Here is a 114,143-nt window from a genome sequence, read left to right as displayed (position 1 = left end):
CGCTATCGAAGAAGAACACTACCAACCCGGCGTACACGCCATAGGCCGCACCTTCAAACAGCGTATTCACGAGGCCTGAGCGTGGAGCTGATCGACACCCACACCCACCTGGACTTCGCGGATTTCGACAGCGACCGCCGCGAAGTCCTCGCCCACAGCCGTGCGTTGGGCGTGCGGCGCATGGTGGTGCTGGGGGTGTATCAGCGGAACTGGCAGCGGTTGTGGGATCTGGTGCAAACGGACGCGGGATTGTTCGCCGCCTTTGGCCTGCACCCGGTGTACCTCGATGAGCATCGCCCCGCTGACCTGAGTGAACTGGGCGATTGGCTGACTCGCCTGCACGGCCATCGGCAACTGTGTGCGGTCGGTGAAATTGGCCTGGATTACTTTGTCGAGCAACCGGACCGCGAACGCCAGCAAAGCCTGTTTGAAGCCCAGCTCAAGCTGGCGGTGGATTTCCAACTGCCGGCGTTGCTGCATGTGCGGCGCAGCCACGCGGCGGTGATCGCGACCCTCAAGCGCATTCGCCTGCCCTGCGGCGGCATCATCCATGCGTTCGCCGGCAGCCACGAAGAAGCCCGCGAGTACATCAAGCTCGGCTTCAAACTGGGCCTGGGCGGCGCCGCCACCTGGCCCCAGGCGCTGCGCATGCACAAGGTGCTGGCGCAGCTGCCGCTGGACGCGGTGGTGCTGGAAACCGACTCACCCGACATGGCGCCCGCCATGTACCCGGGCCAACGCAACAGCCCCGAGCATCTGCCGGCTATCTGCGCGGCGCTGGCCGAACGCATGGGCATCAGCCCGCCAGCGCTGGCAGAGGCGAGTACACGCAACGCCTATGAGCTGTTCAATTGGTAACGCCGGCGTGAGCACCGGCACCTGCGCTACACGCGAAACGCACCGATCAATTGCTTCAACTCGATCACTTGCGCCGACAGTTGCCGGCTCGCCGCTTCGGTCTGCTGCGCGCCTTGCGCCGCATGCTCACCGGCGCGATTGATCGCGACGATATTCTGGTCGATGTCATGGGCTACAGCGGTTTGCTGTTCCACCGCGGCAGCGATCTGTTGGTTCTGATCGACGATCATTCCTACGGCACCGAGGATATTTTCCAGGGCCTGCTGCACCTTTTCGGACTGCCCAACCGTGCCGTTCGCCATTTCATGGCTGCTGCCCATGGCCTTCACCGCCGCTGCCACGCCGCTGTGCAAGCGGCTGATCATCTGCTCGATTTCCTCGGTGGAGTCCTGGGTGCGCCGGGCCAGGGTCCGCACCTCATCGGCGACCACCGCAAAACCACGGCCCTGCTCACCCGCCCGCGCCGCCTCGATGGCGGCATTGAGTGCCAGCAGGTTGGTTTGCTCGGCAATGCTCTTGATCACCTCCAACACACTGCTGATGGACTGGCTGTCCGTGGCCAATTGGTTGATCACCCCCGCCGATTGATCAATCTCCGAAGCCAGCCGTGCGATGCTGACTTGCTGGGACTGCACCAGCCCACGACCGCCGACGGTTTCGTCGTTGACGCTACGGGCACTGCTGACCGCCGCCGCCGCGCTGCGTGCGACTTCCTGGGCAGTGGCCGACATCTGGTTCATGGCCGTGGCGACTTGCTCGATCTGGAAACGCTGCCCGGATACCGCCTGATTGCTCTGGGCCGAGACCGTTTCCACCTCGCCGGCCTGGCGCTCCACCTGGCTGACGGTGTGGCCGACACGTTCGATCAGGTCATGGATCTTCGCCACGGTACCGTTGAACACCTGGCCCAGGTCGCCCAACTCATCGCGACTGTCGGCCACAAAGGTGACCGTCATGTCGCCGGCCGCCACCTTGTCCATCATGGCGCCCAAGCGGCGCAGCGTGTTGCGGGTGGAGGCGTAGAAGCCTGCGTATAAATAGAAGATCAGCAAGAACACCGCCGTCAGCGCGCAGACCAGCACCAGCATATGCGTGCGATTCTGCGCCAGGCGTTGCTCCAATTGCTGTGCGAGAAATGCCAGGGTGGCGTCATCCAGCGCGTAGGTCTTGGCCATCAACTGGCTGACGCTGTCGTAGAACCCCTGCCACGGCGCATCCAGGGTTTGCGCCATCACCACCTGATCTTCAAACAGCACACTGCCTTGCTTCAGGCTGGCGTTGCTGGCCGTGGCCAGGCTCTCCAGGGCAGTGAGCGCGGCGTTGCTGGAGCCCAAGGCATCCTGCAACTTCAAGCCATATTCAGCCTGGAGTTTTTCTAATTGCTGCAACAGCTCATCAAAGCGCGTGCTGGCTGAAGAATTGAGAAACCCCTGGCCAAGCGAATAAGCACCCATAGCCCGACCTTCACCCAGGGTTTGGGTGACCTGCGGGGTGACGCTGGTGATCAATTCACTGAGCTGGCGCAGATCGCCCTGGGGGTCGCGGCTCAAACCGGATTGGCTGGCGATGATCTGGCTGAGCATCTGCGCCTTATTGAGCAACTTGCCGATCAGCGCACTTTTGCTCAATAGCGAGGTTTCCTGTTGCTGGGCCTTGAAGGCCGCGATCAACTCATCGCGCTTGCCCTCAAACGCAGCAATGTGCCCGGGGTCGCTGGCCATGGCGCTGAGGCTTTGCAGGCGGCTGAGCACACTGTTTTCCAATGCGTTGATCTGCGCCTCAAGATCGCCAGCCTTGCCGGACTGGCCGAGGGTGGCGTTGATTTGTACCTGGTTGTTAAGGGTTTCCAGGTCGCGACGCAGGGCCAGGCTGCTGCCGAGCAGGTCGAGGCTTTGCAATTCCACACGGGTGCCCTGGAATTCACGCCAGGAATCGCGCACCAGGTAATAGTTGGTCGCCAGCATCGGCAGCAGGAACAGCACACTGATCAAGCTGAACTTCATGCCGAAACTCAGGCGATTCATCAGCGCGACGGCGGGATAGAGCAAGCTCTTCACAGGTGAACTCCCTTTTCTTTTATTTTTATTGAGGCACAGGGCGGCAGTTAGCCAGCATCTGTATAGCTCACTTTGAGGGGGAGTTTTGTAATTTAAGGTTAATGGGTGGGGGAACTCTGCAGATCTGCTTTTTTGTGGGAGCTGTCGAGCTTTAGCGAGGCTGCGAAAGCGGTGGGTCAGGCGAAAAAAATGCCAGCAGTGCCGCCGCCTTCGCAGCCTCGCTAAAGCTCGACAGCTCCCACATTTTGAACCGAGTTCGACATCAATACCGGTCGGCTCTAAGGCCGCCGCGCTTTGTTTGATCGTTCCCACGCTCCGCGTGGTAATGCATCCCGTGACGCTCTGCGTCACCTGTACGTATAGCGTTGTCGGCGGGACGCGGAGCGTCCCAGGCAGCATTCCCACGCAGAGCGTGGGAATGATCAAAATTACATCTATAACTGACGCACCGCATTCGCGAGCGAGCCCGCTCCCACAGTTTTGACCGAGTACGGCTCGCGCTTTTGCTGTTGAGCTCGGGCGCCGCACCTGGCTAGGGCAAAACCGTCCAGATAGCAAACCCTGCATACCACAGCACCGCCGCGCGCAGCAGCAATTCCCACAGCCTGTCCAGGCTGTTGACGCCATCAGGACCCAGCGCCGGCGGAGGAATTTCAGCGGCAGCCAAGCCGACTTTTTCCACCAGTTGGGCGGCGCTGATGTCCCAGTTCAGCAATTCGTGCAGCATCACACGGCCGACCGCGACGAAGTTGCCGACCAGGGCAAAACTGGCCGCCAGCAGGCGTACCGGCACCCAGTCAAATGCGTGGCGCAGTTGCCCGGCGCGCTCGGCCACCAGCGGGTTCTTGCTGTGCTCACTGGCCAGGGCAAGCAGGCGATAGGCCAGGGCCGCTACCGGCCCCAGCAGGAAGTACCAGAAAATCACCGCGAAAAAGCTCTGGTAGGCCTGCCACAACAGGTGGCCCTGGACACGTTCAAGCAATTGCTCGCCGTCGTCGGCGTTAAGGCTCAGGTCACGTTCGGCCACATGCTCGGCGGCCTGCAGGTCGCCACGGCGCCAGGCATCGCGGAAGGGACCGAGGCCGGCGAGCAGATCACCGCGGCCCAGGCTGTAGATCACCACCAGCAGGTGCACCGGCAACGCCAACAGCCCATAGGCCACCGGCTCCAGCACCAGCAACAACAAGGCCAGCAACGCCACCGGCAGCAACACCAGCAACGCCAGAATCAGCCAGGGCCGCTTGCCCATGCGCGGGCTCGATTCCAGCTTGGCCAGTTCGCGCAACCAACCGCCGTCACGCTGCAACCGCTGGCGCAGGGCCGAGAACTTCTCGATCCACACGGCCAGCACCAACACCAGGAAACTCATCGTGCGTGTCCTCCATCCTGCAGGGCGCTGCGAAAGCGCGTCCAATCAAAAGCCGGGCCGGGATCGGTCTTGCGTCCCGGGGCGATGTCGCTGTGACCGCAAATGCGCTGGGCGGTGATGCCTGGGTAAGCCGCCAGCAACTGGCGGGTCAGGTCGATCAGCGCCGCATATTGGGCGTCGGTGAACGGTTGATCATCAGTGCCTTCCAGTTCCACCCCCAGGGAGAAGTCATTGCAGGTTTCCCGGCCCTCGAACTGCGAAACCCCGGCATGCCAGGCGCGGTCGAGACAGGACACAAACTGCGTCACCGCACCATCACGCTCAATCAGAAAATGCGCAGACACCCGTAGGTCAGCAATTCCTTCAAAGTAGGGATGTTCCGTGACATCCAAGCGATTCTGGAAAAACTCCTGCACCTTGCCAGTGGCGAACTGCGCCGGTGGCAGGCTGATGTTATGCACCACCAACAGTGAGATTTCGCCTGCGGGGCGCTCGTTGAAGTTGGGTGAAGGGCAATGACGGATGCCCTGGCACCAACCGCTGATGGGGTCCAACTGCATACGGGTTCCTTGAACGAGACAACAGGTGACCAGTATGCCGCGTTCGGCCCCCTGGTTGCGATCACTTGCCGCGATTGAGTTGACGCAGCTTGCCCACCACGGCGGCCAGTGCGCGCTCGAACAAGGGGCCGCCATCCAAGGTCTGCAGTGCGCCATGCTTGAAGGCCAACGCCAGTTGGCCTGCACTCTTTTCCAGCACCTTGAGTCCCGTGCGGCTGGTAAAAATGTAAGCGTTGGCCGGCGCCATGATCGCCGTCAGCTTGCACCGCAGTGCGTCGGCATTGTCTTGCTCGAAGACCACCCAGCTACCCTCCTTGAGCTGGTGAACCTTGTGAAGGTCAGGGTCATCGTCCGACAGGGTGATCGGGTCGGCTGACGTCGCGCCCGGCACAAACGGCTCATTGACTTCGATCAACTCATCGCCCCCTTCAGGCGCCTGGATATGCAGGGCCTGCAGGCGCAAAAAGAATTCGCGGGTGCTGAAGGGGTCGAACGCGGCACTGGTCAAACCGTCGCGCAAGGCCTTGAGCAAGCCTGGCAGTTGCTCCGCCAGATGGCGCCCGGCTTCGGTGTCTTGCTGCAGGCTGACGCTCCAGATCAACTCGTCCATGGTGCGCAACCCCGCTTGCCATTGCACCGACTGCTCGCCGTGCTTGAGGCTGGCCAGCAGCAGCACCTGGCTCCAGGCCTGTTGCAGGAACTGCACGACCGGACGCGGCAGGACTTTGCCCAGCAGCCGTTTATTCAGTATGTCGGCCACGCGCTGACGGGCAGCTTCAGTGCGCACGCGCCCTGCTTCGGCATCGCGGGTGTGTTGTTCGAGCAGGTCACTGCGCCGCCGCTCATCGGCGGTAAACGCGCTGAACTCGCAAAGCAGCTGGGAAAATATTACCGGGTCTTCACCGAACTCATTGAGCAGGCGCTGCACCACTTGCTCGATGCGCAAGTACAGGGGGTCACGCTCGCTGCAGCCGATCGCCGCGGCCGCGATTTCATTGAGCAGGCGCCGCGCCGGGTGGCTGGCGCGGCTGAAGAAACGCTTGTCGAGCAGCGCCACTTTCAGCATCGGGATCTGCAGGCGACCGATCAAGGCTTTGAAGGCATCGGGCACCGCGCGGTCGTTGAGGATGAATTCGAACAGCAGCGCGATCAGGTTGATCACGTCTTCGTCCGCCTCTTCCACCACCCGCGATTTGCCGCTCTTGACGCTGACGCGAGTGAGTAGCTGTTCGAGCTGGTTACGCAGGTCGAAATCGTCCTCGGCCTCAGGCTCCGGCACGTACTGCTGCAGGTGGGAGAGCAGGCGCAACAGGTCGCGGGTAGAAATGGGCGAGGGTTCGGCGCTGGGCTCCAGCGTTGGCGCAACGCTACCGCGTACCGCCGTGAGCAACGTCTGGAGCGCGGCAAAGGCCTCCTGATCATTTGCGCCCACGGGCTGATCGGCGGCGGGCAGGCTTTCCTGGCGCGGGTAATCACGGGCCGCCCGCGCCTCAAGACGACGCGACGGCACGGCCTTGAGTTCAGGCAACACGCCCGTAGCGAGCAGCAATTGATTGGCTTCGCCGTAGAGTTGGTCGGCGTCACTGAGCACGTATTTTTCAAAGAGCTTGAGCATGATCAGTTTGACGCAGATTTCCACGCCCAGGCTGCGTCCCGCGTGCAGGAAAAACTCACACAGCAGCGCGGGCCCCAGCGGGTTCTCGCGGTCATCCAGGCGGTTGCCCAGCAAAGCGCTCAACCGTGCGGTGAGTTGCCCCAGAGCCACGCCGTCACGGTGGCGCACCCGGCCCAACATGGCCTCCAGCGCCACGGTTTTTTCCAGGTCGTCCTTGGATGCCCCCGGAGCCGCCTCATAGGAAACCATCGGCACCAGTTGCGCCTCACCTCGCCCCGCCTGGCCCAGGCGGGCGAAAGCTTCAAACAGGCGCGCCATGAACACGCGCTCGAAGTTCTTGCGCTTGAGGCGCAGGTCGCGCATGGCCTCAAAGAAAATATGCTGGTCGAGATTGTTGCGCGACTTGTCGGCCATTTCGAACAAGGTGTCGTCGGCGTTATCGAACAGCTCCTGCAGCCCTTGCTGCAATTGTTGCGCTGCCTTGTCGCGGACCTGCAGCAACACCACCGGCAGTCGGGCGAGCGGCGATGGCGTAGCGTGTGCCTGGTTGATCGGCACCACCTTTCCGTCATTGTGCATCCTGGCCTCCTGAAACGGCGGTATGAATCTTAACGTCAAAGCTATGACGCCAATTGCAAGGCGCCAGATTATCTTGCAAATGTGACCGGTTGCGCCAGCAAACTCTGCCGTTGCACGGTAAATGAGTGGTGAGCCTGGGTTCGGACGCACACTGCCTCTATAATCGGCGCACTTTGTCTGTGGAGCCTGTTATGCCGAATCTCCGTCTTGCCGACCTCACCGCCGAAATCGAAGCCAACGTGCGCCGAGCACTGCTGGAAGACATCGGCAGCGGCGACATCACTGCGCAATTGATCCCGGCCGAACGGCTGGCCACGGCCACTATCATTACCCGTGACGCAGCGGTGATCGCCGGTACCGCCTGGGTGGATGCGGTCTTCCGCCAGCTGGACCCACGCGTCGCCGTGCATTGGCAGGTGGTCGATGGCGACCGCGTCAGCCCCGACCAGGTGCTGTTCCACCTTGAAGGCCCCGCACGCTCGCTGCTCAGCGGCGAACGCAGCGCGCTGAACTTCCTCCAGCTGCTGTGCGGCGTCGCCACTCGCGCCCGGTTCCTGGCTGATATTGTCGCCAGCACCCAGGTCAAACTACTGGATACCCGCAAGACCCTGCCGGGCCTGCGCCTGGCGCAGAAGTACGCCGTCACCTGCGGCGGCTGCCATAACCACCGTATCGGTTTGTATGACGCGTTCCTGATCAAGGAAAACCATATCGCCGCCTGCGGTGGCATTGCCCAGGCAATCACGGCCGCCCATGGGATCGCGCCTGGCAAGCCAGTGGAAATCGAAGTGGAGAGCCTGGATGAACTGCGCGAAGCCCTGGCGGCGGGTGCCGATATCATCATGCTCGACGAGTTGAGCCTGGACGATATGCGCGAAGCCGTGCGCCTGAACGGTGGCAAGGCAAAATTGGAGGCCAGCGGCGGGATCAATGAGCGCACCCTGTTGCCTATTGCAGAGACCGGGGTGGACTACATCTCCATTGGCGCGATGACCAAGGATGTGAAGGCGGTGGATTTGTCGATGCGCCTCAGCATCTAAACATCGAACTCGTGTAGTGAGCGGGCTTGCCCCGCGCTGGGTGGCGAAGCCGCCCCAATAAGGACTTCGCTGAGTTCCAGGTAGAATCAGGTCGCCTGGTTTGGGGCGGCTTCGCCACCCAGCGCGGGGCGAGCCCGCTCACTACAACCTCAGACCACCAGGTTATTCATTTCGCAATATTCGTCCCATTCGACGCCCAGCACCTCGGCCGCCTCTTTGTGCAAGGCCAGCCGTGCCGTTTCGAATTCTTCCGGCGTCGAGGTGTACTTGAGGGTCAGCTCCCAAGGCTGAAGATTCTGGCTCTCGGCCTCGTCCTCGAATGCCCACTGAATCTGGTCGCGCTGATCGTCGGCGCTCAGGTCCTTGATCTCTTCCTTAAGCTGCGGCGTGGCCTCAAGGTATTTATTGAGTGCTTCTTCGTGCCGCGCTTGCTGGGTCATTTCAGTCGTGGTCATGTGCGTTCTCTTAAGATCGAGGAATGGGGATGCATCTGGGTCATCAAGGTTGCGCAGATACAAAAGAGCGGGCTTACATGCCGGCTCGTCTGGCCTTCAGAACCATTCTGGGATCATCTGAAAACATTGCCTTTGAAAACGGTGCTGCCTTTGTTGCCTTTGTGCCCGAGACAGGAATCGAACCTGCGACCTTCGCGTTACGAGTGCGCTGCTCTACCGGCTGAGCTACACGGGCAGTGGGCTAAAGCTAGCACCGCATCGGGCGTCCGGCAACTTACTGCCGTCAGCGGGCGATCACGCCCTGAGCCCAGAAACGGGGTTGCAGCAAGCCGCCGTGGGCGTCCAGGTACTGCTGCTGCGCTTGCTTGATGTGAGGGACATCGCGCGCAGCAATAAAAATCAACAGACCAACGGCCAGTACACCCAGGGTTTTCCAGGCAGCCCAGGCCAGGGGCATTTCAACGGTTGGCGGTGTGCGCCACACGTGGAGTCCCATCAGCCAGCCCACCACCAGCGCCAGCCAGACCTGGGAGTTGGGCATCACAATCACGCCATCGACCATGGACTGCACCAGCGCGCCGACCAAGGCGGCAAACAAGCACAGCCGCAGCAGGTCTGCCCGCTCGGCGCTCAACGCACGCTCACGCAGCACACCGAACGTGGCCCAGCCTCCGTGCCACGCCAGCAACGCGACGCATAAAGCCGATGGCACACCCCATTCACTGGCCCATTGCAGGACCGCCTGATGGGGGTGGGCCGCAATTTTGTTGGCGATATCGGCAAAATGCATCGGCCCGAAGCCCAACCAGGGCCGCTCGGTGAGCATATGCCACGCCTGCCACCAGATCGGGCCGCGCCCCGACAGGGAGGTGGTGAGGCGATCACTGGCGCCATTGGCGACCGCGATCCCCAGGTAATCCGCCAGCACCGTAAACACCAGCCAATACAACAACAGCCCGCCCAGCAATGCGGCCAATTGCCAACCCAGCCAGCGCCGCCCCCATGGCCCCAGCACCGCCAGCACCATGCCCGCCGCGCCCATGCCAAGCCAGGTGCCACGCGTGCCGCCGCCGATCGCGATCAGCCACCACACGCACAGCAATGCAAACACCCACGCTTTGAGTGAGCGGGAAAGCCCAGGGATCAACAAGGGAAGCGCCAGCAATGGCAGGGTAAACGTTTGGAACTGGCCGTAGAAACGCTTGTTGGAAAAGCCCGAAAGCAACAGGTCAGGGTCCAGCGTCCGTTCGGCGCTGGCGAACGCAAGGGTTCCCGCATACAGGTATTGAATCGACTTGATCAGGCACAGCAATACCACTATCAGGATCAAGGCACGATCCAGACGCTCTCCCCCGTGGCGACGCAGCAAGGCGAAGGCCACGGCAATCGCGCCGCAGCTGACAAACAACGCCACTTCGGCAAGCGCCCAGAGCGGCTGGTGGGCCAGCATTGCGGACGCCAGGCCCAACACGACAATCAGCGCCAGCCCCTGTGCGGTAGGCCGATTCACCAGCCGTTCAACGCGCGCGACTGACAGCCCGTAGAGCACCGCACAAGCCCCGATGGCAATCTGCATCACCCGTTGCCAATCATGCCCGCTGAACGGTGCACAAATGCCCAACACCAGCAGACACACTACGGCTACCAGAAAAACACCGCCACGTTGCTGTACGGATAACGTCATCGACCACCTCGACTTCCCTGTGGAGGGTTCAGCAGTTATGCGCCGGCGGCGCCGCAACCCTTGGCGACATATTTTGCGTCGGCGGTGGTGGTGCATTTCCAACCGCTGGTAGCGTTGCGCGTCAGGCTGATGGTCTTGCCCAGCACCGGCGCCGGCGCATCGAGTATTTCGCAACTGATGGAGCCCGCCCCCGTGGCCACGTCGCCTGCCACGTCGATTTTGCAATTGGCGGTCGGGCTGGTGCCGCCGATCAAGGCCAGGGTGGGGACGGTGCCCTGGTTGATGGTGTCTTCATAGCCGGGCTTCAACGCGGTGATTTCAGCCAGGCCGGCGGTGAACTTGGCCTTGGCCTGGTGGGTGGTATACATCGGCAGGCCGATGGTGGCCAAGATGCCGATGATTGCCACGACGATCAACAGCTCGATCAGGGTAAAGCCTTTTTGACGTATCACAGTCACTCTCCAGGATAGAACGCATGACAAGGCGCTTCCTGCGCCCCGTGTTGTGCAGCGGCGTCAGTGTACTCATCCGCAGGCGCTTGATCGCGCACAAGACGCATATTCTGACATTTTATCCAGGGCTGTCGGCCTGCCCGAATCCGTCACCTGACTACGCTATAAATCTTCAACGACCTCTGTGCGGAACCGAGACATGGACAACGCTTCGACGATGTACGCCTGGGAAGGCATCAACCGCAAAGGACGCAGGGTGTCCGGGCAAACCACAGGGCACAACCTTGCCCTGGTCAAGGCTCAATTGCGCCGACAAGGCATCAGCCCCGAGCAGGTGCGCAAGCAATCCCCATCGCTGCAGAGCCTGGCACCGTCGATCAAATCGACGGAGATCACCCTGTTCACGCGCCAACTGGCCACGTTGCTCAAAGCCGGCATTGCGCTTCTGCAAGCCTTCGACATCATCAGCGAAGGCTTCGACAACCGAGCGGTGCGTGAACGGGTGCAAGGTTTGAAACAGGCAATCGCCGCAGGCTCCAGCCTGGCTGAAGCGCTGCGCAAACAGCCGCGCTATTTCGATGCGCTGTATTGCAACCTCGTGGCCGCCGGCGAACAGGCCGGTGCGCTTGAAACGCTGCTGGAACGCGTGGCGATCCACAGGGAAAAGAGCGAGCACTTGAGGGCCAGGATCAAAAAAGCCATGACCTACCCGATTGCAGTGCTGGTGGTGGCCAGCCTTGTCACCGGCGTTCTGTTGATCCATGTCGTGCCGCAGTTCCAGAACCTGTTCGCCGGGGTCGACGGCACGCTGCCCGGTTTCACGTTGCAGGTGATTGCCCTGTCCGAGTTCATGCAGCGAGCCTGGTGGGTCCTTGCACTCGGCGTTTCGGCGGCTGGCCTGGGGCTGCGCCACGCCTATCGAACCCTGCCTGCCTTGCGCCTTTGGATCGACACCGGTTTGTTGAAAGCGCCGCTGGCAGGCAAACTGTTGAGCAAATCCGCCGTGGCCCGCTACGCCCGCACGCTTTCCACCACCTTTGCCGCTGGCGTTCCACTGGTGCAGGCACTGGAATCGGTCGCCGGCGCCGTGGGCTCGGGGCCGTTCAAACAGGCAATCGAACAGATGCGACACGAGGTTTCCACTGGCATGCCGTTGAATCAATCCATGCTCGCCAGCGGCCTGTTTCCCGCCATGGCGATCCAGATGACCGCCATCGGCGAAGAATCGGGCACGCTGGACCGCATGCTGGAAAAAGTCGCCAACCATTACGAGGCCGACGTGGACAACCTCGTCGATAACCTCACCAGCCTGATGGAGCCACTGATCATGGTGGTTCTGGGGAGCATTGTCGGCGCGTTGGTGATCGCCATGTATTTACCGGTCTTCCAACTGGGGAGCGCGTTTTGAGCCTGCTGCTGGTTGCATACCCGTGGGCTTTTGTCGTGATGGCGGCGGTGTTGGGGCTGATCGTCGGCAGCTTCCTCAACGTGGTGGTCTGGCGCCTGCCGAAAATGCTCGAGCGCGAATGGCGCGCCCAGGCCCATGAAGTACTGGGCCTGCCTGCCGAGCCCGGCGGGCCGACCTACAACCTCATGCAGCCCAACTCCTGCTGCCCGCACTGCAACCATCCGATACGCCCCTGGGAAAACATTCCGCTGCTCAGTTACCTGTTGCTCTGGGGCCGTTGCGCCCATTGCCAGGGGGCGATCAGCGCCCGCTACCCGCTGACCGAACTGGCCTGCGCGTTGATCTCGGCCCTGGTGGCCTGGCATTTCGGCTTTGGCTGGCAGGCAGGCGCGATGCTGGTGCTGAGCTGGGGGTTGCTGGCAATGAGCCTGATCGATGCGGACCGTCAACTGTTGCCGGATGTGCTGGTGATGCCGCTGCTGTGGCTGGGACTCATCGCCAACGGGTTCGACCTGCTGACGACATTGCCCGATGCCCTGTGGGGCGCCGTGCTCGGGTACATGAGCCTTTGGAGCGTGTTCTGGCTGTTCAAGCTGGCCACCGGCAAGGACGGCATGGGTCACGGCGACTTCAAGTTGCTGGCGCTGCTCGGCGCGTGGGGGGGCTGGCAGATCCTGCCGATGACGCTGCTGATGTCATCACTGGTCGGGGTGGTGGTGGGGTTGGTCCTGATGCGCCTGCGCAAGGCCCAGGCGTCGACACCCATGCCATTTGGTCCGTATCTGGCGATTGCCGGCTGGATTGCATTGCTCTGGGGTGGTCAAATAACCGACTTCTATTTGCAGTCTGTCGGTTTCAGATGACCACTTGTGTTGCAACACCCTGGATTCTCGGGCTCACCGGCGGCATTGGCAGCGGCAAAAGCGCGGCCGCCCAGCACTTCATCGACCTGGGTATCGATCTGGTGGACGCCGACCATGCCGCCCGCTGGGTGGTCGAGCCTGGCCGGCCGGCACTGGCGCATATCGCCGAACACTTTGGTGCCGGCGTGCTGCTGCCCGACGGCCAATTGGACCGCGGCGCATTGCGCAAGCTGATTTTTGAAGTACCCGAAGAGCGCCGCTGGCTCGAAGCCTTGCTGCATCCGCTGATTGGCGAGGAGATTCGCAGCCACCTGGCGCGCGCGCAGTCGCCTTACGCAATATTGGTGTCGCCACTGCTGATCGAGTCAGGCCAGTACAGCATGACCCAACGCATCCTGGTGATCGACGTGCCGCAATCGCTGCAGATTCAGCGTACCCTGCAGCGCGACGGCATCAGCGAACAACAGGTGCAGGCGATTCTCAAGGCCCAGTCCAGCCGTGAAGACCGCCTGAACCATGCCGACGACATACTGGTCAATGACCGGGACCTTGCCTGGCTGCACGGCGAGGTCGAGCGACTGCACCACTTTTACCTTACTTTGCGTGGAGGCCGAACATGAGCCAACCCTTGACCGTCGACTGCCCAACCTGCGGCGCCCCCGTGGAATGGAAAGCGACCAACCTCAACCGGCCGTTCTGCTCGGACCGCTGCAAACTGATCGACCTGGGCGCCTGGGCCGCTGAGGAACACAAGATTCCCGTGGCTCCGGATGCCGAGGACGAGTTGTTTTCCGAAGACCTGCCGCCGCGCCACTAAGGGCGCATAAAGGCGTATTCCTGCTGGTCGTCGAGGTTCTCTGCAAGGTATTGCAGCTCGTCGGCCAGGTCTTCAAAGCTGCGCACACCCTTGCTCTGCTGCACGACCGCGCTCAGCATGGCGCGCAGGGTCAAACCGGGGTCAAAACCGATTTCCTGTGCCGCGTCCTGGCTTCTGCGCAACTCCTGCCGTGCCCATTCGTACACACTCATGATTGGTGCTCCTGAAAATTTTGGAAAGCATGATCCTGCGCGTCCGCCCGGGATTTGATCTGGATCAACCCGATGGGTCGTCATCCTTCCAGGGAGCAGACAGATAGCGGGTACGGTTGAAGGTCTCCAGCCATTCCGGACAGAACACCACCAAGGCGCTGATCACCATGCCGTTGATAAAAGCCTCGGGGAAGATGATCAGCCACAGGTAGCCAACAAAGTCCTCGAGCCATTCGGGCATGGCAAAGCGGCCGTCGAACCACAAAAGCCCCAGCCCGACCAACAGACAGAGCAAGGCTGACAGCGCGGCGGCGAAAAAGCCGCAGCAGAAGATATACACAAAGGGGTTACGCGGTTGCGCGCGCTCGACCAGCAACGCGCACGTTTCAGCGACCAGCACCGGCAGCACGACCAGCAGCAGGCCGTTGACGCCAACGGCTGCCAGGTCCTGGCGCCCCAACAGGACTAAACCCAACTGCGCGGCAAAGCCGCCGACAATCGCCAGAGGCCAATCCAGCAGCAAGGTCACGGCGGTCATGCCGATAAAGTGGTAGGACACACCGGTATCGAAATCCCTTCGTACCAGCCACAGCATGAACAGCGCGAACACCGTGCCGAACAGCAAATGCTGGCGCCGTCGGTCGGCAAACAACTCGACCCAGGGTGAGCGCAGGAGCGCCCACAGCACCACGGGCGTAAACAACAGCCAGCCGACACCCAGAGTTGTCGGCGCCAGCATCGCGGCACTGATCACGGCAGCACTCTCCCTGTTGGACCCTCGGTCGAGTGGTCAGTCTACACCGACGTTTGATAGCGGGACTTCCTGCGGTCATGATTTGGGCGCTAAGCTGCTAACCATGGATGACTCAGATTATTTGCGCCTGCTCACCGTAGCGGCCGAACAAGCCAATGCGTTCTTGTCCAATGCCCGCAAATGGGAGCGTGAGCGTTGGGTCTGCCAGCGGCTGTTGCAGGGCCTGAACGTGCCCTACCGGGGCGAAGAGTTTCATGCCGCCGGGCAAGAACCGCCGGACGTGTTGTTTCGCGATGCCAGTTTCGAGGTGTTTTTCGTGCTCGACGAAGGCCGCCGGCTGAACGATGAATGGCGCGACGAACTGCTGCGTCGGCGCAGCGCCTTCTCCCTCAGCCAGTTGGTGCGGCGCGAAGCCAAGCCGCGACGCATCCCGGCCCATGAGTTTTTATTGCGTCTGGCGCCCACCTTGCGCAAGAAGGCGCATAACTACAAAGAACGCGGCATGGACCTGGGGGAGTTGGATATCGTCGCCTTCGCCAGCCTCAAGCGCGAAGTGCTCGACCTGAACAGCCACTTCCCACCGCCCACGGAATACCTGCGCCAGGGCTGGCGATCGCTATCGCTGGTGGGACCGACCTTTGCCCGGGTGCTGTTCGCTCACCCGGACGCGCCGGACTTCTTGCGCAATAACCTGGGCCGCAGCGTAGTATTCGACGTGGGCATCAGCCTCTGATGCCGGCGGGACTGTAACGTGGTGCCCTTTTGCAACGTCTACCTGACGAGGCCTTTATGACCAGCCGCCTGAACCCCGATGACCAACAGCATGTCGAAGAGTACCTGCAACTCTCTCAACACCAGGTCGAGCGCAAGCCTTTCCGGCCGTGGCTGCTCCTGGGTGTAGTGCTTGCCGTGGTGATCGGCCTCGGCCTGCTGAGTCGCCTTTTGAGTTACCTGACGCTATGAGCTGCCTGGCGCTCGCGGGGGTAACTGCTCCGATTTCCTTTAGCCTTGCGAGATATCCCCATGACCCATCGTATTATTATCGTCGGCGGCGGCGCCGGCGGCCTGGAGTTGGCGACCCGCCTGGGTAAGACCCTGGGCAAGCGCGGCACCGCCAGCATCACACTGGTGGACACCAACCTGACTCACATCTGGAAGCCCTTGCTGCACGAAGTGGCGGCCGGCTCGCTGAACTCGTCGGAAGACGAACTCAACTATGTCGCCCAGGCCAAATGGAACCACTTCGAGTTCCAACTGGGGCGCATGAGCGGGCTTGACCGTGAACAGAAGAAGATCCAGCTGGCCGCCACCCTCGATGAAGAAGGCCGTGAGCTGGTGCCTGCGCGCGTGCTGGGCTATGACAGCCTGGTCATCGCGGTCGGCAGCACCACCAACGATTTCGGCACCGAAGGCGCGGCGCAACATTGCCTGTTCCTCGATACCCGCAAGCAGGCCGAGCGCTTCCACCAGCAATTGCTCAACCACTACCTGCGCGCCCACGCCGGGCAGACCGACGTGGTGGAAAAAATCAGCGTCGCCATCGTCGGCGCCGGTGCTACCGGGGTCGAGCTGGCCGCCGAGTTGCATAACGCCGCCCACGAACTGGCCGCCTATGGCCTGGACCGCATCAAGCCGGAAAACATGCACATCACCCTGATCGAGGCCGGCCCACGGGTGTTGCCCGCGCTGCCGGAGCGTATCGGCGTGCCGGTGCATAAAACCCTGGAGAAGCTCGGGGTAACGGTACTGACAAACTCGGCGGTCAGTGAAGTGACGGCCGATGCCCTGATCACCAGCAGCGGCCAGATCATCCCCGCCAGCCTCAAGGTCTGGGCCGCCGGCATTCGCGCACCGGGCTTCCTCAAGGACATCGATGGCCTGGAAACCAACCGCATCAATCAACTGCAAGTATTGCCGACACTGCAAACCACCCGCGACGAAAACATCTTTGCCTTTGGCGACTGCGCGGCCTGCCCGCAAGTCGGCACCGACCGCAATGTGCCGCCACGGGCCCAGGCGGCGCACCAACAAGCCTCGCTGCTGGCCAAGTCGCTGAAGCTGCGCATCGAAGGCAAGGCACTGCCAAGCTACAAGTACACCGACTACGGCTCGCTGATCTCGCTGTCGCGGTTTTCGGCGGTGGGTAACTTGATGGGTAACCTGACGGGCAGCGTGATGTTGGAAGGCTGGTTGGCGCGGATGTTTTATGTGTCGCTGTACCGCATGCACCAGATGGCGCTGTATGGGGTTTTCCGTACGGCGATGTTGATGTTGGGCAGCAAGATTGGGGGCGGCACCGAGCCTAGACTCAAACTCCACTAACACCACAAAACCCATGTGGGAGCGGGCTTGCTCGCGAAAGCGGTGTGTCAGCCAGTACATCTGGCACTGAACCACCGCTTTCGCGAGCAAGTCCGCTCCCACATTCTGTTTGCGGTGAGTTCAGGATTTGTGCGCGCAAAAAAAATCCCCGTATCTTTCGATACGAGGATTTTTAATATGGTCGGGGTAAGGGGATTCGAACTCCTGACATCCTGCTCCCAAAGCAGGCGCGCTACCGGACTGCGCTATACCCCGGTAAAAAAAAGGCGACCTTTCAGTCGCCTTCTTCGATCAGCGCTTTTGGCCTCTGATCTTAAGATCTGATTCCAGCGTTAACTGGTCTCAAAAATGGTGGGTCGTGTGGGATTCGAACCTACGACCAATTGGTTAAAAGCCAACTGCTCTACCAACTGAGCTAACGACCCAAATATGGTCGGGGTAGGGGGATTCGAACTCCCGACATCCTGCTCCCAAAGCAGGCGCGCTACCGGACTGCGCTATACCCCGGTTTGAAATTGGCTCCGTGACCAGGACTCGAACCTGGGACCCAATGATTAACAGTCATTTGCTCTACCGACTGAGCTATCACGGAACTACATATTTCAAAGTGCAACTTTACAGCGGTGTAACCTTCTCTTCGACTTGCCCGTATCGCTACGTTCATGTGTCTGAGGCGCGCTATTCTACAATCTTAAAAACCCCTGTCAACCCTTTAAATTGCTTTTAAGACAATGATTTGCGCTTCTTTCTGATTTCTTCTTGGGGAGAAGAAACCCGTGGGCTGACGTTGCTGCGGGGCGCACTTTACAAGCCTTTGCCTTACAGTTCAACGCCCTATCGAAAAAAAAGGCCCCGCAATGCGGGGCCTTGTCTTATCGGCCTGCAGCCCGGGCTCAGTGGAAGACGATTTCGTCGTTTTCCACGGTCGCCTCGACGCTGGTGCCCGGCATAAAGCTGCCCGACAGGATCAGCTGGGCCAGCGGGTTTTCGATCCAGCGCTGGATCGCACGCTTCAACGGCCGTGCGCCATACACCGGGTCGTAACCCACCGCGATCAGCTTGTCCAATGCCTCGCGGCTCAGTTCCAGCGACAACTCGCGCTCGGCCAGACGGCTGCGCAGGCGGCCCAGTTGGATCTCGGTAATACCCGCGATCTGATCCCGCGCCAATGGCTCGAAGATCACCACTTCGTCGACCCGGTTGATGAATTCCGGGCGGAAGTGGCTGGTCAGTGCATCCATCACCGCGGCGCGCTGGGCTTCGCGATCACCGACCAACTCCTGGATCTGCGAAGAGCCCAGGTTGGAGGTCATCACGATCACCGTGTTGCGAAAGTCCACGGTACGCCCGTGGCTGTCCGTCAGGCGGCCATCTTCCAACACCTGCAGCAGGATGTTGAACACATCCGGGTGCGCCTTCTCGACCTCATCCAGCAGGATCACCGAGTAAGGCTTGCGCCGCACGGCTTCGGTCAGGTAACCACCCTCCTCGTAGCCCACGTAGCCTGGTGGCGCACCGATCAAGCGAGCCACCGAGTGTTTTTCCATGAACTCGGACATATCGATCCGCACCATCGCCTCTTCGGTATCGAAGAGGAACTCGGCCAGGGCCTTGCACAACTCGGTCTTACCCACACCGGTCGGGCCGAGGAACATGAACGAGCCGCTCGGACGGTTCGGGTCGGACAGCCCGGCCCGGGAACGCCGCACCGCGTTGGAGACCGCGACCACCGCCTCTTCCTGGCCGATGACGCGCTGGTGCAACAGGCTTTCCATTTTCAGCAGCTTGTCGCGCTCGCCTTCGAGCATTTTCGACACCGGGATGCCGGTCCATTTCGACACGACTTCGGCAATTTCTTCCTCGGTGACCTTGCTGCGCAGCAACTGGTTCTCGCTTTTACCGTGCTGATCGACCATCTGCAGGCTGCGTTCCAGATCCGGGATCACCCCGTATTGCAACTCGGCCATGCGGTTCAGGTCGCCTTTACGGCGCGCGGCTTCCAGTTCCTGTCGCGACTGCTCGATCTTTTGCTGGATCTGCGCGGAGCCCTGCACTTCGGCTTTCTCCGAGGTCCAGATTTCTTCCAGGTCCGAATACTCGCGTTCCAGGCGGACGATTTCTTCCTGAAGTTTTTCCAGGCGTTTCTTCGCCGCCTCGTCTTCTTCTTTCTTCAGCGCCTGGGACTCGACTTTCAATTGAATCAAGCGCCGATCCAGGCGGTCGAGCACTTCCGGCTTGGAGTCGATCTCCATGCGGATACGGCTGGCCGCTTCGTCGATCAGGTCGATGGCCTTGTCGGGCAACTGGCGGTCGGTGATGTAGCGGTGGCTTAATTTGGCCGCCGCAATGATCGCGCCGTCAGTGATGGCCACCTTATGGTGCACCTCATAGCGCTCTTTCAGGCCACGCAGAATCGCGATGGTGTCTTCTTCGCTCGGTTCTTCCACCAGCACTTTCTGGAAGCGCCGTTCAAGGGCGGCGTCCTTTTCGATGTACTGGCGATACTCGTTGAGCGTGGTGGCACCCACGCAGTGCAATTCACCCCGCGCCAAGGCGGGCTTGAGCATATTGCCGGCGTCCATCGAGCCTTCGCCTTTGCCGGCGCCGACCATGGTGTGCAATTCGTCGATGAACAGAATGATCTGCCCTTCCTGCTTCGACAGCTCATTGAGCAGGGATTTAAGGCGCTCTTCGAATTCACCGCGGAACTTGGCACCGGCGATCAGCGACCCCATGTCCAGCGACAGCAGGCGCTTGCCCTTGAGGCCGTCCGGCACCTCGCCATTGATGATGCGCTGGGCCAGGCCTTCGGCGATCGCGGTTTTACCCACGCCAGGCTCGCCGATCAGCACCGGGTTGTTCTTGGTGCGGCGCTGCAGGACCTGGATAGTGCGACGGATTTCATCGTCACGGCCGATCACCGGGTCAAGCTTGCCTTCTTCGGCGCGTTTGGTCAGGTCGACGGTGTATTTATCCAGGGCCTGGCGCGACTCCTCGTGGTTAGGGTCGTTGACGGCATCGCCGCCACGCAGGTTGTTGATGGCGTTTTCCAGGGCTTTTTTGCTCACGCCCTGGCCCAGCAACAACTTGCCGAGCTTGCTGTTTTCGTCCATCGCGGCAAGCAGCACCAGTTCGCTGGAGATGAACTGGTCACCCTTTTGCTGCGCCAGGCGGTCTGCCTGGTTGAGCAGGCGCGCCAGATCCTGGGACATGTTCACGTCGCCGGTCGGGTTCTGGATTTTTGGCAGTTGGTCGAGCTCTTTGCTCAACTCCTTGCGCAGGCTGTTGACGTCGAAACCCACCTGCATCAGCAGGGGCTTGATGGAACCACCTTGCTGTTCCAGGAGCGCTTGCATCAAGTGCGCGGGCTCGATGGCCGGGTGGTCGAGGCCCACCGCCAAGGATTGGGAGTCAGACAGTGCCAACTGTAATTTGCTGGTTAAACGATCAATACGCATTAGTCACCTTCCTTTTGAGCAGGCCGGAGCTATAAAACATTCCTGAATGAAGAAACCTGCCAGATACCCTTATAGATGGGGTGGATTCTGGAGGATTCAAGCGAGCGACGGGTGATATGGATCAGTAGTGACCCAGATCAGGAGAGTCTAGCGGTCAAGCCAGACAAGGGAGGCAAAACGTCCGGTGCGCGAACTGCGCCGGTACGAAAAGAAACGCGGGTCGGTCACCGTGCATAAACCGCCACCATATACAGCAGTGACGCCGCGTGCGGCGAGGCGCAGGCGGGCCAGCTGATAGATATCGGCCATGAACTTGCCGGGATTGCCGCTCGGCACAAAGGCTTCGGCGGTGGCCGGCAGTTGCTGCATGAAGGCGTCACGCACTTCCGGGCCGACTTCAAAGGCTTGCGGACCGATTGCCGGGCCGAGCCAGACCAACACGTCTTCAGGCCTGGCATCGAGGCGCTCGACCGTTGCTTCCAGCACGCCCGCCGCCAAGCCACGCCAGCCGGCATGGGCCGCCGCTACGCGGGTGCCGGCGCGGTTGCAGAACAACGCGGGCAGGCAATCGGCAGTCATTGAGGTGCAGGCGATGCCAGGCGTACCGGTCCAGCTGCCGTCGGCTTCGACCGTACGGCTCGGGTCGGCCTCGACCACGGTCACGCCGTGGACCTGACGCAACCAGGCCGGCTGGATCGCGAAGGCATCGGTAAGACGACGGCGATTTTCAAGGACGGCTTGCAGGTTGTCCTCGACGTGATCGCCCAGGTTGAGGGTGTCGAACGGCGCCAGACTGACGCCGCCCGAGCGGGTGGTGACGCAGGCCTTCACCCGAGCCGGCGCAGGCCAGTCAGGAATCAGCCAGTCATTCATCCGATAAACGCCTCGCGATCCTGCTTGAGCAGCGACAGCAACCAGACCAGATCGTCCGGCAGAGGCGATTCCCAGCTCATTCGCTTACCGCTCGTCGGATGGTCCAGCTCAAGGAAACGTGCATGCAGTGCCTGGCGCGGGAAGGTCTTGAGCGATTCAACCATGGTTTGGCTGGCTGCCGGCGGGATGCGGAAGCGGCCGCCGTAGGCCGGATCCCCGACCAACGGGAAGTTGATGTGGGCCATGTGCACGCGAATCTGGTGGGTACGCCCGGTTTCCAGTTTGACCCGCACATGGGTGTGGGAGCGGAAACGCTCGAGTACACGGTAGTGGCTGACGGCCTGCTTGCCGCCCTCCATCACCGCCATACGCTGGCGCTGCTGGCCGTGACGACCGATCGGCGCGTTGATCTTGCCACCGGCCACCACCACGCCGATCACGATGCACTCGTAGATACGGCTGACGCTGCGGCTTTGCAATTGTGTGACCAACTGCGTCTGCGCCTGAATGGTCTTGGCCACCACCATCAAGCCGGTGGTGTCCTTGTCCAGACGGTGCACGATGCCGCAGCGCGGAACGTTGACGATGTCCGGCACGTGGTGCAGCAAGGCATTGAGCAGGGTGCCATCAGCGTGCCCGGCCGCCGGGTGAACCACCAGGCCTGCGGGTTTGTTGATGACCAGGATGTCGTCGTCTTCATAGACGATGTCCAGCTCGATGTCCTGGGCGACCCATTCTCCCTGGGCTTCCTGCTCGGCGGTCAGCTCAAGAATCGCACCGCCATGGACTATGTCTCGCGGGCGGATAACCGCTCCATCCACAGTCAGGCGGCCGTCTTTGATCCAGGCGGAAAGGCGCGAGCGCGAGTGCTCAGCGAATAATTGTGCGGCGACTTGATCGAGGCGTTGGCCGCCCAATTCGGACGGCACCTCTGCGCGAAGTTCAATTTTATCGGACATGCTCAGACTAGGCGTGGCACAGCCTTTGGTTTCGGCTGCGCGCTTGTGGTTAAATACGGCGTCTTTTGCCCCGAGGCTTTCAACGGGGCGCTCATCATAACAGGACGGCCCCGCCCAAGACAGCGGCCGTCATAGGGACGCAAGCCGCCATGCAAGTGAAACACCTGCTGCTGATCGCCATCCTCGCCATGACTGCTGCTTGCTCGTCAACAAAGGAAGTCGTCGACGAAAACCTGAGCGAAGTCGAGCTATACCAATTGGCTCAGAAAGACTTGGACAATAATAGCTACACCAGCGCCACAGCGAAGCTGAAGGCACTGGAGTCGCGTTATCCGTTCGGGCGCTATGCCGACCAGGCCCAGCTCGAGCTGATCTACGCCAACTACAAGAACGCCGAGCCGGAAGCTGCCAAGTCCGCCGCCGAGCGTTTCATCCGCCTGCATCCGCAGCACCCGAACGTCGACTACGCCTACTACATGAAGGGCCTGACCTCGTTCGACCAGGACGTCGGCCTGCTGGCGCGCTTCCTGCCGCTGGACATGACCAAGCGTGACCCGGGCGCCGCCCGCGACTCCTACAACGAGTTCGCCCAGCTGACCAGCCGCTACCCCAACAGCCGCTACGCGCCGGACGCCAAGCAGCGCATGATCTACCTGCGCAACCTGCTGGCGTCCTACGAGATCCACGTGGCTCACTACTACCTGACCCGTCAGGCTTACGTGGCAGCAGCCAACCGTGGCCGTTACGTGGTGGAGAACTTCCAGGAAACCCCATCGGTGGGTGACGGCCTGGCCGTGATGACCGAGGCTTACCAGCGCCTGCACCTGGACGACCTGGCCAGCACCAGCCTGGAAACCCTGAAGCTCAACTACCCGGATCACCCAAGCCTGAAAGATGGCCAGTTCGTGCCTCAGGTTGACGAAGCGGACAACCGTTCGTGGCTGAGCAAATACACCCTGGGCCTGATCGAGTCCCGTCCACCGCTGCCGCCGGGCGAAACCCGCGCCAACCAGGACGTGATCAAGCAGTACCAGGACGCCAAGGAAGCCATCCCTTCGGACCTCAAGCCCCATGACGAGAACGGCGACGTGATCGAAGAGGAAGAACCCGAGGCCCTGGGCAACAACCAGGACCGCTCGTGGTTCAGCTACATGACCTTTGGTGTGTTCGACTGATTGCACCCCGCGCCATACAAGAAGGAGCCTTTCGAGGCTCCTTTTTTGTGGGCGGTATTATTGCGCTGTGCGCTTGGCAGGTCCTTGGCTAAACTGGCGCATTCCTTGTCGAGAAACCGCCATCATGCTTCGTCTACTGTTCTGGATTGCCGTCATTGCCGCCGCGGTATGGTTCTGGCGCAAATTCAAAAGCCCGGCCGCTAAACGACAGCGAGCCAGCGAGCCCGGCGCCGCGCTGATGGTGCGCTGCGCCCACTGCGGCGTGCACCTGCCACAGGACCGCGCCTTGAGTTCGCGCCAGGAGTGGTATTGCACCCAGGCGCACCTGGAACAAGGGCCCAAGTCTATCCAGCGCTGAGCCGGCCTTCGGGCGCATACGGCGTCGGGTCGATGATGGGCGCACGCGCCAGCAGCAAATCGGTAAACAATTGGCAGGACGCTGGCGCCAGTACCAGGCCGTTGCGGTAATGCCCGCAGTTGAGCCACAACCCGTTGAAGCCCGGCACCCGGCCGATGTACGGGATGCCCTGCGGCGAACCGGGGCGCAATCCGGCCCAATGCCCCACCACTTCGGCGTCGGCCAAGGCGGGGATCAACTCCACCGCTGAGGCCTTGAGGCTTTCCAGCGCCGTTTCGGTGGGGGTCTTGTCGAACCCTTCATGCTCCAGGGTACTGCCGATCAGGATGTGCCCGTCACGCCGAGGGATCGCATAACGCCCCTTGGCCAGGACCATGCTCGACAGGAAGTCCGAGGCGCATTTGTACAGGATCATCTGGCCTTTGACCGGCTCGACCGGCAACGACAGGCCCAGCGTGCCGAGCAACTCACCGCTCCACGCACCTGCCGCCAACACGACCTGATCGCCCAGCACCGGACCCTCCGCGGTGTTCACGCCCACCACATCGCCGGCATCCAGAACAAACCCGGTCACTTCACACTGCTCATGAATGGTCACGCCAGGCAACGCCAGCAACGCCGCCTTGAGGGATTTGACCAGCCGCGGGTTGCGCACATTGGCGACATTGGCCATGTAGATCGCCTGGGAGTACCCGCCGCCCAGCACCGGAACGGCATCAAGGGCCGCCGAGACGTCTACTTTGCTCAATGGGCGCCCTTCCCGTGCAGCCCAGGCCAGGGCTTCGGCTTCGTCGTCCAGGTCCAGCCAATACAGGCCAGTGGTATGCACCTCGGGGTCAACACCTGTCGCGGCAAACAGACGCTGCGCCAGTTGTGGGTAAAAATCCTGGGACCAATGCGCCAGCGCAGTGACGGCCGGGCCGTAGCGCCAGGGATAGAGCGGCGAAACAATGCCACCGCCCGCCCAGGAGGACTCCTGCCCCAAAGCCGCGCGCTCCAGTAACACCACTGCTTGCCCTTGGGTCGCCAGGTTGAACGCCGTCAACAAGCCGATGACTCCGCCACCGACAATCACTACCCGCTGTTGCTCTGCCATCATTTGATCCAGCCGATAAATAGGAACAAGCGCACGCGGCGCCCAATCATCCAGCATCCTCATCATTGCCCCCAGCACAGCTTGCGCGACATTCCCGATGCCGCGCCGGGGTTTCCCCGCGCAGCGGTGCTGCTCAGGCTGAAGTCGCCGCAAGGGTCGCCGAGCATGACCGAGTCGACGGCGGGCGTGGCCACCAGCTGGAAATCCCGAGGGTTCAATGCAGCGCTGATTCTATAGTGATCATTGCCCGCACTGAGGCCCTCTGCGTCAATAAAAGTGCCGTTCCTCGTATAAAAGCGCTCCAGGTGCTGAGCCTGTTCCATCAACAACGCGACGATCTCGGCGCGATAGACCTTTTTCATGTGGCCGGTGTACCCGGGGTAAGCGATCCCGGCCAATACAGCGATGATCGCCACGGCGATCAGTAACTCGATCAAGGTAAACCCCTGGCTATCCATGCCCATTCCATTGCTCCCTATTGAAGTTGCCGCCATGCCACACGCCGAAATCGCGCGCCGCTCTCCTCTTCTACCCGCGCATAGACGCTCTCCAGCACCGTACGCACCTGGCCGCTCAGCCCGACTGCCGTCACTCGATAAACCCATGCCTGTGTGTGTGGCGGTAAATGCGCCAGCCCTACCGCAGGCCCCAGGAACTGGATGCCGTACAGGCCGCCCTTCAGCGCCACCCACGTCATGCCCGAAATAGGGTCCACGCCGGACCCGACCACCGAAAAAGCCGCTTGCGGTGGCGCACAGGAGACAACTGACTGGCACAACGGCAGCGCTGCGAAGGACCGCCGTACGGCAGACTCTCCGCGCCGCAAACCGCTTTCGGCACTTTGCAGCGACTGATTGCGGTGCCAAAGGCTGGCGCTGATCTTTTGCTGGGTGATTGCACCTTGCATCGATGTCATACCCACCAGCGACACCAGCAACAGGAACACCAGGCTGATCAGCAGCACCATGCCGGCCTGGCGCAAACGAAAACCTTCTGTGAGCATCATTGGTCGCCCTACCCCAGACGGTTTCGCAGCGCCGCGACGACGCTGTAGGTTTGGTCTTTTACCCGACCGGTCGGGTCTTGCAGCGTCATCCGGATGCGCACACTGCGCACCAGAGACAGGTCGGCCGGGCTCGCGTCGTAGCGCACCACCTCCACCGATGAGGGCTTGGCGGATACGCCAAAGCTGATATCGAATGCCTGCACGTTATCCACCAACACCGCCTTGGCCGGAGCCGCAGGCGTGCTGACCTTCAATTGCCCCGCTTCGAAGGTGTAGGTGAGTTGACGCAACGCAAAACGGATCTGACCGGGTGCAGGCGCTGGGCCGCTTGCGGCATACGCCTGGGCGCTACCGGTGCAGTCGGACAACACGGTCCAGTCCGGCTTGCCACTCTCACTATCGACATGCGCAGTCACCAGCGTGAGCGACTTCGCGCCCGCCCCGGCAGCCCAACTGACAGGCTGGTCAAAGATTGGCGGGGCGTTGTCGATAAACCCCGTGGCCAGACAGCCGAACATGCCGGCCTGGCGAATATCCTGGGTTATCTTGCCTAGCACGAACCGCGCATCATCTTGCAGCAGCATGGCGGCCTGCTGGCTGGCGTGGGTGGCGTTGGTGCTTATCACGACCTGGCTGGCCCCAAGCACCAGCACCAAGCCCATTGCCAGCGCCAGCAGCAACTCCACCAGGCTGAAACCTCGAACACGCCGCCTCATTGGGCCACCCCCGGCTCATCACTGATACGGCTGGTCAGGGTGAACGTTTCCCTGGCGCCCGGCCTGTTAGCCCCTCGGCTGTCATCCCAACTGATGCTGACAGTCACTTCACTTGCGCTGACCGACACCGAGCCTTTGCCGCCATCCCCGGCAAAGCCAAGGATGTTCGCCTCGAAATCATGCAGGTCCAGATCGCGCACGCTGGCGTCAGCGATGCTCGCCGGGGCACGCCCGGACCGCCCCCATGTGTAGTCGGCGGCCGAGTTGGCGCGGATGCGATCAAGCATGTCATAGGCAATGAAACTGGCCTGGCTGGTCATCCTGGCACTGTCGGTGTATTTGAGCGCGTTTAGTTGGATCACCGCCGAGCCCAGCAGGCCAACGGCGAGAATCAGTACTGCGATCAGCACCTCAATCAGCGTCATGCCGACCTGGTGGCGAGGCAAAACCTGGGAAAAACCGGTGTGGGGGCAGGCAAGCATTACCGTCGTCTTCCGTGTCGAGGGCCGAAAAAAAGCAGCTCAAGTCTGCTGTGCGACCCAAGACTAGCGCCGGTTTTTCGCCGGCGCCGCTCCAGGAACAAAGGGAAATACTTTGGACATAAAGGCCACCATCCAGCGCCGCAGCCCGGGCGCTATACCTAAGGCTCGACCTGAATCCACGGAGGGACGGCGCATGCAACAACGAGGTTTCACCCTGATAGAACTGCTGCTCGGACTGATCATCAGCAGCATCCTGGCCAACCTGGCCGTGCCCGGCTTCAAGAACCTGCTGGAATCACAGCAACGACATAGCGCGGCACAGTCCCTGGCGGGAGGGCTGCGCTACGCACGCACCGAAGCCATCGCCCGCAACCAGGCGGTGGTGATTCACGCCCTGGATGAAGACTGGGGTCAAGGTTGGCGGGTAATCGTGGACCTAAGCGGACGCGGCCATCTGGATGATACAAATCCAGTGCTGCTGGAACGCCAGGACAGCGGGCAGGTGCCGGTCGTGGGCAATGGGCCGCTGAAGAACCAGGTGCGCTTCAGCGGGTTGGGCGAACCGGTGTTTTCAGGGGGAGGGTTTCGAGCCGGCACTGTGCATGTGTGTGCCCGGGACCAGGCAGAGAGCCGGTTGCAGGTAGTCCTGGCGCCCAGCGGGCGCATCAGCCTGCGCAGCGAAAGAGCCGAGCAGGCATTGTGCCGGAGCGACTCCGGCACCCGGGCAGTCAAAGCAGCGAGCGAACCCGCAGCTCCTTGGGCATGGAGAAGGTGATGTTCTCCTCGCGGCCAGCCAGTTCATCGGCCCCGGTGGCACCCCAGGCGTGCAGTTGCTGGATGACACCACGCACCAGCACTTCCGGCGCCGAAGCGCCCGCCGTGATGCCGATACGCTCGACGCCCTCGAACCAGCTGCGCTGCATATCTTCGGCACCATCGATCAGGTACGCAGGCGTTGCCATGCGCTCAGCCAGTTCGCGCAGGCGGTTGGAGTTGGAGCTGTTGGGGCTGCCGACTACCAGGACCACATCGCATTCATCCGCCAATTGCTTGACCGCGTCCTGGCGATTTTGGGTGGCGTAGCAGATGTCGTCCTTGCGTGGCCCGCCAATGGCCGGGAAGCGACTGCGCAGCGCGTCGATCACGCGGCTGGTGTCGTCCATGGACAAGGTGGTCTGGGTCACGAATGCCAGGCGCTCGGGGTTATGCACCTGCAGGTTGGCGACGTCTTTTTCGTCTTCAACCAGGTAAATGGCGCCACCATTGCCAGCGTCGTACTGGCCCATGGTGCCTTCGACTTCCGGGTGCCCGGCATGGCCGATCAGGATGCACTCTCGACCGTCACGGCTGTAGCGTGCAACTTCGATGTGTACCTTGGTCACCAGTGGGCAGGTTGCATCAAAGACTTTCAGGCCACGGCCCGCCGCTTCGGTACGCACGGCCTGCGAGACGCCGTGGGCGCTGAAGATGACGATCACGTCATCCGGCACCTGGTCCAGCTCTTCGACAAAGATGGCGCCGCGCGCGCGCAGGTCTTCGACCACGAATTTATTGTGGACGACTTCGTGGCGCACGTAGATCGGCGGTCCGAAGACTTCCAGGGCGCGGTTGACGATTTCGATCGCCCGGTCCACACCGGCGCAGAAGCCACGGGGGTTGGCGAGTTTGATTTGCATGCTGTGCCTCGTGTCTTGCATGGCAAGAAATGGGATCGACTCAGCCCTTGAGGGACTGACTCCTGTGGGAGCTGGCTTGCCTGCGATTGCATCACCTCGGTATAGCTAAAGTACCGAGGTGCCTGCATCGCAGGCAAGCCAGCTCCCACACAAGCCCGGCTCCCACAGGAACCGGTTTTTTCAGTCAGAGCGCTTTAACGTCGATGATTTCAACGTCGAACGTCAAGGTTTTACCGGCCAACGGGTGGTTGAAGTCGATGGTCACTTGCGCGTCATCGAAGGTTTTCACCACACCAGGCAGCTCGGTATTCGCCGCATCGTTGAAGATCACCAGCAAGCCTTCCGACAGCTCCATATCCTGGAACTGCGAGCGCGGGATAATCTGTACGTTTTGCGGGTTGGGCTGGCCGAAGGCGTTTTCCGGCAGGATCTGCAGGGTACGCTTGTCGCCGGCCTTGAAGCCGAACAGGGCCGCTTCGAAACCCGGCAGCAGGTTGCCGTCGCCGACCTTGAAGGTGGCGGGAGCTTTGTCGAACGTGCTGTCGACCGTGTCGCCGTTCTCCAGGCGCAGTGCGAAATGCAAAGTGACTTCCGTGTTCTGGCCGATGCGTTGCCCGGCCAATACCTGATCAGTCATTGACGGTCTCTCCGGTTTTCTTGCTTCTGAACATGTCCAGCGCCAGCATGATTGCACCGACGGTGATGGCGCTGTCGGCAAAATTGAACGCCGGGAAGTAATGACGGTTCTGCCAGTGCACCAGGATGAAGTCGATCACATGGCCCAAGGCAATGCGGTCGTACAGGTTGCCCAGCGCGCCGCCCAGCACCAGGGCCAAGGCGATCGCCAGCCAGGTGTCATCGCGCCCCAGGCGCTTGAGCCACACCACCAGTACCGCGCTGACCACAAGCGCGATCACGGCGAACAGCCACCGCTGCCAGCCACCGCCATCAGCCAGAAAGCTGAAGGCAGCACCCGTGTTGTAGGCCAGGGTCCAGCTGAAGTAATCCGGGATCACCACGATTTGCTGGAACATCTGCAGGGAGCCTTCGAAATGAGCCTTGCTGACCTGGTCGATGACCAGCACCAGCAGGCTCAGCACGAGCCAGCCCAGACGTCCGAAACGACTGGTTTTAAGCATAGTGGCGAACCTCGCCGGCACCGCTGATGTTGTCGACGCAACGACCGCAGATTTCCGGATGCTCAGGGTTCACGCCAACGTCTTCACGGCAATGCCAGCAGCGGGCGCACTTGGGGAAGGCCGACTTGACCACCTTGAGCTTGAGGCCCGGCACTTCGGTGGCGACAGCGTCCACCGGCGCCTGGGCAAACGGTGCCAGGCTGGCGGTGGAGGTGATCAACACGAAGCGCAGCTCATTGCTCAGTTTGGCCAGGTCGGCGCTCAGGCCTTCCTCGGCGAACAGGGTGACTTCGGCTTGCAGGTTGCCACCGACGGCCTTGGCCGCACGCTGCACTTCCAGCTCCTTGTTCACCGCAACCTTCACGGCCATCACGCCTTCCCAGTACTCGCGGCCCAGTTCGAAGTCGGCCGGCAGTTCGGTCAGGCCTTCGTACCAGGTGTTGAGCATCACGGACTCGTTGCGCTCGCCCGGCAGGTACTCCCACAGCTCGTCGGCGGTGAAGGCCAGGATCGGCGCGATCCAGCGCACCAGCGCCTCGCTGATGTGGTACAGCGCGGTCTGCGCCGAGCGGCGCGCCTTGCTGTTGGCGCCGGTGGTGTACTGGCGGTCCTTGATGATGTCGAGGTAGAACCCACCCAGCTCCTGCACGCAGAAGTTATGGATCTTCGAGTAGACGTTCCAGAAACGGTATTCGCCGTAGCTTTCCTGCAACTCGCGCTGCAGCAACAGCGCGCGGTCCATGGCCCAACGGTCGAGGGCGAGCATGTCCTCGGCCGGCAGGATGTCGGTGGCCGGGTTGAAGCCGGTCAGGTTCGACAGCATGAAGCGTGCGGTATTGCGGATGCGACGGTAGGCGTCGGCGCTACGGGCCAGGATCTGCTCGGAGACGGCAATTTCGCCCGAATAATCGGTCGAGGCGACCCACAGACGCATGATGTCGGCGCCCAGGGTGTCGTTGATCTTTTTCGGCTCGATCACGTTTTTCAACGACTTGGACATCTTGCGGCCGTTTTCGTCGACGGTGAAGCCGTGGGTCAGCAGTTCCCGGTACGGCGCGTGATTGTCGATGGCGCAACCGGTCAGCAGCGACGAGTGGAACCAGCCACGGTGCTGGTCCGAACCTTCCAGGTACAGGTCGGCACGCGGGCCGGTCTCGTGGCCCATCGGGTGGGAACCGCGCAGCACGTGCCAGTGGGTGGTGCCCGAGTCGAACCACACGTCGAGGGTGTCGCTGATCTTGTCGTACTGCGGCGCTTCATCGCCCAACAGTTCGGCGGCGTCCATTTTGAACCAGGCTTCGATGCCTTCCTGCTCGACGCGCTGGGCCACGACTTCCATCAGCTCGACGGTGCGCGGGTGCAGCTCGCCGCTTTCCTTGTTCAGGAAGAACGGGATCGGCACGCCCCAGTTACGCTGGCGGGAGATGCACCAGTCCGGACGGTTGGCGATCATCGAATGCAGGCGTGCCTGGCCCCAGGCCGGGACGAACTTGGTGTCTCCGATGGCTTCGATCGCGCGGTTACGCAGGGTTTCGCCGCTGGTCGGCGCTTTGTCCATGCCGATAAACCACTGCGCGGTGGCGCGGTAGATCAGCGGGGTCTTGTGGCGCCAGCAGTGCATGTAGCTGTGCTGGATGGTCGCGGTTTGCATCAGCGCACCGACTTCACGCAGCTTTTCGATGATCGCCGGATCGGCCTTGAAGATGAACTGGCCGCCGAAGAACTCCAGCGACGGCACGTACACGCCGTTGCTTTGCACCGGGTTGATGATGTCGTCGTTGACCAGGCCGTACTGCTTGCAGATCACGAAGTCATCGACGCCGTAGGCAGGCGAGCAGTGAACGATGCCGGTACCCGAGCCCAGTTCAACGTAGTCAGCCAGGTACACCGGCGACAGGCGGTCATAAAACGGGTGGCGGAAATTGATCAGTTCCAGCGCGGAGCCGGTGGTGGTGGCGATGACCGAACCTTGCAGCTCGTAGCGGGCCAGGCAGGCCTCGACCATTTCTTCAGCGAGCACGAGCAGGCGGTCACCGACGTCCACCAGAGCGTAGGTGAATTCCGGGTGCACGTTCAGCGCCTGGTTGGCCGGGATGGTCCACGGGGTCGTGGTCCAGATCACGATGGCCGCGGGCTTGGCCAGCGACGCCAGGCCGAACGCCTGGGCCAGCTTGGCCTCGTCGGCGACCGGGAAGGCCACGTCGATGGTCGAGGATTTCTTTTCTTCGTACTCGACTTCCGCTTCGGCCAGGGCCGAACCGCAGTCGAAGCACCAGTTCACGGGTTTGAGGCCCTTGAACACGAAACCACCCTTGACGATTTCGGCCAAGGCGCGGATTTCACCGGCCTCGTTCTTGAAACTCATGGTCTTGTAAGGGTTGTCCCACTCGCCCAACACGCCCAGGCGGATGAATTCGGACTTCTGGCCTTCAATCTGCTCGGCGGCATAGGCACGGCACAGTTCGCGGGTCTTGTCCGCGCCCAGGTTCTTGCCGTAGGTGACTTCGACCTTGTGCTCGATCGGCAGGCCGTGGCAGTCCCAACCTGGGACATACGGCGCGTCGAAGCCCGAAAGGGTTTTGGAGCGCAGGATCATGTCCTTGAGGATCTTGTTCAGCGCATGACCGATGTGAATCGTGCCGTTGGCATAAGGAGGGCCGTCGTGCAGGACGAACTTCGGACGATCCTTGCCAATTTCGCGCAACTTTCCGTACAGGCCAATACTGTCCCAGCGCTGCAGGATCTGCGGTTCGCGCTGTGGCAGGCCGGCCTTCATTGGGAAGGCGGTGTCCGGAAGGTTTAGCGTGGCTTTATAGTCGGTCATTTAAGGCTCTTCGGTTAGCGATGGGCGCTAGGTGCGGCTAGTGCACGGGCGGCGGCGACATCCGCATTGATCGCCGTTTTCAACGCCTCGAGGGAGGCGAAACGCTGCTCTTCACGCAGCTTCTGGTGGAAAACCACCGTCAAACGCCGGTCGTATAAATCACCGGCAAAATCCAAAAGGTGAACTTCCAGGTGGGCCTTGCCATCACCTGCAACCGTGGGCCTGACGCCTATGTTGGCGACTCCCGGCCACGATTGGCCGTCGATGTCGACGCTGACCAGGTAAACCCCGGTCAGCGGCACACGGCGGCGCTTGAGTTGCACGTTGGCGGTTGGCGTGCCCAATTGGCGCGCCAGCTTCTGGCCGTGCAGGACCCGACCGGCAATGCGGAACGGGCGACCTAGCAAACGCTCGGCCAAGGCAAAGTCGGCGGCGGCCAAGGCGTTACGCACCTGGGTACTGCTCACGCGCAGGCCGTCGAGTTCAACGGTTTGCGCGGCTTCGACGGTAAACCCCTGGTTGACGCCGGCCTGTTGCAGGAAATCGAAATCCCCGACGCGGTCGCAACCAAAGCGGAAGTCGTCGCCGACCTCCAAATGCTCAACGCCCAGGCCATCGACCAGGATACGGTCGACGAACTCGGCGGCGCTCAGGCTTTGCAAGCGCTGGTTGAAGGCCAGGCAGAGGACGCGGTCCACGCCTTCTTCAGCCAGCAGTTGCAGCTTGTCACGCAGGCGGGCCAGACGGGCCGGCGCAGTCTCGGGGGTAAAATATTCCCGCGGCTGCGGCTCGAAAATCACCACGCAGCTGGGCACGCCCAACTCGACCGCGCGCTCGCGCAGCCGGGCCAGGATAGCCTGGTGGCCACGGTGAACACCGTCAAAGTTGCCAATAGTGGCGACGCAGCCCCGATGCTCGGGGCGCAGGTTGTGGAGACCTCGAACCAGCTGCATAACGCGCTTCTTGCTCATAAAGTGGTCGATTATAACCACACCCGGCCCCGGACGACAGGCAACACCGCAGGCCAAATGGATCGAATCGCTAAAACAACCGTTTATCGCGGCAAACTCTCTAGCTCAACGACTTGCGATTGAAATCGCGCAGGCGAAAGCCTTGCAGCAGCAACATTGCGAAGTACACCAGCACACCGGCGACTACCAGCACGCCAAGGCGCATGAAGCGTTCCAACATGCCGCCTTCGCTCCAGGCAGGCATAACGTGCATCAGGCCCAGCAACACGGCCGACATCATCGCCACCGCGACCAACAGCTTAAGGGCAAACAGCCCCCAGCCCGGTTGCGGCTGGTACATCTTTTGTTTACGCAACTGGTAATACAGCAGGCCGGCGTTGATGCACGCACCGGCACTGATGGCCAGGGCCAGGCCGGCATGTTGCAACGGGCCGATGAACACAAGGTTAAGCAATTGGGTCACGATCAGCGTGAAAATCGCGATTTTCACCGGTGTGCGGATGTTCTGCTGGGCATAAAAGCCCGGCGCCAGCACCTTGATTACGATAATACCCAGCAGCCCGACGGAATAGGCGACCAGGGCGTGCTGCGTCATCAGGGCGTCATGGGCATCGAATTGGCCGTATTGAAACAGCGACACGGTCAACGGCTCGGCCAGGATCCCCAGCGCCAGCGCACAGGGCAGCACCAGCACAAAGCACAGGCGCAGGCCCCAATCGAGAATGCGCGAATATTCCTGGCGATCCTTGCTGGCGTAGGTGCGCGCCAGGGTCGGCAACAGGATCGTGCCCAGGGCCACGCCCAACACGCCGGACGGCAATTCCATCAGACGGTCGGCGTAGTACATCCATGACACCGAGCCGGACACCAGCAACGAAGCGAACGCGGTGTTGATGATCAGCGAAATCTGGCTGACCGACACGCCAAGGATCGCCGGCAGCATATTGCGCATCACGCGCCATACACCGGTGTCCTTCAGATTCAGGCGCGGCAGTACGAGCATGCCGATCTTTTTCAGGTGCGGCAGCTGGTAGAGCAATTGCGCCAGGCCGCCGGCCAGTACGGCCCAACCCAGGGCCATCACCGGCGGATCGAAGTACGGCGTGAGGAACAGCGCGAAGAGGATCATGCTGACGTTCAGCAGGGTCGGCACGAAGGCCGGCACCGAGAACCGGTTCCAGGTATTGAGGATCGCCCCGGCCAATGACGAAAGGGAGATCAGCAATATATAAGGAAAGGTTACCCGAAGCAGGTCAGTGGTCAGCGCAAACTTTTCCGGCGTATTGGCAAAGCCAGGCGCCGTGGCCCAGATCACCCAGGGGGCGGCGAGCATGCCGAGAATGGTCACCAGCATCAACACCAGCGTCAACAGGCCCGAGACATAGGCGATAAAGGTGCGGGTCGCCTCCTCGCCCTGCTGGGTCTTGTATTCGGCCAGGATCGGCACGAAGGCTTGGGAAAATGCGCCTTCGGCGAAGATCCGCCGCAGCAGGTTGGGCAATTTAAAGGCAATAAAGAAGGCATCCGTGGCCATGCTGGCGCCAAAAATGCGCGCCAGCAGGGTGTCACGCACAAACCCCAGAACCCTGGAGATCATCGTGATAGAGCTGACCGCGGCCAACGATTTGAGCAGATTCATTGAAAGAGTTTGCGCCTATAGATAAAGAGCAGGCGAACAAAGCGCCCACTTATGCGATACTGCGCGCCTGCAACAGCACAGAGCCAAAGCTCGCGAGTTTACAGGTCAAGCGCCGGAAATAAATCACCCGCCTCTTCAGATCGACCACTCAGCAGTTCGCATCAGCCGCCCTTGACAACCCGTCAAGTCATCGGCATGATTCGCGGCCTATTTTGTTTGCTATTTCCTAAAAAGTCTTTCGAGGAGCTCGACGGTGGCCAACACACCTTCCGCCAAAAAACGTGCAAAACAGGCTGAGAAGCGTCGCAGCCACAACGCCAGCCTGCGTTCCATGGTTCGTACCTACATCAAGAATGTAGTTAAAGCCATCGACACCAAAGACGCTGAAAAAGCCCAAGCTGCTTACGTTCTGGCAGTGCCGGTTATCGACCGTATGGCCGATAAAGGCATCATCCACAAGAACAAGGCCGCTCGTCATAAGAGCCGCCTGAATGGCCACATCAAGGCTCTGAGCGTTCCTGCTGCAGCCTAAGTGGTAACAACTGCAACACAACCCAGGTTGTGGAACAGTTAAAAAATGCCCCGTACCGAAAGGTATGGGGCATTTTTGTTGGTACCTCATATCTGAAGCATGTCGATAAAATGTGGGAGCTGGCTTGCCTGCGATAGCATCAACTGGGTATGCCTGATGTATCGAGTTGTTTGTATCGCAGGCAAGCCAGCTCCCACATTTTTTGGGCACAAAAAAACGCCCCGAACCAGTCGGGGCGTTTTTGCTACCGTTTGATCAAACCATCGATCAATGGTGGTGACCGCCTTCACCATGAACGTGACCGTGGGCCACTTCTTCCTGGGAAGCGTCGCGAATGGCGATGATCTTCACCTGGAAGTTCAGGCGCTGGCCAGCCAACGGGTGGTTGCCGTCGACGGTCACGTCGTCGCCATCCAGGTCGCGGATGGTGACGATCTGCATTTGGCCGTCCGGCGCGGAGGCGTGGAACTGCATGCCGACTTCCAGCTCGTCGACGCCTTCGAACATGCTGCGGCTCAGCGTGCTGACCAGCTCGGCCGAGTATTCGCCGTAGGCATCTTCAGGTTCTACGGCGACGGTCAGTTCATCACCAACTGCCTTGCCTTCCAGGGCCTTTTCCAGGCCTGGGATGATGTTACCCGCGCCTTGCAGGTAGACCAGCGGCGCGCCGCCGGCTGAGCTGTCGATGACCTCACCAGCGTCGTTGGTCAGGGTATAGTCGATGGAGACAGCCTTGTTAGCGGCGATCGTCATGGGGCGAGACCTTTTGCATAAGAATGAAGAACGGACAAGTCTAAACAAGGATTTGCCCGAAAGCGAACAGAACCCGGACGGACGGAAGCGATCAACGGCATCCTTCATCATCGGGTTCCACCAGGATGACGACCAACACTGGGTGGCCGAGCTGTCCTGCGGCCACACCCAGCACCTGCGTCATCAGCCGCCCTGGCAGTCGCGCGCCTGGGTGCTCGCCCCTGCGCAACGTATTGAAAAAATAGGCCAGTCCTTTGCCTGCGGCTGGTGTGCGCAAGAGCCCGAATAACGATAACCTTGGCACCTGATTCGCGGTAGGCGCTCAGCCATAGAGCGCCACCCAAGCCATGCAACTCCAGAGAATTCGCATGCAAACTTTTTTTATCGCGCCCACCGATTTTGGTGTGGGTCTGACCTCCATCAGCCTTGGGCTGGTGCGCACCCTTGAGCGAGCTGGCCTGAAAGTCGGTTTTTTCAAGCCGATTGCCCAGCCGCATCCGGGAGACACCGGCCCTGAGCGTTCGACCGAACTGATCGCGCGCACCCACGGCTTGAAGCCGCCGCAACCCCTGGGGCTGGCTCATGTCGAGCGGATGCTTGGCGACGGTCAGCTTGACGAGCTGCTTGAAGAAATCATCACGCTGTATCAGCAGGCGGCGGTGGGCAAGGACGTATTGATCGTCGAAGGCATGGTGCCAACCCGCAGCGCCAGCTATGCAGCACGGGTCAACCTGCACCTGGCCAAGAGCCTGGATGCAGAAGTGATCCTGGTCTCGGCCCCGGAAAACGAAGTGCTCACCGAGCTCTCCGGCCGCGTGGAATTGCAGGCTCAACTGTTCGGCGGTCCGAAAGACCCGAAAGTGCTCGGCGTGATCCTCAACAAGGTGCGCACCGACGAGAGCATGGAAGCCTTCTCGGCGCGCCTCAAGGAACATTCCCCGTTGTTGCGCAGCGGTGATTTCCGCCTGCTCGGTTGCATTCCCTACCAGCCCGAACTCAACGCGCCGCGCACCCGCGATGTCGCCGACCTGATGGGCGCGCAGATTCTCAACGCCGGCGATTATGAAACCCGGCGCATGACCAAGATCATCATCTGCGCGCGCACCATGCGCAACACCGTAGAGCTGCTCAAGCCCGGCGTGCTGGTGGTGACGCCCGGCGACCGCGACGATATCATTCTCGCCGTCAGCCTGGCCGCGATCAACGGCGTGCCCCTGGCCGGCCTGTTGCTGACCAGCGACACCCTGCCCGACCCGCGCATCATGGAGCTGTGCCGAGGCGCTTTCCAGGCCGGGCTGCCGGTGCTGTCGGTGAGCAGCGGTTCCTACGACACCGCGAACCAGCTCAATGGCCTGAACAAGGAAATCCCCATCGATGACCGCGAGCGCGCGGAGATCATCACCGATTTCGTCGCCAGCCACCTCGATGCGCGCTGGCTGCACCAGCGTTGCGGCACGCCACGGGAGATGCGCCTGTCGCCGGCCGTGTTCCGTTACCAGTTGATCCAGCGCGCCCAGGCCGCCAACAAGCGCATCGTGTTGCCCGAGGGCAGCGAGCCGCTGACCGTGCAAGCCGCCGCCATCTGCCAGGCCCGTGGCATTGCCCGCTGCGTATTACTGGCCAAGCCGGCGGATGTGGAAGCGGTCGCCCGCGCCCAAGGCATCGAACTGCCCGAAGGCCTGGAGATTCTCGACCCGGACCTGATCCGCCAGCGTTATGTCGAACCGATGGTCGCGTTGCGCAAGAGCAAGAGCCTTAACGCGCCGATGGCCGAGCAGCAATTGGAAGACACCGTGGTGATCGCCACGATGATGCTCGCCTTGGATGAAGTGGACGGCCTGGTCTCCGGCGTCGTTCATTCCACCGCCAATACCATCCGCCCCGCCCTGCAGTTGATCAAGACCGCGCCGGGCTGCACGCTGGTGTCGTCGGTGTTCTTCATGCTGTTCCCGGAGCAGGTGCTGGTGTACGGCGACTGTGTGATGAACCCGCACCCGAGCGCCGCGGAGCTGGCGGAAATTGCCCTGCAAAGCGCTGATTCCGCCGCCGCGTTCGGCATTACCCCGCGCGTGGCGATGATCAGCTATTCCAGCGGCGATTCGGCCAGTGGCGAGGAAGTGGAGAAAGTCCGCGAAGCCACCCTGCTCGCCCACGAACAGCAAAGTTCGCTGCTGATCGACGGCCCGCTGCAATACGACGCCGCCGCCAACGAAACCGTGGCCCGCCAACTGGCGCCCGACAGCCTGGTCGCCGGCAAGGCCACGGTATTCGTGTTCCCGGATCTGAATACTGGCAACACCACCTACAAAGCCGTACAGCGCAGCGCCGATTGCGTCAGCCTTGGGCCGATGCTGCAGGGCCTGCGTAAACCGGTCAACGACCTGCCACGCGGTGCCCAGGTGGACGACATCGTGTACACCATCGCGCTCACTGCGATCCAAGCCGCCAACCGACCTATGGATATCTAAATGCTGGATTTTCTACCTGCCGCCGTGCGCGGGGTGATCGCTTCGCTGTTGCTGGCGCTGAACACGATCCTGCTGTGTTCGTTCCTGTTTATCGTCGCGCTGTTCAAGGCGCTGCCGTTTGCCAAGCGCTTCAGCGAATGGCTGATGAACCACACTCACGAAGCCTGGGTGACCAACAACAAGGGCTGGATGAACCTGGTGCAACGCACGCGCTGGCACCTTAAAGGCCTTGAAGGCCTGGACTATCAACACTCCTACCTGGTGACCAGCAACCACCAGAGCTGGGTCGACATCATGGTGCTGCAATACGTGCTCAACCGCCGCATTCGCCCCTTGAAGTTCTTTCTCAAGCAGGAGCTGATCTGGGTGCCGGTGATTGGCCTGGCCTGGTGGGCGCTGGGTTTTCCGTTCATGAAACGCTACACCAAGGCGTACCTGGAGAAACACCCGGAGAAGAAAGGCAAGGACCTGGAAACCACGCGCAAAACCTGTGCGAAATTTCGCCACAATCCGGTAGGCATCTTTAACTTTGCCGAAGGCACCCGGTTCACACCCGGCAAACATGCGCAGCAGAACTCGCCGTTTCGCTATTTGCTCAAACCCAAGGCTGGCGGGATTGCGTTTGTGCTGGACGCCATGGGCGAGCAGTTGAAGTCGCTGGTGAACGTGACCATTCACTACCCTGCCGGGCGTCCCGGGTACTGGGATTTGCTGTGCGGGAAGGTGAAGGACGTCGTGGTTCAGTTTGAGGAAGTGCCGATCCCGGCTGAGTTCATTGGCAAGAATTATGAGCAGGATGGGGAGTATCGGTTGGCGTTCCAGGGGTGGATCAACCGGTTGTGGGAAGAGAAGGATCAGTTGCTGGAAAGACTGCACACAGAATTCCCAGGCAAACACTGACCAACCTGTGGGAGCTGGCTTGCCTGCGATAGCGGTGGGTCAGTTACACCTATATCAACTGACAAGTCAGCTATCGCAGGCAAGCCAGCTCCCACATTGATTGAGTTCGATCTTGAAGATGTGAAAAAGCCCGCCACCGATGACTCGGTGACGGGCTTTTTTTGTGGCCGCGAGGTTTAGATCGCGCCGCGCTGACGCAACAACGCCAGCACTTGCTTGACGCTCTCTTCCAGCGACAGGGCCTGGGTGTCGATCACCAGATCGGCATTCAACGGCACGTCGTACGGGAAGGACTCGCCCGGAATGTTATCCCCACCGGCGGCGTACAGGCCTTGCGGATCACGCTCGGCACACACCAGCGGCGAGGCTTGCACGTAGACCGTCAGCAGGCGCTCGGCACCGATCAGCGCCTTGACCTGTTCGCGGCCTTCGGCATCCGGCGCGACAAACGCGGCCAGGGTCAACAGGCCCGCTTCGTTGAACTGGCGCGCCACGTGAGCGGCACGGCGCCAGTTCTCGGTGCGACCGGCACGATCCTGCGGCAAGCCTTTGTTAAGGTCGTGACGCAGGTTCTGGCCATCGAGCACGAACACCGCACGGCCCATGTCGAACAACTTGCGTTCGACCGCGTAGGCCAGGGTGCTCTTGCCGGCGCCCGACAAACCGCTGAACAGCACGGTCGCCGGTTGCTGGCCGAAACGCAGGGCGCGCTCTTCGGTGGCTACATGGGCCAACTTGCCATGCTGCGCCGCGCTGCCGTGGGTGACCGGCGGGGCGATGATCATGCCGGCGGCCACGGTGCCGTTGGTCAAGCGGTCGATGACGATGAACGCGCCGGTGGTGCGGTTGCTGTCGTAACCGTCCAGGGCGATGGCGGCGTCGAGGCTGACCTTGACCCGGCCAATCTCGTTCAGCTGCAGCGAACTCGCCGGGCCTTCGGCCAGGGTGTTCACATCCACGCGATGCACAATGCTGGTGATGGACCCCGGCACGTAGCTGGTGGCGCGCTTGATGTCGTATTTCTTGCCCGGCAGCATCGGCTCTTCGGCCATCCACACCAGCATGGCGTCGAACGCGTCGGTCACTTGCGGCACGTTGTCGGCGTGTACCAGCAGGTCGCCACGGGAGATGTCGATCTCGTCTTCCATGGTCAGCGTCACCGCTTGACCAGGACCTGCGTGCTCCAGTTCACCTTCGAAGGTGACGATGGATTTCACGCGGCTGCTCTTGCCCGACGGCAGCACCACGACTTCGTCGCCCTTGTGCACGATGCCGCTGGCCAGGGTGCCGGCAAAACCCCGGAAGTTCAGGTTCGGACGGTTGACGTACTGCACCGGGAAGCGCAGGTCGGTGTAGTTGCGGTCGTTGGCGATCTCGACGGTTTCGAGGATCTCCATCAGCGACTGGCCGGTGTACCAGGGCGAACGCTCGCTCTTGTTCACCACGTTGTCGCCTTTGAGCGCCGACATCGGCACGAACGCCAGGGTGCTTGGCTTGAACGCGATACCGTCGGCGAACTTCAGGTAATCGGCCTTGATCTGCTCGAATACGCTCTGGTCAAAACCATTGATGTCCATCTTGTTGACGGCCACCACAATGTGTTTGATGCCCAGCAACGAGGCGATGAAGCTGTGGCGACGGGTCTGGGTCTGCACGCCGTAGCGGGCGTCGATCAGAATGATCGCCAGGTCACAGGTGGATGCACCGGTGGCCATGTTGCGGGTGTACTGCTCATGGCCGGGGGTGTCGGCGATGATGAATTTGCGCTTGGCGGTGGAGAAGTAGCGGTAGGCCACATCGATGGTGATGCCCTGCTCACGCTCGGCCTGCAGGCCGTCGACCAGCAGCGCCAGGTCGATGTCATCGCCGGTGGTGCCGGATTTTTTCGAATCGCGGGTGATGGCTTCCAGGTGATCTTCGTAGATCATCTTGGAGTCGTGCAGCAGACGCCCGATCAGGGTGCTCTTGCCGTCGTCGACATTGCCGCAGGTCAGGAAGCGCAACATTTCCTTGCGCTCGTGCTGGGCCAGGTAGGCGAGGATGTCCTCGCTGATCAAATCAGATACGTGCGACATGACAACCCCTTAGAAATAACCCTGACGTTTTTTATCTTCCATGGAGCCGGCGCCATCGTGGTCGATGACACGGCCCTGGCGCTCGGAAGTTCGCGTCAGGAGCATTTCCTGAATGATGTCCGTCAGCGTCTCGGCTTCGGACTCCACCGCGCCCGTCAACGGGTAGCAGCCAAGGGTACGGAAACGGACTTTCTTTTTGACAATGCGGGCTTTGTCTTCGTCGGACAGATGCTCGAGGATGCGCTCGTCGTCAATCATGATCAGCGTGCCGTTCTTCTCGATCACCTCGCGTTCGGCGGCGAAGTACAACGGCACGATCGGAATGCCTTCCAGGTAGATGTACTGCCAGATGTCCAGCTCGGTCCAGTTGGACAGCGGGAACACGCGGATCGACTCGCCCTTGTTGACGTTGCCGTTGTAGACGTTCCACAGCTCGGGCCGTTGGTTCTTCGGGTCCCAGCGGTGCTTGCTGTCGCGGAACGAGTACACGCGCTCTTTGGCGCGGGATTTCTCTTCATCGCGACGGGCGCCGCCGAATGCCGCGTCGAAACCATGCATGTCCAAGGCCTGTTTGAGGCCTTCGGTCTTCATGATGTCGGTGTGCTTGGCGCTGCCGTGGGTGAACGGGTTGATGTCCTGCGCCACGCCATCGGGGTTGATGTGCGTGATCAGGTCCAGGCCCAGTTCTTCGACCATTTTGTCGCGGAACGCGTACATTTCCTGGAATTTCCAGCGAGTGTCGACGTGCATCACCGGGAACGGCAGCTTGCCAGGGAAGAACGCCTTGCGTGCCAGGTGCAGCATCACGGCGGAGTCTTTACCGATCGAGTAGAGCATCACCGGGTTGTCGAACTCGGCGGCGACCTCGCGGATGATGTGGATGCTTTCCGCCTCCAGCTGTTTGAGATGCGTCAGTTTGTCGACCATGGTTACTCACGGAAAAACGATCTTATGGACGGCCAGCGGGCCGTGTTCGAGCGGGGCATGCTAGCACAGCACCTGCTTCTAATCAGGGCGCGGGCTAGATCGAAACGGTATATGAATATGCCGCCAGGTTTGGGCGTTCAGACACTTGTAGGAGCGAGCTTGCTCGCGAAAATTGTCAACGATAACGCGGGCATTCTGGATGACCGCGGCGCTCTCGGGTTTTTCGCGAGCAAGCTCGCTCCTACAGGAGAGAGCCATCAGATTGGGTTGGGGCAGTCAATGAACAGATGCTCCAGCGCAAAGCGCCGCGCCAGGTAATCCCCCAGCGCCTGTACGCCATAACGCTCGGTGGCGTGGTGGCCGGCGGCGATAAAGCTGATGTTGTTTTCACGCGCGCTATGGAAAGTTTGCTCTGATGCTTCGCCACTCAGGTACAGGTCGACGCCGGCGGCAATCGCCTGGTCGATATAGCCCTGGCCACCGCCGGTGCACCAGCCGACGCGGCGGATCATCTCGCTGCCTTCGATCAGCAGCGGTTCGCGGCCCATGACTTCCTGCACGCGGCGGGCGAAGTCGCGGGGCGACAGCGGCTCGGCGAGGGAGCCGACCAGGCCGACGACTTTGGGATTGCTCGGGTCCAGCGGGCCTTCGACGGTGATGTCCAGTTGCCTGGCAAGCTGCACGTTATTACCGACGTCGGGGTGCAGGTCCAGCGGCAGGTGGTAGGCCAGCAGGCTGATGTCATGCTTGAGCAACGTCTTCAAGCGGCGCTGCTTCATACCGGTGATGCAGGGGTTTTCACCTTTCCAGAAATAGCCGTGGTGCACCAGGATCAGATCGGCCTGGGCGTCGACCGCCGCGTCCAGCAGGGCTTGGCTTGCGGTCACGCCGCTGACGATACGCATCACCTGCGGGCGCCCCTCGACCTGCAGGCCGTTGGGGCAATAATCGGCAATTTTTGCACTGCCGAGGTAGCGGTCCGCTTCCTCGACGAGGGTGGTAAGGGGGACGGCCATAAAAGTCTCCTAAATATCCCGTTCGCAGGCGTCGCAGCCTCGTATAATGCGCGACATTATGGGCGCTCTCCCGCCCCCTGCAACCTGTCAGGACTTACTTGATGCTCAAGGCGCTGCGTTTTTTTGGATGGCCATTGCTGGCTGGCGTGCTGATCGCGATGCTGATTATTCAGCGTTTCCCGGGGCTGGTGGGTCTACCCAGCCTTGATGTGAACCTGCAACAGGCGCCGCAGACCAGCGCGGTGGTGCAAGGCCCCGTCACGTATGCCGATGCGGTCACCATCGCCGCTCCGGCCGTGGTCAACCTGTATACCACCAAGGTCATCAACAAACCGGCCCATCCGCTATTTGAGGACCCGCAGTTTCGCCGCTATTTCGGCGATAACGGGCCCAAGCAACGCCGCATGGAATCCAGCCTGGGTTCCGGGGTGATCATGAGCCCCGAAGGCTACATCCTCACCAACAACCACGTGACCTCCGGCGCCGACCAGATCGTGGTGGCCCTGCGTGACGGCCGCGAAACCCTGGCCCGTGTGGTGGGCAGCGACCCGGAAACCGACCTTGCCGTGTTGAAGATCGACTTGAAGAACCTGCCATCCATCACCCTGGGCCGCTCTGACGGTTTGCGGGTAGGTGACGTGGCACTGGCCATCGGCAACCCATTCGGGGTGGGCCAGACCGTGACCATGGGCATCATCAGCGCCACCGGGCGTAACCAGTTGGGCCTTAACAGCTACGAAGATTTCATCCAGACCGACGCCGCGATCAACCCAGGCAACTCCGGCGGCGCGCTGGTGGATGCCAATGGCAACCTGACGGGCATCAATACCGCGATTTTCTCCAAGTCCGGCGGTTCACAGGGCATCGGCTTTGCGATCCCGGTAAAGCTGGCGATGGAAGTGATGAAGTCGATCATCGAACACGGCCAGGTGATTCGCGGGTGGCTGGGGATTGAAGTGCAGCCGCTGACCAAGGAGCTGGCCGAGTCGTTTGGCTTGACTGGGCGCCCTGGCATCGTGGTCGCGGGGATATTTCGTGACGGCCCGGCCCAGAAAGCCGGCCTGCAACTGGGGGATGTGATCCTCAGCATCAACGGCGAACCGGCGGGCGACGGGCGCAAGTCGATGAACCAGGTGGCGCGGATCAAGCCGACCGACAAAGTGGCGATCCAGGTGATGCGCAACGGTAAAGAGATCAAGTTGCTGGCGGAAATCGGCCTGCGCCCACCGCCCGCACCGGTCAAGGAAGAAGAATAAGCGGTCTGGCCGAGGTACCCGTTCGCGGGTACCTGTAAGAATATATTTCAAAGCAATTCATTCTCATTGGTCATGTTATATTGTTTCAATATCGACATTGGAACGCTCTATCATGCCGTCTCGAAAGTTTGCCCCCCTGGCTGGCCTGGCCTTGGGTTTGCTGCTCGACCCCGCCTTCGCTGAAGAAAACACCCTGGAACTCGACGCTATCAGTGTCACCACTGACGCGTATGAATCCGCCACCGGCCCGGTCACCGGCTACCGCGCGACCCGTTCCGCCAGCGCGACAAAAACCGACACGGCCATTCGCGATATCCCACAATCGATCAGCGTGATTCCCGCCACGGTGCTCAAGGATCTGGGCAGCACCAACGTGGAACGCGCCCTGGAATTCGCCGGAGGTGTGTCCAAGCAAAACAACTTCGGTGGCCTCACCCTCTACGAATACAGCGTGCGCGGTTTCACCACGTCAGAGTTCTACCAGGACGGTTTCAGTGCCAACCGCGGTTACCCGAGCACACCGGACGCGGCGAATATCGAACGCATCGAAGTGCTCAAGGGCCCCGCCGCCAGCCTCTACGGGCGTGGCGACCCCGGCGGCACCGTGAATATCGTCACCAAGAACCCCCAGCCCGAAGCCTTCACCACCTTGCAGACCAGCGCCGGCAGTTGGGACCGCTACCGCACCGCCGTGGACGTCAACACCCCGCTGGACAGCGAAGGCAAGGTGCTGTCGCGGGTCAACCTGGCGGTGGAAGACAACCACAGCTTTCGCGATCACGTGCAGAGCAAGCGGGTATTCGTCGCCCCTTCGTTCAGCTGGCAACTGGACCCGGACACCAGCCTGTTGGTGGAAAGCGAATTCGTTCGTCACAGCTCCACCTTCGACCGTGGCATTGTCGACGCTGCGGGTATGTCGCGCTCCACCTTCCTCGGCGAGCCCAACGATGGCGATATCGACAACCATAACAACCGCCTCCAGGCCACGCTTGAGCACCACCTCAACGACGCCTGGAAACTGCGCCTGGCCAGCCACTACAAACAAGGCAGCCTGTGGGGCGACGCCTCGGAAAACCGTGCGCTGAACCCCGATGGCCAGACGATCAACCGCCGCTACCGCGAGCGCTCGATGGGTTGGCACGACAGCATCACCCAGCTTGAACTGCGTGGTTTGTTCGACATCGGCAGTTGGCAGCATGAACTGCTGGTCGGCACCGAGTATGAGGATTACCGCAAGAAGGAACGTGTGACGGCCATCAGCGGCAGCCCTTACGCCATCGACATCTACACTCCGGTGTACGGTCAGGCCAAGCCCAACGGCCTGCGCTCCGGCACGGACTTCTTCGAACAGACCAAAAGCCATGCGCTGAACCTGCAAGACCAGATCGTATTCACCGATCGCCTGCGCGGCATGGTCGGTGCGCGCTTCGAGCATTTCGAGCAGAGCATCGATGACTTCACACGCAACGCACCTGCAAGCCGGCAGACCCACGATGCATTCACCCAGCGCGCCGGCCTGCTCTATCAGCTCACGCCGCAAGTCGGCGTGTTCGCCAACGCCTCCACCTCGTTCAAACCCAACAGCGGCCTGGGCGCCGACAACAAGCCGTTCAAGCCGGAAGAAGGTGTGGGCTATGAAGTGGGGATCAAGAGCGAACTGTTCGACGACCGCCTCAGCGCCACCCTCGCCGCGTTCCATATCGAAAAGGAAAACGTGCTCACGCTGGACCCGGCCACCAATCTCAACCGCGCCGTGGGCAAGGCGCGCAGTCAGGGCGTCGACCTGCAACTGACCGGGCAAGTGACTGACGCCGTACGGGTGATTGGTGCCTTTGCCTACATCGACGCCGAAGTCACCAAAGGCGATAAAAGCATTCCAGCCGGCAGCCGGATTCTCGGCGTGGCCAAGCGCAGCGGCAGTCTGTTGGGGGTGTATGAATTCCAGGATGGCGCGTTGCGCGGTTCAGACCTGGGCGCGGCGTTTACCTATGTGGGCGATCGCTCCGGTGAGGCCGGCACGGGTTTCGAGCTGCCGGCGTACCACACCGTGGATCTGCTGGCCCACTACAAGGCCACGGAGAATGTGACCGTGGGCTTGAACCTCAACAATCTGTTTGATGAAAAGTACTACGAGCGGTCCTATAGCAACTATTGGATCAACCCGGGTGAGCCGCGCAACCTCACGGTGAGCCTGACCTTGAACCTGTAGCGACATCAACAATGTGGGAGCTGGCTTGCCTGCGATAGCGGTGTATCAGGCAGTGATGAGCTAACTGACAGACCGCTATCGCAGGCAAGCCAGCTCCCACAATTGGATCACTACAAGGCTTGGTTACAGCGTAATCGGGGCTCTCTCACACAGCGTATTAAGCGCCTTCGCCCATTGCGGATCATCATTCAGGCACGGTACCAGCACCAGCTCTTCACCCCCCGCCTCGCGAAACTGCTCCCGCCCGCGATCGCCGATCTCTTCCAGCGTCTCGATGCAATCGGCGACAAACGCCGGGCACATCACCAGCAGCTTTTTCACGCCTTGCCTGGCCAGGGCTTCCAGCCGGGCTTCCGTGTAAGGTTCGATCCACTTGGCGCGGCCCAGCCGCGATTGGAAGGCCACCGACCATTTGTCATCCGGCAAGCCCAGGCGCTCGGCGAAATCGCGGGCGACGCTGAAGCATTGCGCGCGATAGCAGGTCTTCATCACCTGGGCAGAGGCGTTCTTGCAGCAGTCCGCATCCTTGAAGCAATGCTGGCCCGTCGGGTCGAGCTTGGTCAGGTGGCGCTCAGGCAGACCGTGGAAACTCAGCAGCAGGTGGTCGTAATCCTGCTCGACATAAGACCGAGCGCTCGCCGCCAGGGCATCAAGGTATTCCGGCTGGTCGTAGAACGGCTGCAGGATCGAGAACTGCACGTCCAGCCTCTTCTCACGCACGACCCGCTTGGCCTCTTCAATCACCGTGGTCACGGTGCTGTCGGCAAACTGCGGATACAGCGGCGCCAGGGTGACCTTGCGGATGCCTTGCGCAGCGAGGCGCGTGAGTACAGTTTCAATGGACGGCTCGCCGTAGCGCATCGCCAACTCCACGGGGCCTTGGGTCCATTGCGTGGTCATCTGCTGTTGCAGACGGCGACTGAGCACCACCAGCGGCGAGCCTTCGTCCCACCAGATCGAGGCATACGCGTGGGCCGACTGCTCGGGCCGCTTGATCAGGATCAGCGACACCAGCAAGCGACGCACCGGCCACGGCAGGTCGATCACATAGGGGTCCATCAGGAACTGATTGAGGTAGCTGCGCACATCGGCCACCGAAGTGGACTTTGGCGAGCCCAGGTTGACCAGTAACAACGCGTGATCCGTCATGCAACATCCTATCTTCAGAGGCGGCTGGACACGTCGTCCAGAGCCGCACGCAATTCAGTGAACTGGAAAGTGAAACCGGCGGCCAGCAACCGTTCGGGTACCGCCTTCTGACCGCCCAGCAACAGCCCGGACAATTCGCCCAGCCCCACCTTCAACGCAAAGGCCGGCATCGGCATGAACGCCGGGCGGTGCAGCACCTGGCCCAGTGTCTTGGCAAACTCGCGATTGCGCACCGGGTGCGGCGCGCAGGCATTATAAGGACCGCTGGCGTCAGGCTTGTGCAGAAGAAAATCAATCAGGGCGATTTGATCCTTGATATGCACCCATGGCATCCACTGTCGACCGTTACCGATAGGCCCGCCCAGCGCCAGTTTGAACGGCAACAACAGGCGCGACAAAAAGCCGCCCTCGGCGGCCAGCACCAGGCCGGTGCGCACCAGCACCACGCGAATGCCCAGGGCTTCGGCGCGCTGGGCGGTTTCTTCCCAGGCGATGCACAACTGGCTGGGAAAATCGTCCTGTACCGGGCCGCTGGCTTCGTTCAGTTCGCGCTCGCCGCCATCGCCGTACCAACCCACCGCCGATCCGGAAATCAATACGGCAGGTTTTTGCGCATGGCTCTCCAGCCAGGACAGCAGGGTTTCGGTGAGGCTGATGCGACTGCTCCACAACAGCGCCTTGCGCTTATGGGTCCAGGGACGATCGGCAATCGGCGCGCCGGCCAGGTTGACGACCGCGTCCACTGCGCCGATCACCTCCTCCAGCCGAGCCACACCCAACACTTGGGCGCCGCACAAAGCGGCGACCTCTTCAGGGTGACGGCTCCATACGGTCAGGCGATGCCCTTGGGCAAGCCAGTGTTGGCAGAGTTGGCGACCGATCAAGCCGGTACCGCCGGTCAGCAAAATATGCATGGGACGCTCCTCATGTAACGTTCGCCGCCGATCACTGGTCTATTTTATAAGCAGGGATCAATGTGTAATCGGGCGTGGTTTCGGTTATAGCCGCAGCTTTAACCATAGGCCACGCCAGACAATCAGGTACGCCAAAACTTATACCAAAAAACAATATTGTACAGCTATTGGTGTCGGCGTAGCCTGTATGCAACGGTAAACGAGGCTCACCATGACTCTACCCATCGCGATTATCGGTACCGGCATCGCCGGACTTTCCGCCGCCCGAGCACTGAAAGAGGCCGGGCACCTTGTACAACTCTTCGATAAAAGCCGCGGCAGCGGCGGTCGCATGTCCAGCAAACGCAGCGATGCCGGCGCGCTGGACATGGGCGCCCAATACTTCACCACCCGCGACCGGCGCTTCGTCAACGAGGTGCAACGCTGGCAGGCGCTGGGGGTTGCCGAGCAATGGCAACCGCAGCTCTATCATTTCAAATCCGGCCAACTCACGCCTTCCCCCGATGAGCAGATCCGCTGGGTCGGCACGCCGCGCATGAGCGCAATCACCCGGGCCTTGCTCGATGATTTGCCCGTGCAGTTCGGCTGTCGCATCACCGAGGTTTTCCAAGGCCAACAGCATTGGAGTTTGCTGGATGCCGACGGCGGCAGCCACGGCCCGTTCAGCCAGGTCATCATTGCCACCCCCGCGCCACAGGCCACCGCCCTGCTGGCTGCGGCGCCCAAGCTGGCGAGCGTGGCTGCCGCGGTGAAGATGGAACCGACCTGGGCCGTCGCCCTGGCCTTCGAACATCCGCTGGACACGCCGATGGAAGGCTGCTTCGTACAGGACAGCCCCCTCGATTGGCTCGCGCGAAACCGCAGCAAGCCCGGGCGTGACAGCAGCCTCGACACCTGGGTGCTGCATGCCACCAGCGCCTGGAGCAAGGCGCACCTGGACCTGCCCAGGGAAAGCGTGATCGAGTACCTGCACGGCGCGTTTGCCGAACTGCTGCACAGCGCCATGCCGGCGCCGTCCTTCAGCCTGGCGCACCGCTGGCTCTATGCGCGTCCGGCCGGTGCCCACGAATTCGGTGTGCTTGCCGACGCCGACCTGGGGCTGTACGTCTGTGGCGACTGGTGCCTGTCGGGCCGGGTCGAGGGCGCATGGCTCAGTGGCCAGGAAGCCGCGCGGCGTTTGATCGAGCATCTGCAATGAACCGCATCAATCCCGCCAAATTGCTGCTGTCAAAATGGACAGCAGCACGCCCACGGAACAAAGAAAAACACTTTCTGGTCACAGAATTGTTTCGTGACGAAGAAGGCACTGTGCTGGAGATCGAGCTGCAAGCTGTGCTGACCCGGCGCGCTGAACGCCTCACCTGGCAGGTTCTACAAGACGCCGACGCCTGGAAAATCGGCTGGAAATAAACCTGCCTCGAAAATACCTATACAAAAAAATTGACTTGTACAGCATCGAATCTATGATGAGATTTAGTTGTACAAGGTAAAAACCTTGTACAGGATTTTGCCGAGGGGTTGTTTATGTCCGACACCACCAAACCGAAGATCGCCATCAGCGCCTGCCTGCTGGGTGAGAACGTGCGCTTCAACGGCGGTCATAAACAATCCTTGCTGTGCAGCCAGACCCTCGTCGACTATTTCGACTTCGTGCCGCTGTGCCCTGAAGTCGCCATTGGCCTGGGCATCCCCCGCGAACCGATCCGCCTGGTCGGCGACCCCGCCCAGCCGCAGGCCGTGGGCACGGTCAATCGCGAGCTGAACGTGACCCGCCCGCTGGACGATTATGGCCTGCAGATGGCCTCGGAACACACTGACCTGTGCGGCTACATCTTTATGCAGAAATCGCCCTCCTGCGGCCTGGAACGGGTCAAGGTGTACCGCGAAAACGGCACCCCGGTAGACGGCGGCGGGCGCGGCATTTATGCCCAGGCGTTTTGCGCGCGTCACCCCAACCTGCCGGTGGAAGAAGACGGGCGGCTGAACGACCCAGTGCTGCGGGAAAACTTCCTGACCCGCGTCTTCGTGTATGCCAGTTGGCAGCAATTGCTCGCGCAAGGCCTGACCCGCCACGGCCTGCTGGCCTTTCATTCGCGCTACAAATACTTGTTGATGGCCCACAGCCCGGCGCACTACAAAAGCCTCGGCCACCTGCTGGGCAGCATGCCCAAGGATGCCAACCTGGATGAGTTGGCCAGTTGCTACTTCAGCGACCTGATGAGCGGCCTCACCAAGTGCGCCACCCGTGGCACCCACGCCAATGTGCTGCAGCACATCAGCGGCTACCTCAAGCAGGCCATCAGCGCCGATGACAAGCAGGAAATGCAAACCGTCATCGACCAATATCGCCACGGTATCGTGCCGCTGGTGGTGCCGCTGACCTTGCTCAAACATCACTTTCGCCAGCACCCGGACCGCTATATCGCGCAGCAGGCTTACTTGCAGCCGCACCCGGAAAACCTCAGCCTACGTAATGCGATCTAGACCATGAAAGCTGCCCTGCAAGACGAACCCGGCGAAGACATCGCTCAAGCCCTCAAGGAAGGCTGGCTGCCGATTCGCGAAGTGGCGCGCCAGACCGGCGTCAACGCTGTGACCCTGCGCGCCTGGGAACGCCGCTACGGCCTGATCGTGCCCCAGCGCACGCCCAAGGGGCATCGGCTGTTCAGCGCCGAACATGTGCAACGCATCCATACCATTCTCACCTGGCTCAATCGTGGCGTGCCGGTCAGCCAGGTAAAAGGCCTGATCGACTCGGCCCAGGCCCTGCCGGATGCCGTGGAAAATGAATGGCACGGCTTGCGCCAGAACCTGGTGCAAGCCATCAGCGAACTGACGGAACGCCGCGTCGACGACGTCTTCAACCAGTCCATGGCGCTCTACCCGCCGCGCACCTTGTGCGAGCAGTTGTTGGTGCCGCTGCTGCAGGAACTGGAACAACGCTGGCAGGGCCAGTTCGGCGCGCAGATGGAACGGGTATTTTTCCTGTCCTGGCTGCGCAGCAAGTTCGGTGCACGCATCTACCACAACAATCGCCAGTTGCACGGCGCGCCTTTGTTGCTGGTCAATCAATCCGACCTGCCGCTGGAGCCGCATCTGTGGCTCAGCGCCTGGCTGGCCAGCAGTGCCGACTGCCCGGTGGAAGTGTTCGACTGGCCGCTGCCCGCGGGTGAGCTGGCCCTGGCGGTGGAACACCTGCAACCGCGCGCGGTGCTGCTGTATTCAAGCAAGCCAATGCAGTTGCCGGCATTCGCAAAGCTGCTGGGCGGTATCGATTGCCCGAAGCTGATTGTCGGACCAACGGTCTGCATCCACCACGCCGAGCTGGCCGTATTAACCCATGACATTCCCGAATTGTTCGTCGCCGAAGAACTGTTGTCGGCGCACCAGCTATTGATCCAGCGTGGACTTCTTTAAATGCATCTGATCTGGCTGCGCACCGACCTGCGCCTGCATGACAATACCGCCTTGACCGCCGCGAGCCACCGGGGCCCGATCGCGGCGGTGTACCTGATCACGCCCGAGCAGTGGCTGGCCCACGATGATGCGCCGTGCAAAGTCGACTTCTGGCTGCGCAACCTGCAAGCGCTGAGCAAAACGCTGGGCGCACTGAACATTCCCCTGCTGATCCGCACCGCAGCCACCTGGGACCAGGCGCCTGGCGTGCTGAGCCAGCTGTGTCGCGAACTGTCGGTGGCGTCGGTGCATGTCAACGAGGAATACGGCATCCACGAAAGCCGTCGCGATGCGGCCGTGGCCAAGCGGTTGGAAGGGCAAGGCGTCACTTTCCACAGCTACCTGGACCAATTGTTCTTCCAACCCGGCAGCGTGCTGACCCGAACCGGTACCTATTTCCAGGTGTTCAGCCAATTCCGCAAGGTCTGCTATAACCGCCTGCACAGCGCCCTCCCACGGATGGTTGCGCCGCCAAACGCGCAGGCGCCGATCCCGCTCAAGAGCGATGCGATCCCGCCGACAGTCGCAGGTTTCCCGCCGCCCAGCGATGCGTTGCGCGCCCTCTGGCCCGCCGGTGAAGACGAGGCCCGGCGCCGCCTGGATGCCTTCGCCGATCAACAGATCAGCTACTACAAGGACGAGCGCGACTTTCCCGCCAAACCCGGCACCAGCCAGCTCTCCGCCTACCTCGCGGCAGGCGTGGTCTCGCCGCGCCAGTGCCTGCACGCCGCGCTGCAAACCAACGGCGGCGAGTTCGAAAGCGGCGACAAGGGTGCTATCACCTGGGTCAACGAACTGCTGTGGCGCGAGTTCTACAAGCACATTCTGGTGGGTTACCCGCGGGTATCGCGCCACCGTGCGTTCCGCCCCGAAACCGAGGCCGTGGCCTGGCGCAACGCGCCCGAAGACCTGGCTGCCTGGCAGCAGGCGCGCACCGGCCTGCCGATCATCGACGCCGCCATGCGGCAATTGCTCGAAACCGGCTGGATGCACAACCGCCTGCGCATGGTCGTGGCGATGTTCCTGACCAAGAACCTGTTGATCGATTGGCGCGAAGGCGAGCGCTTCTTTATGCGCCACTTGATCGACGGCGACCTGGCCGCCAACAACGGTGGCTGGCAATGGAGTTCGTCCACTGGCACCGACTCGGCGCCGTACTTCCGCATATTCAGCCCGTTGAGCCAGTCGGAGAAGTTCGACAGCGAAGGCCTCTTCATCAAGCGCTGGCTGCCGGAACTGGCAGCGCTGAATAAAAAGGACGTGCATAATCCCGAAGCCGTCGGCGGCCTGTTTGGCGTGGCCGACTACCCGCGCTCGATTGTCGACCTGAAAAAATCCCGTGAACGCGCGTTGGCCGCTTTCCGCAGCCTGCCGTCGCGCCACGCTGCAGGCGGCGAGCATGAGTGATTTCCTGGGTGAAAAGGTTTACCGCCACCTGAAGAGGAGAATCGGATGAGCCTGACACCGCGCCGTTATTGGTTGACGGGCGCCAGCAATGGCATCGGCGCCGCACTGGCCGTGGAGTTGCTCAACAGCGGCGCCCAAGTCGCACTCAGCTCGCGCACAAGAGCGCCTCTGGAAGCGCTCGCCCAGCGTTTCCCTGGCCAAGTGCTGGTGGTGGCAGGCGACCTGACCAACAGCCAGGTTGTGCGCGAGATCGGTGAACATATCGGCGGTGTCTGGGGCGCGCTGGACACGACGATCATCAATGCCGGCACCTGCGAATACGTGGATGCCCGGCAGTTTGATTCCTCGATCATCGAACACGTGGTGCGCACCAACCTGCTGGCGAGCAGCTATTGCATCGAAGCCGCCCTGCCGCTGCTGCGCGCCGGGCACTGGCCGCACCTGGTCGGCGTCGCCAGCGCCGTGACCTACCTGGCGATGCCGCGCGCCGAAGCCCTCGGCGGGTCCAAGGTCGGCTTGCGTTACCTGTTCGACTCCCTGCGCATCAGCGTGTCGCCGGACAATATCGACGTTACGGTAATCAGCCCGGGTTTTGACGCCACACCGCTGACCGAACGCGATGACTTTCCCATGCCCCTCAGTTGGCCGGCGGACAAAGCCGCAAAGCATATCTTCGCCAAGCTGGAAAAACGCCCGCTGGAAATTGCCTTCCCTGCGCTGTCTATCGCGACCCTCTGGCCGCTGTCGAAACTGCCGGACCGCGCGCAGCTCATTATTGGCAAGCGCATGTCACGCAGCCCGCCGCCGAGAAAGGACGACCGGTAAAGATCGCCACCCACCCAGCGACAAACGGCCGTACTTTTACTTGCAGCTTGCCGCTCAAAGCTTGAAGCTGCCGCCATGACCCACATCCCCCACACCCAAATCGCCGAACCCGCCGTCACCTGCTCAACATGCGCGGCCTGTTGCTGCCAGTTGGAAGTCATGCTGATCACCGACACCGGCGTGCCGGAGCGCTATATCGACACCGACGACTGGGGCGGCGAAGTGATGCTGCGCCTGGACGATGGATGGTGCGCGGCGCTGGATCGAGACACGATGATGTGCACGATTTACGAGCGACGGCCGCTGATTTGCCGGGAGTTCGAGATGGGCGCGCCGGAGTGCCTGGAAGAGCGCAAGGGGATTGCGACGGCGTATCGCTGATCCTGTGATCAGCGCAGGTCTGAATGTTGGAGCGGGCTTGTGTGGGAGCCGGGCTTGCCCGCGATGCAAACACCTCGGGGTGTCAGTTACACCTCGGCGATGCTATCGCAGGCAAGCCAGCTCCCACACGGGGGGCTGCTGTGTTCTGGAGATTACAGCGGCATGGTGTAGTGCAGCGCGTAGCTCTCTACTCCGTCGTTGTGGCTGCTGAGGCCGGCATTGGAGTAGTGAGTGGCACGAATGCCCACTTCATGCCCGCCGGTAAAGCGCAGGCCGAAACCCAGGCGGTCTTCGAACTGGAAAGCCTGGCCGATGTTGTTGTCTTCCAGTTTGGTGCGAGAGAACACCGCCACGCCGATGCCGGCTTCGATGTAAGGCTTGACCGACTGCCCGGCAAACTCATACACAAAGACCGGCGAGAACGACAGGCTGCTCGCGCCCGCACGGTCATCACCTTCCCAATAGGTATAGGCGCCGCTCCAGTAGCCGGTCAGGCGACCTGTGTCGCTTTGCATCCAGCTCTTGTCCCAGTCCGACGTCAACCCCAACCGATAAGTCAGCGTCGAATCACTGGTGGCGCCCAGACCAAACTCCAGCCCGGCTGCCTGCGCCGAAAAAGAGTGTCCCATTACCGCGGCCGCAAGCGCAGCCAAACAGAGAAAACGCTTCATATGAAACATCCCTTCTAACGACGTTGTAAGATTTTATGTACTGGCTAACTTGCTATAGAAGTCGCCGTTAATGCAGAAGTTCAGTGGAAAACCGTGTTTATTTCACGAAATTTTCACGAACCGAAATTACCCACATTTCCGGGAAATTTCCATAGTGTAGGTAGGATGTTTCTGAAATGAGGCAGATCCCCGCTGGTCCAGAACCGCGCAGGCGCAGGGTTGCCAACGGCCAGCAGGTCGCGCTCGCCCAGCAAACGCTTGAGCTGGCGGGCCACAGCGGCGCCGGTATCGATGAGGATGATGCTGGGGGGCAGCATCTGGGCCAGGAGCGGCTTGAGGAAGGGATAGTGGGTGCAACCCAGGATGATGGTGTCGCAACCGGCGCTGAGCAGCGGCTCGATGTAGCCCTGCAACATCTGGCGCAGGATGGGGCTGTTCAGGTCGCCGGTTTCAATCAATTCCACCAGGCCCGGGCAGGGCTGGGTGATGACCCGCACATCGGTGGCAAAGCGGTCCAGCAGCGCAGCGAACTTGGCGCTCTGCAGGGTGCCGGTGGTGGCGAGCACGCCGACCACGCCGCTGCGGGTGGCGGCGGCCGCGGGTTTGACGGCAGGCTCCATGCCCACCAGCGGCCAATCGGGGTAGTCCTGGCGTAGCTCGGCAACCGCCGCGACGGTTGCGGTGTTGCAGGCAATTACAAACGCCTTGGCGCCCTGCTCGCAAAAAAACGCCGCGACTTGCCGCGAACGCTCACGAATAAAGGCCGGGGTTTTCTCGCCATAGGGGATGTGCCCGCAGTCGGCCACATACAGCAGCGACTCATGGGGCAGTAGCTGCTGGATCTCGTCCAATACCGACAAGCCGCCGACACCGGAATCGAACACACCAATGGGCGCGTCCTTAACCATGCTCGGTCCCGCACACGCTGCAACCGGGGTCGCGCTTGACGCGCAACTCGCGAAAACGCGTGGTCAGGGCATCGATGAGCAACAAGCGCCCGACCAGGGGTTCACCGAAACCGGCCAGCAGTTTCAAGGCTTCCAAGGCTTGCAGGCTACCGACCAGCCCCACCAGCGGGCCGACTACGCCCGCTTCGCTGCAGGTGAGTTCGGTATCGCTGCCGTGCCCATATAAACAGTGGTAGCACGGGCTTTCGGCGCGACGCGGGTCGAATACCGACAGCTGGCCTTCAAGGCGAATCGCCGCGCCACTGATCAAAGGCTTGCCGCCGGCGACACAGGCCGCGTTGACCGCTTCGCGGGTGGAGAAGTTGTCACTGCAATCGAGCACCACGTCCACCCCCTCTACCGCCGCCGCCAGGGAGTCGGCATCCAGCGCGGCGCGGTGGGCGATCAGTGTGATCTCGGGGTTGATGGCGGTGAGGCGGCGCAGGGCCGAATCGACCTTGGTCTGCCCGACGCTGTCGGTGTCGTGGATGATCTGGCGCTGCAGGTTGGTCAGGTCGACGGTGTCGAAGTCCGCCAGATGCAACTCGCCCACACCGGCGGCGGCCAGGTACAGCGCAACCGGGGCGCCTAGCCCGCCGAGGCCGACGATCAACGCGCGGCTGGTTTTCAGACGCAATTGGCCGTCGATGTCGACATGCTGCAACAGAATCTGCCGGCTATAGCGCAACAGCTCCTGATCGCTCAGCACGGCCGGCGCCCCAGGCTGATACGCTCGTGGCCGCCGAGGTCGATACGGCTGTGTACGTCCTCGAAACCCTCGCTCAACAGAAGGTCGCGCACCGCCGAAGCCTGGTCGTAACCGTGTTCCAGCAACAACCGGCCGCCCGCATTCAGATGGGCCGGCGCTTGTTTGATGATGTGGCGCAGGTCATCCAGGCCGTCACGGCCGGCCACCAGTGCGCTGGCCGGTTCAAAGCGCACATCGCCCGCCGCCAGGTGCGGGTCGTTGTCGGCGATGTAAGGCGGGTTGCTGATGATCAGGTCATAGACCTGGCCTTGCAGGGCGCTGAACCAATGGCTGTTCAGTACGCTGGCGTTATTGAGGTGCAGGCGTTGGCGATTGCGTTCGGCCAGGGCCACGGCTTCCAGCACGCGGTCGACGGCGGTCACCCGCCAGGCCGGACGCTCACTGGCCAGGGCCAAGGCAATGGCGCCGCTGCCGGTGCCCAGGTCGAGGACCTTGGCGGGCGTGGCCGGCAATAATTGCAGGGCGGCTTCCACCAGCAATTCGGTATCCGGACGCGGGATCAGCGTATGGGGCGCGACCTCCAGGTCCAGCTTCCAGAACCCCTGCTGCCCCAGGATATAAGCCACCGGTTCACCACCACGACGGCGCTGCAGGTAGCCGGCAAAGGTCAGCGCGTCTTCGCTGCTGACGATTTTCTCCGGCCAGGTGTGCAGGTAGCTACGCGATTTGCCCAAGGCAGCCGCCAGCAACAATTCGGCGTCCAGGCGTGCGGTCGGCGAATCGGGCAGGTCGGCGGCGCGCAGCAGGCTGGCGATGATGGTCATTTATTCACCTGTTTATTCGCCTATCGCCGCGAGCTGATCGGCCTGGTACTCGGCGAGCAACGGCTCGATCACCGCATCCACGCCACCGGCGAGGATCTCGTCGAGGGAATACAGGGTGAGGTTGACCCGGTGGTCGGTCACCCGGCCCTGGGCAAAATTGTAGGTACGGATGCGCTCGGAGCGGTCGCCCGAGCCCACCAGCAACTTGCGCTCGCTGGCGATCGCATTGGCGGCGGCACTGGTCTGCTGGTCGTTGAGCTTGGCCGACAGCCAGGACATGGCCCGTGCACGGTTTTTGTGCTGGGAACGTTCTTCCTGGCACTCCACCACAATGCCTGAAGGCAAGTGAGTGATGCGGATCGCCGAATCGGTCTTGTTGACGTGCTGGCCACCCGCGCCCGACGAGCGGTAGGTGTCGACGCGCAAGTCGGCCGGGTTGATCTCGATGGCTTCCTGTTCGTCCGGCTCGGGCAAAACGGCGACGGTGCACGCAGAGGTATGGATACGGCCTTGGGATTCTGTGGCCGGCACGCGCTGGACGCGGTGCGCGCCGGACTCGAACTTGAGCTTGCCGTAGACGTTATCGCCTTCGACCCGGGCGATAACTTCTTTATAGCCGCCGTGCTCGCCCTCGTTTTCAGACAGTATCTCGACCCGCCAGCCGCGACGCTCGGCATAACGCGAATACATGCGGAACAGATCGCCCGAGAAGATCGCCGCCTCGTCGCCGCCGGTACCGGCACGGATTTCGAGGAACACGTTGCGCCCGTCATTCGGGTCCTTGGGCAGCAGCATGCGTTGCAGGTCGCCTTCCAGCTCGGCCAGTTTTTCCTTGGCTTCGCGGACTTCTTCCACGGCCATTTCTCGCATGTCCGGGTCGTTGTCCTTGAGCAGCGCCTGGGCGCCTTCAAGGTCGGCCTGCACTTTCAGCAGGTTTTTATACGTCGCCACAACAGGTTCGACTTCGGCGTATTCCTTGGAATAGGCGCGAAATTTGGCTTGATCGGAGATGACCTCGCCATCGCCGAGCAAGGCGGTCAGTTCTTCGAAGCGGTCCTGGAGCACGTCCAGTTTATTGAGCAGTGACGCTTTCATTGCGGTTTTTTATCCGAAGAGCTATCTGGCGCGCCCTCACCGAGGGCAAAGAGTTCCTGGGCCATGGCCAGCGCATCGAGGCGGCCTTCGGCAGTCAATTTTTTAAGCTGTACGCTGGGCGCGTGGAGCAACTTGTTGGTGAGGCCGCGGGCCAATTGCATCAGCACGTCTTCAGCGCTGCTGCCGTTGGCCAGCAAGCGCTGGGCCTTGACCAGCTCCTCGTCGCGCAGGCGTTCGCCTTGCTGACGATACGCCTTGAGCACGTCCACCGCCGCCAATTCGCGAAGACGCACCATGAAGTCTTCGGCGCCGGTGCTGACCATTTCCTCGGCCGCCTGGGCAGCACCCTGGCGGCTCTTGAGGTTTTCGGCGACCACTTCATGCAGGTCGTCGACGCTGTACAGGTAAACGTCGTCCAACTCGCCGACTTCGGGTTCGATATCCCGAGGAACGGCGATATCCACCATAAAGATAGGCTTGTGCTTGCGCAGCTTCAACGCGCTTTCGACCGCGCCTTTGCCCAAAATCGGCAACTGGCTGGCGGTAGAGCTGATGACGATGTCGCTGCGCACCAGCTCGGCCGGGATATCCGCCAACAGCACGGCATGGGCACCGAACTGCTCGGCGAGAATGCTGGCGCGCTCCAGGGTGCGGTTAGCTACCACGATACGCTTTACGCCCAGCTCATGCAGATGACGGGCGACCAGGGTGATGGTCTCACCGGCGCCGATCAACAGGGCCTGGCTGCGTTGCAAGTCGCTGAAAATCTGTTTGGCCAGGCTGACCGCGGCAAAGGCCACGGACACCGGGTTTTCGCCAATGGCGGTGTCGGTGCGCACCTGCTTGGCCGAGTTGAACGTGGCCTGGAACAGGCGCCCCAGCAGCGGACCGACGGTACCGGCCTCACGCGCCACGGCGTAGGCGGATTTCATCTGGCCCAGGATCTGCGGCTCGCCCAACACCAGCGAATCGAGACCGGCCGCCACACGCATCATGTGACGAACGGCCGCATCCTCTTCGTGCACATAAGCGCTCGCGCGCAGGTCGTCGAGGTCCAGATGGTGATAATCGGCCAGCCAGCGCAGGACGACATCCGCCGAGAGATGCTCCTGTTCTATATAAAGCTCGCTGCGATTGCAGGTCGAAAGGATCGCAGCTTCGCGACTGTCGGTGAGCCGGCAGAGCTGTTGCAGGGCCTCAACCAACTGCTCGGGCGTAAACGCCACGCGCTCGCGCACGTCTACGGAGGCAGTCTTGTGGTTGATACCCAGTGCGAGGAAGGCCATTCAATATCGCTGATGATGTCGGGAAGCCGACAATTGTCCTACTTCGAAAGATTCAGAACAACCACCGTCGTCTATTGTCCCTATACGTTGTGCCTATAAAGGCATCCATTGAGACTCGGTTATGTTTGGCCGAAGGCTTGTGTCATGATGATCCGACCGCAGGTTAGTCGTCCTCTTCCTATATGAATAGATCTTCCGCGTTGCTCCTTGCTTTTGTCTTCCTCAGCGGCTGCCAGGCCATGGCACCCGTGTCGCCGGACGGTACGCCGCCGGTGGAAGACAGCACCCCCGCCCCTGAAAAGCCCAAGGTTTATTCCTCGTTCAGTGAAGAAACGGTGTTCAGCCTGCTGAGCGCGGAGCTGGCCGGCCAGCGCAATCGCTTTGATATTGCGCTGGATAACTACGTGACCCAGGCCATCAATACCCAGGACCCGGGGATTTCCGAGCGCGCGTTTCGCATCGCCGAGTACCTGGGCGCCGACCAGGCAGCGCTGGACACGTCGCTGATCTGGGCGAAAAACGCACCGGATGATCTGGAAGCACAGCGGGCGGCGGCCATTCAATTGGCGCGCGCCGGGCGCTATGACGACTCCATGGTGTATATGGAGAAAGTCCTGCAGGGCAAGGGCGACACGCATTTCGATTTCCTCGCGCTGTCGGCCGCCGACACCGACCAGGACACGCGCAACGGCCTGATGAAGAGTTTCGACCGCCTGCTGCAAAAGCACCCGAAGAACAGCCAGCTGATTTTCGGCAAGGCCTTGCTGCTGCAGCAGGACGACGAAGCCGACGCGGCGCTCAAGCTGCTGGAACAGAACCCGCCGGAAGAAGGCGAAATCGCCCCGATCCTGCTGCGCGCACGTTTGTTGCAGAACCTCAGTCGCGGCAAGGAAGCGATTCCGCTGCTGGAAAAAAGCATCAAGAAGTACCCGGATGACAAACGCCTGCGCCTGACCTACGCGCGCATGCTGGTTGAGCAGGACCGCATGGAGGACGCCAAGGTGCAGTTCGCCAGCCTGGTCCAGCAATACCCGGACGATGACGAACTGCGCTATTCCCTGGCACTAGTGTGCCTGGAAGCGAAGGCCTGGGATGAGGCCAAGGGTTATCTTGAAGAGCTGATCCAGCGTGAAAGCCATGTGGACTCGGCGCACTTGAACCTTGGCCGTATCGCCGAGGAGCGCAACGACCCGCAGGCCGCCCTGCTTGAGTACGCCCAGGTCGGCCCCGGCAACGATTACCTGCCGGCTCAATTGCGCCAGGCCGATATCCTGATGGGCAACGGGCGCACCGACGAGGCGGAAAAACGCCTGGCCGCGGCCCGCGATGCCGAACCGGACTACGCGATCCAGCTGTACCTGATCCAGGCCGAGACGTTATCGGCCAACAATCAGGGCGAGCGCGCCTGGAAAGTGCTGCAACAAGCCTTGCTGCAATTCCCCGACGATTTGAACCTGCTCTACACCCGCGCCATGCAGGCGGAGAAACGCAATGACCTGGCGCAGATGGAAAAAGACCTGCGCCTGATCATCAAGCGCGACCCGGACAACGCCATGGCCCTCAACGCCTTGGGTTACACCCTGTCCGACCGCACCACGCGCTACGCCGAAGCCAAGGCACTTATCGAGCAAGCCCACAAGCTCAACCCGGAAGACCCCGCCGTGCTCGACAGCCTGGGCTGGGTGAACTACCGCCTGGGCAACCTGGACGAAGCCGAACGCTTGCTGCGCCAGGCGCTGGAGCGCTTCCCCGACCACGAAGTCGCCGCGCACCTGGGCGAAGTGCTGTGGGCCAATGGCAAGCAGCGCGAAGCGCGTCAAATCTGGGCAAAATTCCTCAAGGAACAGCCCGAAAGCCCCATCCTGCGCAGCACCATCAAGCGCCTGACCGGATCCGAGACCCTTTAAGCTTATGTTCTTGCGCCACGTTGTCATGTTCAGCTTCATCGCCCTGCTCGCCGGTTGCGCGGGTTTTGGCGCCCGCGAATCCGTTGAGGGCCAGGGCAACCCGGCGCAATGGAAGCAGCACAAGGACCAGCTCAGCAGTATCGATGGCTGGCAGATCGAAGGCAAAGTGGGGGTGCGCGCACCGAAGGACTCCGGCAGCGGCACCTTGTTCTGGCTGCAACGCCAGGACTACTACGACATTCGCCTGTCGGGCCCGCTGGGCCGTGGCGCCGCGCGCCTGACCGGCCGTCCGGGGCAAGTCAGCCTCGAGGTGGCCAACCAGGGCCGCTACGAAGCGACCTCGCCCGAGGCGCTGCTGGAAGAACAGATAGGCTGGAAGCTGCCGGTGTCGCACCTGGTCTGGTGGGTACGCGGCCTGCCCGCGCCTGACAGCAAGAGCCGTCTGACCCTCAACGGCGACAGCCGCCTGGCCGGCCTGGAACAGGATGGCTGGCAGGTTGAATACTTGAGCTACGTGGAGCAAGGCGGTTACTGGCTGCCCGAGCGCATCAAGCTGCATGGCACCGACCTGGACGTCACGCTGGTGATCAAGGACTGGCAGCCGCGCAAGCTGGGGCAATGACGTGTCCGGACAAACACTGACCCTGCCCTCCCCGGCCAAGCTGAATCTGATGCTGCACATTCTCGGTCGCCGCGACGACGGCTACCACGAATTGCAGACGCTGTTTCAGTTTCTCGACTACGGCGATGAACTGACCTTCGCCGTGCGCGACGACGGCGTGATCAAGCTGCATACCGAATTCGAAGGCGTCCCTCACGACAGTAACCTGATTGTGAAGGCTGCGAAAAAACTTCAGGAACAGTCCGGCTGCAAGCTGGGCATTGATATCTGGATCGATAAGATCCTGCCCATGGGCGGCGGCATCGGTGGCGGCAGCTCGAACGCCGCGACCACATTGCTCGGCCTGAACCACCTGTGGCAGCTGGGTTGGGACCATGATCGCCTTGCCGCGCTGGGCCTGACGCTGGGCGCCGACGTCCCGGTTTTCGTGCGTGGGCACGCGGCTTTTGCCGAGGGCGTGGGCGAAAAACTGACCCCTGAATACCCCGAAGAGCCGTGGTACGTCGTGCTTGTTCCGCAAGTATCTGTAAGTACAGCAGAAATTTTTTCAGATCCGCTGTTGACACGTAACACTCCTCCCATTAAAGTGCGCCCCGTTCCCAAGGGAAACAGTCGAAATGACTGCTTACCGGTTGTAGCAAGGCGTTATCCAGAAGTACGTAACGCATTGAATTTGTTAGGTAAATTTACCGAAGCAAAATTAACCGGAACTGGAAGTTGTGTGTTTGGGGGCTTCCCAAGCAAAGCTGAAGCTGATAAAGTCTCGGCCCTTCTTACAGAGACCCTTACAGGGTTTGTAGCAAAGGGAAGCAACGTTTCGATGTTGCATCGCAAGCTGCAAAATCTGCTCTAAAGGAATCGAGTGCCAGGCACTCGTTGCAACAGATACAGGGGCGTCGCCAAGCGGTAAGGCAGCAGGTTTTGATCCTGCCATGCGTTGGTTCGAATCCAGCCGCCCCTGCCATTTTCCATACTCATCCAGGTTACCCTCAGCCTCTAGGTACTGCGCGTGTCCAAGATGATGGTCTTTACGGGGAACGCCAACCCCGATCTGGCTCGACGTGTCGTACGTCAGCTGCATATCCCTCTCGGTGACATCTCTGTCGGTAAGTTCTCCGACGGCGAAATTACCGCCGAGATCAATGAAAACGTTCGCGGTAAAGACGTCTTCATTATTCAGCCGACCTGCGCTCCGACCAACGATAACCTGATGGAACTCGTCGTGATGGCTGATGCCTTCCGCCGCTCCTCAGCGACTCGAATCACAGCTGTAATCCCTTACTTTGGTTATGCCCGTCAGGATCGCCGTCCGCGTTCCGCACGTGTGGCTATCAGCGCGAAAGTCGTGGCTGACATGCTCACCGTGGTAGGCATCGATCGTGTTCTCACGGTTGACCTGCACGCTGACCAAATCCAGGGGTTCTTCGATATCCCGGTAGATAACATCTACGGCTCCCCCGTCCTGGTGGATGACATCGAAGACCAGCGCTTTGAAAACCTGATGATCGTGTCCCCGGACATTGGTGGCGTCGTGCGTGCACGGGCTGTTGCCAAATCCCTGGGCGTGGACCTCGGGATCATCGACAAACGCCGCGAGAAAGCCAATCACTCTGAAGTGATGCATATCATCGGTGATGTCGAAGGGCGTACCTGTATTCTGGTTGATGACATGGTCGACACCGCCGGCACCCTGTGCCACGCGGCCAAAGCCTTGAAAGAGCACGGTGCCGCTAAAGTCTTTGCCTACTGCACACACCCTGTGCTGTCCGGCCGAGCGATCGAGAACATCGAAAATTCCATGCTGGACGAACTGGTGGTGACCAACACCATCCCGTTGTCCGCTGCTGCACAAGCCTGTTCGCGTATCCGTCAATTGGATATCGCACCGGTTGTTGCCGAGGCGGTTCGCCGCATCAGCAATGAAGAATCGATCAGCGCGATGTTCCGTTAAGGGTCAAACCTTCGGTACATCCTCTGACGAAAAGCGCCCCGCCCCGACATTCTGTTGGGGCGGGGCTTTTTTGCCCATGTCGAGTCCGGCGCTGGTCGCAAACGCCGCTCGATGATGGCTATTTTGGAGATACAACATGAATGATTTTACTCTGAACGCCCAAGCGCGTACTGACCTGGGGAAAGGTGCGAGCCGCCGCCTGCGTCACGCCGCCAACATCCCAGCCGTTGTATACGGTGGTAACAAGCCTGCTGAATCCGTGACCATCCTGTCCAAGGAAATCGCCAAGCTGTTCGAAAACGAAGCTGCCTACAGCCACGTGATCGAGCTGAACGTCGATGGCACCAAGCAGAACGTCATCGTTAAAGCGATGCAGCGTCACCCGTCCAAGCAGTTCATCATGCACGCTGACTTCGTTCGCGTTGTTGCCGGCCAGAAACTGACCGCCATCGTGCCTGTGCACTTTGTGGGCGAAGAAGCTCCGGTCAAGAAAGGTGGCGTTGTTTCCCACACCACCACCGAGCTGGAAGTGACCTGCCTGCCGAAAGACCTGCCTGAGTTCATCGAAGTCGACTTGTCGAACGCTGAAGTCGGCACCATCATTCACCTGTCCGACCTCAAGGCCCCTAAAGGCGTTGAGTTCGTTGCACTGGCTCACAACGACGACAAGGCTGTTGCCAACGTCCACGCGCCACGTGTTGTAGCTGAAGATGAAGCTGGCGAACCCGCTGCAGAGTAATACGCTCTGCAACGAAGGAGCATGAGGAAACATCGCGGACCGAAACGTAGCGAGAAAGCGGGCGATAACGCGGCGTTTACTCTTGAGTAAATGATGTAATGTCGTCCACTTTCGCCGCACCCAGGTCTGGCGATGTTATCCACAACTCCAAAGGAAGGGCCCCTGTCGTGACTGCCATTAAACTGATCGTTGGCCTGGGAAATCCAGGCGCCGAATACGAACAGACCCGGCATAACGCGGGGGCCCTTTTTGTTGAGCGCATCGCCCACGCACAAGGTGTGAACCTTGCGGCCGATCGCAAATATTTCGGCCTGACCGGGCGCTTCTCGCACCAGGGTCAGGATGTTCGTCTGCTGATACCCACCACCTACATGAACCGCAGCGGCCAGGCGGTCGCGGCGCTTGCGGGGTTCTTCCGGATCAAACCCGAAGAGATCCTGGTGGCCCATGACGAACTGGACCTGCCGCCCGGCGTTGCCAAGCTCAAGCTGGGCGGCGGGCACGGCGGGCACAACGGCCTGCGCGACATCATCGCGCAGCTGGGTAATCAGAATAATTTCTACCGTCTGCGGCTCGGCATTGGCCACCCAGGCGTTGCCAGTATGGTTTCAAATTTCGTCCTGGGTCGTGCGCCACGCGCCGAACAGGAAAAACTCGATGCCAGCATCGACTTTGCCCTCGGCGTGCTGCCGGATATCTTCGCCGGTGAATGGAACCGCGCGATGAAAAACCTGCACAGCCAGAAGGCCTGACACTTACCGAGGGGAAACACCATGGGATTCAATTGCGGCATCGTCGGCCTGCCCAACGTCGGCAAATCCACCCTGTTCAACGCCTTGACCAAGTCCGGTATCGCAGCGGAGAACTTCCCCTTCTGCACCATCGAGCCCAACAGCGGCATCGTGGCCATGCCTGACCCACGCCTGGCGGCGCTGGCGGCCATCGTCAACCCCAAGCGCATCCTGCCGACCACCATGGAATTCGTCGACATCGCCGGCCTGGTAGCCGGTGCCTCGAAGGGTGAAGGCCTGGGCAACAAGTTCCTCGCCAACATCCGTGAAACCGATGCCATCGCCCACGTGGTCCGCTGCTTTGAAGACGAGAACGTGATCCACGTCTCCAACAGCGTCGACCCCAAGCGCGACATCGAGATCATCGACCTGGAACTGATCTTTGCCGACCTCGACAGCTGCGAGAAGCAACTGCAGAAAGTCGCGCGTAACGCCAAGGGCGGCGACAAGGATGCAGTGGTCCAGAAAGGCCTGCTGGAGCAGTTGATCGCTCACTTCACCGAAGGCAAGCCCGCGCGCAGCCTGATGAAGAACATGAGCACCGACGAGAAAGCCGTGATCAAAGGCTTCCACCTGCTGACCACTAAGCCTGTTATGTACATTGCCAACGTTGCTGAAGACGGCTTCGAAAACAATCCACTGCTGGATGTGGTCAAGGCCATCGCCGACGAAGAAGGCGCGATCGTTGTACCGGTGTGCAACAAGATCGAAGCGGAAATCGCCGAGCTGGATGACGGCGAAGAAAAAGACATGTTCCTTGAGGCCCTGGGCCTGGAAGAGCCTGGCCTGAACCGTGTGATCCGCGCCGGTTACGAAATGCTGCACCTGCAGACTTACTTCACTGCGGGTGTAGAAGAAGTGCGTGCTTGGACTGTGAAGGTCGGCGCCACCGCGCCGCAGGCGGCTGGTGTGATCCATACCGACTTCGAGAAAGGCTTCATCCGTGCCGAAGTGATCGCGTACAACGACTTCATTCAGTACAAGGGGGAAGCAGGGGCGAAGGAAGCGGGTAAGTGGCGTTTGGAAGGTAAGGAATATATCGTTAAAGATGGCGATGTGATGCATTTCCGTTTTAACGTGTAAGTATTACCTGCGGTTTACACCGCAAATAAAAGCCGATGCAATGCATCGGCTTTTTTGTGGGCGAATGTTTACCAATTTTAAAGTTAAAACCTCAGCTAAAGCTCGAGCAACTTCAGATCTTTCTTACTCACTTATTCATCCGCCGAAAACACCAACTAACAATCTAACTTATCCTACGCAGACTGGACAAATAACGACAACGCGAGTAAGTGACAACCCTTATAAAATTCGATCTACTGGAGTTAGCTTGCAAACAGCACCTTAATAGTGATTATGGAGTAATCATTCGATGTCGGCGTTCGACCACATGGAAAATGAGACGGAGATCTCCCTGATTGACGATCCTGATATTGAAAGCATGTTGGCCAGCACTGCTACGCTCAACATAGACATCTTGTTGCTAGGGGAAACCGGCACTGGCAAGGATACCTTGGCGCAGCGCATTCATCACCTCTCCGGCCGACGGGGTAATTTCGTCGCCGTAAACTGTGCGGCTATCCCGGAAAGCCTCGCGGAAAGCCAGTTGTTCGGGGTCAACAGCGGCGCCTATACCGGAGCGATGCAATCACGCGCCGGCTTTGTAGAAGCTGCGCACTTGGGCACGCTGTATCTGGACGAGATCGACAGCATGCCACTGAGCCTGCAAGCCAAATTGCTGCGTGTGCTGGAGTCGCGCGGCGTGGAGCGCCTGGGCTCGACGCGCTTTATCCCAGTGGACATGCGCGTCATAGCATCAGCCCAGCACTCGTTGCACGAAATGGTCGAGCAAGGCACCTTCAGGCGCGACCTGTACTTTCGCCTGAATGTCGTCAACATCCAGCTTCCGGCTCTGCGGAACCGAAGCGAACTTATCATTCCATTGTTCCGGATAATGATCCGCGAGGAAGCCGACCAGTTCAAATGCACTGCACCGTCGCCGTCTGGAGAATTGCTGCAGCAACTGCTGTGCCACCCTTGGCAGGGCAATGTTCGCGAGTTGCGCTCGACGGCCAAACGGTTTGTATTGGGCTTGCCGCCGCTCCCTGCGACGGTAATAACACGCCAGGAAATGGAGTTGAGCCTGAAGGCACGCTTGCTTCAGATGGAAAAATCACTGATTGAGGAGTCTCTTCGTCAAAACAGCTACTGTGTAGACCGTGTTGCAACAGAGCTGGGTATCGCCAAAAGAACGCTCTACCATCGAATGAAGCACCTAGGAGTATCACTGAGCTGAAAGTACCCTGCCTGACGTTCCTGGCATAGTAAATACACTTCTTGAAACATCCCCCATAGAAAGGAATGGAACGTATAAATCTCTTGAACCACATAAATCAGGGAACAGCACTACTGTTGTGCACATCTACCTTGAAGTATTGCTGAACCCAGTAAAACTAACGTTATACACGGAGAAACAATATGACTATTCCTAGTGGATCATCCTATTCACCTTATTGGAGCGGTTTCGGTAGTGGCGGTATGACTTCTCAAGAGGCTGACGCAGGCATAGAAGCCTCGGAAGCGAAGAAACGCGCGGACGGCGTAAAAAACGCGTTCAAAAAAGCAGAGAACGAAAACACCAGCGGTATTAAATCAGCCGTTGACTCGTTGCGACTATAACTACCTGAAAGCATTCCTAGCCTTTCCGGCATACTCTGTCGGGAAGGCTATTTTTCAAAAATAAAAAACTCAAAACTTCAATGATTCGGTGGCAGGACTACTTCATGACAGAGATCATAAATGCTACTGAAGTAAGAAAGCTTCCAAGTTCTTCTTGGTCAGACGAGACGTCTGACTTGAGTGCCGATATAAACTTTTTAACTCGGCCATGATTCCATCGTCACTGCCGAACATTACAGCTAGCTTGACCTCGCCACGGAACCTGCTGAAAGAGGCGGCAGGCGAACTGACCTCCGTGACCAACCGCATGACCAGAAGCCTGCGCGCATTGGGGGGCACGGACAAACTTGACGAGGCTCGAAAATACCCGAGCCAGCTCTCCGACGCATTGTTGCTTCAGCATATGTTGACGAAGTGCGTTGGAAAAACCGCTCAGTGCATCGATAAAATCAGCAGCCTCCAGTAGGTCAAAATGACTCCCACCTTGTTTACTGTATTAATCTCTTTCACGCTCCTGCTGAGTGCCTGCAGTGAACGTGTCGAGCTCCATCGGCAATTAACAGAACAAGAGGCCAATGAAGTTGTAGCAGAGCTGGCCGACAAACATATTCGCGCCACTAAAGTCCCCGCAAAAGATGGCGTTACCGTGGTCGTCAATGCCACCGATATTGCGCGCGCCGTGCGCACGCTGGAGGCCGTCGGGCTGCCTCGGACGGCACGCGCTACGTTGGGCAACACCTTTCGTAAAGAAGGCGTCATCTCGACGCCGCTGGAAGAACGAGCACGCTACATCTATGCGCTGTCCCAGGAACTGGAAACCACTTTATCGAACATTGATGGGGTCGTCGTCGCCCGAGTACATGTGGTACTGCCTGAGCGTGTGGCTCCGGGTGAGCCTGTACAACCGGCCTCCGCGTCGGTGTTCATCAAACATGATCCGCGGCTTGACCCCGACAATATCAGGGCACGTGTACGCAGACTGATTGCCAGTAGCATACCAGGCATGGCCACGGCGCTCGAAAACCCGCAAAAACTGACAGTGGTATTCGTGCCTGCGACGGCTTATCTGGAGCAACAACGTTTAGCCTATTTCGGGCCATTTCTGATTCCGGGCGATGACCTCGGTTTCTGGCGAACCAGTGTGATGGTCTCGCTGCTCGCCTTGGTGCTTATGGTTTCAGCGGCCATATTCTGGCAAAAGCGAAAGCAGCGAGTCATGCAGGAATCCATTTTGCGCACTCAAACGCACGCGCAATCCCCTGACGTGCCCGCTCATTCAAACAATGAGTAACCTCGCATGGGCCCAATGGTGGGCTGCCCCCTGGTTATACGCGCACGCAGACTGGAGAAGCACCAATACCCATGCGGCACTTGTAGAACTCCATCGCAGCGGGCAGGTAGCAACGGGTACACATTACGACATTGCCTCCTGCCTGCCGCCAATGCCTGACCCCGCATTACTTCAACTTGCCATTGCGTCAGGCGAGCAACTTGATCTGGGTCTCGCACTGATTGACGGCATCTGCCGCCCCGCCTATGCAGCAGCATTGGATGCGCACCATCTGCTGTGGTGTAACAGCCTGTCCAAAGCTCTGCCTCCTGATCTCGTGCAACCCGATAACGATCCGTTGCAGTTGTTGCGCTCGTGGATCTCTCCTGCGACCTGGCAACGGCTCAGACTGCGCTTTCCCCGCCGCCGCGTGCTTGAGCTGGAAGACAAGCCACCGTCGCTCAATGGCTCGCACAGCCGTCTTGATACCCTCTGGCATGCCGTGGTGTGGCGTATAGGCGCACTGAACCACAACGGCAGCGTTTCTGAGTCATGGGCACATGGAGATTAACGATGTTATGTCGACTCACAATCAGCTCTCAGGGCGCAACACCACCCCTCCCGGGAAGCCTGATCTCCCGTGAAATCCTGGCACGTTATACCCAGGCCGGTGACGTGCTAGAACAAGCAAAGGCTGGGGCCAAACAATTACTGAGGGAGGCACACGAGCAACGGGAACACCTGCTTGAAAAAGCAGGGCTTGAAATATGGCAGCGTGCCGATGCCCAGTTCAAACGCTGGGAGGCCGAGCGCCAAGTCCTGTATGACAACCTCGAACAATACGCCACCTCAATTGCCAACCAGGCTATTCGCCTGTTACTTGAAGAAACGCCCCCACTACAACGCATTGGAGCCCTGATCAAACAACTGCTGGCCTGCCACATTCCTGCGATCAAGGCGACATTGGTTTGTAATCCACATGAACTTGAGAAGGTGAGGCAATGCCTTGGCAGCGGCGGTGGCCATCACTGGACGCTGCACGCGGAAAACACAATTGAGCCTCAAACGCTGATATTGAAAACCGACGAAGGCGATTTTCGTATTGACTGGATCTCCATGGTCAACGCCATCATGAAAGACGATGAAGGCCTTGTGGAAAAAGGCGATCAAGACACATTTCATAACATATAGACAGCTACATATGGAACCATTTCGAAATAAAAGCCATAAAGGGATACATACCCACAAAGGCACCTCACATGAACTTTTTCGACGGCCTTAAACAGAGACTTATCAAAGAAGCAAAATTCGTTAAATACGAAGTCGACTCTGCGGCAGAAGATTTTTCCGGGTCAGCGCAAGACGCGGACTTATTTTATGAACTCTTGATAAAACATCGTAAATCCGAATACCTCGTCAATGAACAAACCCGCGTAAATTTCATGATGATGAAGTCAGGCCTGGACAGTGCACAGTAACGTGAAGCAGATACTTACCGAGTGTTTGAGGAGCGGCGTCGGAGCGTTTAGGTTATTCGAGGGCGATGACGAAGTAGTCCTGCGTCACTGTTCGGACGCTCTGCAGCTAAGTGTCCAACTGACCCAACACCCACCGAATGAAACATTGCTGATGACCTGGATGCGACTGGGAGGGATCAGCCTGGCTCACTTTCCGGGTGCTCTCGCTCAATGCCCAGCCAGCGGTGAACTCTGGCTTATTCACTGCCTGCACAAACCCTGCGACGAACCGCTGCAGCGCTGTATCGAATCTCTGCTCAACCAACGCGATACCTGGCGTGCCACTTTTGCGCGCCTGAACAAGCCGGCCCAGCCATTCAGACGTACCACGCTACGTTCGTTGTTGCACTAATCAGGGAAACACCTATGTATAACAACATTTACAAGCGCAACAGCTTGCGCATTAATCCGCCTGAAACTTCATCAGGACGTTACCACCTGAGGTACCTGATGGCGCTCGCCTGTTTGCTCGTTCCGGTGCACAGCGCTTTTGCCGCCATCCCCGCAGAATGGAAAAACACCGCCTACGCCTACGAGGCCGACCACAAACCCTTACGCGAAGTACTCGAAGACTTCGCCCAGACCTTCGGCACGCAACTGCAGATCGAGGGGCTGCTGGAGGGGGACGTCAACGGCAAGATCCGCGCGAACACCCCGCAATCCATGCTGGACAGGCTGGGCGTCGAGCACCGTTTTCAGTGGTACCTCTACAACAACACCCTGTTCATCAGCACGCTGGATCAGCAGGAGTCCGCGCGCCTGGAAGTCTCGTCGGAGACGATTGCCGATCTTAAACAGGCCCTCACCGATATCGGCCTGCTCGACAGCCGTTTCGGCTGGGGCGAGTTACCGGAAGACGGCGTGGTACTGGTCTCCGGTCCCAAGCGCTATATCGAACAGATCAAGCAGTTCAGCAGCCAGCGTCGCTCGCCGGATGAAAAGCAGAGCGTGCTGAGTTACCCGCTGAAGTTTGCCAATGCCGCGGACCGCCATGTGGACTATCGCGGCGAGAAGCTCACCGTCCCCGGCGTCGCCAGCATTTTGCGGCAGCTATTGGAACCCCGTTCCGCCTCGTCGCTTTCTGCATTGAACCAACGGTCCACCTCCCAACCGGCCCCCCTCACGCCGAACGTGCCCCGGCTGGGCAACCCGCTGCTGGGCCAGATGCTCGGTGCGAATGGCAATATGGGGCAGTTGGACCCAGGCCCGGCGCTGACCCCGCGCGCTCCGGTATCCAACAGCCGCATCCGCGTCGAAGCCGATGTGCGCAACAACGCCGTGCTGATCTATGACTTGCCGGAACGCCAGGCCATGTACCGGGAGCTGATCACTCAACTTGACGTCGCGCGCAAGCTGATCGAGATCGATGCGATCATTCTTGATATCGAACGCACGCAATTGCGCGAATTCGGGGTGAAGTGGGGCTTCCAGAACAGCCGCTTCCGAGGTGGCGTCAACATGGCACCCGGCACCTCGTCGCAGTTGTCGATTGGAAGCCGTGACCGTTTCAACGCCGATATCCGCGCGCTGGAAGCCAAGGGGCTGGCGACCATGGTCTCGAACCCTTCGGTGCTCACCCTGGAAAACCAACCGGCGGTGATCGACTTCAACCGCACCCAGTACCTGACGCCCGGCAGTGAATACGCCACTATTCTGCCGGTCACCGTGGGCACCAGTTTTCAAGTCGTGCCCAGGGTTACCACCAGCCGCGGCGTTCATCAGATCCATCTGGCGGTCGATATAGAAGACGGCAATTTCGACGAGAGCAACCCCGACCCGAACCACCTTGATGTACGCCGAGGCAAGGTCAGCACCCAAGCCGTGATGGAGGAAAAACGTTCTCTGGTCGTCGGCGGTTTTCATGTCACGCAAAGTACCGACAAACAAAACAAAATCCCCCTGCTGGGGAATATTCCGCTGTTGGGCAAATTGCTGTTTTCCTCGACCGAGCGCCAGAACAATCGGCGTGAGCGCTTGTTCATCCTTACACCACGGGTCATCGGCGACCAGGACGACCCGTCGCGCTACTTGCCACAGGCCGACCAAGCCGAATTACAAGCCGCCCTCACCCCACTGGCCAGGCGCTATTCGCCTCACGAGCCGGTGATCAAGCGCAGTGACATCATCAGCACCCTGGCGCGCCTGGTCAGTGGGGAAGTGCCCAAGGCGTTCAAGTCGGCGCCGATGCCCCTGGGGCTCAGCACCTTGTGCAGCACCCGTGACTTGCTGGCGTTGAATACCGAGCGCAGCCAATGGTTCGCCGGCCCCGAGTACAACGTGGCGGTCGTGGTGCTGCGCAACCAGTTCAAACGTAATGTGCGTATCGACGAAAAGGAATGCAGCAATTCGCAGACCCTGGCGGTCACCGTATGGCCGCGCGCCTGGCTCAAGCCGGGGGAAGAGGCCGAAGTCTTTATCGCCATGCGTCCCGTGGTGAAGGACGAACACCTCAGCGTGCCGCGCCCTTCCCTGATCACTCCAGCTCAGAAGGCTACGCCATGAAACTCAGACTCTTGTGCATGACCCTGATCGGCGCAGCGGTGCTCATCACCGGCTGTACTCCCACCTGCAAGGGTGATTCGTGCTCACGCCCGCAATCGTCCAAGGACAAGATGGTGATCTGGTGGCCGCCGCAGATGCGCGTCGAGCCCGGCCCCGCCGGCGAGCGCGCGGATTACCAGACGGTATCGCTGGAACGGTGAGGCCTCAACCTATGTCCGATCGACGCCAGGTATTCCTGGACGCCCTGATGAGCGGCACTGCCGCTCACCTGCCCCTCGCGCAAGGGATCAAGGTCTGCGCATTGCATGCGGGAAACCGGCCGGGACTGGCCCTGCAGGTGGCTCGCGAAGCCGTGCAGGCCGGGCAATTGCAGCGTGTATTGGAACGACGCTTTGAGCAGGCTTTGGCGTTCGACGGCTGTTTTGTCTACCTCGACGCCCAGCACGCCCTGGTGATCTGGCACGCCATGCCGGCAAACACCAGTGAGCTCGACAGGATCCTCAGCCGGATGCTGTCGCTGGCCAATCTGCAAACCCTGGACTCGCCCACAAGCCGCTGATCAACGCTGCTCAAGCTCGGGCAGCTCCAGGGTTTCGCGCTTGGCTTCATCATCCAGCTCTCGCAGGGTGCGGTAGATCAGAGCCACGGCCTGCAAGGTTTCCCGGGGGATACTGGCCCCCAGTTTTTTCGTGTAGAGCGTGCGGGCCAGCCATACACACTGGATCACCGGCACATCGGCCGCCTTGGCGCGACGGATCAATTTGCGCGCTTCGTCGTCCGTGCCTTTGCTCACCAGCAGCGGCAGCGGCGTTTTACCGGGGCGGTAATACAAGGCGACCGCAAAGTGCGTCGGGTTGACCACCAGCATGTCGGACTCCTCCAGCTTGGGCAGCTTGACCTTCGGTTCTTCCTGGGCCAGTTGATAGGCCAGCGAACGCCTTTGGCCTTTGACATGGGGGTCGCCTTCCATGTCCTTGTACTCTTTGACGACCTCCACCTGGGTCATGCGCATGCGCTTGGCGAAAAAGTGTTTCACCATGACCAGGTCGATGAGGGCCAGTACCAACAGCATGCCCAGGCACACATGCAGCAGGTGGCGGAACAGCGCGATCAGCGCAAGGATGTAACTCTGCAGATCACTGGTGGCCAGGTTGATCAGCGTACTCAAGGACGGGCGGACGACCACATACACAATCAACCCGATAAGACAGGCTTTCACCACACTCATCACCAGATTCATCAACTGCTGGGCCGAGAACATTTGCTTGATTTGGCTGATGGGGTTGAGACGGTTGAAATCCAGTTTCAGGGTTTCGGGGGCAAACAACAGTCCGAACTGCATCCAACTGCTGATCAGCTTAGTGGTAATCGCCACGCCGGCCATCAACAGCGCGAATGAAAAAAACACACCCAGCCCTTCAAACAGTACTTCTTCCAGCGCTCGCACAAAGGGCTGGTCCAGGCGCGATATCGGCAACAGCATCAACTGCTGGAAGCGCTGCAAGCTGGTTTCGGCGGTGGCCAGGGCGATCTCGCTGATGGCCGTGAGCACCATCAGTTTTGCCACATCCTGACTTTGCGCGACCTGGCCTTTCTTGCGTTGGTCACGCAGTTTCTTGGCGGAAGCCGGGTGCTTTTTTTCGCCTGAATCACTCATGGGCTAGCGACCTTGATCAACACTCCCAGTGAGTGTTTGAGGTCACCCAGCAAACCCATGCGCCCGACGATCAGGTCCTGCAGCAGCGCGAAGTACAGCAGCAGGATACCAATACCCGCCAGGCATTTGACCGGGGGCGCCAGCGTGCTCACCTGCAATTGCTGACTGTAGACCCCCAGCAACGCAATACCGAACTCCAGCAACAGCAACACCGCGATAAAGGGCGCGGCATAGAGCAGCATGTGTGTGAAGGTATCGCCCAATACATCGACAAACAGGCTCATGCCATTCGCCGCAGGCAGCGGAAACCATACGGTAGCAGGCCAGATCAGGTAACTGTCCCAGATCACCTGGGTCAACGCGCCCAGCCCCAGGGTGGTCATCAGTAAAAAAATCGCCAATTGCTTGAACATATGCCCCAGCGGGGTGGCGTCCGGCCCCAGCGAAGGGTTGAGCTGCCCACCGGCCAGGGCGCCGCGCTGGTTATCCAGCAACGCTCCCACTCCCTCGAACAACCAGAACGGCATGGACAGCAGTACCCCCAGCAACAAGCCCAGGGCAATCTCCTTGAGCACCAGAGCGCCGAATATCAGCGCCGAATAGTTCAGCCCTTCCATCGCCGCGTGAATACCAGGCGCGGGCAGCAGCGCCATGACCATCATAATGGTGCCGCGAAGCCTGCCGCGAATATGTTGAAAACAGAACGCCGCCACTAGGATGCCACAGGGGTAGATACGCGCCATGCCGATGAGCAAGCTGGGCAGATATTCGAGATAAAGCAGCATGGGTAGGCCTCAGTTCAGGGCCGAACGGCCGATCATGTCAAAGGTCAGGTTGATCAGTTGGATCAACTCCACGCCGATCCAGCGTCCGGTCATGATCAGCGTGACCCCCACCGCCACCAACTTGATCCCGAAGGGCAACGTTTGGTCCTGCACCTGCATCAGCGCCTGGACCAGCGACGTCATGACCCCCACCACCACCGCCACAATCAACGGCGGTGCCGACAGCACCACCACCAGCAACATGCCCTGTTTGAACAGCACGATCGGTTCCATAAGCCACTCAGAGATAGGAAAGGAACAGGCTGTCGAGCAGACGCGACCAACCGGACACCATCACGAACAACAGCAGTTTGAGCGGTAGGGAGATCGTCATCGGCGAGACCATTTGCATGCCCAACGCCAGCAACAGGTTGGAAACAATAAGGTCAATGACAATGAAAGGAATGTAGATCAGGAAGCCGATCTCGAACCCCGCCTGCAGTTGCGACAGTACAAATGCCGGGACCAATAGGATCAGGTCTTCGCGCTGCACCTCTTGCGCCATTTTCGCCGGCCACAGGCGCGCAGTGTTTTCCAGCAGATGCGTCAGCACATCCGGGTCCACATTGCGCAGCATGAATGCGCGCAACGGTTGAATCGCCTCACTCCCTGTCTGCAGAAACAGTGTCACGTTGCTTGTGTCCAGAGGAGCAGCCTTGACGGTCTCGGCGATTTCGAAACCGACCGGTGCCATGATGAATAGCGTGGCTGCCAACGCGATGCCGTTGACCGCCATGCTCGGCGGTACCTGCTGCACGCCGATGGCGTTGCGGGTGATCATCAGCACAATGACTATCTTCAAGAACGATGTGCAAATGATCAGCAGCATGGGCATCAGCGACAAACCGCCCACGAACAGCGCCAGGATGAGAGGGTCTACCCCCTGAAATGTCATCGTCCGAACATCACACGGGACAGCTGCAAGCCCAGCCGCCCGTCGACTTCCACCAACTGCCCCTGGCCGATGGGCCGGTCGCCGTAATAAAGCCCGGCCATGCCCGGCGCATAGCCGGCGATGCCCAGCACCGCACCGGGCGCGAGGTTGCGCAACTCACCCAGGGTCAGGTTCAGCGTGCCGCAGCGTACGTTCAACGCCATGCTCAGCTCATCGAACGGCTCGTGACCGAATACATCCACCACGGGCTCGCCGTCCTCATCCCCAGGGTAGTGGGGGGCTATGAATTCTTCGTCCACAGACGTGTCCTCGATTGAAGTAAGGGTCAGGCACAACGGCCCGCTGTCATCGTCAATGCACCCGTGCAGTCGCCGGGTGCCCAGCTGCAGGTAACCATTGCCCTGGGCGCGAAAGAACGTCTGCTCGAGCACCAGCACGTCACCGGCGCGCAGGCTGCGGGCTTGCGCGATCGGTAACTGCACGCGCCCAAGGGTCACCGCAATGGCCAGTGGAAACGATGCCGGCAGCGGCGCGGCCGTAGCACGCCATGGCCCGGCTTCGCACAACGCCAGGAAGCTTTCGGGGGTCAGCCACACATACCCCTCGACCCGGGATTGCCCCAGAGTCACGCTGAGTCGGCAGCCGAACGCTTTGGGTCGCGGGGCCTCCAGCAATCGTACGTAGCCCAGCAGCGCTATTACCTGAGGGCTCAGGTGATGCTGGAACAGCGCCCAGAACCAGGAGTCCGGATCGTTGCCGGATGGGGCCAACGTCACCGGGCATTCACCCAACAGGCTGAGCAACGGCCCGGCCTCAGCAAGCGCCAGCACACCGCACACGGTTTCGAAGCACACAGCCTCGCCCGCTGCGGGAGCACGGCCCGGTTCGAGCCGTAATTGACCACGCTGTTCGGCCACCTGAAACGGCAGGCAGAGGCCACGCCCGAGTCGACGACGCGCGGCAACCGTGTCGCCCTTGACCGCAGGCAAGCTCAGCAGCGGCAATATCATGCGCGGCCGACAGTAGACAGGTGCAGGCTGACCGGCTGCCCCAGCGCCACCGCGAGCCGGTCCTCACAGGGTTGCCGTACGCCACTGAGCCAGCGCGCGGTCGCATCCTCTTGCGCTTCCAGATCGATACTCCAGGCGCCCTGCTCGCGGCGTACGCGGGCGTTGATCCGCCCCAGACGAGGCACGTACAACACGGCCTGAAGCGGCCATTGCGAGACAGCTTGAATACGAGGTGCCAAGTGTTCGGCAATTGCCTCGATCATGGCAATGCTGTCCCCCCCCTTCGTACCCGACAGCGAAGTGTGCGCACCCGAGCCGTCCCCGTCATCGGTCCACAACTGCGCGAATAACCGCGTCAATTCCGCCGGCACCACGCCCGCGGTTCCCGACTCACGGTCCTCTCGCGCTTCACGCAGGCGTGGACGTTCAGCGGGTTTATCTGAAACCTGGGTCATGTCGGCTCCTGCGCCAGTAAAAGAGACAGTTCTTGAAGTTTTTCCACCTGACGCAGGCATTCGGTGACTTGTTTCTGGGCACTGCCGACGCGGGTTTGCTTTTCTTCCCGCTGTCCCTTCAATGCCTCCAACTGGCCCATTTCGCGGCGGGTGTTGGCAGACAGCGAACGCTCCTGTGTTCCCCAGGATTTCAGGGCCTGCATGCTCAGAACCTGGCCCTGGTGCCGGCTGAGCAGCTGTGCACTTTGCAGGGCTTCCTCCTGCCGGGTTTGCTCAAGCGCATCCTGGGCCTGCTGGATATGCGCCAGCAGCGCCTGCTGGGCCCGCTTCGCTTCGCGCAGGGCACGTTCGGCCCGGTCAGCCCGGTGCCGACGCAGGCGCCGCAGCGTCTCGACCTCACCGAGCAGTACGTCAGAATGGGACATTGGCCGTCAGCTCCTTGAGGTGTTCCAGCGTGGTTTCCATCGATGCGGGCTCACGCAAGTCCTGGCGCAAAAAACCATCGACAGCCTGGCGACTGTCCACTGCCAGGTCGGTCAGCGCGTCGCTGCCCGGCTGGTATTCCCCCAGCTTGAGCATCAGTTCGATCTGCTGGTAGGCCGACAGCAAACGTCGCAACGCCGTACCCGCCTGGATATCCGCAGGCTCGGCGACGTTGCTCAAGATCCGCGACAGGCTCGCCAGCACGTCCACCGCCGGGTAGTGCCCACGCTCGGCCAACTTACGGGACAGCACGATATGGCCGTCGAGCAGCGAGCGAACTTCGTCGGCCACCGGGTCATTCATGGAGTCTTGCTCGATCAGTACGGTGTAGATCGCGGTGATCACACCTTCACGGGTCAACCCCGCGCGCTCTACCAGCCGCGGCAACAGGCTGTACACCGAAGGCGGCAGGCCGCCGCGGCCCAGGGGTTCGCCGGCGGCCAGGCCGATTTCGCGCTGGGCACGGGCGAAGCGGGTCAGGGAGTCAATCAGCAGCAATACCCGTTTCCCCTTGCGCCGGAAACCTTCAGCCAATGCGGTGGCGGTAAAGGCTGCACGTGCCCGTTCCATGCTGGAACGATCGGACGTTGCACACACCAGTACCGCTTTGGAGCGCAGTTGTTCGTCGAGTTCATGATCGAGAAATTCGCGCAGCTCCCGGCCCCGCTCGCCGATCAGGCCGAACACGATGACATCGCAATCAACGTTACGGGCGATCTCGGCCAACAACGTGGTCTTGCCGCAGCCGGCTCCGGCGAACAGGCCTACACGCTGGCCTTCGCCCAGTGTGAGCAAGCCGTCGATCGAACGCACCCCGGTGGCGAGCGCGCGGCTGATGCGTGGCCGCTCGGTGGGCAGAGGCGCCTCGCACAGCACCGCGCTGGAATCCGCAACGTGCGTCTCGACAAACGCACTGGGGCCTTCCCCCGTAATCGGCCGGCCGAAACCATCCAGCACCTGGCCCAGCAATGCATCGTTGACCTGCACCCGATGCGAAACACCAAGACGCTCCACGCCGGCCCCCACTTGCACGCCTTCCAGGTTACCCAAGGCACTGAGCACGGCGTCCTGTTGATCGAAACCGATGATTTCCGCCAGCATGTAGTCGCCAGGCTTTTTTTCTACCTGGCACAAATCGCCAATACGCGCCTGAGGCAGCCGGCACTGCAGCAACATGCCATTCACGCGCTGGATTCGACCGCGCATCGTCACGGGCGCGAAGGTGGCCAACGACCGGGCCTGGCGCTGCTGCCAGGCGTCGAGACGCGCTTGCAGTTCGGCGTTCACCAGCGCACCTCATAACGTTGAACGCCATCGAAGACCACTTTGCTGTTGTCGATCAGCACCAGGCGCAAGCCATCCACTTCATCCCCGACAAACAGTCGGCTGCCCTCCTCCAGCACCACGTGGCCATTGGGCCCGCCCACGATCTGCACAATCTTGAACGGCAGCGTCCCATCACGTGCGCGAACACGGCTGATCACTGGCACCGCGCTGTCGAACTGCTCGCCAAAACGGCTGAGCATGCGCGCAACCAGATCCACGTCATCCTGTGACACGTCCCCACCGAGCGCGACTTGCCCATTGATCACTTGCAAGCTGATGCGCTGGCTCAGCTCCCGCTCGTTGAGCATCTTCAACAACTGCTGGCGCACCTCAAAGGGCGAGGCCAATTCATGTTTCTGCGCCACGGGCGGCATCAACGAAGCCTGGGCGCCAGGCTCCCCGGTGGACGCCATGCCCACTACGATGAAGATGACCGTGACCACCAACACCAGGCTGATCAGGCGCTTCTGCTGCGATTGCGAAATGGTCGATAACTTAAGCGTTCGCACCGGCTCGTTGACCTGCGGCGGCACCGAAGGCGCAGGGTCTGGCGCCTGCGGCCAGGGCTCATCAGCCGAGGTGACGCACAGCCGCACGCTCCCCACCGAAAAGGTGACGTTCAATGCAAGGTGTGCGATCTGTGCCAACGTCTGACCATTGGCATCCTGCAACAACCCCGCCTCGGCCTGCACCGACCAGTTCGAATCGATGAGTCGCAGCCGCGCATGCTGCTCGGCGATGCCTGGATCGGTCAGCACCAAGTCAGAATCGGCGCTGGCGCCGATGCTCCATTGCTCGCCAAACAAGGGCAGCGCAGCGCCCTGATGGCGCCCATCAAGCACCCGCAGCTCGAACATCATCAAACCTTCCGTGCCGGACATGACCAGCCCCTCATGCCACCGCACCGCGCATCAGCTCATCCTGGCCAAGGTCGAAGCGTCCCAGCACCTTGACCTTGGAGGCGCTGCCCAGTTCGGCAAAAGACAGCACCGGCACGTGATTGAATTCTTCCACCAGCAACGTGCGCAGCGGGCTGCGCAAGTCCTGCGCCACCAACATCACGCTCTTGAGTTTCGGACGCACGGAAAAGGCTTGATTGAGCAGCCCGACCAACGCCGCGCTATGTTCGTCCTCCAGGGCGAAGAACACCCCGGTCTGGGTCTGGCGCAGGGCTTCGCGCAGGATGTTTTCGGTCTGCGGCGACAGTAACCAGGCATGCAGACCGTCGGCTTCGCTGTACTGGTGGTAGATCTGTGCTTTAAGCGCAATGCGCGCGTAATCGGCCAACGCGTCCGGCTCACGTTCATGCTGGCCGTACTCGATCAACGACTCGACAATCAGCCGCACGGCCCGTAACGGCACACCTTCGCTGGCCAGGCGTTGCAGCACCGCCGAAAAGCGCGACAGCGGCATGATCCGCTGCAGTTCCTGAACCAATTCCGGCTGATTGTGCTCCAGCCAGCTGAGGATCGACTTGCTCTCCTGAACCCCCAGGAATTGCGGCCCGCTGAGCATCATGGCTTGTTTCATGCGCTCAACGATCAGGCTCGCCGCGCTGAAGCGCTCCAACTGCGGGTCGTCGAGCAGCGGATCATCCGGCGCCAGCCAGAGCCAATCCTGCTCATCGCGTTCCGCAAGCCCAGGTATGCCGCGCTCCGGATCAACCGTCAGGGCCTTGCGCTCAACCGCCACATGGTTGACAACCGACGCCTTGACCATCGGCACTTCATGCACGCAGAAGCGCATTTCATCGTCGGCCAATGAGTCATCAAGCTCAACCTCGAACGGTGGCAGTGTCAGGCCAATATTGGCGACCAGCGCATTGCGGGCCTGGCGGATCGAATGAATAAGATCCGTCACTTCAGGGGTCCCCCGCAGCACCGGTGAGAACTGCAACAGGTAGGGCCTGGACGGATCGAACCCGCGCAAGTCTTCACGGCCGTTCTCTTCGGGGCGCACCGCTTCGGCGGTTTCTGCTTCGGGTTGCTCCTGCCGTTGGCGCTGGCGCATCAGGTAATACCCCAGGCTGCCGGTGATCAGCGCGATGAGAATAAACACCCCGGTAGGCATGCCAGGTACCGCGGCAAAGGCGAGCATCCCCACGGAGGCGATCATCCAGCTCTTGGGCTCGCTGGTCATTTGCCGGGCAATTTCGGCGCCCATGTTGCTGACGCCCCTGCGCCCGTCCGGCGCTACACGGGTGATGATCATGCCGGCGGTAAGGGAGATCAGCAGCGCCGGAATCTGCGCGATCAGGCCATCGCCGATGGTCAGCACCGAATACAGCGCCATTGAATCGGCAGCGCTCAAGCCGTGCTGGAACATGCCCGTGGAGAAGCCCCCCAACAGGTTGACCACGACGATGATCAAACCCGCAATGGCGTCACCCTTGACGAACTTCATGGCGCCATCCATGGCTCCAAACAATTGACTCTCACGAGACAACTGCTCGCGTTTGTCCCGTGCCTGCATGCCGTCAATCAGGCCGGCACGCAGGTCGCTGTCGATGGACATTTGCTTGCCGGGCATCGCATCCAGGCTGAAACGCGCCGCCACTTCGGCCACCCGCTCCGAGCCCTTGGTGATCACCAGGAAGTTGACCAGGGTCAGGATCAGGAAGATCACCATCCCCACGGCCAGGTTGCCGCCGACCACAAAATTGCCGAACGCCTCGACGATGTCACCAGCGTCCTGCTCCAGCAGGATCAAGCGCGTCGTCGCAATCGATAGCGCCAGGCGAAACATGGTGGTCAACAGCAGAATCGACGGGAACGACGAAAATGCCAGGGGGCCCGGAAGGTAGAGCGCCAGCACGATCAGCAGGCACGAGATGCAGATATTGAGCGCGATCAGAATGTCCACCAGCCAGGTGGGCAGCGGCACGATAAAGATGAATACGATGGCCATCACCACCACGGCGCCCAATACTTCGGCGCGCTGCGCCACCTTGAGCAAAAAGCGGTTGATGGCCGAAAGCGCAGTCACGCCATGGCCCCCAGCTCACCTGGAAAACGTGCAGGGCCGCGCGTTATACGGTCCATTTCTCCGATCACCGCCAGGAAACTACGAAGGGTTTCTTCGCGTACCCGGCTGTCGAGCCACAACGCCAGTGGCAATTGCTGGACCAATGGGTAGAGCGCATTGAGCGAGACCAACTTGCGCTCGTCAGGGCCGCCTGCCAGTTCATCACCGATCCGCAGGATTTCAGCCGCTGTGATGCCGGTGCCGGCGAAACTCAGCATGCGCTGCAGCAGGTTCACTGCGTCGTGATCTATACCCAGGCGCTCGACCAGCGCATGACAACCCGCCAACACGCCGCTCAACTGTCCACAGCTCTGCAGGCCCAGTAACAAGCTGCGCAACAGAGGTGTCGGCATTGAAGACACCTTGGCCGCGATGTCGTCCGCCAAGGCTTTTCGCATCACCCTGAGCCCGTCGCCAAACCGCTCGCCTCCGTACACCCCCAGCAGCGCTTGCATCATCGTCGCCAACGATTGTCGTGTAACCACACTGGCGTAGTAGAGCGTACGCAGCGCCTGGCGCTCCTGCGGGTCGACACTGGCCGCTTGCAGCGCCAGAGCGATGTTCAGGCCGGCCTGGATCTCCCCTTTGAAACGGACCTCCAGTTTGGCGATGGCATCCCGCGCCAAGGCCGCTTCGGAGGGTCGCACCTCGGCGTCCGCCTGCGCCGCCACATGCGTCAGGACGACGAACGCGCGCGCGGGGTCGCCCTCGGAAAGCTCCAGCAAGTCTTTAACGTCAGCGCGCTGGCGTAACGCTTCCCTTGCCAGCAACGACATCATTGCCAGGGTCTTCTTGGCCGGATGCCCCAACTGGCGATACAGCTCCGCCATTTTTTCAATCGGCGGCACGCGCACGCTCATCTTGCGCTGACTCAACGGCTGACTGTTGTTTGCCACTTCCTGATTGAACAGGTGAGCGAGTTCATCCACACCATTGACGGGCACCGGCGTAGAGGTCTGGATGACAGCAGGTTGATCCAGTAGTTGGACCGTTTGCACATCGGAAGAGGATTCGACTTTCATGAACAGACCTGCACAGGAAGAGTGTTTCCCTGTGTGGCAAGACCCACTCAAACGGTTCCATCCCGTCGGATCCCACGACGAATTTGAAAGGACTTGCACAGAGCTTCAGGGCTCTATGCCAATCACTGCACAAAATCATCTTATTTCTAGATATTTATCATTATAAATCAAATAGTTATTGAGTTCATTTCCTTGGCATAGCCAGCGCAAAAGGGGTTCCCGTCGATACCTTTTCGACTGCGTCTACTCCAAGGAAATAATCATGAATATCCCTATTGAAGCTTTAGCGCACCTCGTTGGCAGCTCGCCTCAATTCATGCTTCACCTGACGGACGATCAGCAAAAAAAACTTCGGCGCTTCATTCACAAGCGCGTACTCAACCCGGAAGATGCCGATGACCTTTTGCAGTTGACGTACCTGGAAGCCTGGCGCAACCGGGAACGTTTCAGCGGCAATGCGACGCTTAGCACCTGGATGTGCGGTATTGCGCAAAACCTCATCCGCAATCACTTCAGGCGCTTGTACGCCAAGCCCGTGCATTGTGAATTCGATGAGGCCTTGTGGCATGGGCAGGACGATAACCACAACCTGGACTGGGAGTTCGAGGTCAACCGTCGCCTGGAAAAAACCCTCAGCGCTATCGACCATCTGCCGGTGGAAATGCGCAAGACACTGTACGCCTCGCTGGAAACCGACGGCAGCTATCAGGACACGGCGGACGCTCTGGATATTCCTATCGGCACTGTTCGTTCGCGTCTGTCCAGGGCGCGCGAACAACTCAAACGCGCCACTCATAACTCGCAGTATCCTTAAAGGCAGGCACCGCGTTGGGTGGCAGGGATATCTGCCCAACGCGATCAGGCTTTTTTGCTACTCGGCAGGGTGAATCGCCGGCCACTCGTCGCCCGAGTCCGGCGATTTACCTTAAACAGTTGAAAGCGTAGATAAAAATTCAAAATAAATACTTGACGCATTCCCGTTCTACGCGAATAATGCGCGCCACTTGGCTACATAGCTCAGTTGGTTAGAGCATAGCATTCATAATGCTGGGGTCCGGGGTTCAAGTCCCTGTGTAGCCACCAAGTACTAAAAACGGCTTACCGAAAGGTAGGCCGTTTTTTTATGCCCGTTGCCAACCCCTCCCGTAACAACCCTTCATGCAACGGAATTCGGCGTCCTTATACGCTGATCCGCCAAGTCAATCGTCAGGTCAGGACGTGGCAAGGGATTCAAGGTGTCGTTCAAGTTCATTCGCAACGGCTTATCCGCATTCGCCCCGTACTCGAAGTCCACGTTGACATGTTTGTGAGTGTGACTGAGCGTAGCGCTGCTGGAAAAACTGAGATTCGTCACGGCTGGCACCGACATGGCATGTGACTGGCTGGCGGTGTAGCTCATGCTCATGCTTTTGACCCGCAGGTTGCCGGGATCACTCAGCGCACGCTTGATCAAGGACTCGGTCCGTTCACCTGCAAGGTGGCTACGTTCGATCGTACGCAGAATCTCTGGCTTGAGCTCCATGCCCAGCCTTACTGAGGTGCCGTCGCCCCGCTGCAGCTGCTCGATTATCTGGGCAAACTGTGGGTCATCCTGAAGCCACTCTACGATGGCTGTCTTGTTCGCCGGCGCGACATCGTCCAGCCAGCCATACCGCCCATTGTCACGCAACCCCACACGTGTAACAGAGGACTCGACCGAGGCCAACTGACGTAGACCGCCATTCATCAAATCCTGTTGGGTCATTAACGTGTCCAGCGCCTGGCTGATAGCGTAATAGTCATCCGGCTTTGTCGCCAAAGGCGGATGAGTCGCAAGAAAACGTTGCAACGTAGCCAGTTGTTCATCCACAGATCCCTGCGCACCCGACGGATCAGTGCCGGCCAAGTCCCGTCTGAATTGTGGTGAATAGCGTGACAGGCTGTGCTGAATGCCGTCGATCTGAGATTGAGTCACCGATTGCGGCGCCTTGAAAGAAAAACTGAAGGCCTGTGACTGCCCACGATCAAGTTTCACCATGACTGATACTTCCGGCAAAGCAAAAGCGGCCGTCGCTGGCCCGCCGGCTTCGGCGCTGCCCAGCGCCAGCGCATTGATCGGCGCGAAGTTGGCCCCCACACCCCCCTGTCTCAGCCATTGCGCACTGCTTCCCTCGCCGTGGCTGGTGCCCGTTGCAGAGCGCGTGGTGGATTGGCTCTTGTCCGCGTGCGCAACGTTAAGGTTACCTACCACCCCGATACCGGCGCGTATCACCGAGTCCAATTCGGCAATGTCCTCCTGCGGGCTATACATCAAACGCAACTGCGCGAGCACATCCAGATTAACGTCAGCACTGAGTTTCGAGCTTTCGCCGGCCGCGTGTTTCTCTCCCAGCGCCAGTAAGTCGCGCAAACCACCAGACTGCCCCATCAGGATCGACATCATCTTGCCGAGGTCCGCCTCCTTCACATCAAAGCCGATGCTGGAGCCTTTGTTCTTCGCAACGGCAGCCGTCAACTCACCCGCAACCCGCAAGCCTGGCCCCACGGCACCGCCCCCTCGGCCCAACGTCGCTCCCCAGCCCACGGAGCTGGCCAGGCGCCGCATATTGTCCGTGCTGATCTCCACCCTCGCGCCGGTGTCGGTACGGCTGATACTTACGCCATGGGTATGCGACTTGGAGGCTCCCAGAAAAAACTCCACCGGCGCCACAGGTTTTATTCCGGTCACCATCAACCCCAGGCTTTTGCCTTGGGTCCGGCTGGGGCTGAGGGTCTGGCCGCTGTCCAGCTGCTGCACCTGGTGGGTCATTGCATCCTTGATGGATGCATCGACGGGCAATCCCAGCAGACTCGAAAGGTGCCAGTGCAAGGCCGATCCTGGTGTTCCAAGGTCTTTGGCCAAGAGCTTGAAGTTGTCATACAGGGATTCGGCCTGCTCGTAACTGGCGATATTCTGGCTGGACAGCTTATGGATCGGGTTCTCTTCAAACCCCCTCATCACCGACTCCGCCGACGCTTGAATTCTTTTCAAGGCACTTGGGCTATTGCCGGAAACGCTGTCGAGCTCCTCGGCGATATCGGCCAGTTGCTTTAGCGTATCGGCATGGTGAATCAGGTCGGCCTCGATGATTGCCGACGGGTGACCGAGATCTCGCTTACGCTCCGGCTTCCACTCGGGCAGCATCAAGCCTTGCCCTTCGAAGTTGGCCAATAGAGCGGCCGTTGATTTTCCCGGCGAAGGCGTAACCCGTTTGAATGCTTCATACAGTTGGTGCAGCGCCGATTCAGCGCTCGGCATCGTTCGACTCAGCGTGGGCTGTGGGTCAAATGTCAGTCCATGTACATCCCCCAACAAGCGGGCGCTTGACTGACTGCTGTCTTCTACCCTGGCCAACGCCTGGCTGAGCTGTTTGGCCAACGCTTGCCGCGGTCCGGATTCGCTCAAAGCCATCAGGCGAGCGCTCAGGTCAGTGGCAACAGGCCTGGTTTTGGAGAGGGGTTTGAGCTGTTGGTGCAGTTGCTTATCGGCAGCGTAAACGTCCTCCAGTCCCCGGCGCCCTTTAACGTAATGTTGAATGGATTTGCCTTTCTCACCAAGGGCCTCCAAGGGGTGAAAGTGGGCGTTGATGCCTTGGAAAAAACTGCGTTTGAGCGGCACACCTTCACGGGTTTGCCCCATCACATTGCTGCCCACCGTCAGCGCGCCGTCTGATACCGGCCTGCGCATTTGAGAGGCCGTCAAGGTATCGGCCAATAACGGTACCTGCGTCGCCGATCTCAATGGCCCCCACTCCAGTGCATTCGGGGCCGCCTTGTCCAATCGATGGAATTGCTTGTCCCAGCCGCCAATCAGGTGCTTGTCGGCTCCCATTCGCAAGGACTCCAGAGACTGTCGCTCCGGCAACTTAAGCTTGGTCCAGTTATGTGCGGCGCCGTCGCTGCCCTGCCAGGCCTGGCGATCCAACCTGAATAGCCCACCGTCTTGAGTGTGCGTATAGAGATTGGCTTCATGATCGAGCGCCAGCGTTTTTATCGCCAGAGCAGGTGAAAGCCGCAATGGGCTGACCACCCCATCCACGCAGACCTGGAGTTGATGGTCTTTATTGACGGTTACAAAATTGCGGCCGTCGGCTACAGCGAAGCCGCTGACGGGATTCCGGGAGTTCCCGGCGAGCACCTCAACCAGTGAGACATTGGGACGTGGCTTGGGGAGCGTACTTAATTCATAGCTGGCGCCCTCAAAGACCGGATCACGCACTTTTTGGATCGTCACGGCTTTGAGTTGCCCCTCTTGCAGCGCGTAGGCACGTCCGTCCAGCCCACGCTCCAGATGAGCCACGTTCTGTTGCGCTGTGTTGTCCCAGCGTTGCGCTCGTGGATCCCAGCTCAACAATTTGCCGGAATCAAACGCAACCTTGCCCCGCTGTCCAAGATCAATCGCCGTCGTCAGCGCCTGCTGGCTGGGCAAGGGCAGGCCTTTCTCGATGCCCTTGACCCACACGTCGCTCAGGTTCCACTGCGGGCGCAGTCCGTTAGCCTCACCCAATGGCGAGCTGTGCAATTGCCGACGGGCATCGCGAACCTGAACGTTAAGCTGCCCGGCGTCATCATGAAAGAACCCCTCGACACGCACGGCGCCCTTTAACGCCTGCTCCATTGATTCGAGCGATTGCCCCGTCATCGCTAACACGCCGTCGCGCGCCAGGCGCACATCCGCACGCAGCAGTTCACCGTCGACCGTCGCGCCATACAACGCAGTGCCAGCCAAGCCGATTCGCGTGAGCTGTACAGGTGCGCCGTTTTCATCAACCGGACGTACCACTGCCGAGTCTGCGCCATGAACATGCACAACCGACGCGCCCTGTGCCTGACTCAACACGACCGAGGCGCGCCCCTCTGCGCTGCTGTCCAGCGAACCCTGGGGGGTCTTCAACAACTGCCCCTCACGCGTCAGCCCGAGACGGCTGTACGCCTGGTTATCGGCGTCGGGCAACCAGGACAGGGCGAGCGGCTCAAAACGATAAAGCCGCCCTTCCTCCAGCCGAAACTGTTTGCCCTCTGCGGTTGTTTGCACACCACTGATGCTCCCCAGGTGCGCCCGGCCGGGAGTGCTTAAAGACGCTACCGAACCTTCGCCACCGGCCGTGTCAGGCAGGCTGCTTTTAAAGACCCCCGCAACGGCCGGCGTGGGCTGAATATGAAACAGGTGATGTCGCTCGTCCTTGAAACGCAATGTGTTGCTGCCCGCGACAAGGCTGCCGTCAGCCACATAGTGCTTGTCTGGCGCGTTGAGATGGCTGGCGATATCGCGCCCGACCAAGCTCCCGTCAGGCTCCAGGCGCCCGCCCTCCAGGCGGATATTGCAAAGCATTGAAGCGGCGTTCAGCGATTGATAGTGGGGTTGCGCCATGACAGGCACAGCAGCTTGATTGGAAGTCGAATTATCGTTTTTGACCGGATTGAACGAGGGCTCGATAACGTCATGCAGCGACTTGATACCGTCTAATTTTCTGTGCATAACAGACTCCGGAATCAGATTGATCACAGTTGACTTGTGGGCACCTGCATTGCGTTGGTTCCAGTGAAGAAAAACAAATCACCCCGGAACGCCCGATCCTCTGCTGCGGTAAAGTCCCCATGGAAAGGCCAGAACATTCTCAACATGAACGGAGTTCACCGCGTGCTTTCAATTTCCCACCGTCAACTGCCGATGATTGCCATAGCCCTGGCTCTGGTCGGCTGCCACACCCCCATCGCTGAGCAACCGCCGGCACCGGAGCTGGGTTCGGGCTATCGCGCCAACCTCGCCCCCCGCCACGCCGAGCGCCATATGGCTGCTGCCGCCAACCCACTGGCCGCCGAAGCCGGGCGCGAGATGTTGCGCCAGGGCGGTTCGGCGATTGATGCGGCGATCGCGATGCAAGCGGTGCTGACCCTGGTGGAACCGCAGTCCTCCGGCATCGGCGGCGGTGCGTTCATCATGCTGTGGGACGGCGCAAACGTGCACGCCTATGACGGCCGTGAAACCGCACCGGCCGGGGCGACCGAGCGGTTGTTCCTGCAGGCTGACGGCAAGCCGGTGACGTTTGCCGAGGCCCAGATAGGCGGCCGTTCAGTCGGCACGCCTGGCGTATTGCGGGCACTCGAGCTGGCGCACAAAAAAACCGGCCGACTGCAATGGGCCAAGCTGTTCGAACCGGCGATCCGGCTCTCGGAACAGGGTTTCGCCATTTCTGCGCGCCTGCACAGCCTGATCGCGGCGGATCGCTATATCGTGCAATCGCCCGAAATGGCCGCGTACTTCCTGAATGCCGATGGCACCCCGAAAGCCACCGGTACGCTGTTGAAAAATCCGGCGCTGGCAGACGTGTTCAAACGCATTGCCAAGGAAGGGCCGGATGCGCTGTACCGCGGACCGATTGCCGATGAAATTGCGCGCAAAGTGCAAGGCCATCGCAACGCGGGCAGCCTGTCCCTGGCGGACTTGAAGGGCTACACCGCCAAGGAACGCACGCCGCTGTGCACAGACTACCGGCAGTGGAGAGTCTGCGGCATGCCGCCGCCGTCATCGGGCGGCGTCGCCATCGCGCAAATCCTGGGTACCTTGCAGGCGCTGCAAGCTCGCGACCCGGCGCTGGCCATCGCCGCGATGCAACCGGTGAAAAGCCCATCGCCGGCCGGCCTTGAGCCGACAGCCGACGCCGTGCACCTGCTGGCCGAAGCGGGTCGCCTGGCCTTCGCTGATCGCGCGCTCTACGTTGCCGACGCCGATTTTGTCCCGGTGCCGGTCGCCGGCCTCATCGCCCCGGACTATCTGGCCAAGCGCGCTGCGTTAATCGGCGAGCGCAGCATGGGTATCGCCAAGCCGGGCTTGCCTGCGGGCATCCAGGTGGCATACGCGCCGGATCGCTCGCCGCTGCGCATCTCCACCTCGCAAGTGGTGGCGGTGGATGACAGGGGCGGCGCCGTATCGATGACCACGACAGTGGAAGCGGCGTTTGGCGCCCATGTCATGGTTCAGGGCTTCTTGCTCAACAACCAGATGACCGATTTTTCGTTCATTCCCGCGGAAGATGGCCAGCCCGTGGCCAACCGTGTCGAGCCCGGCAAACGCCCGCGTTCGGCCATGGCGCCGACGCTGGTGTTCGACCGCAAGAGCGGCGAGTTGCTGGCCACGCTCGGCTCGCCCGGCGGCTCGCAGATCATCGAGTACGTGAGCAAGTCCCTGGTGGCGATGCTCGACTGGAAACTCGACCCGCAAGCCGCAATAGGCCTACCCAACTTCGGCAGCCGCAACGGCGCAACCGAATTGGAAACCGGTCTATTCAGCCCTGCGTTGAAACAGGCACTCAAGGACAAAGACCATGCGCTGAACGAGATCGAGATGACCAGCGGCATCCAGGCCATCGTTCGAACACGGGACGCCCAGGGCAAGGTGTCGCTGATCGGCGGCGCCGACCCAAGGCGTGAAGGCGAAGCGCTCGGCGACTGAACATTTCATCCAACGGAGAAAGCGCCCGTGCAGCAGGCAGATAATCTCGGTGCCATCCTTGGCATCGACCACGGTTTTTGTTCGATCAATGATCCGCTGCGCCCGGCAGAGGTGTTCATCTGCAAACAGGTGCACAGCGCTTCGGTGATTAAATGGCAAGCGGGCCTGCAGCCCAATACGGTACAAGCGGATGGGGTGTTTACGAGTGAGCATCAGCCAATCGCGGTGATCACCGCCGATTGTTTGCCCATACTTATTGCGTCGCAAAACGGCGAGAAGGTAGCCGCTGTGCATGGCGGTTGGAAGGGCTTGCAGGCGGGGATAATCGCCAATGCCGTCAAGCGCTTTACCGATGCAGGCATTGCCACGGACCAGTTGCGAGTAGCGGTCGGGCCGTCGATCAAGCCATGCTGCTATGAAGTCAGCGCAGAGTTTGTTGCCCGGCTCCAGGCGGACCAGGGTCACTTGTGGCGCGATGGCCCAGCGCCGTGGACCACTGCGCAACCGACGCCGCTGCTGTCACCCGAAATAGCACCGCCCCATGCCAGGCAAGAAGGAAGTGCGTGGTTCGATTTGAGCGGGTATGGGGTGATGTTGCTGCAGGCGGCGGGCCTTCGGCGGGAGCAGATCGAGGTGAGTGAAATGTGTACTTACTGCACTTCACCAGCGTTTGCCAGCTACCGTCGCAGGACGCATCACCCGGAAGAAATGAAGACGCTGATCTATTCGTGGATTGCGCTCAGCCCTTGATAAACACGCGGTCTCCCGTAGTGAGCGGGCTCGCCCCGCGCTGGGTGGCGAAGCCGCCCCGTTAAGCCACCGCCGACCTCCAGGTAGAGCCGGGTCGCCTGGTTGGGGCGGCTACGCCACCCAGCGCGGGGCAAGCCCGCTCACTACCATGCACGGTCAGCGATTCGCTACCAGGTGTGCACCGAAGAGCATGTAGCAACTCCCGGCAAAACGGTCGAGCCACTTGCGCGAGCGGCTATAGAAATCGGCCATGCGCTCGCTGGAAAACACCAGGGCCACGCAGGAATACCAACTGAACGACAAGGTAGCCATGGTGATCACCGCCAGGGTCAGCAGCATCGGCGACGGTGATGGCGGCATGGTGGAGGCGAAGATGGTGGCAACAAACAGAGCCGCCTTGGGGTTGGAGAGGTTACCCAGCAGGCCCAGGCGCCAGGCGGAAAACAGCGAGCGCCGGGGTTGGTCCGGCAGCACACTCTGGCCCATGGCCGGCGCCGAGCGCTTGAACAGCCTCAGCCCAAGGTAAATCAGGTAGCAGCCGCCGATGATCTTGAACGCCAGGTACAACATCGGTGCCGCGGTAAACAGCGACTTGATGCCCAGGCCGCCCGCCAGCCCCCACATGACTGTACCGGTGGCCACACCCGCCGACGCCACCACACCATGGCGGCGCGAACAGCTCGCGGCCAATTGCGCCGTATTGAAAAAGTTGGGGCCGGGCGTCACTACCGCCACCGTCCACAGCAAAGCCAGCGAAACCAGGGGCGCCACGTAGGCGGGGTCGAAAAAATCCATGGCAGGCAGCTCCATCAGCACAAGACACGAAAGGCGATCATAGGCTTGGTACCCGCCCTGCACAATCGTACAAGACCCTCGAAGACAAGGGCTGCAGACTGGGTTAACGTGTTTCCATCTCCATTTTTGTGACAAGTCGCCATGGGCAACCCCACCGCCACCCTTGACTGGCTGCACCGCGCCCCGCATGCCAGCGGCCTGGACCGGATCGAGGCGTACTTTGCCGGCTTCGCCTTCGATCCGCACCGACATGACACTTACGCCATCGGGCGCACACTTACGGGCGTGCAGAGTTTTCATTATCGCGGCGCCATGATCCACAGTCTGCCCGGCACCACCATGGTGCTGCACCCCGATGAAACCCATGACGGTCACGCCGGCAGCGACGAAGGCTTCAAATACCGGATGATTTACGTGGAGCCGTCGCTGATCCAGCAGATCCTTGGCGGCAAGCCGTTGCCGTTTATCCCCAATGGCCTATCCACTGACCCCAGGCTGTTCCGCGCAAGCGAAGTGCTGCTGCAAAACCTGGATAATCCCCTCGACCCGTTGCAGGAGCAGGACGCACTGTTCGACCTGGCCCACGCGCTGAGCAACGTTTCGGGGGGCATCGTCAGCCGCAAGACCTTCGACTACGTTGCCGCCGAGCGCGCCCGGGAATTCATCCACGGCGCCCTGGGTCGCAGCATCACCCTGGATGAAATGGCCGACCACGCCGGCCGCGACCGCTGGGCCCTGTCGCGGGATTTTCGCGTGCTGTTCGGCACCAGCCCCTATCGCTACCTGACCATGCGCCGGCTGGACCTGGTGCGCAGCCTGCTGGCTCAGGGTCAATCGCTGGTTGATGCGGCGTTGACCGCTGGCTTCACCGACCAGAGCCATATGACCCGGCAATTTCGCAGTACTTATGGCATGCCGCCTTCGCGTTGGGTGAAGATGCTCGGGCGTTGACAAAACCGCTGGGAGGGGAACGTCAGTGTGGAAGCTGATGCCCATCAATCGGTTGGCCAATTGTGAGGAAATGCCCGCCCGCCACATGGTGCAAGGTGCGCCGTTGATCATGGCCTTCGAAGTGCCAACGGCCTTCGCTGAATACACGTTCGTCGGCATACGCCGCGACCACTTCGCCCAGGAACAGATCGTAGGTCTGCTGGGTATGAGGCTCGGGCAACAGACGACACTCCAGCCAGGCCACGCAACCTTCCAGCAAGGGCGCCTCGGTATGTTCACCGATGAACGTCTGTAAGCCGTATGCAGCGAACTTGTCGGTTTCGGCACCGGTGGTATTACCCAGCGTCTGCACCAGATCCGCCTGTGCCGCACAGGGCACCTGAAGCACGAATGTGCCGGCGCCTTCCAGCAATTGGCGCGTCCAGGTGGCCTTGTCCAACACCACGGCGACTTTCGGCGGTTCGAAGTCCAGCGGCATCGCCCAGGCGGCCGCCATGATGTTGCGCCGGCCGTTGTGGGCGGCGCTCACCAGCACGGTCGGGCCGTGGTTGAGCAAGCGGTAGGCCTTGGACAGCGGAACGGGGCGACGGTGATGGGCTGGGATCATGGCTAAAAAGGCTCCGCAGAAAAATAAATCCTACGATACTCGATGACTCCGGCGCGCGTCGCGAGAGTATCGGAGCATGGCGGGGTCCGGTACGTTGCTGCTTTGTACTTCTTACTCAACGCTCAGATATTTAACGTGTGGCGCTTGCCAAACAACGCCACGCTCAGCACCCCCACCGCCCCCATCACCCCGCAATAAATCACGCAGATCCACGGGCTGGTCGGCATCAGTGCAATCAACAGCAGCGGTGTGGTGCTGGCCCATAGTGCGTAGGCGATGTTGTAGGTGAAGGAGATTCCCGACACGCGCACCTGCGCCGGAAACAATCCGACCATCACCGAAGGCACCGCGCCCACCACGCCGCAACCGAGCCCGGCCAAGGCATACGCCGCGCCCAGCCATACGCCGCCGCTGATGAGGCTGGCGTACAGAACCGCAATCCCCATCGGCAGCAACAGGCTGTATACGAGTACCGCGCGCCAGGCGCCGATGCGGTCGACCAGCAACCCGGCGAGTACGCAGCCGATATTCAGGAACACGATGCCCAAGGCACTCAGGGCGAAAGTGTGGCTGGGGCTCATGCCGAAGGTTTTCTGCATCATGGTGGGGGTAATGACGACCAGCACCACCACGGCCGAGGTGAGTACGCAGGTGAGGATCATCGCCGGCAGCAACACGGCGCGGTGGTCACGCAATACGGTGCGCAACGGCAGCTCGGCGGCTGCCTGGCGACGGGCCTGCATGTCGAGGAATACCGGGGTTTCGCTGAGCCAGCGTCGCAGCCATACGCCGATCACGCCAAACACACCGCCCAGCAGAAACGGAAAGCGCCAGGCGTAGTCGAGGATTTCGGCGGGCGTAAAGACTTGCGCCAGCAAGGTGGCAGTGAGGGCGCCGAGCAGGTAGCCGAACGTCAGGCCGGCTTGCAGGAAGCCCAGGGCGTAACCGCGATGATGGGCAGGAGCGTGTTCGGCAACGAAGGTCCAGGCGCTGGGCACTTCTCCACCCACTGCCGCGCCTTGCAGCACGCGCAGCGCCAGCAGGATCAGCGGCGCGAAATAGCCGATGTGCGCGTAGGTGGGCATGATCCCGATCAACAGGCAGGGCAACGCCATCATCAGGATGCTCAGGCTGAACACACGCTTGCGTCCCAGGTGATCGGCGAAATGCGCCATCAGGATGCCGCCCAGCGGACGCGCCAGGTAGCCGGTGACGAAGATGCCGAAGCTTTGCAGCAGGCGCAGCCACTCGGGCATTTCGGGCGGGAAGAACAGTTGGCTCAGGGTCAGCGCGAAAAACACGAAGATAATGAAGTCGTAGATTTCCAGGGCACCGCCCAGGGCGGCCAGGCCCAGGGTTTTGTAGTCGGAGCGGGAAAAACGCTGCGCCTGTGAGGAAAGGGTGGCAGTCATGTGGAGGCTCGGCAGACAAACAAAATGGCGTGCAGGTTATGAGCTGAGACAAGTGATGGCAATCACGACAGATATATTTGTTTTCCTCATGGATCGATGAAGATAACTGCATTCCCATATCAAGGGCGGTAGCGGAACATGCCGTGAAACTGCCAACACCATAATAAAGACAAGAGGAAAGACTCGTGGCCGATGCTATCGAAGAAAGCCGCTATGCCCGATTTGCCCTGCGCTGCTCCAACTTCGCCGAACGCTGGTTTCCAGACTCCTGGGTGTTTGCCGCCCTCGCCGTGATCATTGTCGCCGTGGCGACCCTGGGCATGGGCGCCGCACCCGCCGAGGCGGCCAAGGCCTTTGGCGACGGGTTCTGGAGCCTGATCCCCTTCACCATGCAGATGGCGTTTGTGGTGATCGGTGGTTATGTGGTCGCCAGCTCGCCGCCAGCGGTAAAGCTGATTGATCGCCTGGCGCGTATCCCGAAGAACGGCCGCTCGGCCGTGGCCTGGGTGGCGCTGATCTCCATGGTCGCGTCCTTGCTGAACTGGGGCCTGTCCCTGGTGTTCGGCGGCTTGCTGGTGCGGGCGCTGGCGCGTCGTACTGATTTGCGCATGGATTACCGCGCTGCCGGTGCCGCGGCCTATCTGGGGCTGGGTGCGGTGTGGGCATTGGGGCTGTCGTCGTCGGCCGCGCAGTTGCAGGCCAACCCCGCCAGCCTGCCGCCGTCGATCCTGTCGATTACAGGCGTGATCCCGTTCACTGACACCATTTTCCTGTGGCAATCCGGCGTGCTGTTGCTGGCGCTGATCGTGGTGTCGCTGATCATCGCCTACGCCACCGCGCCCGGCCCGAACAGCGCGCGCGACGCCAAGGCCTGTGGGGTCGATCCGGCGTTCAACCTGCCCAAGATACAAGCGCCGACCCGGCCGGGCGAATGGCTGGAACACAGCCCGCTGCTGACCATCCTGCTGGCTTGCCTGGCGGCCGGTTGGCTGTTCCATGAGTTCTCGACCAAGCCGGCGATCAGCGCGATCTCGGGGCTGAACACCTATAACTTCCTGTTCATCATGGTGGGTGCCCTGCTGCACTGGCGCCCGCGCAGCTTCCTCGACGCCGTCGCCCGAGCGGTACCAACCACCACCGGCGTGCTGATCCAGTTCCCGCTCTACGGGTCGATCGCTGCGCTGATGACCGTGGTCAAGGGCGGCGACGGCCAGACCCTGGCCCACCACATTTCGACCTTCTTCACCTCCATCGCCTCTCACGACACCTACGCACTGCTGATGGGCGTGTACTCGGCGGTGCTGGGTTTCTTTATCCCCTCGGGCGGTGGCAAATGGATCATCGAAGCGCCTTATGTGATGCAAGTCGCCAATGACCTGCAATACCACCTGGGCTGGGCGGTGCAGATCTACAACGCGGCCGAGGCGCTGCCGAACCTGATCAACCCGTTCTATATGCTGCCGCTGCTGGGGGTATTGGGCTTGAAGGCGCGGGACTTGATCGGGTTTTCGTTCGTGCAGTTGCTGGTGCATACGCCGCTGGTGTTGTTCCTGTTGTGGGCGTTGGGGACGACGTTGAAGTATTTGCCGCCGGTGATGCCGTAGCGCTTCCACATTTTTGACCTGCGCATCCACTGGGCTGTCTTCGATCCGTCACATTCCATTGCTACCGTCCTGCGAAACATCTTGCAACAACTCGCCAGGGACTCCCCGCAATGAGTGACGATCACGAAGACCGCCCTTCCTCCGATGCCGCGGCCCAACCGCCGGTAGACACCAGTCGCCGGCGTTTCCTGGGGGGCGCCGCGGTATTGGGGGTCGGCGCAACTTTGAGCGCCTGCGGCAATACCAGCGAAACGCCCGGCAAACCGGACGCGCGGCCGCTTACCCCGCAAGAACTGGACAAGGCTTTGCGCGACCAGGTGAAAACCGTGGTGGTGATCTACGCCGAGAATCGCAGCTTCAACAATCTGTTCGCCGATTTCCCCGGCGTGGAGAAACCGCTGTCTGCACTGTCCCCCGCCGACGCACAGCAACGCGACCGTGACGCCAGCGTACTGAACACCCTGCCGCCTGTCTGGGGTGGGGTGTTGCAAGTCGGCCCGCAGACGGTGGACGGGGTGACCTATGCCAGTGGAGCGCAATTCCAGGAAAACCTGCCCAACGCACCGTTCGCCCTCAAGGGCCCCAACGCCGAAGACCTGCCCCTGAGCCTGGTCACCCGCGACTTGTGGCACGTGTTCTATCAGAACCAGATGCAGATCAATGGCGGCAAGAACGACAGTTTTGTTGCGTGGGCGGACTCCGGCGGCCTGGTGATGGGCCATTACGCCCAGAGTCGTTATTCCCTGCGCCTGTGGGACGTGGCCAAGGAGTTCGTGCTCTGCGACAACTTCTTCCAGGGGGCCTTTGGTGGCTCGTTCCTCAATCACCAGTACCTGATCAGCGCTACCGCGCCGGTTTATCCGAATGCCGCTCAATCGGTGGCCAAAGCGCAGATCGCCACGCTGCAAAGCGATGACCCCAACGACCCGCGCCTCAAACCGCTGGACACGTCCCCGGCCAGCGCAATGACGGGGCCGCCGCAGTTCGGCCCCAGCGCCCTGACGCCGGATGGCTACGCGGTGAACACCCTGGCTCCGCCCTACTGGCCGACCTGGATTCGCGACCCGCAAAACCCGGACTACTCCAAACCGGACCTGCCCAACGTGCTGGTGCCGCAGACCCACGAACACATCGGCGACAAATTGTCGAAAAACAACGTCGACTGGGCGTGGTACGCCGGCGCATGGCAAGCGACACTGGACCAATTCAAGGATTCGGGCGGCATTCCGAAAATTCCGAACTTCCAGTATCACCACCAGCCGTTCAACTACTTCAAGCAACAGGGCCCGCAGAACCGCGCCGAGCGCGACAAGCGCCTGCGCGATGGCGGCTTGGGTGATGAGGCCGTTACCAACACATTCTTTGCCGACGCCCAGGCCGGCAAGTTGCCCGCCGTCACCTTCTACAAGCCCCAGGGCAACCTGAACATGCATGCGGGCTATGCCGACGTCGCCTCGGGCGACCGTCATATCGTGCGGGCCTTGAAGGTGCTGCAAGAAAGCCCGCAGTGGCCAAACATGGTGGTGGTGGTGACCGTCGATGAAAACGGCGGCTGGTGGGACCACGTCGCACCGCCCAAAGGTGACCGGTGGGGCCCGGGCACGCGGGTTCCGGCGCTGGTGGTGTCGCCGTTCGCGCGCAAAGGCACGGTGGACCATACGGTGTATGACACGGCTTCAATCCTGCGTCTGATCACCCGCGTATTCCAGCTGGAAACCCTGGACGGCCTCAAGCAGCGGGATGACGCGATGATCGCCCGCGGCCAGAAACCCATGGGCGACTTGAGCAACGCCTTGCAGTTCAGCCTGTAGGTTTGCTTATCCAATAACGACATGCCTGATGATTTATAACGCGCCGTTGCTGGTCAGCCGCTACTGTGTGGAGGTGGGCTTTCACCCCGCGCAGACGGGCTTTCGCTGACAAGGAAACAACCAATGTTCAAACCGACCAGGCTGTGTTGCACCCTGGCCGCACTGATGGCGAGTGCGGTCGTACAGGCCGATATCGAGGTACCGCTGGGGAGCACGCAGCGTGTAACCCAACTGTTCGCCTACCCTAATAACTGCAATGTGATCTGCTTTCGGCCATGGACGCTGGAACAGACTGTCGAGCATTATCTGAACCAGAGCCTGCAACGGGACGGGTACAGCCGAGCGAAAGTCAGCGTCAAGACTCAGGACGGCAAGGTATCAGCGACCTTCAGCGGTGTACCCGACAGTTACGGCCAGCCCCTGACCCGATTGCTCGATACCGCCGACCTGGCCTATCAAGGCGCCAGCCGGCTCAACAGCGACGGCAAATGGGCCTATAACTGGTACCTGTTCCTGCCGCTGGGCATGGCCCTGGAAAATCGCAAAAGCATCGAGTTGCTGCATTTCCCGCCCGATTATTCACTGACCCAAGCGCAGGATTACCTGGAGTCGGCCACCACCGACCGCTGGGCAACCCTGCTCGCGGATAATGGCGTGCCTGCCACTGAAACCCCGGCTTACCAGACCATCATCGATATCGCGCCCATCGCCGCGCCGTCCAACGCGGGCAAGGACCTGGAAACCGTCTACAGCTACTTCACCGATTACCAGACGCGCATGGTCCAGGAGCTGAGCCTGTCCGACAAAGGGGCGTTGCCGATGGTGGCCTTTGGCGCGCCGGCGCGCAGTTGGATCAAGCAACAGTACGGGCAGACGGTGGGTGTATTGAGCCTGGCGCAGATCAGCCCGACAACGGGCAAAACCGTGTCAGTGCTGGGGGCGAACCACCCGAGCTACATCTGGTATGCCGCAAGCCCCGATACCTACGAGGGCAACGAGCAGAAAGCCGACGAGGCCGGCTTGAAGGTGATGGGCCAGGATTTGAGCGCCGCCTGCTGGCAGGCCGGGATGGGGCAAAAACCCGAGAGCGACCCGAATGTAACGCTCAAGGCGTGCATGAACACCTGGCAGGTCACGCGCAAGGAGCAGACGTGCGAGTTGTTCTATACCTCGGTGCGCAACCTGCCCCCAGGAGAGGCAAATGCCAAATGCGCCACGCCTGCGATCAAGACCCAGTTGAAACAACTGAAGAACCCTGCTCCCATTCCAGCCACGGCGATCCCGGCGCTGTAGCGGCAGGGGCTGCGCTTGCTGGAACACAAGCGCAGCCGCGTCGGCTCTTAGACTTCACCCAACGGACGCAGGCGATACTGCGGCGGCAACTGCTCGAAACCACTGATGGTGGTGTTCAAGCTCTTCCAGCGCCCATCCTTGATGCCGTAGATGCAGCCGTGGATCGACAGGCTCTGCCCACGGTGCCAGGCGTTTTGCACAATGCTGGTGTGGCCGACATTGGCGACCTGCTGGATCACGTTCAACTCGCACATGCGGTCGACGCGTTCTTCTTCGGTCGGCAGCTGAGCCAGTACGTCACGGTTTTCGTAATAGAGGTCGCGGATGGTGCGCAGCCAGCCGTCGATCAGGCCGAACTGACGGTCCTGCATCGAAGCCCGCACGCCGCCGCAGCCATAGTGGCCGGTGACAAGGATGTGCTTGACCTTGAGCACGTCCACCGCGTACTGGATCACCGAGAGGCAATTGAGGTCGGTGTGCAGCACCACGTTGGCCACGTTGCGGTGCACGAACAGATCACCCGGCAGCATGCCGACAATCTCGTTGGCCGGTACGCGGGCGTCGGAGCAGCCGATCCACAGGTATTCCGGGGTTTGCTGGCGGGCGAGCTTGGCGAAGAATTCGGGATCTTCCTGTTTGATCGCGTCCGCCCAGCGTTCATTGTTATCAAGCAGGTCTTGTAATTCGTTCATCAGGGAAAGCCTCAGGAATGATGCGCAGTTTTGTGACTGACAACCCCTCGTCCGGGTCACGCCGAGCTGCAATTAGCTTGAATCTTTAAGGCGCCACAACGGTCCACACACTATAAGCCCCACAGTATGAGGATTGGCCATGACTGAATCACGACGTCCCTACGGTGCTACGCAGCCCGAACCGATCGATGACAACGAAGATCGCATGGGTTCGATGCGCGAGCTGGATTTTGACCAAGAGGACCAGACGGCGGAGATCGGCGATGAGATCCCGCCGGGTGAGCGCGAGCAGCTGATGCCCGACGAGCGGGTGCGCGAAGCCGGGATGACCGGCGCGTCGGTCGCCGACCATGAATCGACTGACGATGACATGAGCCCCGAGACGCTGATCCACGACGACGGCGCGCGCGATGCACGGGAAGAAGGGGAAGACGGTCCGGCGGATTACGATCTAAGCGTTGTAGATGAAGATGACATTGGCGGCGGGAATGGATTGGATGAGGCCGAGCTGGCTGACCTGGATCCTGTAAACGGTAACCGCTGACACACCGCAGAACTCATTGTAAAAGGGCCCCTGTGGGAGCTGGCTTGCCTGCGATTGCATCACCTCGGTCTCACTGAAACACCGAGGTGCCTGCATCGCGGGCAAGCCCGGCTCCCACAGGTACTGGGGTGTCCAAGGGTTTTATATGCTTAATCAACAAGGGTGCAGGCCATGACAACCGCATCTTCGCGGCCACCCACGGCCGGATAATAGTCGCGACGACGGCCAATTTCGTTGAAACCATAACGTTCGTACAAACGGAACGCCCCGGTATTGCTGTCACGCACTTCCAGGAAGCATTCCCGCGCATTCGCAGCATAAGCGCGGGACATCAAATGCTCCAACAGCGCCAGGCCAAGCCCCCTGCCCTGGTTTTCCGGCTTCACGGTGATGTTCAGCAAATGCGCTTCATCGAGAATGATCTGCACCACGCCGTGCCCCACCTGCTGCTCGCCTTCGAACATCAGCCAGATCTGATATTTGCCCAACCCGTCGAGAAAGATCCCACGGGTCCACGGGTGGCTGAACGCCGCGTATTCGATTTTCAGCACGGCGTCGAGGTCGGCCTCGGTCATCGGGCGGAAGGATAAAGCCTCACTCATCGGTTGTTTTCCAGCGCGCCATCAGCCGGCGCATGGCTTGCCAGACATCAGCCTTACGCTGTGGCTCTTCCATTAATAATTCCAGGCCCGGCAGGGCCCATACCGAGCCCAGGCCTTCGACCTGCAGCTCGCGGTACCAGGCTTCGGCATTCGCTTGGCCGGCAAACCGCACGGCGGGCAGGCCGATCAGCCACAGGCACACGCAAGGTTCGTCTTCCAGGCGCGCCGACACAAAGCCTTGCACAAAATCACGCGCAGCTTCCGGGCCCTGGTCCATGGTGCCGCGCACCAGCAATGGCCAGCGCACTGGGTCACCGACGATTTGCGGGCTGTCGGGCAAGCCGGCGGCGCGCAGCATGTCCTTGAGCAGCATGTAGGCGGGGTCGCGGGTCTGGAAACGTTCGCCGGTGGGCAATTCAACCAGCAGCAGGCAGCGCCCGGCGCGCAGCAATTGCAGGGCGAAACGCGGTGGCGGCACCACCGGGGCCTTGACCACGGGGGCAACCTCTTCGACCACCACGGCTTTGGTCACCGGCGATGGGCGCGGGACTTCGACCCTGGCCCGCTCGACCACAGGGCGCGACTCGGGCACAGGCTTGACCACCGCGACCGGCGCGGCCGCTTCCTCGCCCGACACCTCGAACGCCTCATCGGGCTCAAGCGCCTGCAACAGCTCGGGCCGCGACGGCGCGGCAAACGGCAGTTCGGTGCGGGGCAGCCAGTTGACCACCTGCATGGCGGTCAAGTAAGCGCGACGTCGGGACTCGGTAAGCACAGCTCGGCCACTTGCGGATAACTAAAGAGCGGGGATTCTACCGCTGTTCGGCAACAATCGCCCACTGCACACTGACCGGCTGTGGATAAATCCCGCGCTCGATGCAGTACAATCGCGATTTTTAATCGCCAACCAGCCGGCCATCCCCATGATCGAACCCAAGCGCGTCCTGCGCGCCCTCGCCGAACACTGGGCCTTGCTCGAGCCACTGTGCGAACACTTCGACCAAGGCACCCTGAGCCTTGGCGAACTGCGCGCGCAACTGGCCGCCCAACAATTGGACAGCACGCCACAGGACATCACCAGCCTGCTGGACGTGTGGATTCGCTTGGACATTCTGGTGCCTGTCGCCAAGAGCCCGAACCGTTTCGAGCTCAACGCACAGATCCACGACTTCCTGGCTTACCTTCGCAAGGAGCACCGGCTTGGCCTGTGCCTGGAGATCGAAGCCTACCTGCGCCACCTCGAGCGCCTGGCCGGTTATATCCAGGATGCCTTCGATATCCGCGATGGCCACGACCTGGCCCGCCAACTGCGCCTACTGGATATGCGCGTGCGCGACGTGCTGAAAAAACTCGCCAACGACGAACAGGCCCTCGCCGCCGTGGCCGACCGCGCCAAGACCAGCGACCGCCAGATCCCGTTGCGCCAGCGCTACGCCGAAGTATTGGCGACCTGGGACGAATACGTCGAACCGATGATCCAACTGGTTAATGCCGACGGCGCCTTCGAGCAAGGCGTGCGCAAGGTCGAGAATGTGCTGCTGCGCATGCTCACCGAGCAACAACGCCTCGGCCACCTGGTGGATGACGACATGCTGCTGCGCACCCACGCGCGCATCCTCGAAATGCAGACCAGCGCCCAGTTGACCTTGCGTCATGCGCGCGAGCTGTTGTTGCCGTTGCGCGAAGAAGCACGCCGGCACAACGCCGTGACCCGCGGCGCGGCGCTGGCCCTGTCGGCTATCCGCCGCAAAGGCCTGGACGCGGTGCCGCAAGCGGCGATGCCGATGTTCACCCGGCCGCAAAGCACCTTCCTCGGCAGCGCGAGCCAGGTGGAAGCCTACGTGTATGCCCTGGCGAATTTCGAGCCGAAACCGGCGCGTTTCCCCAAGGCGCACAAATCCCACAAGGGTGAAGCCCAACGTGCGCCGCGAACGGTCAAGGAAATGCTCGAACGCTGCGAAGACGCGCTGCCGATGCCGGACCTGATGACCTGGCTGCTGGAGCAGGAACCGGACGGCGCCACCGACGAATTGCTGTACTGGTTCTCGCGCCTCTCGCGCGAAAAACGCTTCAAGCGCGAACGCCTGGAACGCCGCGATTACCACACCCACGAGCATCAGGTCAGCCTGCGCTCATTCGCCCTGCTCCCGGCCAGCACCGACGCCGCCGAGAATACTGCGAGCATCCCCTATGCATCTTGATCTATCCGAACTGTCCCAGCTGGCGCCGATCTTTCGCGAGCTGTTCAAGGGTTACCACGTCAGCCGCCGCGACCCGGAGCTGTACGCGCAGCTCTCAAACTTCCAGGACCAGTACCGCACGCTGTTCAAGGCCCTGGGCTTTGAACTGGTGTGCGATACCCGTGGCTTCTATTACTTCGTGCCGGACTCCGCGATTGCCAGCGCGCAGGTGAACAAGACCGCCCAGCGCCTGGCGTTGTTCACCTTCATTCTGGTTGAGCACCTGGCCGACCAGGGCCGCGACCCGATCGCCGTGCTTGACGGCGGCAGCCTCGGCCGCGATGAGCTGCCGTCCCTGCTGGAGAAGTACCGCGACCTGTTCATCCAGGCCGAGGTGCAGACCCAGGAAGAGCTCGAAGAAAAAATCATGCGCCGTATGACTCAGCTGGGTTTCGCCAGCGAAGACAACGGCATCTACCGCTTCCTGCCGCCGATGCACCGTTTCCTCGATGTGTGCCTGTCGGTGCAGCAGGACCGCGACCTGGCCGCCAGCGTACACAGCGTATTGCCATTGCCTGCGCCGGTGATCATCGATGAAGACAGCGATGAGAAATTGCTCAAGACCGATGATCCGCTCGATCTGAGTGACTTTGCGGACGAAAGCGAAGAAGACGCCATGGCCCGCGCCATTGCCGAAGAACAGGAGACCGACGCATGAGCAAGGAACGCTACGGCATCCGCCGCTTCGCCCTATTGAACACCGCCGGCTACAGCCTGGGTTTGTTCCCGCTGGAAGAACCGCTGTCGGTGTATGGCGCCAACAACCTGGGTAAATCCGCGTCGATCAACGCCTTGCAGTTCCCGATCCTGGCGCGCATGTCGGACATGAGTTTCGGCAAGTACACCCTGGAGCAATCCCGGCGCTTCTACTTTGCGACCGACACCAGCTACATCCTGGTGGAAGTTTCGCTGCCTCACGGCCCGCATGTCATCGGCGTGGTCGGGCGCGGCCCGGGCGGTGGTTTCGGTCACCAGTTCTTTGCCTATGCCGGCAAGCTGGACCTGGCCCATTACCAGAAAAACGACACGTGCCTGCGCCAGAAAGAGCTGTTCACCAACCTTGAACGCGAAGGCCTCAAAGCCTACGAACTCAAGCCTGATGAACTGCGGCGCTTGCTGGTGGGCGGCCACACGTCGATCCCGCTGGACCTGACGCTGATTCCGCTGCGCTCTACCAGCGAACAAAGCCTGAAGACCTTCCGCGCGCTGTTTATCAACTTGCTGCACATGCGCGAAATCACCGCGGCCAAGCTCAAGCAATTGTTCCTGGACGCGTTTGAACACAGCCTGCGTTCCGGCAGTGTTGATTACATCGCCGCGTGCGAAGAAGCCTTCCGCGATGTACGACGCATGGAGCAGGACTACAACTCGCTGGTGGCCGCCGGGCCTTTGGTCGAGGCGCTCGCAAACGGCGTGAAACAACGCGATATCTTGCGCGGCAAGCTGCATCGCCTGTCACCGCTGCTGGATTCGCTGCTGGGCACCTGGTCGGACTACGCCAGTGCGCGCAAGGAAGAACTGACGATCCAGGCCGAGCACTATCGCAACGAGCAGGACGCGCTGCAGAACGACCAGCGCGGCGGTACCCAGGAGCTGATGCGTCTGGAGCGCGAGATCAGCGGCATCCAGCGTTGGCTGGGCGAGCTGTCGGTGCTCAAGCATCGCTTCGCCTTGGTCGATGATGTGAAGGTGCTGGAGCAGCAACTGCTGGCGGCCAAGGATGCCCACGATGAGCTGGCCGGTGCCCTGGCGCAATCCCGGCAGTTCAGCGCCGAGGACCTCGACGAGCGTCTGCGCGACCTGGAAAAACGCCTGAAATCGGTCAAGCAGCAGCTCGATCATGCCGACAACAACAGCTACGCCAAGCTGCGGGAAGAGTTCTCACAGCCGGACGTCGAGCGTCTGATGCGTCTGTTCAACAGTTCGTTGTTCAGCCTGCCGTTGGGCGCACAGGGCATTACGCTGGACGAGGAAGGCCAGTGGGTAAAATCCCTGGAACTGATCCTCGATGGCTTCAAGGGCGAGCGTTTTGAAGTGCCGGGGCTGTCCATCGATCTCTCGCATATCGAACCGCCGGCATTGCAGGCGCTGGCCGATCGCGCGGCGTTGCGTGACCAGAAAGAGCGCCTGGAAAAAGAGCTCAAGCAACTCAAGACTCAGCAGGCCGTAGCCTCCGACCGCGCCGCGAGCAAGACCCAGACCGAAGCGCTGTACCAGCAGGTACTCGACGCGCAGAAGGCTTTGGAAGACTTCCGCCGCGCACAAACCCTGAGTGCCGAAGAAGGCGAGAAACTGGAAAACCTGGCGCAGATGGAAGCGGCGCAGGATGAGTTGAAGCGTTCCAGCGATGCCTTCACCGAGCGTGTTCAACAACTGTCGGCCAAGCTGCAATTGGTTGGCCGTCAGATTGCCGATATGGAAGCCAAGCAACGTACGCTGGATGACGCGCTGCGCCGTCGTCAGCTATTGCCGGCGGACTTGCCGTTTGGCACACCGTTCATGGACCCGGTCGACGATTCCATGGACAACCTGCTGCCGTTGCTCAACGACTATCAGGACAGCTGGCAAGGTTTGCTGCGCGCCGATGGCCAGATCGAAGCACTGTATGCGCAGGTGCGCCTCAAGGGCGTGGCCAAGTTCGACAGCGAGGACGACGTCGAACGGCGCTTGCAGTTGCTGATCAATGCCTATGCGCACCGTACCGATGAAGCGTTGACGCTGGGCAAGGCACGTCGCGCGGCGGTCACCGATATTGCGCGCACCCTGCGCAATATCCGCAGCGACTACGACAGCCTCGAGCACCAGTTGGCGTTGTTCAACCGCGAGATCAACAAGCGTCAGGTATCGAACCTGCAAAGCTTTCGCATCGTACTGGCGCCGAACAAGGAAGCCCTCAAGCATATCGACCAGATCATCCACAGTGCCGGTCAGTATGAAGAAGGCGAGACCTTGTCGGTGTTCGACCTCAGCCAGAGCGCCGAGCAGGACAACAAGAACGAAGAGGCCAAGGAATACCTGGCGCGCCTGGTAGCGGCCAACCACAACCAGTTGGGTCTCAAGGATCTGTTCGAGCTGGCCTTCGAGATCACCAAGGTGCATGGCCAGCCGGTGATTCATACCGACATCGATGGTGCCGCGTCCAATGGCACCACCATGACCATCAAGGCGCTGACCAACATGTACTTGTTGCTGCACTTGATGGACCGCGACCAGGCCGGGCGCGTGCGTTTGCCGTACTACCTCGATGAGGCGGCGGACATCGATGAGAAGAACCAGGCGGCGTTGCTGGAAACCAGTCTGCAGTTGGGCTTTGTGCCGATCCTGGCAAGCGTGAAGCCACAGGTATCTGCCCAGGTGGCGATCGACCTGGAAGGCGGCAGCGGGCCGAACGGGATTTATATCGATGAGGCGGATTGGAAGTATATTCGTCGTCACGATGGGGTGAAGGCCACGGTGAACGTGCAGGCGGGCGAGCCGGAGTTGGATGAGGTCTGATTTGGTCTGCTGAAATGCGAAAGGCCGCGATCTTATGGATCGCGGCCTTTTTTGCAGGCTTGGGACTTGTGGTGATATTGAGGGCCTCATCGCGGGCAAGCCCGGCTCCCACAGTTGGAATGCGTTGTCAGAAACACGCATGCCCACTGTGGGAGCTGGGCTTGCCCGCGATGGCCGCGCCTCGGGCTATTTTCCGAGTGAGATTTTAGGCGCCCAGGTCAGCCATTCCTCTTCAAACTTGTCGAACAGCGGGAAAGTTTGCTGGGGCCGGGCGGCATTGCCCATGCGCTCGCCGTCGGGCGTGGCGAAGGCGATGCCACCGGCAACCAATGTTTCCAGGGACTCGGTACGCACCGTCGCGCCTTTGAACAGACCGAAGTCGAGGCCAAAGCCGCTGGTGTTCCAGAAGCGGCTGCCGCTGCGCACCAACGGCGCGTACTTGGGCTCGATCAGGATGTGGATCAATACGCGGTCGGCGGTCTGGCCCAGCTCGTAGCCGGTCACTTTGCCCACGGTGACTTCACGATAGGTGACGGGTACGCCTTCCTTCAACGAGCCACGGCGTGCGGCGCTGAGGGTCAGGCGCAGGCCTGCTTCCTGGCGGACGGCCTCAGGGGGCTGATCCAGCGCAACGAAGCTCTTCTGCGGGCCGGCGCTTTTGGCGGCCGGTTGCACTTCGATGTATTGCCCGGTGACCAGGGTTTCCAGATTGGAGGTTTTCATCAGGCCCAGCTCAGGCTTGACCACCCAGAATTGACTGCCAACGCGTGCAATACGATCGGCTACCTGGGTGATACGTGCGCTGAGCAGCACCGACTGCATGTCGGCACTGAGGTCGACGCGTTCAATCTTGCCCACGTCCAGGCCTTTGAAACGCACCGGCGTGCCAGGACGCATGCCGTCGGCGCGGTCGACTTTGATGGTCACCAAGGTGCCGTGCTGGTTGGCGGCTTCGCGGTCGGCAAACAGGCGGAAACGCGGGATGCGCTTTTTCAGCGGGACGTTTGGCTCAGGCGTTTCAAAGGCGATACCGCCGGCCATCAGACTCGCCAGGGATTCACTCTTTACCTGGATACCGCCGGTGAGGCCGCCGGTCAGGGTCACGCCGCTGGCGTTCCAGAAGCGCGTCGAGCCGTTGACCAGATTTTCGTACTCCTTCTCGATGTGGACGCCGATTACCAATTGCTTGTTCTTGCGCGAAAACTGGTAACTCTGTACCGAGCCGACCTTGACCTGCTTGTAGAGGATGGGGCTGCCAACGTCCAGGGAACCGAGGTTATCGGTGAGCAGCACCATGTGCAGGCCTGGGGAGCGCAGGTCCAGGGGCGGCGCCTTGGCGCGGGCGACGTACTCGCGTTGTGGAGCCGTGCCTTTGTCGCCGGGACGAATGGCGATGTAGTTACCCTTGACCAAGGCTTCGAGCCCGGTGATGCCGGCCAGGGAAATAGACGGTTTGACTACCCAGAATTGAGTGTCCTGGACCAGGTAATCCTCGGCCAGCGGATCAAGGGTAAGCTCTGCGTTGGCGCTGGAAAGGTCGGGGTTGATCTTCAGGGTTTTCAGGCTGCCGACCTGAATGCCTTTGTACATCACAGGCGTGCGGCCGGCCTGCAGGCCCTCGAAGTCGGTAAGTTTGACCTTGACCCGGATACCCGCCGCGGCTGCGTCAAAATCTTCGTACAGGCGGAAAGGCAGGCTCGGATCGGTCGGCGGACTGTCCTTGCGGTTCTCCGGCGTGGCGAACGCGATGCCGCCGGCGACGATGCTGGAGAGTGATTCGCTACGCACTTTCACGCCGGAGAGGTTGGCGTCGATGCTGATGCCGCTGGCGTTCCAGAAACGCGTGTGTTTGCGCACCAGGCTGGCGTAGGTTGGTTCGATATAGAGCTTGATCTCGACGGTGCTCTGGTCTTCGGAGAGCAGGTAGCTTTTAACCTGGCCCACCTGGATCTGCTTGTAGAACACCGGGCTGCCACGGTTGAGCGAACCAAGGCGGTCAGCCTTGACGGTCAGGTGCAATCCGGGCTTGGCGTCGGACAACGGTGGCTCTTCGGAGAGCGCCTTGAACTTGCGCGTGGGTTCACCGTCGCCGGGGCTGGCGGCGATGTAGTTACCCGATACCAGGGTTTCCAGGCCGGTGATACCCGCAAGGGTGACGCTCGGCTTGACCAGCCAGAAGCGCGTGTTGGTCCTGAGGTATTGCTCGACGTCCTTGTCCATTTCGATGGTGGCGATGACTCCGCGGTTGTTACCTTCGTCATCCAGGGCCAGGGCCTTGACCTTGCCCACCGGCATGCCTTTGTAGACCACTTCGGTCTTGTTGACCTGGATGCCTTCACCGCTCTCAAAGCGCACTTGAATATCGATGCCCTGCTGGGAATAGGCGCGCCACCCCAGCCACCCGCCAATGATCAGGGCAATCAGGGGCAACACCCAAATGGCCGACCAATTGGAGGCTGGGCGGGTTTTAGCTCTAGGCAAATCACTCATGGTCGTCGTCCGACTCCGTATTATCCCAAATCAGTCGGGGATCAAAAGTTACTGCGGCGAGCATCGTCAGGATCACCACACTGGCGAACGCCGCAGCGCCGAGATTGGCCTCGACACTGGCAAGTCGCCCAAAGTTAACAACCGCCACCAGGATAGCGATCACGAAGATATCCAGCATGGACCAGCGGCCGATGAATTCGATAAAGCGGTACATCACAATGCGTTGTTGCGCCGACAGCGGTTGGTGACGCTGCACCGAGAACAGTAGCAGCCCGATGCCCACCAGCTTGAACGTCGGCACCAGGATACTGGCGATGAACACCACGGCTGCGATGGGGAACATGCCGTGCTGAACCAGTTGGATCACACCCGCCATGATGGTACTGGGCTCCCCTTGCCCCAGTGAGTTGACGGTCATGATCGGCAGCAGGTTGGCGGGAATGTACAAGATGGCTGCGGTGATCAGCAGCGCCCAGGTGCGGGTGAGGCTGTTGGGGCGACGGGCATGGATCAGCGCGCCACATCGGGTGCAGGTCTGCTCATCGCTATCGGTGTCTTGTTTGTTCAATTCGTGACATTCGGTACAAACCAGAATGCCTGCATCAATCGCCCGCATGATCATCCTCTCCTGACAGCGCTTGCCAGATCTGGTGCGGCGACATCACCACCTCAAGTAGAACCTGAACCATCAGCAGACTGACAAAGCAGACCAGGCCCAGGCCGATTGTGATGGAGGCCATGTCGGCGAGTTTTACAATCGCCACCAATACGCCCATCAGGTACACCTCCAACATCCCCCAATCTTTCATGTGATGGTAGATGCGGTATAGCAGCAGTCCATAACTGCGCCCGATGTTCCAACGGATGCTGAGCAACACAACCAGTTGGCACAGCAGCTTGAGCAATGGAATGCCCATACTGCACAGGAACACCACGGCTGCAACACCCTGCATGCCGGTATCGAACAGACCGACTACGCCGGTCCATACGGTGTCTTCGGAGGACTGCCCGAGCAAGTTCAGCTGCATGATGGGCAGAAAATTCGCAGGGATGTACAACAGCAATGCGGCCAACACCAAGGCGAGGCTTCGCTCAACGACATTATGACGGTGTGCGTAAAGTTCGTAGCCGCAACGCGGGCATTGAGCTTTTTCGCCAAGGGCGAGCACTGGTTTGCGCATCAGCAAGTCGCACTCATGGCATGCCATCAGGTCGTCCAGTGCTAAATCCGACACCTCAAGGGCATCAACCGGATCGGGCATAAGTAGGGCTCGGGCTCTAAAAAAGATTAGGTGCGTATTCTAGTGGTCTGGTTCAGAAATAACTGTGCAGATTTGTTGGGCACGTTGGGTTGATTGAATTTCCGATCGCCCAAAACAAAACCCCATCTGCTTTCGCAAATGGGGTTTCGGAATTTAATCTTGACGATGACCTACTCTCACATGGGGAAACCCCACACTACCATCGGCGATGCATCGTTTCACTACTGAGTTCG

Annotated in this window: 109 protein-coding genes, 7 tRNA genes, 1 rRNA gene and 1 pseudogene (1 of these 118 running past the window's edge); 55 read left to right on the top strand and 63 right to left on the bottom strand. The window is 60.7% G+C overall.

What is annotated here, in order from left to right; translation table 11 throughout:
• Positions 1-79: the end of a catabolite repressor/activator gene (gene cra, locus BLL36_RS09070; protein WP_076951118.1), read on the top strand. The gene continues 917 nt to the left of window position 1, outside the view; only the last 79 of its 996 coding nucleotides appear in the window; its start codon lies beyond the left edge, outside the window; its stop codon occupies positions 77-79.
• 2 nt (positions 80-81) lie between these two features.
• Positions 82-858, top strand: a complete 777-nt coding sequence (locus BLL36_RS09065; RefSeq protein WP_076951117.1) for a TatD family hydrolase — start codon at positions 82-84, stop codon at positions 856-858.
• 26 nt (positions 859-884) lie between these two features.
• Here BLL36_RS09065 and BLL36_RS31650 read toward each other — a convergent pair whose 3' ends face one another.
• From BLL36_RS31650 to BLL36_RS09045, 5 genes and pseudogenes are all read right to left on the bottom strand, one after another.
• The gene (locus BLL36_RS31650) at positions 885-1,589 is read right to left on the bottom strand and encodes a methyl-accepting chemotaxis protein (protein WP_394329480.1); all 705 of its coding nucleotides are present in this window, start codon (positions 1,587-1,589) and stop codon (positions 885-887) included.
• A 153-nt stretch (positions 1,590-1,742) separates the two neighbouring features.
• Positions 1,743-1,946, bottom strand: a pseudogene (locus BLL36_RS31645) (HAMP domain-containing protein); the annotation flags it as partial.
• 1,501 nt (positions 1,947-3,447) lie between these two features.
• The gene (gene ampE / locus BLL36_RS09055) at positions 3,448-4,284 is read right to left on the bottom strand and encodes a regulatory signaling modulator protein AmpE (RefSeq protein WP_076951115.1); all 837 of its coding nucleotides are present in this window, start codon (positions 4,282-4,284) and stop codon (positions 3,448-3,450) included.
• Positions 4,281-4,844: a 1,6-anhydro-N-acetylmuramyl-L-alanine amidase AmpD gene (gene ampD, locus BLL36_RS09050; RefSeq protein ID WP_076951114.1), complete on the bottom strand. Its 564-nt coding sequence runs from the start codon at positions 4,842-4,844 to the stop codon at positions 4,281-4,283. Before ampD ends, ampE begins: the two co-directional genes overlap by 4 nt.
• 61 nt (positions 4,845-4,905) lie before the next feature.
• Positions 4,906-7,038: a DUF1631 domain-containing protein gene (locus tag BLL36_RS09045; RefSeq protein WP_076951113.1), complete on the bottom strand. Its 2,133-nt coding sequence runs from the start codon at positions 7,036-7,038 to the stop codon at positions 4,906-4,908.
• 191 nt (positions 7,039-7,229) lie between these two features.
• On the opposite strand from BLL36_RS09045, the gene nadC reads away from it, so the two are divergent.
• On the top strand, positions 7,230-8,078 hold the full coding sequence (nadC, locus tag BLL36_RS09040; RefSeq protein WP_076951112.1) for a carboxylating nicotinate-nucleotide diphosphorylase: 849 nt from the start codon (positions 7,230-7,232) through the stop codon (positions 8,076-8,078).
• A gap of 149 nt (positions 8,079-8,227) precedes the next feature.
• Here nadC and BLL36_RS09035 read toward each other — a convergent pair whose 3' ends face one another.
• From BLL36_RS09035 to BLL36_RS09020, 4 genes are all read right to left on the bottom strand, one after another.
• Complete coding sequence (locus BLL36_RS09035; protein WP_076951111.1) at positions 8,228-8,533, bottom strand: DUF6388 family protein; 306 nt, start codon at positions 8,531-8,533, stop codon at positions 8,228-8,230.
• A gap of 162 nt (positions 8,534-8,695) precedes the next feature.
• Positions 8,696-8,768: transfer RNA gene (locus BLL36_RS09030), tRNA-Thr, on the bottom strand.
• Positions 8,769-8,816: 48 nt separating this feature from the next.
• Positions 8,817-10,217 (bottom strand): O-antigen ligase family protein, encoded by a 1,401-nt coding sequence (locus BLL36_RS09025; protein ID WP_076951110.1) that lies wholly within the window; start codon positions 10,215-10,217, stop codon positions 8,817-8,819.
• 35 nt (positions 10,218-10,252) lie between these two features.
• Entirely contained in the window at positions 10,253-10,666 is a 414-nt protein-coding gene (locus tag BLL36_RS09020; protein ID WP_076951455.1) for a pilin, read from the bottom strand.
• Positions 10,667-10,868: 202 nt separating this feature from the next.
• On the opposite strand from BLL36_RS09020, the gene BLL36_RS09015 reads away from it, so the two are divergent.
• Genes BLL36_RS09015 through yacG form a run of 4 tightly spaced genes read left to right on the top strand, consistent with a single transcriptional unit; the run spans position 10,869 to position 13,757 of the window.
• Positions 10,869-12,077 carry a type II secretion system F family protein gene (locus BLL36_RS09015; protein ID WP_076951109.1) on the top strand — a complete coding sequence of 403 codons (1,209 nt, stop codon included), beginning with the start codon at positions 10,869-10,871 and terminating at the stop codon, positions 12,075-12,077.
• The gene (locus tag BLL36_RS09010; RefSeq protein WP_076951108.1) at positions 12,074-12,940 is read left to right on the top strand and encodes a prepilin peptidase; all 867 of its coding nucleotides are present in this window, start codon (positions 12,074-12,076) and stop codon (positions 12,938-12,940) included. The genes BLL36_RS09015 and BLL36_RS09010 overlap by 4 nt, the downstream gene beginning before the upstream one ends.
• Complete coding sequence (gene coaE, locus BLL36_RS09005) at positions 12,937-13,560, top strand: dephospho-CoA kinase (RefSeq protein WP_076951107.1); 624 nt, start codon at positions 12,937-12,939, stop codon at positions 13,558-13,560. Before BLL36_RS09010 ends, coaE begins: the two co-directional genes overlap by 4 nt.
• The gene (yacG, locus tag BLL36_RS09000; RefSeq protein WP_003188437.1) at positions 13,557-13,757 is read left to right on the top strand and encodes a DNA gyrase inhibitor YacG; all 201 of its coding nucleotides are present in this window, start codon (positions 13,557-13,559) and stop codon (positions 13,755-13,757) included. The genes coaE and yacG overlap by 4 nt, the downstream gene beginning before the upstream one ends.
• Here the strand turns inward: yacG and BLL36_RS08995 are convergent.
• Positions 13,754-13,969, bottom strand: a complete 216-nt coding sequence (locus tag BLL36_RS08995; protein WP_003171680.1) for a hypothetical protein — start codon at positions 13,967-13,969, stop codon at positions 13,754-13,756. The two genes, yacG and BLL36_RS08995, sit on opposite strands and share 4 nt — an antisense overlap.
• A 64-nt stretch (positions 13,970-14,033) precedes the next feature.
• Entirely contained in the window at positions 14,034-14,723 is a 690-nt protein-coding gene (locus BLL36_RS08990; RefSeq protein WP_076951106.1) for an energy-coupling factor ABC transporter permease, read from the bottom strand.
• Positions 14,724-14,826: 103 nt separating this feature from the next.
• On the opposite strand from BLL36_RS08990, the gene BLL36_RS08985 reads away from it, so the two are divergent.
• From BLL36_RS08985 to BLL36_RS08975, 3 genes are read left to right on the top strand one after another with little or no spacing between them, the layout of a single operon-like run.
• Entirely contained in the window at positions 14,827-15,456 is a 630-nt protein-coding gene (locus BLL36_RS08985; protein WP_076951105.1) for a DUF1780 domain-containing protein, read from the top strand.
• A 56-nt stretch (positions 15,457-15,512) separates the two neighbouring features.
• Positions 15,513-15,686: a DUF3094 family protein gene (locus BLL36_RS08980; protein WP_076951104.1), complete on the top strand. Its 174-nt coding sequence runs from the start codon at positions 15,513-15,515 to the stop codon at positions 15,684-15,686.
• A 60-nt stretch (positions 15,687-15,746) separates the two neighbouring features.
• Positions 15,747-17,045, top strand: a complete 1,299-nt coding sequence (locus BLL36_RS08975) for an NAD(P)/FAD-dependent oxidoreductase (RefSeq protein ID WP_076951103.1) — start codon at positions 15,747-15,749, stop codon at positions 17,043-17,045.
• A 178-nt stretch (positions 17,046-17,223) separates the two neighbouring features.
• Here BLL36_RS08975 and BLL36_RS08970 read toward each other — a convergent pair.
• The 7 genes from BLL36_RS08970 to rluD all read right to left on the bottom strand — a co-directional run bounded on the left by BLL36_RS08970 (position 17,224) and on the right by rluD (position 22,335).
• A tRNA-Pro gene (locus BLL36_RS08970) sits at positions 17,224-17,300 on the bottom strand.
• A 94-nt stretch (positions 17,301-17,394) separates the two neighbouring features.
• A tRNA-Lys gene (locus BLL36_RS08965) sits at positions 17,395-17,470 on the bottom strand.
• Between the two features lie 5 nt (positions 17,471-17,475).
• Positions 17,476-17,552 (bottom strand) — tRNA-Pro (locus BLL36_RS08960).
• Positions 17,553-17,561: 9 nt separating this feature from the next.
• A tRNA-Asn gene (locus BLL36_RS08955) sits at positions 17,562-17,637 on the bottom strand.
• Between the two features lie 301 nt (positions 17,638-17,938).
• On the bottom strand, positions 17,939-20,503 hold the full coding sequence (gene clpB / locus BLL36_RS08950; protein WP_076951102.1) for an ATP-dependent chaperone ClpB: 2,565 nt from the start codon (positions 20,501-20,503) through the stop codon (positions 17,939-17,941).
• A 147-nt stretch (positions 20,504-20,650) separates the two neighbouring features.
• On the bottom strand, positions 20,651-21,376 hold the full coding sequence (gene pgeF / locus BLL36_RS08945) for a peptidoglycan editing factor PgeF (RefSeq protein ID WP_076951101.1): 726 nt from the start codon (positions 21,374-21,376) through the stop codon (positions 20,651-20,653).
• The gene (rluD, locus tag BLL36_RS08940) at positions 21,373-22,335 is read right to left on the bottom strand and encodes a 23S rRNA pseudouridine(1911/1915/1917) synthase RluD (protein ID WP_076951100.1); all 963 of its coding nucleotides are present in this window, start codon (positions 22,333-22,335) and stop codon (positions 21,373-21,375) included. Before rluD ends, pgeF (BLL36_RS08945) begins: the two co-directional genes overlap by 4 nt.
• A 149-nt stretch (positions 22,336-22,484) precedes the next feature.
• Here rluD and BLL36_RS08935 point away from each other — a divergent pair, with 149 nt between their 5' ends.
• Together BLL36_RS08935 and BLL36_RS08930 are read left to right on the top strand one after the other, a co-directional pair.
• The gene (locus BLL36_RS08935) at positions 22,485-23,510 is read left to right on the top strand and encodes an outer membrane protein assembly factor BamD (RefSeq protein WP_076951099.1); all 1,026 of its coding nucleotides are present in this window, start codon (positions 22,485-22,487) and stop codon (positions 23,508-23,510) included.
• A gap of 124 nt (positions 23,511-23,634) precedes the next feature.
• Positions 23,635-23,868: a PP0621 family protein gene (locus tag BLL36_RS08930; RefSeq protein WP_076951098.1), complete on the top strand. Its 234-nt coding sequence runs from the start codon at positions 23,635-23,637 to the stop codon at positions 23,866-23,868.
• Here the strand turns inward: BLL36_RS08930 and thiO are convergent.
• The 5 genes from thiO to pilV form a co-directional block, all read right to left on the bottom strand.
• Positions 23,855-24,964: a glycine oxidase ThiO gene (gene thiO / locus BLL36_RS08925; protein ID WP_076951454.1), complete on the bottom strand. Its 1,110-nt coding sequence runs from the start codon at positions 24,962-24,964 to the stop codon at positions 23,855-23,857. The two genes, BLL36_RS08930 and thiO, sit on opposite strands and share 14 nt — an antisense overlap.
• A gap of 62 nt (positions 24,965-25,026) precedes the next feature.
• Entirely contained in the window at positions 25,027-25,428 is a 402-nt protein-coding gene (locus tag BLL36_RS08920; protein ID WP_076951097.1) for a type IV pilin protein, read from the bottom strand.
• An 11-nt stretch (positions 25,429-25,439) separates the two neighbouring features.
• Positions 25,440-25,970, bottom strand: a complete 531-nt coding sequence (locus BLL36_RS08915) for a pilus assembly PilX family protein (protein WP_076951096.1) — start codon at positions 25,968-25,970, stop codon at positions 25,440-25,442.
• 8 nt (positions 25,971-25,978) lie between these two features.
• On the bottom strand, positions 25,979-26,686 hold the full coding sequence (locus BLL36_RS08910) for a PilW family protein (RefSeq protein ID WP_076951095.1): 708 nt from the start codon (positions 26,684-26,686) through the stop codon (positions 25,979-25,981).
• Positions 26,683-27,168 (bottom strand): type IV pilus modification protein PilV, encoded by a 486-nt coding sequence (gene pilV, locus BLL36_RS08905; protein ID WP_076951094.1) that lies wholly within the window; start codon positions 27,166-27,168, stop codon positions 26,683-26,685. Before pilV ends, BLL36_RS08910 begins: the two co-directional genes overlap by 4 nt.
• Before the next feature lie 193 nt (positions 27,169-27,361).
• Here pilV and BLL36_RS08900 point away from each other — a divergent pair, with 193 nt between their 5' ends.
• Positions 27,362-27,943, top strand: a complete 582-nt coding sequence (locus BLL36_RS08900) for a GspH/FimT family pseudopilin (RefSeq protein WP_076951093.1) — start codon at positions 27,362-27,364, stop codon at positions 27,941-27,943.
• Here BLL36_RS08900 and ispH read toward each other — a convergent pair.
• From ispH to murJ, 6 genes are all read right to left on the bottom strand, one after another.
• The gene (gene ispH / locus BLL36_RS08895; protein ID WP_076951092.1) at positions 27,897-28,844 is read right to left on the bottom strand and encodes a 4-hydroxy-3-methylbut-2-enyl diphosphate reductase; all 948 of its coding nucleotides are present in this window, start codon (positions 28,842-28,844) and stop codon (positions 27,897-27,899) included. The two genes, BLL36_RS08900 and ispH, sit on opposite strands and share 47 nt — an antisense overlap.
• 184 nt (positions 28,845-29,028) lie before the next feature.
• On the bottom strand, positions 29,029-29,481 hold the full coding sequence (gene fkpB, locus BLL36_RS08890) for an FKBP-type peptidyl-prolyl cis-trans isomerase (RefSeq protein ID WP_076951091.1): 453 nt from the start codon (positions 29,479-29,481) through the stop codon (positions 29,029-29,031).
• Positions 29,474-29,983 carry a signal peptidase II gene (lspA, locus tag BLL36_RS08885; RefSeq protein WP_076951090.1) on the bottom strand — a complete coding sequence of 170 codons (510 nt, stop codon included), beginning with the start codon at positions 29,981-29,983 and terminating at the stop codon, positions 29,474-29,476. Before lspA ends, fkpB begins: the two co-directional genes overlap by 8 nt.
• The gene (gene ileS / locus BLL36_RS08880; RefSeq protein ID WP_076951089.1) at positions 29,976-32,807 is read right to left on the bottom strand and encodes an isoleucine--tRNA ligase; all 2,832 of its coding nucleotides are present in this window, start codon (positions 32,805-32,807) and stop codon (positions 29,976-29,978) included. The genes lspA and ileS overlap by 8 nt, the downstream gene beginning before the upstream one ends.
• Before the next feature lie 14 nt (positions 32,808-32,821).
• Positions 32,822-33,760: a bifunctional riboflavin kinase/FAD synthetase gene (ribF, locus tag BLL36_RS08875; RefSeq protein WP_057725854.1), complete on the bottom strand. Its 939-nt coding sequence runs from the start codon at positions 33,758-33,760 to the stop codon at positions 32,822-32,824.
• A gap of 118 nt (positions 33,761-33,878) precedes the next feature.
• Complete coding sequence (murJ, locus tag BLL36_RS08870; RefSeq protein WP_076951088.1) at positions 33,879-35,417, bottom strand: murein biosynthesis integral membrane protein MurJ; 1,539 nt, start codon at positions 35,415-35,417, stop codon at positions 33,879-33,881.
• A 253-nt stretch (positions 35,418-35,670) separates the two neighbouring features.
• Between murJ and rpsT the strand changes: the two genes are divergently transcribed.
• Complete coding sequence (rpsT, locus tag BLL36_RS08860) at positions 35,671-35,949, top strand: 30S ribosomal protein S20 (protein ID WP_003188401.1); 279 nt, start codon at positions 35,671-35,673, stop codon at positions 35,947-35,949.
• Positions 35,950-36,216: 267 nt separating this feature from the next.
• Here the strand turns inward: rpsT and BLL36_RS08850 are convergent, their stop codons facing one another.
• Complete coding sequence (locus BLL36_RS08850; protein ID WP_076951086.1) at positions 36,217-36,702, bottom strand: FKBP-type peptidyl-prolyl cis-trans isomerase; 486 nt, start codon at positions 36,700-36,702, stop codon at positions 36,217-36,219.
• On the opposite strand from BLL36_RS08850, the gene BLL36_RS08845 reads away from it, so the two are divergent.
• From BLL36_RS08845 to BLL36_RS08835, 3 genes are all read left to right on the top strand, one after another.
• Entirely contained in the window at positions 36,701-36,991 is a 291-nt protein-coding gene (locus BLL36_RS08845; RefSeq protein WP_076951085.1) for a DUF3565 domain-containing protein, read from the top strand. The genes BLL36_RS08850 and BLL36_RS08845 overlap by 2 nt on opposite strands.
• Before the next feature lie 79 nt (positions 36,992-37,070).
• Positions 37,071-39,170 (top strand): phosphate acetyltransferase, encoded by a 2,100-nt coding sequence (gene pta, locus BLL36_RS08840; protein ID WP_076951084.1) that lies wholly within the window; start codon positions 37,071-37,073, stop codon positions 39,168-39,170.
• Complete coding sequence (locus tag BLL36_RS08835) at positions 39,171-40,070, top strand: acyltransferase (RefSeq protein WP_076951083.1); 900 nt, start codon at positions 39,171-39,173, stop codon at positions 40,068-40,070.
• A 176-nt stretch (positions 40,071-40,246) separates the two neighbouring features.
• Here the strand turns inward: BLL36_RS08835 and cysN are convergent, their stop codons facing one another.
• The 3 genes from cysN to BLL36_RS08815 form a co-directional block, all read right to left on the bottom strand.
• Entirely contained in the window at positions 40,247-42,145 is a 1,899-nt protein-coding gene (gene cysN, locus BLL36_RS08830; protein ID WP_076951082.1) for a sulfate adenylyltransferase subunit CysN, read from the bottom strand.
• Between the two features lie 9 nt (positions 42,146-42,154).
• On the bottom strand, positions 42,155-43,072 hold the full coding sequence (gene cysD, locus BLL36_RS08825; RefSeq protein WP_076951081.1) for a sulfate adenylyltransferase subunit CysD: 918 nt from the start codon (positions 43,070-43,072) through the stop codon (positions 42,155-42,157).
• Between the two features lie 257 nt (positions 43,073-43,329).
• Positions 43,330-44,088, bottom strand: coding sequence for a Nif3-like dinuclear metal center hexameric protein (locus BLL36_RS08815; protein WP_076951079.1), 759 nt, complete (start codon positions 44,086-44,088; stop codon positions 43,330-43,332).
• Between the two features lie 101 nt (positions 44,089-44,189).
• Here BLL36_RS08815 and algW point away from each other — a divergent pair, with 101 nt between their 5' ends.
• Both algW and BLL36_RS08805 read left to right on the top strand, forming a co-directional pair.
• Positions 44,190-45,344: a Do family serine endopeptidase AlgW gene (gene algW, locus BLL36_RS08810; RefSeq protein ID WP_076951078.1), complete on the top strand. Its 1,155-nt coding sequence runs from the start codon at positions 44,190-44,192 to the stop codon at positions 45,342-45,344.
• 112 nt (positions 45,345-45,456) lie between these two features.
• A complete protein-coding gene (locus tag BLL36_RS08805; RefSeq protein WP_076951077.1) occupies positions 45,457-47,553 on the top strand; it encodes a TonB-dependent siderophore receptor in 2,097 nt (698 codons plus the stop codon).
• Between the two features lie 123 nt (positions 47,554-47,676).
• Here BLL36_RS08805 and hemH read toward each other — a convergent pair whose 3' ends face one another.
• Together hemH and BLL36_RS08795 are read right to left on the bottom strand one after the other, a co-directional pair.
• Positions 47,677-48,702: a ferrochelatase gene (gene hemH, locus BLL36_RS08800; RefSeq protein WP_076951076.1), complete on the bottom strand. Its 1,026-nt coding sequence runs from the start codon at positions 48,700-48,702 to the stop codon at positions 47,677-47,679.
• Between the two features lie 14 nt (positions 48,703-48,716).
• On the bottom strand, positions 48,717-49,616 hold the full coding sequence (locus BLL36_RS08795; protein WP_076951075.1) for a TIGR01777 family oxidoreductase: 900 nt from the start codon (positions 49,614-49,616) through the stop codon (positions 48,717-48,719).
• A gap of 211 nt (positions 49,617-49,827) precedes the next feature.
• Here BLL36_RS08795 and BLL36_RS08790 point away from each other — a divergent pair, with 211 nt between their 5' ends.
• The 7 genes from BLL36_RS08790 to BLL36_RS08760 all read left to right on the top strand — a co-directional run bounded on the left by BLL36_RS08790 (position 49,828) and on the right by BLL36_RS08760 (position 55,685).
• Complete coding sequence (locus BLL36_RS08790) at positions 49,828-50,814, top strand: NAD(P)/FAD-dependent oxidoreductase (protein WP_076951074.1); 987 nt, start codon at positions 49,828-49,830, stop codon at positions 50,812-50,814.
• Entirely contained in the window at positions 50,811-51,026 is a 216-nt protein-coding gene (locus BLL36_RS08785) for a TIGR02450 family Trp-rich protein (RefSeq protein WP_076951073.1), read from the top strand. The genes BLL36_RS08790 and BLL36_RS08785 overlap by 4 nt, the downstream gene beginning before the upstream one ends.
• Positions 51,027-51,140: 114 nt before the next feature.
• The gene (locus tag BLL36_RS08780) at positions 51,141-52,100 is read left to right on the top strand and encodes a YbgA family protein (RefSeq protein ID WP_076951072.1); all 960 of its coding nucleotides are present in this window, start codon (positions 51,141-51,143) and stop codon (positions 52,098-52,100) included.
• Between the two features lie 3 nt (positions 52,101-52,103).
• Entirely contained in the window at positions 52,104-53,033 is a 930-nt protein-coding gene (locus tag BLL36_RS08775; protein WP_076951071.1) for a MerR family transcriptional regulator, read from the top strand.
• Positions 53,034-54,479: a deoxyribodipyrimidine photo-lyase gene (gene phrB / locus BLL36_RS08770; RefSeq protein ID WP_076951070.1), complete on the top strand. Its 1,446-nt coding sequence runs from the start codon at positions 53,034-53,036 to the stop codon at positions 54,477-54,479. It begins immediately after the preceding gene.
• A gap of 45 nt (positions 54,480-54,524) precedes the next feature.
• The gene (locus BLL36_RS08765) at positions 54,525-55,304 is read left to right on the top strand and encodes an SDR family NAD(P)-dependent oxidoreductase (protein WP_076951069.1); all 780 of its coding nucleotides are present in this window, start codon (positions 54,525-54,527) and stop codon (positions 55,302-55,304) included.
• A gap of 75 nt (positions 55,305-55,379) precedes the next feature.
• Entirely contained in the window at positions 55,380-55,685 is a 306-nt protein-coding gene (locus BLL36_RS08760; protein ID WP_076951068.1) for a YkgJ family cysteine cluster protein, read from the top strand.
• Positions 55,686-55,837: 152 nt separating this feature from the next.
• Here the strand turns inward: BLL36_RS08760 and BLL36_RS08755 are convergent, their stop codons facing one another.
• From BLL36_RS08755 to hemA, 6 genes are all read right to left on the bottom strand, one after another.
• Entirely contained in the window at positions 55,838-56,356 is a 519-nt protein-coding gene (locus BLL36_RS08755) for an acyloxyacyl hydrolase (protein WP_076951067.1), read from the bottom strand.
• 113 nt (positions 56,357-56,469) lie between these two features.
• A complete protein-coding gene (gene murI / locus BLL36_RS08750) occupies positions 56,470-57,264 on the bottom strand; it encodes a glutamate racemase (RefSeq protein ID WP_076951066.1) in 795 nt (264 codons plus the stop codon).
• Positions 57,257-58,012, bottom strand: a complete 756-nt coding sequence (locus BLL36_RS08745; RefSeq protein WP_076951065.1) for a molybdopterin-synthase adenylyltransferase MoeB — start codon at positions 58,010-58,012, stop codon at positions 57,257-57,259. Before BLL36_RS08745 ends, murI begins: the two co-directional genes overlap by 8 nt.
• Positions 58,006-58,836, bottom strand: coding sequence for a peptide chain release factor N(5)-glutamine methyltransferase (prmC, locus tag BLL36_RS08740; protein WP_076951064.1), 831 nt, complete (start codon positions 58,834-58,836; stop codon positions 58,006-58,008). The genes BLL36_RS08745 and prmC overlap by 7 nt, the downstream gene beginning before the upstream one ends.
• Positions 58,837-58,848: 12 nt before the next feature.
• Complete coding sequence (gene prfA, locus BLL36_RS08735) at positions 58,849-59,931, bottom strand: peptide chain release factor 1 (protein WP_076951063.1); 1,083 nt, start codon at positions 59,929-59,931, stop codon at positions 58,849-58,851.
• On the bottom strand, positions 59,928-61,217 hold the full coding sequence (hemA, locus tag BLL36_RS08730) for a glutamyl-tRNA reductase (protein WP_076951062.1): 1,290 nt from the start codon (positions 61,215-61,217) through the stop codon (positions 59,928-59,930). Before hemA ends, prfA begins: the two co-directional genes overlap by 4 nt.
• 182 nt (positions 61,218-61,399) lie before the next feature.
• Between hemA and BLL36_RS08725 the strand changes: the two genes are divergently transcribed.
• The 17 genes from BLL36_RS08725 to BLL36_RS08635 all read left to right on the top strand — a co-directional run bounded on the left by BLL36_RS08725 (position 61,400) and on the right by BLL36_RS08635 (position 75,754).
• Positions 61,400-63,124 carry a tetratricopeptide repeat protein gene (locus tag BLL36_RS08725; protein ID WP_076951061.1) on the top strand — a complete coding sequence of 575 codons (1,725 nt, stop codon included), beginning with the start codon at positions 61,400-61,402 and terminating at the stop codon, positions 63,122-63,124.
• Positions 63,125-63,128: 4 nt separating this feature from the next.
• Positions 63,129-63,746 (top strand): lipoprotein insertase outer membrane protein LolB, encoded by a 618-nt coding sequence (gene lolB, locus BLL36_RS08720; RefSeq protein ID WP_076951060.1) that lies wholly within the window; start codon positions 63,129-63,131, stop codon positions 63,744-63,746.
• Positions 63,747-63,795: 49 nt separating this feature from the next.
• Positions 63,796-64,599, top strand: a complete 804-nt coding sequence (gene ispE / locus BLL36_RS08715) for a 4-(cytidine 5'-diphospho)-2-C-methyl-D-erythritol kinase (protein ID WP_231999018.1) — start codon at positions 63,796-63,798, stop codon at positions 64,597-64,599.
• 36 nt (positions 64,600-64,635) lie between these two features.
• A tRNA-Gln gene (locus BLL36_RS08710) sits at positions 64,636-64,710 on the top strand.
• A gap of 45 nt (positions 64,711-64,755) precedes the next feature.
• Positions 64,756-65,697, top strand: coding sequence for a ribose-phosphate pyrophosphokinase (locus tag BLL36_RS08705; protein WP_003208392.1), 942 nt, complete (start codon positions 64,756-64,758; stop codon positions 65,695-65,697).
• A gap of 136 nt (positions 65,698-65,833) precedes the next feature.
• Positions 65,834-66,436 (top strand): 50S ribosomal protein L25/general stress protein Ctc, encoded by a 603-nt coding sequence (locus tag BLL36_RS08700; RefSeq protein WP_076951058.1) that lies wholly within the window; start codon positions 65,834-65,836, stop codon positions 66,434-66,436.
• A 167-nt stretch (positions 66,437-66,603) separates the two neighbouring features.
• Entirely contained in the window at positions 66,604-67,188 is a 585-nt protein-coding gene (pth, locus tag BLL36_RS08695) for an aminoacyl-tRNA hydrolase (RefSeq protein WP_003171596.1), read from the top strand.
• A 21-nt stretch (positions 67,189-67,209) separates the two neighbouring features.
• A complete protein-coding gene (gene ychF / locus BLL36_RS08690; protein WP_057725888.1) occupies positions 67,210-68,310 on the top strand; it encodes a redox-regulated ATPase YchF in 1,101 nt (366 codons plus the stop codon).
• A gap of 289 nt (positions 68,311-68,599) precedes the next feature.
• Positions 68,600-69,523 (top strand): sigma 54-interacting transcriptional regulator, encoded by a 924-nt coding sequence (locus BLL36_RS08685; RefSeq protein WP_076951057.1) that lies wholly within the window; start codon positions 68,600-68,602, stop codon positions 69,521-69,523.
• 182 nt (positions 69,524-69,705) lie between these two features.
• Entirely contained in the window at positions 69,706-69,906 is a 201-nt protein-coding gene (locus BLL36_RS30420; protein WP_130925925.1) for a hypothetical protein, read from the top strand.
• 472 nt (positions 69,907-70,378) lie between these two features.
• Positions 70,379-71,197, top strand: a complete 819-nt coding sequence (sctJ, locus tag BLL36_RS08670; protein ID WP_076951054.1) for a type III secretion system inner membrane ring lipoprotein SctJ — start codon at positions 70,379-70,381, stop codon at positions 71,195-71,197.
• A gap of 151 nt (positions 71,198-71,348) precedes the next feature.
• Positions 71,349-71,747, top strand: a complete 399-nt coding sequence (locus tag BLL36_RS08665; protein ID WP_231998945.1) for a type III secretion protein — start codon at positions 71,349-71,351, stop codon at positions 71,745-71,747.
• 2 nt (positions 71,748-71,749) lie between these two features.
• Entirely contained in the window at positions 71,750-72,367 is a 618-nt protein-coding gene (gene sctL / locus BLL36_RS08660; protein ID WP_076951052.1) for a type III secretion system stator protein SctL, read from the top strand.
• A gap of 68 nt (positions 72,368-72,435) precedes the next feature.
• Positions 72,436-72,654, top strand: a complete 219-nt coding sequence (locus tag BLL36_RS08655) for a hypothetical protein (RefSeq protein ID WP_076951051.1) — start codon at positions 72,436-72,438, stop codon at positions 72,652-72,654.
• Positions 72,655-73,059: 405 nt separating this feature from the next.
• Positions 73,060-75,195 (top strand): type III secretion system outer membrane ring subunit SctC, encoded by a 2,136-nt coding sequence (gene sctC / locus BLL36_RS08645; protein WP_076951049.1) that lies wholly within the window; start codon positions 73,060-73,062, stop codon positions 75,193-75,195.
• Entirely contained in the window at positions 75,192-75,395 is a 204-nt protein-coding gene (hrpT, locus tag BLL36_RS08640) for an HrpT family type III secretion system protein (RefSeq protein WP_076951048.1), read from the top strand. The genes sctC and hrpT overlap by 4 nt, the downstream gene beginning before the upstream one ends.
• A gap of 11 nt (positions 75,396-75,406) precedes the next feature.
• On the top strand, positions 75,407-75,754 hold the full coding sequence (locus tag BLL36_RS08635; RefSeq protein WP_076951047.1) for a transcriptional regulator: 348 nt from the start codon (positions 75,407-75,409) through the stop codon (positions 75,752-75,754).
• Here BLL36_RS08635 and sctU read toward each other — a convergent pair whose 3' ends face one another.
• Genes sctU through sctW form a run of 11 tightly spaced genes read right to left on the bottom strand, consistent with a single transcriptional unit; the run spans position 75,755 to position 85,891 of the window.
• Positions 75,755-76,852 (bottom strand): type III secretion system export apparatus subunit SctU, encoded by a 1,098-nt coding sequence (gene sctU / locus BLL36_RS08630; protein WP_076951046.1) that lies wholly within the window; start codon positions 76,850-76,852, stop codon positions 75,755-75,757.
• Entirely contained in the window at positions 76,849-77,637 is a 789-nt protein-coding gene (gene sctT / locus BLL36_RS08625; RefSeq protein WP_076951045.1) for a type III secretion system export apparatus subunit SctT, read from the bottom strand. The genes sctU and sctT overlap by 4 nt, the downstream gene beginning before the upstream one ends.
• A 9-nt stretch (positions 77,638-77,646) precedes the next feature.
• Complete coding sequence (gene sctS, locus BLL36_RS08620; RefSeq protein ID WP_076951044.1) at positions 77,647-77,910, bottom strand: type III secretion system export apparatus subunit SctS; 264 nt, start codon at positions 77,908-77,910, stop codon at positions 77,647-77,649.
• Positions 77,911-77,917: 7 nt separating this feature from the next.
• A complete protein-coding gene (gene sctR / locus BLL36_RS08615) occupies positions 77,918-78,571 on the bottom strand; it encodes a type III secretion system export apparatus subunit SctR (protein ID WP_076951043.1) in 654 nt (217 codons plus the stop codon).
• Positions 78,568-79,581, bottom strand: a complete 1,014-nt coding sequence (locus tag BLL36_RS08610) for a FliM/FliN family flagellar motor switch protein (RefSeq protein ID WP_076951042.1) — start codon at positions 79,579-79,581, stop codon at positions 78,568-78,570. The genes sctR and BLL36_RS08610 overlap by 4 nt, the downstream gene beginning before the upstream one ends.
• A complete protein-coding gene (locus BLL36_RS08605; protein ID WP_076951041.1) occupies positions 79,578-80,036 on the bottom strand; it encodes a type III secretion system HrpP C-terminal domain-containing protein in 459 nt (152 codons plus the stop codon). Before BLL36_RS08605 ends, BLL36_RS08610 begins: the two co-directional genes overlap by 4 nt.
• Positions 80,033-80,461, bottom strand: a complete 429-nt coding sequence (gene sctO, locus BLL36_RS08600) for a type III secretion system stalk subunit SctO (RefSeq protein WP_076951040.1) — start codon at positions 80,459-80,461, stop codon at positions 80,033-80,035. Before sctO ends, BLL36_RS08605 begins: the two co-directional genes overlap by 4 nt.
• Entirely contained in the window at positions 80,448-81,806 is a 1,359-nt protein-coding gene (locus BLL36_RS08595) for a FliI/YscN family ATPase (protein ID WP_076951039.1), read from the bottom strand. The genes sctO and BLL36_RS08595 overlap by 14 nt, the downstream gene beginning before the upstream one ends.
• The gene (locus BLL36_RS08590) at positions 81,803-82,702 is read right to left on the bottom strand and encodes an FHA domain-containing protein (protein WP_076951453.1); all 900 of its coding nucleotides are present in this window, start codon (positions 82,700-82,702) and stop codon (positions 81,803-81,805) included. The genes BLL36_RS08595 and BLL36_RS08590 overlap by 4 nt, the downstream gene beginning before the upstream one ends.
• Before the next feature lie 34 nt (positions 82,703-82,736).
• Positions 82,737-84,830, bottom strand: a complete 2,094-nt coding sequence (gene sctV, locus BLL36_RS08585) for a type III secretion system export apparatus subunit SctV (protein ID WP_076951038.1) — start codon at positions 84,828-84,830, stop codon at positions 82,737-82,739.
• A complete protein-coding gene (gene sctW, locus BLL36_RS08580) occupies positions 84,827-85,891 on the bottom strand; it encodes a type III secretion system gatekeeper subunit SctW (protein ID WP_076951037.1) in 1,065 nt (354 codons plus the stop codon). The genes sctV and sctW overlap by 4 nt, the downstream gene beginning before the upstream one ends.
• A 262-nt stretch (positions 85,892-86,153) precedes the next feature.
• Between sctW and BLL36_RS08575 the strand changes: the two genes are divergently transcribed.
• Both BLL36_RS08575 and BLL36_RS08570 read left to right on the top strand, forming a co-directional pair.
• Complete coding sequence (locus BLL36_RS08575) at positions 86,154-86,705, top strand: RNA polymerase sigma factor (RefSeq protein ID WP_076951036.1); 552 nt, start codon at positions 86,154-86,156, stop codon at positions 86,703-86,705.
• Between the two features lie 192 nt (positions 86,706-86,897).
• Positions 86,898-86,974: transfer RNA gene (locus BLL36_RS08570), tRNA-Met, on the top strand.
• Positions 86,975-87,047: 73 nt separating this feature from the next.
• Here the strand turns inward: BLL36_RS08570 and BLL36_RS08565 are convergent.
• The gene (locus BLL36_RS08565; protein ID WP_076951035.1) at positions 87,048-91,388 is read right to left on the bottom strand and encodes an AvrE-family type 3 secretion system effector; all 4,341 of its coding nucleotides are present in this window, start codon (positions 91,386-91,388) and stop codon (positions 87,048-87,050) included.
• A gap of 144 nt (positions 91,389-91,532) precedes the next feature.
• Here BLL36_RS08565 and ggt point away from each other — a divergent pair, with 144 nt between their 5' ends.
• On the top strand, positions 91,533-93,362 hold the full coding sequence (gene ggt / locus BLL36_RS08560) for a gamma-glutamyltransferase (protein ID WP_076951034.1): 1,830 nt from the start codon (positions 91,533-91,535) through the stop codon (positions 93,360-93,362).
• A gap of 27 nt (positions 93,363-93,389) precedes the next feature.
• Positions 93,390-94,112, top strand: a complete 723-nt coding sequence (gene pgeF, locus BLL36_RS08555; protein WP_076951033.1) for a peptidoglycan editing factor PgeF — start codon at positions 93,390-93,392, stop codon at positions 94,110-94,112.
• Between the two features lie 156 nt (positions 94,113-94,268).
• Here the strand turns inward: pgeF (BLL36_RS08555) and BLL36_RS08550 are convergent, their stop codons facing one another.
• On the bottom strand, positions 94,269-94,907 hold the full coding sequence (locus BLL36_RS08550; RefSeq protein ID WP_076951032.1) for a LysE family transporter: 639 nt from the start codon (positions 94,905-94,907) through the stop codon (positions 94,269-94,271).
• A 141-nt stretch (positions 94,908-95,048) separates the two neighbouring features.
• Between BLL36_RS08550 and BLL36_RS08545 the strand changes: the two genes are divergently transcribed.
• On the top strand, positions 95,049-95,858 hold the full coding sequence (locus tag BLL36_RS08545; protein WP_076951031.1) for an AraC family transcriptional regulator: 810 nt from the start codon (positions 95,049-95,051) through the stop codon (positions 95,856-95,858).
• A gap of 22 nt (positions 95,859-95,880) precedes the next feature.
• On the opposite strand, the gene BLL36_RS08540 is transcribed toward BLL36_RS08545, so the two are convergent.
• Both BLL36_RS08540 and BLL36_RS08535 read right to left on the bottom strand, forming a co-directional pair.
• A complete protein-coding gene (locus tag BLL36_RS08540; protein WP_076951030.1) occupies positions 95,881-96,465 on the bottom strand; it encodes a flavin reductase family protein in 585 nt (194 codons plus the stop codon).
• A 122-nt stretch (positions 96,466-96,587) separates the two neighbouring features.
• Complete coding sequence (locus tag BLL36_RS08535) at positions 96,588-97,877, bottom strand: MFS transporter (RefSeq protein ID WP_076951029.1); 1,290 nt, start codon at positions 97,875-97,877, stop codon at positions 96,588-96,590.
• 185 nt (positions 97,878-98,062) lie between these two features.
• On the opposite strand from BLL36_RS08535, the gene BLL36_RS08530 reads away from it, so the two are divergent.
• The 3 genes from BLL36_RS08530 to BLL36_RS08520 all read left to right on the top strand — a co-directional run bounded on the left by BLL36_RS08530 (position 98,063) and on the right by BLL36_RS08520 (position 102,585).
• A complete protein-coding gene (locus BLL36_RS08530) occupies positions 98,063-99,481 on the top strand; it encodes a short-chain fatty acid transporter (RefSeq protein ID WP_076951028.1) in 1,419 nt (472 codons plus the stop codon).
• A gap of 110 nt (positions 99,482-99,591) precedes the next feature.
• The gene (gene acpA / locus BLL36_RS08525; protein ID WP_076951027.1) at positions 99,592-101,292 is read left to right on the top strand and encodes an acid phosphatase; all 1,701 of its coding nucleotides are present in this window, start codon (positions 99,592-99,594) and stop codon (positions 101,290-101,292) included.
• A 123-nt stretch (positions 101,293-101,415) separates the two neighbouring features.
• Positions 101,416-102,585, top strand: a complete 1,170-nt coding sequence (locus BLL36_RS08520; protein ID WP_076951026.1) for a hypothetical protein — start codon at positions 101,416-101,418, stop codon at positions 102,583-102,585.
• 47 nt (positions 102,586-102,632) lie between these two features.
• On the opposite strand, the gene can is transcribed toward BLL36_RS08520, so the two are convergent.
• Entirely contained in the window at positions 102,633-103,277 is a 645-nt protein-coding gene (can, locus tag BLL36_RS08515) for a carbonate dehydratase (protein WP_053134092.1), read from the bottom strand.
• Between the two features lie 139 nt (positions 103,278-103,416).
• Here can and BLL36_RS08510 point away from each other — a divergent pair, with 139 nt between their 5' ends.
• Positions 103,417-103,821: a serine kinase/phosphatase gene (locus BLL36_RS08510; protein WP_076951025.1), complete on the top strand. Its 405-nt coding sequence runs from the start codon at positions 103,417-103,419 to the stop codon at positions 103,819-103,821.
• A gap of 149 nt (positions 103,822-103,970) precedes the next feature.
• On the opposite strand, the gene rimI is transcribed toward BLL36_RS08510, so the two are convergent.
• Both rimI and BLL36_RS08500 read right to left on the bottom strand, forming a co-directional pair.
• Complete coding sequence (rimI, locus tag BLL36_RS08505) at positions 103,971-104,423, bottom strand: ribosomal protein S18-alanine N-acetyltransferase (RefSeq protein WP_003188286.1); 453 nt, start codon at positions 104,421-104,423, stop codon at positions 103,971-103,973.
• Positions 104,416-105,159, bottom strand: coding sequence for an energy transducer TonB (locus tag BLL36_RS08500; protein WP_076951024.1), 744 nt, complete (start codon positions 105,157-105,159; stop codon positions 104,416-104,418). Before BLL36_RS08500 ends, rimI begins: the two co-directional genes overlap by 8 nt.
• Before the next feature lie 187 nt (positions 105,160-105,346).
• Here BLL36_RS08500 and mksB point away from each other — a divergent pair, with 187 nt between their 5' ends.
• Genes mksB through mksF form a run of 3 tightly spaced genes read left to right on the top strand, consistent with a single transcriptional unit; the run spans position 105,347 to position 110,158 of the window.
• A complete protein-coding gene (gene mksB / locus BLL36_RS08495; RefSeq protein ID WP_076951023.1) occupies positions 105,347-106,624 on the top strand; it encodes an Mks condensin complex protein MksB in 1,278 nt (425 codons plus the stop codon).
• Positions 106,614-107,321: an Mks condensin complex protein MksE gene (gene mksE, locus BLL36_RS08490; RefSeq protein ID WP_076951022.1), complete on the top strand. Its 708-nt coding sequence runs from the start codon at positions 106,614-106,616 to the stop codon at positions 107,319-107,321. The genes mksB and mksE overlap by 11 nt, the downstream gene beginning before the upstream one ends.
• The gene (gene mksF, locus BLL36_RS08485; RefSeq protein WP_076951021.1) at positions 107,318-110,158 is read left to right on the top strand and encodes an Mks condensin complex protein MksF; all 2,841 of its coding nucleotides are present in this window, start codon (positions 107,318-107,320) and stop codon (positions 110,156-110,158) included. Before mksE ends, mksF begins: the two co-directional genes overlap by 4 nt.
• Before the next feature lie 186 nt (positions 110,159-110,344).
• Here mksF and BLL36_RS08480 read toward each other — a convergent pair whose 3' ends face one another.
• The 4 genes from BLL36_RS08480 to rrf all read right to left on the bottom strand — a co-directional run.
• Positions 110,345-112,648, bottom strand: coding sequence for a PqiB family protein (locus BLL36_RS08480; protein ID WP_076951020.1), 2,304 nt, complete (start codon positions 112,646-112,648; stop codon positions 110,345-110,347).
• On the bottom strand, positions 112,641-113,264 hold the full coding sequence (locus tag BLL36_RS08475) for a paraquat-inducible protein A (protein WP_076951019.1): 624 nt from the start codon (positions 113,262-113,264) through the stop codon (positions 112,641-112,643). Before BLL36_RS08475 ends, BLL36_RS08480 begins: the two co-directional genes overlap by 8 nt.
• Positions 113,251-113,910, bottom strand: coding sequence for a paraquat-inducible protein A (locus tag BLL36_RS08470; RefSeq protein WP_076951018.1), 660 nt, complete (start codon positions 113,908-113,910; stop codon positions 113,251-113,253). The genes BLL36_RS08475 and BLL36_RS08470 overlap by 14 nt, the downstream gene beginning before the upstream one ends.
• 157 nt (positions 113,911-114,067) lie before the next feature.
• Positions 114,068-114,143: ribosomal RNA gene (rrf, locus tag BLL36_RS31965) — 5S ribosomal RNA — on the bottom strand; the annotation flags it as partial.

Origin of the sequence: Pseudomonas cedrina subsp. cedrina, assembly GCF_001983175.1 — a bacterium.
Taxonomy (GTDB): Bacteria; Pseudomonadota; Gammaproteobacteria; order Pseudomonadales; family Pseudomonadaceae; genus Aquipseudomonas; species Aquipseudomonas cedrina.
This window is presented reverse-complemented; position numbering and strand designations above follow the sequence as displayed.

Coding starts and splice junctions, on each gene's coding strand:
- BLL36_RS08775 (WP_076951071.1), top strand. CDS start 52,104: ATGAAAGCTGCCCTGCAAGACGAACCCGGCGAAGACATCGCTCAAGCC.
- BLL36_RS08480 (WP_076951020.1), bottom strand. CDS start 112,648: ATGAGTGATTTGCCTAGAGCTAAAACCCGCCCAGCCTCCAATTGGTCG.
- BLL36_RS08535 (WP_076951029.1), bottom strand. CDS start 97,877: ATGACTGCCACCCTTTCCTCACAGGCGCAGCGTTTTTCCCGCTCCGAC.
- BLL36_RS08915 (WP_076951096.1), bottom strand. CDS start 25,970: ATGATGCTCACAGAAGGTTTTCGTTTGCGCCAGGCCGGCATGGTGCTG.
- BLL36_RS08520 (WP_076951026.1), top strand. CDS start 101,416: ATGTTCAAACCGACCAGGCTGTGTTGCACCCTGGCCGCACTGATGGCG.
- BLL36_RS08995 (WP_003171680.1), bottom strand. CDS start 13,969: ATGAGTGTGTACGAATGGGCACGGCAGGAGTTGCGCAGAAGCCAGGAC.
- yacG (WP_003188437.1), top strand. CDS start 13,557: ATGAGCCAACCCTTGACCGTCGACTGCCCAACCTGCGGCGCCCCCGTG.
- ampD (WP_076951114.1), bottom strand. CDS start 4,844: ATGCAGTTGGACCCCATCAGCGGTTGGTGCCAGGGCATCCGTCATTGC.
- BLL36_RS08500 (WP_076951024.1), bottom strand. CDS start 105,159: ATGCAGGTGGTCAACTGGCTGCCCCGCACCGAACTGCCGTTTGCCGCG.
- sctR (WP_076951043.1), bottom strand. CDS start 78,571: ATGACATTTCAGGGGGTAGACCCTCTCATCCTGGCGCTGTTCGTGGGC.
- BLL36_RS08565 (WP_076951035.1), bottom strand. CDS start 91,388: ATGCACAGAAAATTAGACGGTATCAAGTCGCTGCATGACGTTATCGAG.
- BLL36_RS08635 (WP_076951047.1), top strand. CDS start 75,407: ATGTCCGATCGACGCCAGGTATTCCTGGACGCCCTGATGAGCGGCACT.
- BLL36_RS08755 (WP_076951067.1), bottom strand. CDS start 56,356: ATGAAGCGTTTTCTCTGTTTGGCTGCGCTTGCGGCCGCGGTAATGGGA.
- BLL36_RS08780 (WP_076951072.1), top strand. CDS start 51,141: ATGTCCGACACCACCAAACCGAAGATCGCCATCAGCGCCTGCCTGCTG.
- BLL36_RS08470 (WP_076951018.1), bottom strand. CDS start 113,910: ATGCCCGATCCGGTTGATGCCCTTGAGGTGTCGGATTTAGCACTGGAC.
- BLL36_RS08610 (WP_076951042.1), bottom strand. CDS start 79,581: ATGATATTGCCGCTGCTGAGCTTGCCTGCGGTCAAGGGCGACACGGTT.
- BLL36_RS08655 (WP_076951051.1), top strand. CDS start 72,436: ATGAACTTTTTCGACGGCCTTAAACAGAGACTTATCAAAGAAGCAAAA.
- rimI (WP_003188286.1), bottom strand. CDS start 104,423: ATGAGTGAGGCTTTATCCTTCCGCCCGATGACCGAGGCCGACCTCGAC.
- rluD (WP_076951100.1), bottom strand. CDS start 22,335: ATGTCCGATAAAATTGAACTTCGCGCAGAGGTGCCGTCCGAATTGGGC.
- BLL36_RS31650 (WP_394329480.1), bottom strand. CDS start 1,589: ATGTCGGCCACTGCCCAGGAAGTCGCACGCAGCGCGGCGGCGGCGGTC.
- BLL36_RS08550 (WP_076951032.1), bottom strand. CDS start 94,907: ATGGATTTTTTCGACCCCGCCTACGTGGCGCCCCTGGTTTCGCTGGCT.
- BLL36_RS08605 (WP_076951041.1), bottom strand. CDS start 80,036: ATGACCCAGGTTTCAGATAAACCCGCTGAACGTCCACGCCTGCGTGAA.
- BLL36_RS08850 (WP_076951086.1), bottom strand. CDS start 36,702: ATGACGATCGCCGCTAACAAGGCTGTCTCCATCGACTATACCCTGACC.
- hemA (WP_076951062.1), bottom strand. CDS start 61,217: ATGGCCTTCCTCGCACTGGGTATCAACCACAAGACTGCCTCCGTAGAC.
- pta (WP_076951084.1), top strand. CDS start 37,071: ATGCAAACTTTTTTTATCGCGCCCACCGATTTTGGTGTGGGTCTGACC.
- BLL36_RS08475 (WP_076951019.1), bottom strand. CDS start 113,264: ATGCGGGCGATTGATGCAGGCATTCTGGTTTGTACCGAATGTCACGAA.
- pilV (WP_076951094.1), bottom strand. CDS start 27,168: ATGCTTGCCTGCCCCCACACCGGTTTTTCCCAGGTTTTGCCTCGCCAC.
- BLL36_RS08985 (WP_076951105.1), top strand. CDS start 14,827: ATGGATGACTCAGATTATTTGCGCCTGCTCACCGTAGCGGCCGAACAA.
- BLL36_RS08510 (WP_076951025.1), top strand. CDS start 103,417: ATGACTGAATCACGACGTCCCTACGGTGCTACGCAGCCCGAACCGATC.
- BLL36_RS08725 (WP_076951061.1), top strand. CDS start 61,400: ATGAATAGATCTTCCGCGTTGCTCCTTGCTTTTGTCTTCCTCAGCGGC.
- ribF (WP_057725854.1), bottom strand. CDS start 33,760: ATGCAGCTGGTTCGAGGTCTCCACAACCTGCGCCCCGAGCATCGGGGC.
- BLL36_RS08575 (WP_076951036.1), top strand. CDS start 86,154: ATGAATATCCCTATTGAAGCTTTAGCGCACCTCGTTGGCAGCTCGCCT.
- cysD (WP_076951081.1), bottom strand. CDS start 43,072: ATGGTCGACAAACTGACGCATCTCAAACAGCTGGAGGCGGAAAGCATC.
- sctW (WP_076951037.1), bottom strand. CDS start 85,891: ATGAAAGTCGAATCCTCTTCCGATGTGCAAACGGTCCAACTACTGGAT.
- BLL36_RS08685 (WP_076951057.1), top strand. CDS start 68,600: ATGTCGGCGTTCGACCACATGGAAAATGAGACGGAGATCTCCCTGATT.
- sctC (WP_076951049.1), top strand. CDS start 73,060: ATGTATAACAACATTTACAAGCGCAACAGCTTGCGCATTAATCCGCCT.
- BLL36_RS08795 (WP_076951075.1), bottom strand. CDS start 49,616: ATGCATATTTTGCTGACCGGCGGTACCGGCTTGATCGGTCGCCAACTC.
- fkpB (WP_076951091.1), bottom strand. CDS start 29,481: ATGACTGATCAGGTATTGGCCGGGCAACGCATCGGCCAGAACACGGAA.
- ggt (WP_076951034.1), top strand. CDS start 91,533: ATGAACGGAGTTCACCGCGTGCTTTCAATTTCCCACCGTCAACTGCCG.
- clpB (WP_076951102.1), bottom strand. CDS start 20,503: ATGCGTATTGATCGTTTAACCAGCAAATTACAGTTGGCACTGTCTGAC.
- nadC (WP_076951112.1), top strand. CDS start 7,230: ATGCCGAATCTCCGTCTTGCCGACCTCACCGCCGAAATCGAAGCCAAC.
- pgeF (WP_076951101.1), bottom strand. CDS start 21,376: ATGAATGACTGGCTGATTCCTGACTGGCCTGCGCCGGCTCGGGTGAAG.
- BLL36_RS08665 (WP_231998945.1), top strand. CDS start 71,349: ATGCCTGACCCCGCATTACTTCAACTTGCCATTGCGTCAGGCGAGCAA.
- coaE (WP_076951107.1), top strand. CDS start 12,937: ATGACCACTTGTGTTGCAACACCCTGGATTCTCGGGCTCACCGGCGGC.
- hemH (WP_076951076.1), bottom strand. CDS start 48,702: ATGACGGATCACGCGTTGTTACTGGTCAACCTGGGCTCGCCAAAGTCC.
- ispH (WP_076951092.1), bottom strand. CDS start 28,844: ATGCAAATCAAACTCGCCAACCCCCGTGGCTTCTGCGCCGGTGTGGAC.
- thiO (WP_076951454.1), bottom strand. CDS start 24,964: ATGGCAGAGCAACAGCGGGTAGTGATTGTCGGTGGCGGAGTCATCGGC.
- BLL36_RS09015 (WP_076951109.1), top strand. CDS start 10,869: ATGGACAACGCTTCGACGATGTACGCCTGGGAAGGCATCAACCGCAAA.
- BLL36_RS08900 (WP_076951093.1), top strand. CDS start 27,362: ATGCAACAACGAGGTTTCACCCTGATAGAACTGCTGCTCGGACTGATC.
- prmC (WP_076951064.1), bottom strand. CDS start 58,836: ATGACCATCATCGCCAGCCTGCTGCGCGCCGCCGACCTGCCCGATTCG.
- BLL36_RS08980 (WP_076951104.1), top strand. CDS start 15,513: ATGACCAGCCGCCTGAACCCCGATGACCAACAGCATGTCGAAGAGTAC.
- sctO (WP_076951040.1), bottom strand. CDS start 80,461: ATGTCCCATTCTGACGTACTGCTCGGTGAGGTCGAGACGCTGCGGCGC.
- BLL36_RS08765 (WP_076951069.1), top strand. CDS start 54,525: ATGAGCCTGACACCGCGCCGTTATTGGTTGACGGGCGCCAGCAATGGC.
- can (WP_053134092.1), bottom strand. CDS start 103,277: ATGAACGAATTACAAGACCTGCTTGATAACAATGAACGCTGGGCGGAC.
- acpA (WP_076951027.1), top strand. CDS start 99,592: ATGAGTGACGATCACGAAGACCGCCCTTCCTCCGATGCCGCGGCCCAA.
- lolB (WP_076951060.1), top strand. CDS start 63,129: ATGTTCTTGCGCCACGTTGTCATGTTCAGCTTCATCGCCCTGCTCGCC.
- BLL36_RS08545 (WP_076951031.1), top strand. CDS start 95,049: ATGGGCAACCCCACCGCCACCCTTGACTGGCTGCACCGCGCCCCGCAT.
- BLL36_RS08815 (WP_076951079.1), bottom strand. CDS start 44,088: ATGGCCGTCCCCCTTACCACCCTCGTCGAGGAAGCGGACCGCTACCTC.
- BLL36_RS08835 (WP_076951083.1), top strand. CDS start 39,171: ATGCTGGATTTTCTACCTGCCGCCGTGCGCGGGGTGATCGCTTCGCTG.
- mksF (WP_076951021.1), top strand. CDS start 107,318: ATGAGCAAGGAACGCTACGGCATCCGCCGCTTCGCCCTATTGAACACC.
- murI (WP_076951066.1), bottom strand. CDS start 57,264: ATGGTTAAGGACGCGCCCATTGGTGTGTTCGATTCCGGTGTCGGCGGC.
- prfA (WP_076951063.1), bottom strand. CDS start 59,931: ATGAAAGCGTCACTGCTCAATAAACTGGACGTGCTCCAGGACCGCTTC.
- sctT (WP_076951045.1), bottom strand. CDS start 77,637: ATGCTGCTTTATCTCGAATATCTGCCCAGCTTGCTCATCGGCATGGCG.
- BLL36_RS08700 (WP_076951058.1), top strand. CDS start 65,834: ATGAATGATTTTACTCTGAACGCCCAAGCGCGTACTGACCTGGGGAAA.
- sctU (WP_076951046.1), bottom strand. CDS start 76,852: ATGAGTGATTCAGGCGAAAAAAAGCACCCGGCTTCCGCCAAGAAACTG.
- BLL36_RS08805 (WP_076951077.1), top strand. CDS start 45,457: ATGCCGTCTCGAAAGTTTGCCCCCCTGGCTGGCCTGGCCTTGGGTTTG.
- mksB (WP_076951023.1), top strand. CDS start 105,347: ATGATCGAACCCAAGCGCGTCCTGCGCGCCCTCGCCGAACACTGGGCC.
- BLL36_RS08540 (WP_076951030.1), bottom strand. CDS start 96,465: ATGATCCCAGCCCATCACCGTCGCCCCGTTCCGCTGTCCAAGGCCTAC.
- BLL36_RS30420 (WP_130925925.1), top strand. CDS start 69,706: ATGACTATTCCTAGTGGATCATCCTATTCACCTTATTGGAGCGGTTTC.
- BLL36_RS09035 (WP_076951111.1), bottom strand. CDS start 8,533: ATGACCACGACTGAAATGACCCAGCAAGCGCGGCACGAAGAAGCACTC.
- BLL36_RS08930 (WP_076951098.1), top strand. CDS start 23,635: ATGCTTCGTCTACTGTTCTGGATTGCCGTCATTGCCGCCGCGGTATGG.
- hrpT (WP_076951048.1), top strand. CDS start 75,192: ATGAAACTCAGACTCTTGTGCATGACCCTGATCGGCGCAGCGGTGCTC.
- BLL36_RS08790 (WP_076951074.1), top strand. CDS start 49,828: ATGACTCTACCCATCGCGATTATCGGTACCGGCATCGCCGGACTTTCC.
- BLL36_RS08935 (WP_076951099.1), top strand. CDS start 22,485: ATGCAAGTGAAACACCTGCTGCTGATCGCCATCCTCGCCATGACTGCT.
- murJ (WP_076951088.1), bottom strand. CDS start 35,417: ATGAATCTGCTCAAATCGTTGGCCGCGGTCAGCTCTATCACGATGATC.
- BLL36_RS08975 (WP_076951103.1), top strand. CDS start 15,747: ATGACCCATCGTATTATTATCGTCGGCGGCGGCGCCGGCGGCCTGGAG.
- ychF (WP_057725888.1), top strand. CDS start 67,210: ATGGGATTCAATTGCGGCATCGTCGGCCTGCCCAACGTCGGCAAATCC.
- BLL36_RS08910 (WP_076951095.1), bottom strand. CDS start 26,686: ATGAGGCGGCGTGTTCGAGGTTTCAGCCTGGTGGAGTTGCTGCTGGCG.
- ampE (WP_076951115.1), bottom strand. CDS start 4,284: ATGAGTTTCCTGGTGTTGGTGCTGGCCGTGTGGATCGAGAAGTTCTCG.
- mksE (WP_076951022.1), top strand. CDS start 106,614: ATGCATCTTGATCTATCCGAACTGTCCCAGCTGGCGCCGATCTTTCGC.
- algW (WP_076951078.1), top strand. CDS start 44,190: ATGCTCAAGGCGCTGCGTTTTTTTGGATGGCCATTGCTGGCTGGCGTG.
- BLL36_RS08845 (WP_076951085.1), top strand. CDS start 36,701: ATGGGGCGAGACCTTTTGCATAAGAATGAAGAACGGACAAGTCTAAAC.
- ispE (WP_231999018.1), top strand. CDS start 63,796: ATGCTGCACATTCTCGGTCGCCGCGACGACGGCTACCACGAATTGCAG.
- cysN (WP_076951082.1), bottom strand. CDS start 42,145: ATGTCGCACGTATCTGATTTGATCAGCGAGGACATCCTCGCCTACCTG.
- BLL36_RS08590 (WP_076951453.1), bottom strand. CDS start 82,702: ATGTTCGAGCTGCGGGTGCTTGATGGGCGCCATCAGGGCGCTGCGCTG.
- lspA (WP_076951090.1), bottom strand. CDS start 29,983: ATGCTTAAAACCAGTCGTTTCGGACGTCTGGGCTGGCTCGTGCTGAGC.
- BLL36_RS09045 (WP_076951113.1), bottom strand. CDS start 7,038: ATGCACAATGACGGAAAGGTGGTGCCGATCAACCAGGCACACGCTACG.
- BLL36_RS08785 (WP_076951073.1), top strand. CDS start 50,811: ATGAACCGCATCAATCCCGCCAAATTGCTGCTGTCAAAATGGACAGCA.
- ileS (WP_076951089.1), bottom strand. CDS start 32,807: ATGACCGACTATAAAGCCACGCTAAACCTTCCGGACACCGCCTTCCCA.
- BLL36_RS09025 (WP_076951110.1), bottom strand. CDS start 10,217: ATGACGTTATCCGTACAGCAACGTGGCGGTGTTTTTCTGGTAGCCGTA.
- sctS (WP_076951044.1), bottom strand. CDS start 77,910: ATGGAACCGATCGTGCTGTTCAAACAGGGCATGTTGCTGGTGGTGGTG.
- BLL36_RS08760 (WP_076951068.1), top strand. CDS start 55,380: ATGACCCACATCCCCCACACCCAAATCGCCGAACCCGCCGTCACCTGC.
- BLL36_RS08920 (WP_076951097.1), bottom strand. CDS start 25,428: ATGGGCATGGATAGCCAGGGGTTTACCTTGATCGAGTTACTGATCGCC.
- sctL (WP_076951052.1), top strand. CDS start 71,750: ATGTTATGTCGACTCACAATCAGCTCTCAGGGCGCAACACCACCCCTC.
- sctJ (WP_076951054.1), top strand. CDS start 70,379: ATGACTCCCACCTTGTTTACTGTATTAATCTCTTTCACGCTCCTGCTG.
- phrB (WP_076951070.1), top strand. CDS start 53,034: ATGCATCTGATCTGGCTGCGCACCGACCTGCGCCTGCATGACAATACC.